At 64.5% G+C, this 110,019-nt stretch carries 116 protein-coding genes and 2 tRNA genes (2 of these 118 running past the window's edge); 66 read left to right on the top strand and 52 right to left on the bottom strand.

Annotated elements, in window-relative coordinates; all coding sequences use genetic code 11:
* Positions 1-507, top strand: the 3' portion of a protein-coding gene (locus HUK73_RS14165) for a S1/P1 nuclease (RefSeq protein ID WP_176592472.1). Its footprint begins 291 nt before the window's first position; 507 of the gene's 798 nt are visible here — the last part of the coding sequence; its start codon lies off the left edge, out of view; the stop codon is at positions 505-507.
* A gap of 77 nt (positions 508-584) precedes the next feature.
* Here the strand turns inward: HUK73_RS14165 and HUK73_RS14170 are convergent.
* A tRNA-Thr gene (locus HUK73_RS14170) sits at positions 585-659 on the bottom strand.
* 115 nt (positions 660-774) lie between these two features.
* Between HUK73_RS14170 and HUK73_RS14175 the strand changes: the two genes are divergently transcribed.
* A complete protein-coding gene (locus HUK73_RS14175) occupies positions 775-921 on the top strand; it encodes a hypothetical protein (protein ID WP_176592473.1) in 147 nt (48 codons plus the stop codon).
* Positions 922-927: 6 nt separating this feature from the next.
* Here the strand turns inward: HUK73_RS14175 and HUK73_RS14180 are convergent, their stop codons facing one another.
* The gene (locus HUK73_RS14180; protein WP_176592474.1) at positions 928-2,709 is read right to left on the bottom strand and encodes an aminopeptidase P family protein; all 1,782 of its coding nucleotides are present in this window, start codon (positions 2,707-2,709) and stop codon (positions 928-930) included.
* A gap of 93 nt (positions 2,710-2,802) precedes the next feature.
* On the opposite strand from HUK73_RS14180, the gene HUK73_RS14185 reads away from it, so the two are divergent.
* On the top strand, positions 2,803-4,851 hold the full coding sequence (locus HUK73_RS14185; RefSeq protein ID WP_176592475.1) for a S9 family peptidase: 2,049 nt from the start codon (positions 2,803-2,805) through the stop codon (positions 4,849-4,851).
* On the top strand, positions 4,851-5,249 hold the full coding sequence (locus HUK73_RS14190) for a thioesterase family protein (protein WP_176592476.1): 399 nt from the start codon (positions 4,851-4,853) through the stop codon (positions 5,247-5,249). The genes HUK73_RS14185 and HUK73_RS14190 overlap by 1 nt, the downstream gene beginning before the upstream one ends.
* 47 nt (positions 5,250-5,296) lie before the next feature.
* On the opposite strand, the gene HUK73_RS14195 is transcribed toward HUK73_RS14190, so the two are convergent.
* The gene (locus HUK73_RS14195; RefSeq protein WP_176592477.1) at positions 5,297-5,923 is read right to left on the bottom strand and encodes a DUF1345 domain-containing protein; all 627 of its coding nucleotides are present in this window, start codon (positions 5,921-5,923) and stop codon (positions 5,297-5,299) included.
* 143 nt (positions 5,924-6,066) lie between these two features.
* Here HUK73_RS14195 and ruvA point away from each other — a divergent pair, with 143 nt between their 5' ends.
* The 3 genes from ruvA to HUK73_RS14210 all read left to right on the top strand — a co-directional run bounded on the left by ruvA (position 6,067) and on the right by HUK73_RS14210 (position 9,586).
* Entirely contained in the window at positions 6,067-6,675 is a 609-nt protein-coding gene (gene ruvA / locus HUK73_RS14200; RefSeq protein WP_176592478.1) for a Holliday junction branch migration protein RuvA, read from the top strand.
* Entirely contained in the window at positions 6,672-7,691 is a 1,020-nt protein-coding gene (ruvB, locus tag HUK73_RS14205) for a Holliday junction branch migration DNA helicase RuvB (RefSeq protein WP_176592479.1), read from the top strand. Before ruvA ends, ruvB begins: the two co-directional genes overlap by 4 nt.
* 116 nt (positions 7,692-7,807) lie before the next feature.
* Complete coding sequence (locus HUK73_RS14210; protein ID WP_176592480.1) at positions 7,808-9,586, top strand: long-chain fatty acid--CoA ligase; 1,779 nt, start codon at positions 7,808-7,810, stop codon at positions 9,584-9,586.
* Positions 9,587-9,592: 6 nt separating this feature from the next.
* Here HUK73_RS14210 and HUK73_RS14215 read toward each other — a convergent pair whose 3' ends face one another.
* From HUK73_RS14215 to HUK73_RS14225, 3 genes are all read right to left on the bottom strand, one after another.
* Entirely contained in the window at positions 9,593-9,994 is a 402-nt protein-coding gene (locus tag HUK73_RS14215) for a hypothetical protein (RefSeq protein ID WP_176592481.1), read from the bottom strand.
* 145 nt (positions 9,995-10,139) lie between these two features.
* The gene (gene gloB / locus HUK73_RS14220; RefSeq protein WP_176592972.1) at positions 10,140-10,862 is read right to left on the bottom strand and encodes a hydroxyacylglutathione hydrolase; all 723 of its coding nucleotides are present in this window, start codon (positions 10,860-10,862) and stop codon (positions 10,140-10,142) included.
* Positions 10,863-10,867: 5 nt separating this feature from the next.
* Positions 10,868-11,302 carry a VOC family protein gene (locus HUK73_RS14225; RefSeq protein ID WP_176592482.1) on the bottom strand — a complete coding sequence of 145 codons (435 nt, stop codon included), beginning with the start codon at positions 11,300-11,302 and terminating at the stop codon, positions 10,868-10,870.
* Between the two features lie 101 nt (positions 11,303-11,403).
* Between HUK73_RS14225 and HUK73_RS14230 the strand changes: the two genes are divergently transcribed.
* A complete protein-coding gene (locus HUK73_RS14230; protein ID WP_176592483.1) occupies positions 11,404-12,108 on the top strand; it encodes an SIMPL domain-containing protein in 705 nt (234 codons plus the stop codon).
* Between the two features lie 24 nt (positions 12,109-12,132).
* Here the strand turns inward: HUK73_RS14230 and hisN are convergent, their stop codons facing one another.
* A complete protein-coding gene (hisN, locus tag HUK73_RS14235) occupies positions 12,133-12,918 on the bottom strand; it encodes a histidinol-phosphatase (RefSeq protein ID WP_176592484.1) in 786 nt (261 codons plus the stop codon).
* A gap of 80 nt (positions 12,919-12,998) precedes the next feature.
* On the opposite strand from hisN, the gene HUK73_RS14240 reads away from it, so the two are divergent.
* Both HUK73_RS14240 and HUK73_RS14245 read left to right on the top strand, forming a co-directional pair.
* Positions 12,999-13,421: a VOC family protein gene (locus tag HUK73_RS14240; RefSeq protein WP_176592485.1), complete on the top strand. Its 423-nt coding sequence runs from the start codon at positions 12,999-13,001 to the stop codon at positions 13,419-13,421.
* A 51-nt stretch (positions 13,422-13,472) separates the two neighbouring features.
* Positions 13,473-13,709 carry a hypothetical protein gene (locus tag HUK73_RS14245; protein ID WP_176592486.1) on the top strand — a complete coding sequence of 79 codons (237 nt, stop codon included), beginning with the start codon at positions 13,473-13,475 and terminating at the stop codon, positions 13,707-13,709.
* A gap of 116 nt (positions 13,710-13,825) precedes the next feature.
* Here HUK73_RS14245 and HUK73_RS14250 read toward each other — a convergent pair whose 3' ends face one another.
* Entirely contained in the window at positions 13,826-14,761 is a 936-nt protein-coding gene (locus HUK73_RS14250) for a ribose-phosphate pyrophosphokinase (RefSeq protein WP_176592487.1), read from the bottom strand.
* Positions 14,762-14,972: 211 nt separating this feature from the next.
* Between HUK73_RS14250 and HUK73_RS14255 the strand changes: the two genes are divergently transcribed.
* The gene (locus tag HUK73_RS14255; protein WP_176592488.1) at positions 14,973-16,634 is read left to right on the top strand and encodes an NAD+ synthase; all 1,662 of its coding nucleotides are present in this window, start codon (positions 14,973-14,975) and stop codon (positions 16,632-16,634) included.
* Between the two features lie 5 nt (positions 16,635-16,639).
* Positions 16,640-17,971 carry a glutamate--tRNA ligase gene (gene gltX, locus HUK73_RS14260; protein ID WP_176592489.1) on the top strand — a complete coding sequence of 444 codons (1,332 nt, stop codon included), beginning with the start codon at positions 16,640-16,642 and terminating at the stop codon, positions 17,969-17,971.
* Here gltX and HUK73_RS14265 read toward each other — a convergent pair.
* From HUK73_RS14265 to hemC, 4 genes are all read right to left on the bottom strand, one after another.
* Positions 17,958-18,707: an alpha/beta fold hydrolase gene (locus tag HUK73_RS14265; RefSeq protein WP_176592490.1), complete on the bottom strand. Its 750-nt coding sequence runs from the start codon at positions 18,705-18,707 to the stop codon at positions 17,958-17,960. The genes gltX and HUK73_RS14265 overlap by 14 nt on opposite strands.
* Positions 18,708-18,963: 256 nt before the next feature.
* Positions 18,964-19,854: a hypothetical protein gene (locus HUK73_RS14270; protein ID WP_176592491.1), complete on the bottom strand. Its 891-nt coding sequence runs from the start codon at positions 19,852-19,854 to the stop codon at positions 18,964-18,966.
* A 10-nt stretch (positions 19,855-19,864) separates the two neighbouring features.
* The gene (locus HUK73_RS14275; RefSeq protein WP_176592492.1) at positions 19,865-20,533 is read right to left on the bottom strand and encodes a uroporphyrinogen-III synthase; all 669 of its coding nucleotides are present in this window, start codon (positions 20,531-20,533) and stop codon (positions 19,865-19,867) included.
* The gene (gene hemC / locus HUK73_RS14280) at positions 20,530-21,468 is read right to left on the bottom strand and encodes a hydroxymethylbilane synthase (protein ID WP_176592493.1); all 939 of its coding nucleotides are present in this window, start codon (positions 21,466-21,468) and stop codon (positions 20,530-20,532) included. Before hemC ends, HUK73_RS14275 begins: the two co-directional genes overlap by 4 nt.
* Before the next feature lie 45 nt (positions 21,469-21,513).
* On the opposite strand from hemC, the gene tsaD reads away from it, so the two are divergent.
* The 3 genes from tsaD to HUK73_RS14295 are packed head-to-tail and all read left to right on the top strand — an operon-like array spanning position 21,514 to position 25,099.
* Positions 21,514-22,548, top strand: coding sequence for a tRNA (adenosine(37)-N6)-threonylcarbamoyltransferase complex transferase subunit TsaD (gene tsaD, locus HUK73_RS14285; protein ID WP_176592494.1), 1,035 nt, complete (start codon positions 21,514-21,516; stop codon positions 22,546-22,548).
* Between the two features lie 10 nt (positions 22,549-22,558).
* Positions 22,559-23,530, top strand: a complete 972-nt coding sequence (locus HUK73_RS14290; RefSeq protein ID WP_176592495.1) for an NAD(P)H-dependent glycerol-3-phosphate dehydrogenase — start codon at positions 22,559-22,561, stop codon at positions 23,528-23,530.
* A 45-nt stretch (positions 23,531-23,575) separates the two neighbouring features.
* Positions 23,576-25,099 (top strand): lipopolysaccharide biosynthesis protein, encoded by a 1,524-nt coding sequence (locus tag HUK73_RS14295; RefSeq protein WP_176592496.1) that lies wholly within the window; start codon positions 23,576-23,578, stop codon positions 25,097-25,099.
* 54 nt (positions 25,100-25,153) lie between these two features.
* Here the strand turns inward: HUK73_RS14295 and HUK73_RS14300 are convergent, their stop codons facing one another.
* Complete coding sequence (locus HUK73_RS14300) at positions 25,154-26,155, bottom strand: adenosine kinase (protein WP_176592497.1); 1,002 nt, start codon at positions 26,153-26,155, stop codon at positions 25,154-25,156.
* A 112-nt stretch (positions 26,156-26,267) separates the two neighbouring features.
* On the opposite strand from HUK73_RS14300, the gene HUK73_RS14305 reads away from it, so the two are divergent.
* Positions 26,268-26,930 carry an EI24 domain-containing protein gene (locus HUK73_RS14305; protein ID WP_176592498.1) on the top strand — a complete coding sequence of 221 codons (663 nt, stop codon included), beginning with the start codon at positions 26,268-26,270 and terminating at the stop codon, positions 26,928-26,930.
* Positions 26,927-27,301, top strand: coding sequence for a hypothetical protein (locus tag HUK73_RS14310; protein ID WP_176592499.1), 375 nt, complete (start codon positions 26,927-26,929; stop codon positions 27,299-27,301). The genes HUK73_RS14305 and HUK73_RS14310 overlap by 4 nt, the downstream gene beginning before the upstream one ends.
* Positions 27,302-27,313: 12 nt before the next feature.
* On the opposite strand, the gene queG is transcribed toward HUK73_RS14310, so the two are convergent.
* Entirely contained in the window at positions 27,314-28,360 is a 1,047-nt protein-coding gene (queG, locus tag HUK73_RS14315; protein WP_176592500.1) for a tRNA epoxyqueuosine(34) reductase QueG, read from the bottom strand.
* A gap of 22 nt (positions 28,361-28,382) precedes the next feature.
* On the opposite strand from queG, the gene HUK73_RS14320 reads away from it, so the two are divergent.
* Genes HUK73_RS14320 through msrB form a run of 3 tightly spaced genes read left to right on the top strand, consistent with a single transcriptional unit; the run spans position 28,383 to position 31,025 of the window.
* Positions 28,383-29,351, top strand: a complete 969-nt coding sequence (locus HUK73_RS14320) for an ABC transporter ATP-binding protein (RefSeq protein WP_176592501.1) — start codon at positions 28,383-28,385, stop codon at positions 29,349-29,351.
* Entirely contained in the window at positions 29,348-30,538 is a 1,191-nt protein-coding gene (locus tag HUK73_RS14325) for an ABC transporter permease (protein WP_176592502.1), read from the top strand. Before HUK73_RS14320 ends, HUK73_RS14325 begins: the two co-directional genes overlap by 4 nt.
* A 7-nt stretch (positions 30,539-30,545) precedes the next feature.
* On the top strand, positions 30,546-31,025 hold the full coding sequence (gene msrB, locus HUK73_RS14330; protein ID WP_255326286.1) for a peptide-methionine (R)-S-oxide reductase MsrB: 480 nt from the start codon (positions 30,546-30,548) through the stop codon (positions 31,023-31,025).
* Here msrB and HUK73_RS14335 read toward each other — a convergent pair.
* The 10 genes from HUK73_RS14335 to htpX all read right to left on the bottom strand — a co-directional run bounded on the left by HUK73_RS14335 (position 30,983) and on the right by htpX (position 42,513).
* A complete protein-coding gene (locus HUK73_RS14335; protein ID WP_255326287.1) occupies positions 30,983-32,827 on the bottom strand; it encodes a hypothetical protein in 1,845 nt (614 codons plus the stop codon). The two genes, msrB and HUK73_RS14335, sit on opposite strands and share 43 nt — an antisense overlap.
* Positions 32,805-33,209 carry a GtrA family protein gene (locus HUK73_RS14340; RefSeq protein WP_218036461.1) on the bottom strand — a complete coding sequence of 135 codons (405 nt, stop codon included), beginning with the start codon at positions 33,207-33,209 and terminating at the stop codon, positions 32,805-32,807. The genes HUK73_RS14335 and HUK73_RS14340 overlap by 23 nt, the downstream gene beginning before the upstream one ends.
* The gene (locus HUK73_RS14345; protein ID WP_176592503.1) at positions 33,209-34,735 is read right to left on the bottom strand and encodes an NAD(P)/FAD-dependent oxidoreductase; all 1,527 of its coding nucleotides are present in this window, start codon (positions 34,733-34,735) and stop codon (positions 33,209-33,211) included. The genes HUK73_RS14340 and HUK73_RS14345 overlap by 1 nt, the downstream gene beginning before the upstream one ends.
* A gap of 131 nt (positions 34,736-34,866) precedes the next feature.
* On the bottom strand, positions 34,867-35,208 hold the full coding sequence (locus HUK73_RS14350) for a UrcA family protein (RefSeq protein WP_176592504.1): 342 nt from the start codon (positions 35,206-35,208) through the stop codon (positions 34,867-34,869).
* A 180-nt stretch (positions 35,209-35,388) separates the two neighbouring features.
* The gene (purH, locus tag HUK73_RS14355; protein ID WP_176592505.1) at positions 35,389-36,978 is read right to left on the bottom strand and encodes a bifunctional phosphoribosylaminoimidazolecarboxamide formyltransferase/IMP cyclohydrolase; all 1,590 of its coding nucleotides are present in this window, start codon (positions 36,976-36,978) and stop codon (positions 35,389-35,391) included.
* Positions 36,979-37,203: 225 nt separating this feature from the next.
* A complete protein-coding gene (locus HUK73_RS14360; protein ID WP_176592506.1) occupies positions 37,204-38,973 on the bottom strand; it encodes a heparinase II/III family protein in 1,770 nt (589 codons plus the stop codon).
* Positions 38,970-39,632 (bottom strand): ribulose-phosphate 3-epimerase, encoded by a 663-nt coding sequence (rpe, locus tag HUK73_RS14365; RefSeq protein ID WP_176592507.1) that lies wholly within the window; start codon positions 39,630-39,632, stop codon positions 38,970-38,972. Before rpe ends, HUK73_RS14360 begins: the two co-directional genes overlap by 4 nt.
* A gap of 90 nt (positions 39,633-39,722) precedes the next feature.
* Positions 39,723-40,208, bottom strand: a complete 486-nt coding sequence (locus HUK73_RS14370; RefSeq protein ID WP_176592508.1) for a diguanylate cyclase — start codon at positions 40,206-40,208, stop codon at positions 39,723-39,725.
* A gap of 42 nt (positions 40,209-40,250) precedes the next feature.
* Positions 40,251-41,540 (bottom strand): RsmB/NOP family class I SAM-dependent RNA methyltransferase, encoded by a 1,290-nt coding sequence (locus HUK73_RS14375; RefSeq protein ID WP_176592509.1) that lies wholly within the window; start codon positions 41,538-41,540, stop codon positions 40,251-40,253.
* A gap of 58 nt (positions 41,541-41,598) precedes the next feature.
* Positions 41,599-42,513, bottom strand: coding sequence for a zinc metalloprotease HtpX (gene htpX / locus HUK73_RS14380; protein ID WP_218036609.1), 915 nt, complete (start codon positions 42,511-42,513; stop codon positions 41,599-41,601).
* A gap of 108 nt (positions 42,514-42,621) precedes the next feature.
* On the opposite strand from htpX, the gene HUK73_RS14385 reads away from it, so the two are divergent.
* The 3 genes from HUK73_RS14385 (at position 42,622) to HUK73_RS14395 (ending at position 44,502) form a co-directional block, all read left to right on the top strand.
* Positions 42,622-42,795, top strand: a complete 174-nt coding sequence (locus HUK73_RS14385; RefSeq protein WP_176592511.1) for a DUF1674 domain-containing protein — start codon at positions 42,622-42,624, stop codon at positions 42,793-42,795.
* Between the two features lie 181 nt (positions 42,796-42,976).
* Positions 42,977-43,432: a hypothetical protein gene (locus HUK73_RS14390; RefSeq protein ID WP_176592976.1), complete on the top strand. Its 456-nt coding sequence runs from the start codon at positions 42,977-42,979 to the stop codon at positions 43,430-43,432.
* Positions 43,433-43,602: 170 nt separating this feature from the next.
* Positions 43,603-44,502 (top strand): UTP--glucose-1-phosphate uridylyltransferase, encoded by a 900-nt coding sequence (locus tag HUK73_RS14395; RefSeq protein WP_176592512.1) that lies wholly within the window; start codon positions 43,603-43,605, stop codon positions 44,500-44,502.
* A gap of 57 nt (positions 44,503-44,559) precedes the next feature.
* Here the strand turns inward: HUK73_RS14395 and ssb are convergent, their stop codons facing one another.
* The 5 genes from ssb to HUK73_RS14420 form a co-directional block, all read right to left on the bottom strand.
* Positions 44,560-45,144, bottom strand: a complete 585-nt coding sequence (gene ssb, locus HUK73_RS14400; RefSeq protein ID WP_176592513.1) for a single-stranded DNA-binding protein — start codon at positions 45,142-45,144, stop codon at positions 44,560-44,562.
* Positions 45,145-45,194: 50 nt separating this feature from the next.
* Positions 45,195-47,051 (bottom strand): ferrous iron transporter B, encoded by a 1,857-nt coding sequence (locus HUK73_RS14405; protein ID WP_176592514.1) that lies wholly within the window; start codon positions 47,049-47,051, stop codon positions 45,195-45,197.
* Positions 47,048-47,314, bottom strand: a complete 267-nt coding sequence (locus HUK73_RS14410; RefSeq protein ID WP_176592515.1) for a FeoA family protein — start codon at positions 47,312-47,314, stop codon at positions 47,048-47,050. The genes HUK73_RS14405 and HUK73_RS14410 overlap by 4 nt, the downstream gene beginning before the upstream one ends.
* An 87-nt stretch (positions 47,315-47,401) precedes the next feature.
* Entirely contained in the window at positions 47,402-48,067 is a 666-nt protein-coding gene (locus tag HUK73_RS14415; protein ID WP_176592516.1) for a COQ9 family protein, read from the bottom strand.
* A 10-nt stretch (positions 48,068-48,077) separates the two neighbouring features.
* Positions 48,078-48,959 (bottom strand): DMT family transporter, encoded by an 882-nt coding sequence (locus HUK73_RS14420; protein ID WP_176592517.1) that lies wholly within the window; start codon positions 48,957-48,959, stop codon positions 48,078-48,080.
* A gap of 69 nt (positions 48,960-49,028) precedes the next feature.
* Here HUK73_RS14420 and HUK73_RS14425 point away from each other — a divergent pair, with 69 nt between their 5' ends.
* Entirely contained in the window at positions 49,029-50,108 is a 1,080-nt protein-coding gene (locus HUK73_RS14425; protein ID WP_176592518.1) for an alkene reductase, read from the top strand.
* 52 nt (positions 50,109-50,160) lie between these two features.
* Here HUK73_RS14425 and ribH read toward each other — a convergent pair whose 3' ends face one another.
* The 6 genes from ribH to HUK73_RS14455 form a co-directional block, all read right to left on the bottom strand.
* Positions 50,161-50,583, bottom strand: a complete 423-nt coding sequence (gene ribH / locus HUK73_RS14430; protein WP_176592519.1) for a 6,7-dimethyl-8-ribityllumazine synthase — start codon at positions 50,581-50,583, stop codon at positions 50,161-50,163.
* A gap of 11 nt (positions 50,584-50,594) precedes the next feature.
* Positions 50,595-51,878 carry a 3,4-dihydroxy-2-butanone-4-phosphate synthase gene (gene ribB / locus HUK73_RS14435; RefSeq protein ID WP_176592520.1) on the bottom strand — a complete coding sequence of 428 codons (1,284 nt, stop codon included), beginning with the start codon at positions 51,876-51,878 and terminating at the stop codon, positions 50,595-50,597.
* Positions 51,879-51,948: 70 nt separating this feature from the next.
* A complete protein-coding gene (locus tag HUK73_RS14440) occupies positions 51,949-52,563 on the bottom strand; it encodes a riboflavin synthase (RefSeq protein WP_176592521.1) in 615 nt (204 codons plus the stop codon).
* A gap of 42 nt (positions 52,564-52,605) precedes the next feature.
* Complete coding sequence (gene ribD / locus HUK73_RS14445; RefSeq protein WP_176592522.1) at positions 52,606-53,559, bottom strand: bifunctional diaminohydroxyphosphoribosylaminopyrimidine deaminase/5-amino-6-(5-phosphoribosylamino)uracil reductase RibD; 954 nt, start codon at positions 53,557-53,559, stop codon at positions 52,606-52,608.
* A 56-nt stretch (positions 53,560-53,615) separates the two neighbouring features.
* A complete protein-coding gene (locus HUK73_RS14450; RefSeq protein WP_255326288.1) occupies positions 53,616-54,131 on the bottom strand; it encodes a hypothetical protein in 516 nt (171 codons plus the stop codon).
* A 22-nt stretch (positions 54,132-54,153) separates the two neighbouring features.
* The gene (locus HUK73_RS14455; protein WP_176592523.1) at positions 54,154-54,837 is read right to left on the bottom strand and encodes an energy transducer TonB; all 684 of its coding nucleotides are present in this window, start codon (positions 54,835-54,837) and stop codon (positions 54,154-54,156) included.
* Positions 54,838-55,016: 179 nt separating this feature from the next.
* On the opposite strand from HUK73_RS14455, the gene HUK73_RS14460 reads away from it, so the two are divergent.
* Positions 55,017-55,604 carry a hypothetical protein gene (locus HUK73_RS14460; RefSeq protein WP_255326289.1) on the top strand — a complete coding sequence of 196 codons (588 nt, stop codon included), beginning with the start codon at positions 55,017-55,019 and terminating at the stop codon, positions 55,602-55,604.
* A 4-nt stretch (positions 55,605-55,608) separates the two neighbouring features.
* Here the strand turns inward: HUK73_RS14460 and HUK73_RS14465 are convergent, their stop codons facing one another.
* The 3 genes from HUK73_RS14465 to HUK73_RS14475 all read right to left on the bottom strand — a co-directional run bounded on the left by HUK73_RS14465 (position 55,609) and on the right by HUK73_RS14475 (position 61,331).
* On the bottom strand, positions 55,609-56,886 hold the full coding sequence (locus HUK73_RS14465) for a DUF445 domain-containing protein (protein WP_176592524.1): 1,278 nt from the start codon (positions 56,884-56,886) through the stop codon (positions 55,609-55,611).
* Between the two features lie 61 nt (positions 56,887-56,947).
* Positions 56,948-60,106, bottom strand: a complete 3,159-nt coding sequence (locus tag HUK73_RS14470; RefSeq protein ID WP_176592525.1) for an efflux RND transporter permease subunit — start codon at positions 60,104-60,106, stop codon at positions 56,948-56,950.
* Between the two features lie 52 nt (positions 60,107-60,158).
* The gene (locus HUK73_RS14475; RefSeq protein WP_176592526.1) at positions 60,159-61,331 is read right to left on the bottom strand and encodes an efflux RND transporter periplasmic adaptor subunit; all 1,173 of its coding nucleotides are present in this window, start codon (positions 61,329-61,331) and stop codon (positions 60,159-60,161) included.
* Positions 61,332-61,530: 199 nt separating this feature from the next.
* Between HUK73_RS14475 and HUK73_RS14480 the strand changes: the two genes are divergently transcribed.
* The gene (locus HUK73_RS14480; protein WP_176592527.1) at positions 61,531-61,779 is read left to right on the top strand and encodes a GlsB/YeaQ/YmgE family stress response membrane protein; all 249 of its coding nucleotides are present in this window, start codon (positions 61,531-61,533) and stop codon (positions 61,777-61,779) included.
* 58 nt (positions 61,780-61,837) lie between these two features.
* Here the strand turns inward: HUK73_RS14480 and HUK73_RS14485 are convergent, their stop codons facing one another.
* The 3 genes from HUK73_RS14485 to HUK73_RS14495 all read right to left on the bottom strand — a co-directional run bounded on the left by HUK73_RS14485 (position 61,838) and on the right by HUK73_RS14495 (position 62,960).
* Positions 61,838-62,092, bottom strand: a complete 255-nt coding sequence (locus HUK73_RS14485) for a GlsB/YeaQ/YmgE family stress response membrane protein (protein ID WP_025549750.1) — start codon at positions 62,090-62,092, stop codon at positions 61,838-61,840.
* Positions 62,093-62,255: 163 nt separating this feature from the next.
* A complete protein-coding gene (locus HUK73_RS14490) occupies positions 62,256-62,555 on the bottom strand; it encodes a DUF1153 domain-containing protein (RefSeq protein ID WP_007687284.1) in 300 nt (99 codons plus the stop codon).
* Between the two features lie 108 nt (positions 62,556-62,663).
* On the bottom strand, positions 62,664-62,960 hold the full coding sequence (locus HUK73_RS14495; protein WP_176592528.1) for a hypothetical protein: 297 nt from the start codon (positions 62,958-62,960) through the stop codon (positions 62,664-62,666).
* Between the two features lie 124 nt (positions 62,961-63,084).
* Between HUK73_RS14495 and mnmA the strand changes: the two genes are divergently transcribed.
* From mnmA to HUK73_RS14605, 22 genes are all read left to right on the top strand, one after another.
* Positions 63,085-64,191: a tRNA 2-thiouridine(34) synthase MnmA gene (gene mnmA, locus HUK73_RS14500; RefSeq protein WP_176592529.1), complete on the top strand. Its 1,107-nt coding sequence runs from the start codon at positions 63,085-63,087 to the stop codon at positions 64,189-64,191.
* A gap of 53 nt (positions 64,192-64,244) precedes the next feature.
* Positions 64,245-64,907 carry an ATP phosphoribosyltransferase gene (gene hisG / locus HUK73_RS14505; RefSeq protein WP_176592530.1) on the top strand — a complete coding sequence of 221 codons (663 nt, stop codon included), beginning with the start codon at positions 64,245-64,247 and terminating at the stop codon, positions 64,905-64,907.
* Positions 64,897-66,186, top strand: a complete 1,290-nt coding sequence (gene hisD, locus HUK73_RS14510) for a histidinol dehydrogenase (RefSeq protein WP_176592531.1) — start codon at positions 64,897-64,899, stop codon at positions 66,184-66,186. Before hisG ends, hisD begins: the two co-directional genes overlap by 11 nt.
* 87 nt (positions 66,187-66,273) lie before the next feature.
* On the top strand, positions 66,274-66,720 hold the full coding sequence (gene nusB / locus HUK73_RS14515) for a transcription antitermination factor NusB (RefSeq protein WP_176592532.1): 447 nt from the start codon (positions 66,274-66,276) through the stop codon (positions 66,718-66,720).
* 27 nt (positions 66,721-66,747) lie between these two features.
* Positions 66,748-67,662 (top strand): thiamine-phosphate kinase, encoded by a 915-nt coding sequence (gene thiL / locus HUK73_RS14520; protein ID WP_176592533.1) that lies wholly within the window; start codon positions 66,748-66,750, stop codon positions 67,660-67,662.
* A 226-nt stretch (positions 67,663-67,888) separates the two neighbouring features.
* Complete coding sequence (locus HUK73_RS14525; protein WP_176592534.1) at positions 67,889-70,012, top strand: sodium-translocating pyrophosphatase; 2,124 nt, start codon at positions 67,889-67,891, stop codon at positions 70,010-70,012.
* Positions 70,013-70,119: 107 nt separating this feature from the next.
* On the top strand, positions 70,120-72,051 hold the full coding sequence (locus HUK73_RS14530; RefSeq protein ID WP_176592979.1) for a S9 family peptidase: 1,932 nt from the start codon (positions 70,120-70,122) through the stop codon (positions 72,049-72,051).
* 183 nt (positions 72,052-72,234) lie between these two features.
* Positions 72,235-72,915, top strand: a complete 681-nt coding sequence (locus HUK73_RS14535) for a DUF2490 domain-containing protein (protein WP_176592980.1) — start codon at positions 72,235-72,237, stop codon at positions 72,913-72,915.
* A gap of 108 nt (positions 72,916-73,023) precedes the next feature.
* A complete protein-coding gene (locus HUK73_RS14540) occupies positions 73,024-74,148 on the top strand; it encodes an 8-amino-7-oxononanoate synthase (RefSeq protein ID WP_176592535.1) in 1,125 nt (374 codons plus the stop codon).
* Positions 74,145-74,759: a dethiobiotin synthase gene (bioD, locus tag HUK73_RS14545; protein WP_176592536.1), complete on the top strand. Its 615-nt coding sequence runs from the start codon at positions 74,145-74,147 to the stop codon at positions 74,757-74,759. The genes HUK73_RS14540 and bioD overlap by 4 nt, the downstream gene beginning before the upstream one ends.
* A gap of 157 nt (positions 74,760-74,916) precedes the next feature.
* Positions 74,917-76,944 carry a M13 family metallopeptidase gene (locus HUK73_RS14550; RefSeq protein WP_176592537.1) on the top strand — a complete coding sequence of 676 codons (2,028 nt, stop codon included), beginning with the start codon at positions 74,917-74,919 and terminating at the stop codon, positions 76,942-76,944.
* Positions 76,945-77,200: 256 nt separating this feature from the next.
* Positions 77,201-77,548, top strand: a complete 348-nt coding sequence (locus tag HUK73_RS14555) for a DUF4168 domain-containing protein (protein WP_369805493.1) — start codon at positions 77,201-77,203, stop codon at positions 77,546-77,548.
* Between the two features lie 62 nt (positions 77,549-77,610).
* Complete coding sequence (locus HUK73_RS14560) at positions 77,611-78,900, top strand: adenosylmethionine--8-amino-7-oxononanoate transaminase (RefSeq protein ID WP_176592539.1); 1,290 nt, start codon at positions 77,611-77,613, stop codon at positions 78,898-78,900.
* A gap of 59 nt (positions 78,901-78,959) precedes the next feature.
* A complete protein-coding gene (infA, locus tag HUK73_RS14565) occupies positions 78,960-79,178 on the top strand; it encodes a translation initiation factor IF-1 (RefSeq protein WP_003049127.1) in 219 nt (72 codons plus the stop codon).
* 12 nt (positions 79,179-79,190) lie between these two features.
* Entirely contained in the window at positions 79,191-79,763 is a 573-nt protein-coding gene (locus HUK73_RS14570) for a nucleoside triphosphate pyrophosphatase (RefSeq protein ID WP_176592540.1), read from the top strand.
* A gap of 65 nt (positions 79,764-79,828) precedes the next feature.
* Positions 79,829-80,818 (top strand): ribonuclease, encoded by a 990-nt coding sequence (locus tag HUK73_RS14575; RefSeq protein ID WP_176592541.1) that lies wholly within the window; start codon positions 79,829-79,831, stop codon positions 80,816-80,818.
* Positions 80,808-81,002, top strand: coding sequence for a DNA gyrase inhibitor YacG (locus tag HUK73_RS14580; protein ID WP_176592542.1), 195 nt, complete (start codon positions 80,808-80,810; stop codon positions 81,000-81,002). Before HUK73_RS14575 ends, HUK73_RS14580 begins: the two co-directional genes overlap by 11 nt.
* Before the next feature lie 50 nt (positions 81,003-81,052).
* Positions 81,053-81,128, top strand: a tRNA-Phe gene (locus tag HUK73_RS14585).
* A 154-nt stretch (positions 81,129-81,282) separates the two neighbouring features.
* Positions 81,283-82,497: an integrase arm-type DNA-binding domain-containing protein gene (locus tag HUK73_RS14590; RefSeq protein ID WP_176592543.1), complete on the top strand. Its 1,215-nt coding sequence runs from the start codon at positions 81,283-81,285 to the stop codon at positions 82,495-82,497.
* Between the two features lie 131 nt (positions 82,498-82,628).
* Positions 82,629-83,042, top strand: a complete 414-nt coding sequence (locus HUK73_RS14595; RefSeq protein WP_176592544.1) for an MbcA/ParS/Xre antitoxin family protein — start codon at positions 82,629-82,631, stop codon at positions 83,040-83,042.
* The gene (locus tag HUK73_RS14600) at positions 83,039-83,758 is read left to right on the top strand and encodes an RES family NAD+ phosphorylase (protein ID WP_176592545.1); all 720 of its coding nucleotides are present in this window, start codon (positions 83,039-83,041) and stop codon (positions 83,756-83,758) included. Before HUK73_RS14595 ends, HUK73_RS14600 begins: the two co-directional genes overlap by 4 nt.
* Before the next feature lie 19 nt (positions 83,759-83,777).
* Positions 83,778-84,656: a 3'-5' exonuclease gene (locus tag HUK73_RS14605; RefSeq protein WP_176592546.1), complete on the top strand. Its 879-nt coding sequence runs from the start codon at positions 83,778-83,780 to the stop codon at positions 84,654-84,656.
* Positions 84,657-84,743: 87 nt separating this feature from the next.
* Here the strand turns inward: HUK73_RS14605 and HUK73_RS14610 are convergent, their stop codons facing one another.
* Entirely contained in the window at positions 84,744-85,079 is a 336-nt protein-coding gene (locus HUK73_RS14610) for a hypothetical protein (RefSeq protein WP_176592547.1), read from the bottom strand.
* A gap of 742 nt (positions 85,080-85,821) precedes the next feature.
* On the opposite strand from HUK73_RS14610, the gene HUK73_RS14615 reads away from it, so the two are divergent.
* The 6 genes from HUK73_RS14615 (at position 85,822) to HUK73_RS27175 (ending at position 89,032) form a co-directional block, all read left to right on the top strand.
* Complete coding sequence (locus tag HUK73_RS14615) at positions 85,822-85,959, top strand: hypothetical protein (RefSeq protein WP_176592548.1); 138 nt, start codon at positions 85,822-85,824, stop codon at positions 85,957-85,959.
* 100 nt (positions 85,960-86,059) lie between these two features.
* Positions 86,060-87,613, top strand: a complete 1,554-nt coding sequence (locus HUK73_RS14620) for an ISL3 family transposase (protein WP_176591545.1) — start codon at positions 86,060-86,062, stop codon at positions 87,611-87,613.
* Positions 87,614-87,675: 62 nt separating this feature from the next.
* Positions 87,676-87,819 (top strand): hypothetical protein, encoded by a 144-nt coding sequence (locus HUK73_RS14625; protein WP_176592549.1) that lies wholly within the window; start codon positions 87,676-87,678, stop codon positions 87,817-87,819.
* Positions 87,809-88,351 (top strand): hypothetical protein, encoded by a 543-nt coding sequence (locus HUK73_RS14630; RefSeq protein ID WP_176592550.1) that lies wholly within the window; start codon positions 87,809-87,811, stop codon positions 88,349-88,351. Before HUK73_RS14625 ends, HUK73_RS14630 begins: the two co-directional genes overlap by 11 nt.
* Positions 88,352-88,581: 230 nt before the next feature.
* The gene (locus HUK73_RS27170; protein WP_369805494.1) at positions 88,582-88,734 is read left to right on the top strand and encodes a DDE-type integrase/transposase/recombinase; all 153 of its coding nucleotides are present in this window, start codon (positions 88,582-88,584) and stop codon (positions 88,732-88,734) included.
* Complete coding sequence (locus HUK73_RS27175; protein WP_369805495.1) at positions 88,700-89,032, top strand: DDE-type integrase/transposase/recombinase; 333 nt, start codon at positions 88,700-88,702, stop codon at positions 89,030-89,032. The genes HUK73_RS27170 and HUK73_RS27175 overlap by 35 nt, the downstream gene beginning before the upstream one ends.
* Positions 89,033-89,127: 95 nt before the next feature.
* On the opposite strand, the gene HUK73_RS14640 is transcribed toward HUK73_RS27175, so the two are convergent.
* Entirely contained in the window at positions 89,128-90,057 is a 930-nt protein-coding gene (locus HUK73_RS14640) for a LysR substrate-binding domain-containing protein (protein ID WP_176592551.1), read from the bottom strand.
* Between the two features lie 176 nt (positions 90,058-90,233).
* Between HUK73_RS14640 and HUK73_RS14645 the strand changes: the two genes are divergently transcribed.
* From HUK73_RS14645 to HUK73_RS14660, 4 genes are all read left to right on the top strand, one after another.
* Positions 90,234-92,681, top strand: a complete 2,448-nt coding sequence (locus HUK73_RS14645; protein WP_176592552.1) for a TonB-dependent receptor — start codon at positions 90,234-90,236, stop codon at positions 92,679-92,681.
* A 79-nt stretch (positions 92,682-92,760) separates the two neighbouring features.
* Positions 92,761-93,891, top strand: a complete 1,131-nt coding sequence (locus tag HUK73_RS14650) for a TIGR03364 family FAD-dependent oxidoreductase (protein ID WP_218036612.1) — start codon at positions 92,761-92,763, stop codon at positions 93,889-93,891.
* Positions 93,888-94,700, top strand: coding sequence for a phosphonoacetaldehyde hydrolase (phnX, locus tag HUK73_RS14655; protein ID WP_176592554.1), 813 nt, complete (start codon positions 93,888-93,890; stop codon positions 94,698-94,700). Before HUK73_RS14650 ends, phnX begins: the two co-directional genes overlap by 4 nt.
* Positions 94,701-94,702: 2 nt before the next feature.
* A complete protein-coding gene (locus HUK73_RS14660; RefSeq protein WP_176592555.1) occupies positions 94,703-96,028 on the top strand; it encodes a DUF5690 family protein in 1,326 nt (441 codons plus the stop codon).
* A gap of 154 nt (positions 96,029-96,182) precedes the next feature.
* On the opposite strand, the gene HUK73_RS14665 is transcribed toward HUK73_RS14660, so the two are convergent.
* Both HUK73_RS14665 and HUK73_RS14670 read right to left on the bottom strand, forming a co-directional pair.
* Positions 96,183-97,079: an NAD(P)-dependent oxidoreductase gene (locus HUK73_RS14665; RefSeq protein WP_176592556.1), complete on the bottom strand. Its 897-nt coding sequence runs from the start codon at positions 97,077-97,079 to the stop codon at positions 96,183-96,185.
* 28 nt (positions 97,080-97,107) lie between these two features.
* Complete coding sequence (locus HUK73_RS14670) at positions 97,108-97,935, bottom strand: SDR family NAD(P)-dependent oxidoreductase (protein ID WP_176592557.1); 828 nt, start codon at positions 97,933-97,935, stop codon at positions 97,108-97,110.
* Positions 97,936-98,054: 119 nt separating this feature from the next.
* On the opposite strand from HUK73_RS14670, the gene HUK73_RS14675 reads away from it, so the two are divergent.
* Complete coding sequence (locus HUK73_RS14675; RefSeq protein ID WP_176592558.1) at positions 98,055-98,441, top strand: helix-turn-helix domain-containing protein; 387 nt, start codon at positions 98,055-98,057, stop codon at positions 98,439-98,441.
* A gap of 236 nt (positions 98,442-98,677) precedes the next feature.
* On the opposite strand, the gene HUK73_RS14680 is transcribed toward HUK73_RS14675, so the two are convergent.
* Together HUK73_RS14680 and HUK73_RS14685 are read right to left on the bottom strand one after the other, a co-directional pair.
* Positions 98,678-99,118, bottom strand: a complete 441-nt coding sequence (locus HUK73_RS14680) for a DoxX family protein (RefSeq protein ID WP_176592559.1) — start codon at positions 99,116-99,118, stop codon at positions 98,678-98,680.
* Positions 99,119-99,226: 108 nt separating this feature from the next.
* Entirely contained in the window at positions 99,227-100,144 is a 918-nt protein-coding gene (locus tag HUK73_RS14685; protein ID WP_369805526.1) for a LysR family transcriptional regulator, read from the bottom strand.
* A 177-nt stretch (positions 100,145-100,321) separates the two neighbouring features.
* Between HUK73_RS14685 and HUK73_RS14690 the strand changes: the two genes are divergently transcribed.
* Positions 100,322-100,684, top strand: coding sequence for a nuclear transport factor 2 family protein (locus HUK73_RS14690; RefSeq protein WP_176592561.1), 363 nt, complete (start codon positions 100,322-100,324; stop codon positions 100,682-100,684).
* Between the two features lie 381 nt (positions 100,685-101,065).
* Here HUK73_RS14690 and HUK73_RS14695 read toward each other — a convergent pair whose 3' ends face one another.
* From HUK73_RS14695 to HUK73_RS14705, 3 genes are read right to left on the bottom strand one after another with little or no spacing between them, the layout of a single operon-like run.
* A complete protein-coding gene (locus tag HUK73_RS14695; RefSeq protein ID WP_176592562.1) occupies positions 101,066-101,596 on the bottom strand; it encodes a hypothetical protein in 531 nt (176 codons plus the stop codon).
* A gap of 51 nt (positions 101,597-101,647) precedes the next feature.
* Positions 101,648-102,520 (bottom strand): NmrA/HSCARG family protein, encoded by an 873-nt coding sequence (locus HUK73_RS14700; RefSeq protein WP_176592563.1) that lies wholly within the window; start codon positions 102,518-102,520, stop codon positions 101,648-101,650.
* Positions 102,517-103,923, bottom strand: coding sequence for a multidrug effflux MFS transporter (locus HUK73_RS14705; protein ID WP_255326291.1), 1,407 nt, complete (start codon positions 103,921-103,923; stop codon positions 102,517-102,519). Before HUK73_RS14705 ends, HUK73_RS14700 begins: the two co-directional genes overlap by 4 nt.
* 20 nt (positions 103,924-103,943) lie before the next feature.
* Between HUK73_RS14705 and HUK73_RS14710 the strand changes: the two genes are divergently transcribed.
* Together HUK73_RS14710 and HUK73_RS14715 are read left to right on the top strand one after the other, a co-directional pair.
* Complete coding sequence (locus HUK73_RS14710; RefSeq protein ID WP_176592565.1) at positions 103,944-104,858, top strand: LysR family transcriptional regulator; 915 nt, start codon at positions 103,944-103,946, stop codon at positions 104,856-104,858.
* 5 nt (positions 104,859-104,863) lie between these two features.
* A complete protein-coding gene (locus tag HUK73_RS14715) occupies positions 104,864-105,022 on the top strand; it encodes a hypothetical protein (RefSeq protein WP_176592566.1) in 159 nt (52 codons plus the stop codon).
* Here the strand turns inward: HUK73_RS14715 and HUK73_RS14720 are convergent.
* Positions 105,008-105,934 carry a LysR family transcriptional regulator gene (locus tag HUK73_RS14720; RefSeq protein WP_176592567.1) on the bottom strand — a complete coding sequence of 309 codons (927 nt, stop codon included), beginning with the start codon at positions 105,932-105,934 and terminating at the stop codon, positions 105,008-105,010. The two genes, HUK73_RS14715 and HUK73_RS14720, sit on opposite strands and share 15 nt — an antisense overlap.
* Positions 105,935-106,147: 213 nt before the next feature.
* Between HUK73_RS14720 and HUK73_RS14725 the strand changes: the two genes are divergently transcribed.
* Both HUK73_RS14725 and HUK73_RS14730 read left to right on the top strand, forming a co-directional pair.
* Positions 106,148-107,110, top strand: a complete 963-nt coding sequence (locus HUK73_RS14725; RefSeq protein ID WP_176592568.1) for a ring-cleaving dioxygenase — start codon at positions 106,148-106,150, stop codon at positions 107,108-107,110.
* 256 nt (positions 107,111-107,366) lie between these two features.
* Positions 107,367-107,858, top strand: a complete 492-nt coding sequence (locus tag HUK73_RS14730) for an HPP family protein (protein WP_176592569.1) — start codon at positions 107,367-107,369, stop codon at positions 107,856-107,858.
* Between the two features lie 411 nt (positions 107,859-108,269).
* Here HUK73_RS14730 and HUK73_RS14735 read toward each other — a convergent pair whose 3' ends face one another.
* Positions 108,270-108,470 (bottom strand): hypothetical protein, encoded by a 201-nt coding sequence (locus HUK73_RS14735; protein ID WP_176592570.1) that lies wholly within the window; start codon positions 108,468-108,470, stop codon positions 108,270-108,272.
* Between HUK73_RS14735 and HUK73_RS14740 the strand changes: the two genes are divergently transcribed.
* Together HUK73_RS14740 and recF are read left to right on the top strand one after the other, a co-directional pair.
* Positions 108,460-109,332, top strand: coding sequence for an OmpA family protein (locus tag HUK73_RS14740; RefSeq protein WP_176592571.1), 873 nt, complete (start codon positions 108,460-108,462; stop codon positions 109,330-109,332). The genes HUK73_RS14735 and HUK73_RS14740 overlap by 11 nt on opposite strands.
* A 126-nt stretch (positions 109,333-109,458) precedes the next feature.
* Positions 109,459-110,019: the 5' portion of a DNA replication/repair protein RecF gene (gene recF, locus HUK73_RS14745; RefSeq protein ID WP_176592572.1), read on the top strand. Its footprint extends 510 nt past the window's final position; only the first 561 of its 1,071 coding nucleotides appear in the window; its start codon is at positions 109,459-109,461; its stop codon lies off the right edge, out of view.

Here is a 110,019-nt window from a genome sequence, read left to right on the forward strand (position 1 = left end):
GGCGATGCCGTCACCGCGCTCAAGCGCTTCACCGCCACGCTGCGCGACCCCAAGGCGCCGGTGGAGGATCGCCGTCTGGCGTTGCGCTTCATCGTCCACATACTGGGCGACCTGCACCAGCCGCTGCATGCGGGCGGCGGCAACGACCGTGGCGGCAACGATGTCAAAGTGACCTTCTTCGGTCAGGCGACCAACCTGCATTCTGTCTGGGATTCGGGCCTGATCGAACAGCGGGCGCTCTCCTATTCCGAATATGCCGACTGGCTGTCGCGTTCGATCACGCCCGGCCAGATCGTCGACTGGAGCGCCAGCGGACCGGCGAGTTGGGTTCGCGAAAGCATTGCCCTGCGCAAGACGATTTATCCGGCCGATCCCAACCTGTCCTGGGACTATGCCTATCAGCATCGCGCTGAACTGGACGACCGGCTGCGACGCGGCGGCGTGCGCATCGCGGCCTATCTGAACGCCATTTTCGATTCGGCCGCGCCCACCAGCGACATGCCATAAGGCGTGTCGCGGGCCATCGCCCGATCATGTCCCAGTCTGTTGGAAAACAAGGCGACTGAACGGTCGCACGGGGAAAATGGTGCTGCCGGCGAGGATTGAACTCGCGACCTCAGCCTTACCAAGGATGCGCTCTACCACTGAGCTACGGCAGCACTATTTTCAGCTCCATCTGGCTTATCGCGCCAGCGGAGCCGGGCCTATGGCCGCCTGCGCTTCGCATGTCAAGGCGGGTTGCGGCACAATATGCAAATTGCTTAAGGACCGCCCATGACGACAGGAAAACCCGGTGGGCAGGACGAACGGAAAGAGCGGCTGGCGCAGGCATTGCGGGACAATCTGCGCCGCCGCAAAACGCAGGCGCGCGAATCGAAGGACGTGGACACTCCCCAGCGCCCCGAGGACGCCAGGGAGTAATCCGGTTTACAGAGGAGCGCAGGCCGCCTTCAGCCAGTCGAGCGTCGTGCCCTCAAGCTGCGGCCCGACAATCTCGACCACCCTGGCGTGATAGGCGTCCAGCCAGCCGCGTTCCTCGCCAGTCAGCAGTTCCACCGCAATCGCGTTCCGGTCGATCGGCGCGAAGGTCAGCGTTTCGAAGCCCAGCATCTCCCGCTCGGCCCCGGCCATGTTGCGCGGTTCGACCAGCACCAGATTCTCGATCCGAATCCCATATTCGCCGGTTTTGTAATAACCCGGCTCGTTGGAGAGGATCATGCCCGCCTGCAACGGTTCATCCCCGCCGCCGAAGGTCGCGATCCGCTGCGGCCCCTCATGCACCGACAGGAAGCTGCCGACGCCATGGCCGGTGCCATGGGCATAATCCAGCCCCTCGGCCCAGAGGAACTGCCGTGCCAGCACATCGAGCTGCCCGCCGCGCGTCCCCTTCGGAAACTGCGCCCGGCCGAGCGCGATATGGCCCTTCAGCACCAGCGTGAAGCGCCGCTTCATCTCTTCCGAAGGCGTGCCGATGGCGATGGTCCGCGTCACGTCGGTTGTGCCGTCGCGATATTGCCCGCCCGAATCGACCAGATAGAAGCTGCCCGTTTCGATCGGCCGATTCGTCTTTTCCTCGACCCGGTAATGCACCACGGCTCCGTTCGGCCCCGCGCCGGAGATGGTGTCGAAGGACAGATCCTCCAGCAGCCCGGTCTCCTTGCGGAATGCCTCCAGCTTCGCCGCGGCGCCCAGTTCATCGACCCCGCCCTTGGGCGCTTCGACCGCGATCCAGTGGAGGAAGCGGCTCAGCGCCGCCCCGTCGCGCGCCTGCGCCGCCCTGTGCCCGGCAATCTCGACGGGATTCTTCACCGCCTTGGGCAGCACCGCCGGATCGCGCAGCGCCAGCACATGCGCGCCGCCCGCGTCCAGCGCCTCGAAGATCGCCGCCACGGCCCGCTCCGGGTCGGCCGCGACCGTCTTGCCCGCAAAGCCCGCCAGCGCCAGCGCGAAATCCGCCCGGTCATGCACGCGCACGGCATTGCCCAGATGCTTCACTACCGCTTCGTCAATCTTCTCCGGCGCGACATAGAGGTCCGCCGTCGCATCGGCGTGGACGATGGCATAGGCCAGTGCCACCGGCGTCCGCTCCACATCCTTGCCGCGGATGTTGAAGGTCCATGCCAGCGAATCCAGCGCCGACAGCACCGCCGCATCGGCATGTTTCGCGATCAGCCAGTCGGCCATCGCCTGCCGTTTCTCCGCCGCCGACTGCCCGGCATAGCGGTCCTCATGCACCACCAGCTTGGCGTCGCTGGGGGCGGGGCGGTCCGGCCACACCGCGTCGACCGGATTGGTGTCGATCGCGACCAGCTCCGCGCCGCGCTCCGCCAGAGCCTCGCTCGCGGCCTTCACCCAGGCGCGCGTGTGCAGCCAGGGATCGTAGCCGATCCGTCCCCCGGCCGGGGCATGTTCGCCCAGCCACGCCGCCACGGATGTCTGCGGCACGCTCTCATATTGCCAGTGCGCGCCGTCCACCTGCTCGCGCACCTGAAGCGTATAGCGCCCGTCGACGAAGATCGCCGCTTCCTCCGGCAGCACCACCGCGCTGCCCGCCGAACCCTGAAATCCTGTCAGCCACGCCAGCCGCTGCGCATAGGCGCCCACATATTCGCTCATATGCTCATCGGTCAGCGGCACGACAAAGCCATCCAATTTATCGCGCACCAGTTGGGCGCGCAGGGCTTTCAGCCGATCTTCATAGCTAGACATCAATTTTCCCTTGGACTTGTCGGCCCTCTTGCACAGGGCCTATGGCCGCCAACATAAGCAGACCAGCACAGTTTCGCCAGATCAGGACATTGAATGAACGCTCCTACCGCCGACCGCCGCCAGCACAGCTTCTCCCACCACGGCATCACGGTGGAGGACCCCTATGCGTGGCTGCGCGATCCCGGCTATCCGGAGGTGAAGGACAAGGATGTGCTGTCCTATCTGGAGGAAGAAAACAGCTTCTTCGAAGCCGCGATGCAGCCGCACAAGGCGCTGACCGACGCGCTGTTCGAGGAGATGAAGGGCCGCATCAAGGAAGATGACAGCTCGGTCCCGCAGAAGGACGGCGACTATATCTACTGGCGCTCGTTCGAGATCGGCGCGCAATATCGCAAATGGTATCGCAAGCCCGTAGCCGGGGGTGAGGACCAGCTGATCCTCGATGAACCCGTTCTGGCGGAGGGGCATGACTATTTCCGCCTTGGCGCCATGTCGGTCAGCCCGGACGGCCGGTATCTCGCCTATGCCATCGACAATAATGGCTCCGAACGGTTCGAGGCGCGGATCAAGGATCTGTTCACCGGCGAAATCCTGCCCGAAATCATCCCCGACACCCTGTCCTCGTTGGTGTGGACGAGCGACAGCAAGGGGCTTCTCTACGGCATTGCCAACGACCAATGGCGCACAGACAATGCCCGCCTCCACTGGCTGGGCCAGCCGGTGGAAAGCGACATAGAACTGTTCCACGAAGATGATGAGGGCTTCCGCGTTTCGGTCGGCCTCACTTCTTCCGAAAAGTGGATCGTGATCGCGACCGGCGACCATGTGACCACCGAAGCCTGGCTGCTCCCCGCCGACAATCCCACGGCCGAGCCGCTGCTCGTCGCCGCCCGCAAGCCCGGCCGCGAATATGAGGTCGATGAGCATGAGGGCACGCTCTACATCCGCACCAACGACACCCATCCCAATTTCCGGCTGGTGAAGTCGACCCTCGCCACCCCCGGCGAGTGGGAAGAGGTGATCGCCTCCGACCCGCATTTCTATCTGACCGACTTCACCCTGTTCAAAGGCTTCTACGTCACCGAAGGGCGGCAGGACGGCCTCGACCAGATCGAGCTGCGCGACTATGCGACCCACACGCCCAAGCGCATTCCCTTCCCGGAGGCCAGCTATTCGGCCTCGCTGGACGACAATCCCGAATATGACGTGACCAAGCTGCGCATCGGCTATGAATCGATGGTCACGCCCGACACCATCTACGACTATCATCTGGCGACGGGCGATCTCGAAGTCCTGAAGGTGCAGGAAATCCCGTCCGGCTATGACGCGACCCGCTATACCACCGAGCGGCTGACGATCCCGGCGCGCGACGGCACGCAAATCCCGGTGTCGATCGTCTATCCCAGGGACCTCCCCCGCGACGGCAGCGCGCCGCTGCACCTCTATGGCTATGGCGCCTATGGCATTGCGATGGAGCCGGGCTTCTCCACCAGCCGTCTCTCCCTTCTGGATCGGGGCTTCGCCTTCGCGCTGGCGCATATTCGCGGCGGCGACGATCTCGGCCAGCAATGGTATCTCGACGGGAAGCTCGACAAGCGCACCAATAGCTTCACCGATTTCGTGGACGTGGCGAAGGGGCTGATCGACCTCCATTACACCGCAAAGGGCAGGATCAGCATCTCCGGCGGCTCGGCGGGCGGCGAGCTGATGGGCGCGGTCGTCAACAGCGATCCCGATCTCTGGGGCGCGGTCGTCGCGCATGTGCCCTTTGTCGACGTCCTCAACACCATGCTGGACGAGACGCTGCCGCTGACGCCGGGCGAATGGCCAGAATGGGGCAACCCCATCGAGGACAAGGACGCGTTCGAAACCATCCTCTCCTACGACCCCTACAGCAATGTGAGCGTGCAGGATTACCCGCCGCTGATGGTCACGGCCGGTCTTAACGATCCGCGCGTCACCTATTGGGAACCGGCCAAATGGGTTGCGAAGCTGCGCGCCACCAAGACCGACGGCAATATCCTGCTGCTCAAGACCAATATGGGCGCGGGCCATGGCGGCAAATCGGGCCGCTTCGAAAGCCTCCACGAAACGGCGGAGGAGTTCGCCTTCATCCTCTGGCAACTGGGCGTCGCTGACTGATGCCCTCCACCTACTCCCGCACCTTCACCGCAGGCCCCGCGCATATCGATGTCCTCGGCCATGTGAACAATGCGGTCTGGGTCCAGTGGATGGAGCAGGTCGCGACCGAGCACTGGACCCGCGATGCCGCGCCGGAGCATGTCGACGCCTATGTCTGGGTCGTGACCCGACACGAAATCGACTATCGCGGCAATGTACAGCAAGGCGAGACGGTTTCCGTCCGCACCTGGATTCCCGAAGGTCCGCGCGGCGCCCGCTTCGACCGGCACATGGAATTCACTGGCCCCGACGGCAAGGTGAAGGTCGCGGCCAGGTCGACCTGGGCGATCATCGACAAGGAAACGGGCCGCATCCTCCGGGTTCCTCCCGAAGTCGCGGCCCCCTTCCTCGACGCTTAATGGGTGTGCTGGCCACCGCCATGCTCTGGCTATACTGAATGTCGGGTTCAACTCCCGCCCAGCACGTTGATCGTGAAGGCCAATATGCCGAGGTTGAAGACAAAAGCGGCCAGGCAATGGAACACCACCGTCTGCCGCATGGCGGTGGTCGTCACGGCGGTATCGGACGTCTGGAAGGTCATACCGAGCGTGAAGGCGAAATAGAGGAAGTCCCAATAACCCGGCTCTTCCGTTTTGGGGAAGTCCAGCCCCTTGCTGTCGCCGCCCTGATCGCCCTCCAGATAGAAATTATGGGCATAATGCATGGCATAGACGAGGTTGGAGAACAGCCACGCCAACGCCAGCGTCGCCAGCAGCAGGGCGATCGCCGCCGCACTCGGTCCGCCATGCTGGCTGACGGCCACGCCGACCGCCACCAGAATCACCGTCGAGACGATGGCGGTCAGCAGCAGCATCAATTGCCGGTTGGCGTCATTCGCCGCCGCCGCACGCCGCATGGAATCCGGGTCGGCATCCAGCAGCGGCCAGACCGACAGCAGGAAGGCCAGCGCCGCCAGATCGAAGCCTGCCATCACCGCCACATGCCAGGGCAACAGAAGGGCAAAGGGCGCCATGCTGGCCAGCAACGCCAGGAACATGCCGTAACGCCAGGGGAAGATTTGCGGGCGGCTCATTCCCCACATAGGAAAGGCAAAATTGGCTTTCCACAAGGCATTTTCCACCTCAGTCCCCGGATGACGCCAAAGCGCATCGCTTTTGACTGGCGCCCTCGGGACAAGGTCCCTAAAGAACAGATCATGACCAAAGGGCGTGGGGCATGATCGCGAAACTGAAAGGGCGGCTGGACAGCACGGGGCTGGACCATGCCATCATCGATGTGGGCGGGGTCGGCTATCTGGTCGGCGCCTCGTCCCGCACCCTCGCCGCGCTGGGGCCGGTGGGGGAAGCGGTGACGGTCCACACCGAAATGCTGGTGTCGGACGATGCGATCCGGCTGGTCGGTTTCGCGCGGGCGGAGGAACGCGACTGGTTCCGCCTGCTGACCAGCGTGCAGGGGGTGGGATCGCGCGTGGCGCTGGCCATCCTCTCGGCGCTGGAACCGGCGGAACTGCACCGCGCGGTTGCGACCGGCGACAAGGCTATGGTGGCGCGCGCCAATGGCGTCGGCCCGAAACTTGCCCAGCGCATCGTCAATGAACTGAAGGACAAGATCGGCGCCGTGCCCACGCCCGCCGGCGTGGTCGGTGTCGGGCTGGCTGCTGTCCCCAGCGGCGGACACAGCGCCGACGCCCTGTCGGCACTCCAGAATCTGGGCTTCAAGCCCGCCGAAGCCAGTTCGGCCGTTGCCGCCGCCGAAGAGGAACTGGGTGAAGGCGCGTCGCTGGATGCCCTCGTCCGTCTGGCTCTGCGGAAAGCTGCCAAGTGAGCGAGGACCGCCTGATTGCATCTACCCGTCGCGTCGAGGATGCCGACGCCGCGCTGCGCCCCAAGTCGCTGACCGAATTTATCGGCCAGCAGGCGGCGCGTGAAAATCTGCGTATCTTCATCGAAGCCGCCAAGGGGCGCGGCGAGGCGCTGGACCATGTCCTTTTCTTCGGCCCGCCCGGCCTTGGCAAGACGACGCTGGCGCAGATCGTCGCCCGCGAAATGGGTGTGGGGTTCCGCGCGACATCCGGCCCGGTGATCGCCAAGTCGGGCGACCTGGCTGCCCTGCTCACCAATCTGGACGAGGGGGATGTGCTGTTCGTCGATGAAATTCATCGCCTGAATCCCGCCGTCGAGGAAGTGCTCTATCCCGCCATGGAGGACCGCGCGCTCGACCTGATGATCGGGGAAGGTCCTTCGGCCCGGTCGGTGCGCATCGACCTGCCGCCCTTCACGCTGGTCGGCGCGACCACGCGTCAGGGCTTGCTGACCACACCATTGCGCGACCGTTTCGGCATTCCGGTGCGGCTGCAATTCTACACCGTCGATGAGCTGGAACTGGTCGTTCGCCGCGCCGCGCGGCTGTTGGACCTTGCCATCACCTCCGACGGTGCGATTGAAATCGCCCGGCGTTCGCGTGGTACGCCCCGCATCTCCGGGCGCCTGCTGCGGCGGGTGCGCGACTTCGCCAATGTCGCGGGCGCCCCGGCGGTGGACGCCAAGGTGGCTGACGCTGCGCTCACCCGGCTGGAGGTCGATCATATGGGCCTGGACCTGATGGACCGGCGTTACCTCATGATGATCGCGGATATTTATCGCGGCGGGCCGGTTGGGGTCGAAACGCTGGCGGCGGGCCTGTCCGAAGCCCGCGACACGATCGAGGAAGTGATCGAGCCTTATCTCATCCAGCTGGGCCTGATCGCCCGCACCGCGCGGGGCCGTTGCCTCAATGGGCCGGGCTGGAAGCATCTGGGCCTCAATCCGCCGTCCAATATTCAGGACGGGTTGTTCGACTAGGGTGTGGGAAGGCAAATCTCCGAAAACACCTGAAAAACCGTGGCCGTTACGGCATGGCCCGGTTATAGGCTGCCGGGCAGGCGCTCAAGACGCGTCGCGAGTGAGGAGATGCCGTTTTGAGGGCGATTGAGCGTTTTCCCAATCTGGTGACCATGTTCTTCGCCCGCGCCAGGGCGATGGGCGACACGCCCTTTCTGTGGCGCAAGGCGGCCGGCCAATGGCAGTCGCTGAGCTGGACCGAGGTGGCCCTTGAAGTCGCCTCGCTCGCCAGCGCACTCCAGGCGCAGGGGTTGAAGCCCGGCGACCCGGTGATGCTGGTCAGCGAGAACCGGCCGGAATTCTGCATCGCGGACCTTGCCATCATGGCGGCGGGCTGTGTCACGGTGCCGACCTACACCACCAACACCACCCGCGATCACCAGCATATCCTGACCGACAGCGGCGCTCGCGCGGTCATCGTCTCCACCGCGAAGCTGGCGCAGAACCTGATGCCTGCCGTGCTGCGGTCGCAGGCGAGCTTCGTGATCGGCATGGAGCCTTTGCGCGGCACGCAGGGACATATCCCCTGCCATCTGTGGAGCGACCTGATCGCCCATTATCCCACCGATATCGATGCCTGCGCCGCCGGCCAGACGGCGCAGCGCGAGGATCTGGCCTGCATCATCTATACCAGCGGCACCGGCGGCGCGCCGCGCGGGGTGATGCAGCACCATGGCGCCATCCTCTGCAATATCGAGGGGGCCGGCCGGCTGCTGGAGCAGGATTTCGGCTGGGATGAGGAGGTTTTCCTCTCCTTCCTGCCGCTCTCCCACGCCTATGAACATAGCGGCGGGCAGTTCCTGCCGATCATGCTGGGCGGCCAGATCTATTATGCGGAGGGGCTGGAAAAGCTCGCCAGCAATATCGAGGAAACCCGGCCGACGATCATGGTCGTCGTCCCTCGCCTGTTCGAAGTGCTGCGCACCCGCATCATCAAGTCGATCGAAAAACAGGGCAAATTCCCCACCTATCTGCTGGGGCAGGCACTGCGCATCGCGGCGAAGGAGCAAGGCGGGCGCAAATCGCTGCTCGACCTGCCGATGAAGGCGTTGCTGGCCCGGACCTTGAAGCCCAAGATCGCGGCGCGCTTCGGCGGGCGGATGAAGGCGCTGGTGTCGGGCGGCGCGCCGCTCAACCCCGATGTCGGCCTGTTCTTCGACGCGATGGGGCTGACCCTGCTTCAGGGCTATGGCCAGACCGAGGCGGGGCCGGTGATCAGTTGCAACCGGCCGCGCGCCGGTATTGCGATGGACACGGTCGGTCCGCCGCTCGACGGCGTGGAGGTCCGCATTGCCGAGGATGGCGAAATCCTCGTCCGGGGCGAGTTGGTGATGCACGGCTATTGGCGCAATCCGGCGGAGACGGAAAAGGCGCTGATCGACGGCTGGCTGCACACAGGCGACATTGGCGAGATCGATGCCAGGGGCCGCATCCGCATCACCGACCGCAAGAAAGACCTGATCGTCAACGACAAGGGCGACAATGTCTCGCCCCAGAAGGTCGAGGGGATGCTGACGCTCCAGCCGGAGATCGGACAGGCGATGGTCTATGGCGACCGCCGACCGCATCTGGTCGGGCTGCTGGTGCCCGATGCCGAATGGACCCGTGAATGGGCAGAGGGACAAGGGCGGTCGGTCGAGGGGATCGAGGCCGATCCCGCCTATCAGGCGGCGTTGCGCGCGGCGGTCGATCGGGTGAATGATGACCTGTCGGTGATCGAGCGGGTGCGGCGCTTCGCCTTGGCCGACGAACCCTTCACCATCGACAATAGCGAGATGACGCCATCTATGAAGATTCGGCGCCATGTCATCCGTGCCCGCTATCAGGAACGGCTGGACGCGCTGTACAAGGGGTGATCGCAGCTATTTCCCCGGTGTGCGATAGGGCGTGAAATCGCCCAGCGCGCAGCTGCCCGTCACCATGCCGGTGGGCAGGTCGGCGCTGGTTGCTATGTCGCCCCGGCAATATTGCGACCCCCAACTCTTGATGATCAGCGTGTCGCCGCGCGTCAGGCCGGGGCAGCTTCCGATCAGGTCGTTGCGGTACACCAGCCGTCCACTGACCCGGTAGAGCAGGACGCTGCTGCTGATCGCGGTCAGATTCGCCTGGGATTCGCGGTTGACGCAGCTCGTCTTTTCGCCGGCGACCTTGCCGGCGAGCGCCTTTTCCAGCTCGCCGGTCTGCTTTTCGGTCAGCCGGGGCGGTTCATAGCTGCCCGAACAGCCTGCGAGCAGCAGCGGAGCCAGAATTATCCACGGACGCATGACACTTCTCCTCATTCGTCCCCGCGTTTAATACCAACCCGCTGCGATGCTGACGCATCACGGATTGGAAATGCTCAAGCGCCGCACGGGCTCAACCGGGGCACATTGCGCCCCGATATAAGACGTTCCATGGCCTCGAAGCCCGTCATGCGGCATCCTTGGCAGCCCGCCGCTCAGCCAGTTCGGCCACGTCCCGCGCGCGCATGAAGATATTGGTGGCGCGCTCCAGCCCGATGCTGGTCGGCACGGTCGGCTCGCCGCGTTCGCGCGCCGCGTCGACCCGCGCCATGCGGCTGCGCAGCGCGGCATTGTCCGGCTCCACCGTCAGCGCGAAGCGGCCATTGGATTGCGTATATTCATGCGCGCAATAGACCGCCGTATCGTCCGGCAGCGCGGCAAGGCGCTGCATGTTGGCGAACATCTGCGCGGGCGTCCCTTCGAACAGCCGGCCGCAACCCATGGCGAACAGCGTATCGCCCACGAACAGGATGCGATCCTGCGCCAGATGATAGGCGACATGCCCGGCGGTATGCGCGGGCACCTCCAGCACCACCACCGCATGATCGCCGATCCGTACCAGATCGCCCTCGACCACCGTCCGGTCGAGCGTGCCGATCTTCTCCGCCTCCGCAGCGGGGCCGGTGATCGAACAGCCTGTCATCGCCTTGATCGCCGCATTGCCCCCGACATGATCGCCATGCCAATGGGTGTTCCAGATCTGGCTGATCGTCCAGCCCCGCGCCGCCGCCGCCTCCAGCACCGGATCGGCGACGGCGGGATCGACGGCGACTGTCTCGCCGCTCGCCCCGTCATGCAGCAGCCAGACATAATTGTCCTTGAGGACGGGGATGCGGACGACCTCCAGCATGGCGCTCACCAGACGCCGACATTGGGCATCGATGCCCAAGGTTCTGCCGGTTCCAGCCGCCCGTCCTGCAATAGCTCGATGGAGATATTGTCGGGCGTCCGGATGAACGCCATGTGGCCGTCGCGCGGTGGGCGGTTGATGGTAACGCCCGCGTCCATCAGCCGCTGGCAGGTCGCATAGATATTCTCGACCTGATAGGCGATATGGCCGAAATTGCGCCCGCCATCATAGGTTTCGGCCGGGCTGCCATCGGCGGGGGGCCAGTTGTAGGTCAGCTCGACCTGCGCATCCTCATCCCCCGGCGCGGCCAGATAGACCAGCGTGAAGCGCCCCTGTTCGCTGTCGAAGCGCTTCACCTCCTTGAGGCCCAGAAGCTCGAAAAAGGCGATTGTCTTGTCGACATCCGCGACGCGGATCATCGTGTGCAGATATTTGGGCAATTCGTCACTCCATTCGTCGCCATAAAGCAACGGTTCATCTCAGCCGTGGCAGGAACCTTCCCAAGATAAGATGCGTTCGTTCCAGAAGGAAGAGGGCTGCCATGGCTTTGGCCGATCATGACAAAATCCTGCTTGGTTGCGCGGGCCTGCTGGCGGTCGGAATCGTCAGCGGCGGCTATCTGCTGGGCGATGGACTGAAACGCGCCAGGGCGGCGGACCGATCCGTCACCGTGCGCGGCCTTGCCGAAAAGGATGTGACCGCCGACCTTGCCACCTGGTCGATCAGCTATTCCGCCACGGGCTTCGACCTGCCCGCCGTCCGTGCTCAAATCGACAATAATACAAGGGAATTGCGCGCCTATTTCGCCGATCTGGGCTTCAGGCCCGATGCGCTGACCGCGACGGGGGCGGGGGTCAACCAATATATCAACAATGGCGTCAACACGATCACCATCACGCAGCGCATGCTGCTCCGCACCACCGATATCGCCCGTGCCCAGCGCGCGGTGGCGCAGCAATTCGACCTCGTTCGACGTGGCGTCACGCTGCAGGAGGGATCGGGCATGCGCTACAGCTTCACCAGGCTCAACGATGTGAAGCCGCCAATGGTCGCCTCCGCCACGAAGGATGCCCGTGCCGCCGCCGAACAGTTCGCCCGCGACAGCGGCGCCAGCGTCGGGGGCATCAAAAGCGCCACCCAGGGCTATTTCTCGATCGAGCCGCGCGATGGGGAAGCCGACAGCGCCAGCGACACGCCCTATAAGAAAGTGCGCGTCGTTACGACCGTCGATTTCTATCTCAACTAAGCTTAAGATGAAATAATAAGCAGACTAATGATGGTCGTGACCTTCGGCCAGCGCCTCCAGCACGTCGTCCAGTCGCGCAGGATCGCCCAACGCGATCACCCGGCCGTCGCTGTCCGCCGTGATCGGCTCGCCCATCCAGTCGCACATGCGCCCGCCCGCGCCCTCGACCACCGGCACCAGCGCGGCGATATCGTGCAACTTCAACCCCGCCTCGACCACAATATCCACATGGCCGGAGGCGATCAGCGCATAATTATAGCAGTCGCCGCCCCAGATCGTGTCGCGGCACTGTCCCGCCAGCCGGGAGAAATGCTCGCCGGTGCAGCCGGGAAAGAGTTGCGGCGCGGTCGAGGCTAGAATCGCTTCGTCCAGATCGCGGCAGGCTCGCGTCGTCACCGGCGTGCCGTTGAAGGTTGTCGGCTGCCCCATCATCCCGGCCCAGCGTTCCTTCGCAATCGGCTGGTCGATAATGCCGACGGTCGGCCAGCCCGCCTGCGTCAGCGCGATCAGCGTGCCGAAAATCGGTCGCCCGGCGATGAAACTGCGGGTGCCGTCGATCGGATCGAGAATCCATATCCGCTCCGCATCCTCACGCGTGGCGCCATATTCCTCGCCAATGATGCCGTCCTGCGGCCGTTCCTTCTCCAATATCGCCCGGATCGCTGCTTCCGCCGCGCGGTCGGCTTCTGTCACGGGCGACTTGTCGGATTTGAATTCCATGTCGTAGCGGGCACGGAAAAAGGGGCGGATCGCCGCGCCGGCGGCATCGGCAAGGCGGTTGGCAAGGGCCAGATCGTCACGGGTCGTCATAACCCACCCGCCTAGCGGTAAAGCCGGGATCGCGCTAGGCTGCGCCATCCCGATTCCTCGATCAAACAAGGAGGGACCTGATGCCCGGCTCACCCGTCATCCCCGGCCTGCGCTATGTCGATGCGCCTGCCGCCATCCGATTCCTGTGCGATGCCTTCGGCTTCGAAGTGCATGTATCCTATGAGGATGAGGCGGACCCCCATATCGTCCATCACGCGCAACTGGTGCTGGGCGAGGGCATGGTGATGCTCGGCAGCCGCCGCGACGGGGAGGGCGAATCGCTCTACAACTGGGCGACGCCGCGCGAACTGGGCGGGGTGACGACATGCATCTATGTCGTGGTCCCCGATGTCGACGCCCATTGCCTGCACGCCCGCAATGAAGGCGCGGTGGTGGTCAATGAGCCGCATGACAATATCGGCTATCCCGGTCGCGGCTATGACGCGCTCGATCCGGAGGGCAATGTCTGGAGCTTTGGCACCTACGATCCCTGGAAAGTTTAAGTTTCGGCAAGGCCCGCCGTCTATTCTTCCCGACAATCAAGGGAGTTGCGCGTGGCGCTGATCGGCTGGATATTGAGTTTCATCGCCTTGTTCGCTGGGCTGGCGTTGCGTCAGGATATGCCGATCGGCGGTTCCGCGATGCTGTCCAATCTGCTGATTCTGTTGGCGCTGCTCTGCTGCCCGATGATCTGGCGCGAAAAACCGCTGGGCATCTCGCGGAGCCAACGAGTCGTGGCCGCCCTGATCCTCGTCCTCTGCGCGCCGCTGGTCCTGCTGCTCGCCGCCTGACCGAAAGTTGCGCGGCGCGACTTCATCCCGAAGGCTCGCTTTTCCGCCATAGCTGCAAAAAAAACGCTGCCGGTGATGTCACCGGCAGCGTTTTTCAAAACCGCAGGCGGCTTGCCTCAGTCGAACAGGCTCGACACGGAGCTTTCATCCGCGATGCGTTTGATGGCTTCGCCCAGCAGCGGCGCGATGGGCAGATGGCGGATGCGCTTCGCGTCGTTGACCGCATCGGTGCCCTGGATCGAATCGGTGATAACCAGTTCGTGCAGTTCCGACGCCTCGACACGGGCGACGGCGCCGCCCGACAACACGCCATGGCTGACATAGGCGACGACATCCTCGGCGCCAGCCGCCTTCAGCGCGGCGGCGGCGTTGCAGAGCGTGCCCGCCGAATCGACGATATCGTCGATCAGCACGCAGAAGCGGCCCTTCACGTCACCGATGATGTTCATGACTTCCGACTCGCCCGCGCGCTCGCGCCGCTTGTCGACAATGGCCAGCGGCGCGTTGTCGAGGCGTTTGGCCAGTGCACGGGCGCGCACCACGCCGCCGACGTCGGGCGACACGACCATGATGTTCTTGCCGCCGAAACGGGCCTGGATATCGGCCGACATCACCGGCGCGCCGAACAGATTGTCGGTCGGAATGTCGAAGAAGCCCTGAATCTGCCCAGCGTGCAGATCGACCGACAGCACGCGGTCGGCGCCCGCCGTGGTGATCAGGTTCGCGACCAGCTTGGCCGAGATCGGGGTGCGCGGACCGGGCTTCCGATCCTGCCGGGCATAGCCGAAATAGGGGACGACCGCCGTGATTCGCTTGGCCGACGCACGCTTCAGCGCGTCGATCATGATCAGCAGTTCCATCAGATTGTCGTTCGTCGGATAGCTGGTCGATTGCAGCACGAACACGTCTTCGCCGCGGACATTCTCATGGATTTCCACGAAAACTTCTTCGTCGGCGAAGCGACGAACGCTCGCGTCGGTCAGGGGGATTTCGATATAGTCGGCGATGGCGGCCGCAAGCGGCTTGTTGGAATTGCCGGTCATGAGTTTCATGGCCAAAACCCCCGTGACGAATTGATGACGATGCGAGAACGCGGCCCCTTTAGCGATGCAACCCCTCGCTGAAAAGGCGCTTTTGTTCGTTGTGACAAATTGGACGCGCGCATTTTCAGAACGGTCGTGAAACGGGCGTCCGGTTTGAAAATGCGGCAACAGATCATAGAGCGTTTTGGCTCACGGCCAAAATGCTCTAGGGGCGCTGCTTATGACCGACAAACTCGTGATAGCCCTTGCCCAGATGACGCAGAGCGTGGGCGACTTGCAAGCCAATGCGGACGCGATGCTGGAATGGCGCGCGCGGGCCATGGATGCCGACCTTATCGTCTATCCGGAACTGCAACTGATCGGCTATCCGCCCGAGGATCTGGTGCTGAAGCCCGCGCTGGTCGATTGCGCCAATCACGAACTGGATCGGTTGGCCCAGGCGACGGCGGATGGTGGCCCGGCGATGCTGGTCGGCACGGTCGTCGCCTCGCAGGGGGTACTCTTCAACGTCGTCGCCCTGCTGGAAGACGGTGCCGTCACCGCCATCCGCCAGAAGCGCGAACTGCCCAATTACGGCACTTTCGACGAGAAGCGCCTGTTCGCCCCCGGTCCGCTGCCCGCGCCCATCGATTTCCGGGGCGTGAAGATCGGTGTCCCCATTTGCGAGGATATCTGGTTCCCCTTCGTCACCGCGCATCTGCGGGCGGAAGGCGCCGAAATCCTGATCAGTCCCAATGGCTCCCCGTTCGAGGTCGACAAGGACGACCGTCGCATCAACGCCGTCGCCGGCACCCGCGTCCGCGAAACCGGCCTGCCGCTCATCTACCTCAACCGCGTCGGCGGGCAGGATGAGCTGGTGTTCGACGGCGCTTCCTTCGTCATGAACGGCGACTTGAGCCTCGCCCAGCAGCTCCCCGACTGGGAAGAGGCGCTGGTGCTCACGAACTGGGAGAAATGGGACGGCCAGTGGGTCTGCCTCCCCGGCGAGCGTCACCCACTCGATCCCCGCCCGGCCGATATCTACAATGCCATGGTGCTGGGCCTGCGCGACTATGTGAATAAGAACCGCTTCCCCGGCGTGGTGCTGGGCCTGTCGGGCGGCATCGATTCTGCCCTGTCCGCCGCTGTCGCCGTCGATGCGCTGGGCGCCGACCGCGTCTGGTGCGTGATGATGCCCACGCGCTTCACCAGTCAGGAAAGCCTGGATGACGCGGTGGAATGCGCCCGCCTGCTCGGCGTCCGCTACGACACCATCCCGATCGAACCGGCGGTCGAAGCCTTCGATTCCATGCTGGCCGATGTCTTCACCGGCCGCCAGCGCGACCTCACCGAAGAGAATATCCAGTCCCGCATCCGGGGCGTGACGCTCATGGGCCTCTCCAACAAGTTCGGCCATATGCTGCTCACCACCGGCAACAAGAGCGAGATGTCGGTCGGTTACGCCACCATCTATGGCGACATGGCGGGCGGCTATTCGGTGCTGAAGGACGCCTACAAGACCACGGTTTTCGACCTTAGCCGCTGGCGTAACGAGAATATGCCCTCGCTCGGCGAAGCCTTCGGTCCCAAGGGTCCGGTCATGCCGGAGCGCGTCATCACCAAGCCGCCCAGCGCCGAACTGCGCGACAATCAGAAGGATGAGGACAGCCTGCCCCCCTATGAGGTGCTGGACCCGATCCTCTATGGCCTGGTGGAAGAGGAACTGTCGGTCGAGCAACTGGTCGCCCGGGGTTTCGACAAGGATGTCGTCGCCCATATCGAGCGCCTGCTCTATATTGCGGAATATAAGCGCCGCCAGTCGCCTCCGGGCGTGAAGCTCGGCATCCGCAATTTCGGCCGCGACCGCCGCTATCCGATCACCAACGCCTTCCGCACATTGTAAGCATCATGACCGTCATCACCCGCTTCGCCCCATCGCCGACCGGCAACCTGCATGTCGGCAATATCCGTGCCGCGCTCCACAACTGGCTGTGGGCGAGGAAAAGTGGCGGCCAATTCCTGCTGCGTCTGGACGACACCGATCTTGAACGCTCGCGCCCCGAATATGCGGAAAGCATCAAGGCGGACCTGATATGGCTTGGCCTCCACTGGGACGGCGAGGAAAAGCAGTCCGACCGCTTCGCTCTCTACGAGGAACGGTTCGAAGCCCTCAAGGCCTCGGGCCATGTCTACCCCGCCTATGAAAGCCAACAGGAACTGGAACTGCGCCGCAAGGTTCTGCTCGGCCGGGGCCTTCCCCCGGTCTATGACCGCGCCGCCCTGTCCCTGACCGCCGATCAGATTGCCGCCTATGAAGCGGAAGGTCGTCGGCCCCATTGGCGCTTCCGGCTCGACCATGATCAGTCCATCGTCTGGACCGACCTGATCCGGGGCGAGCAGCGCTTCGATCCGAAACTGCTGTCCGACCCAGTGATCCGTCGCGCTGACGGTAGCTGGCTCTACATGCTTCCCTCGGTGATCGACGATATCGCCATGGGCGTCACCCATGTCCTGCGCGGGGAGGATCATGTGTCGAACACCGCGACGCAGATCCAGATGTTCACCGCGCTCGGCGTTGAACTCCCGGCCTTCGCCCATGAAGCCCTGCTCACGGGCAGCGAAGGCAAGCTCTCCAAACGGCTCGGCTCGCTCGGCGTCGCCCATTTCCGCGAAATCGGGCTTGAACCCGCCGCCATCGCTGCGCTGCTCGCCCGCCTCGGCAGTTCCATGCCGATCGAGCCGTTCGCGGATAGGCAACCGCTGATCGACAGCTTCGACTTCGCGCATTTCGGCCGGGCCCCGGCGCGCTTCGACGAGGGGGAACTGGCGACCCTGAACCAGAAGATCGTCCATCTCCTCTCTTACAGCGCGGTGTCGAGCCGCCTGCCAGAGGGCATGGACGAAGCAGCATGGGACGCCATCTGCCCCAATCTGGAAACCGTCGCGGGCGCTGGGGAATGGTGGCAGATCGTCACCGGCCCGATCGACGCCCCCGCCCCGGCGGAAGAGGACCGCGACTTCCTCGCCCTGGCCCATGACATTCTTTCGCAAGCCGATTTCGACGCGGCCATCTGGCGCACCCTCACCGAAGCGCTGAAGACGGAAACCGGCCGCAAGGGCAAGGCTTTGTTCCTTCCCCTGCGCCGCGCACTGACCGGCATGGATCATGGCCCGGACATGGGCCAACTCCTGCCGCTGATCGGGAAAAGCGAAGCGCTGAAGCGCCTCAGCGTCGGATAGCGTCCAGCGCCTTGCCCACCGCCAATATGCCCTCTGGCGAAGCGGCAAAACCCATATGGGTGCAGTCGACCTCAATCGCCCGGTCGCGCTCCCCGGCGCGGCCCTTGGCGCATCGGGGCAGGACCACGCCGTCACGCTGCGACCACAGGGCCACGGTCGGCACCGGCGGCTTTTCCTCCCGGTTGCAGGCAAAGGGCGGCCGATCCACCGGAAAGCCGGAAACAAGCTGATAGAGCCGCCAGGCATGATTGGCACGCGGATCGCCGGAAAAGGGCGTGCCCATCGTCACTACCCCGCCGACTTTCTCCGTCGCATATTTCGCATATTCCCGCGCGAACAGACCACCCAGACTCCAGCCCACCAGAGTCACCTTGGCGCCGGTCTTGCGGCGAATGGCGTCCACCCGCTGGTCGATCTGTTCAAGGCTGTCGGGCTTTGGCCCGAAATTGCGGCCCATGCCCCAGCCATGCGCCTCATAACCCGCCGCGTTCAGCACGGCGCGCAATGGTTCCATCCGCTGTTCGGAGGCCATCAGGCCGGGGATCAGCAACAGCTGCCGCCCATCGCCCCTGATCGCCTGCGCAAGACTGGACGCCTGCGCCCGTGTCCGCACCAGGTCGAACGGCACCGATGCATTGCCCAGCAAATGCTGGAGCGAAGGCCGCTCGGCCGCGCGCGGGCCGTTGGCTAAACGACCCTTCCAGAAGCTGGTGATGACGTCGGCATAGGGCGGCACGAAAATGTCTTTCCTTTTCCCAGGTGGAAAAATGACATTCTCATGACAATAGCCCCCAAGTCCATGGACATTCATCCATCAGGGGCCACGGTTCGTCGTTTGTGACAGAGGCTCAGGATGGATCGACATTCAGGAGATGGCGAACCGAAAATGGCGGTTTTTCGTGAGCCGGAGCGCAGCGTACTAAAAGTACGTGAGCACCGGAAGCGCGGAAAGCCGCCATTTGCAGGCCGCCAGAACTGGATGTCGATCCGTCCTAGGGCGCCAGCGGGGACGTCTGCGCCACCGCCTCACCATCCGCCGCGCGCAACTGGCGCGGTTCCAGGATCGCTGCCGTTTCAATCAGGTCGAGCGCCCGCCGCGCCTCCAGATAGCGCCGCGCATATTGCATCCAGCGATCCGCCACGGCCCGTCCCGGCATCTGCTCCACTTCCGCCAGCGCTGCGCTGACCCGTGATCCATCGATATAGCGGAGCGCCCGATCCAGCGCCGCCTGTGGCCGGGGCGAGGGGGTGGATGCCTTGTGAATGGTGATGATCTCGCGCGCCTCATGTTCCAGCGCTTCCCACCAGCTGGCGTCGGCGGGCGGAACCGTCACCTGATCGGCCACCGCCATCAGCCCCGCGCGCAGATCGGCCAATGTCACCGGCTCGCGCGCGGCATTGATGATCGTCGCCACGGCGCGCGGCTGGGCCTGACCGAAGCGCAGACGCAACTGCCCCTCAATATAGCCGAGCGGCGTCCCGCTATCGAGCGCCCGCCGCGCCGCGAAGGCCACCAGCAAACCCTCCGCCCGCGCCGCATTGCCGGATGCCGCCTGCGCCTCCACGGTGATGCGGTTGAGCCGTTCCTCCAGTTGCACGACCCGCGAATCCAGCATTTGAGCGGCATCGGCCGACAGCGGCCGTATCGCGACCCCGGATCTCACGCCGTTCAGCATCGGATCGTTCATCACCGCCTGCCGCTGCGGCGCGTTCCAGCGCTGGATGCGGGGCAAGGCCAGCACGGTGATGACGACCCCGACGGCAAAGGCCAGCAGCACCAGCACCGTCATCAGCCAAAGGCCACGCCGACGCGCAGGGGCCGGCGCTGCCACACTGTTCGCCGCGCCGCCGTCCGTGTCGTTCATCAAGGGCCTTTCATCCATGCTGGGCGACTCATTCGCATAATCGGACGGCAAGAGCCAGCATCCTCTCATCATCGGGCTTATCGGGCGACTGGGCGCTGGCCCAGCCGGTGCCGGACGCCGCGAGGGCGGCGGGGCTGATCGCGATCAGGTGCAGGGCCCCGCGCCGGTCCCGGCTCACAATCTGCTTCAGCAGCTGGCCGGCACGCGGCGAATGAATCAACAGGACGCTGCCCGGCTCCAGCCGTTCGGCCAGCCCGGTATCGGCGGCCCGCACCATTTCGTAAACGGCGATCCGCTCGATCATCAGCGGACCCGGATCGATCGACGCGACCGTTTGCCCTCCCAGATGCAGCACATGGCGATGCCCATCCGCCGCGATCCGCCGGGCGATCGCGGTCCCATCAGTCTCACCGGCAATGACCTGGGTGAATCCAGCGGCCTCCATCGCCTTGGCCGTTGCCCGTCCGACGGCATAAGCGGGCAGGCGCCGATAGTCGGCCAGTCTGTCGCCTGCCAACCGCGCTGTGTTGGCGCTGGTCAGCAACAGCGCGTTGAACCGGTCAGGGGCGGGGGCTTCCCAGCCCCGCGCCTGCGGCACGAACAGCGGATGAACCCTCGCCTCCAGCCCCAATGACGCCGCCCGTTCCGCCGTCTGACCGGCGCCCGGCTCGGGTCGCAGGATGATGAGCGGCCTCATGCCTCGAACAGCGCGCGCAGCGCCGGACTGGCTCGCGCCAGCAAGGCGCGTCCCATGGCCTCCGCAGCGGCGCCGTCGCCTCGGGCGATCCGCAGCGCATCGCCGACCGTTTCCTGCCCATCGGGGCTGATGATCTCGGCGCGCAAATGGATCGCGCCATCCTCCAGCCGCCCCAGCGCCGCAATCGGCGAATGGCAGGTGCCGCCCAGACCCACCAGCACCGCCCGTTCGGCCATCACGCAATCGAACGTGTCCGCGTCGCTGATCGTCGCCAGCAATTCCAGCATCGCCGCATTGTCGCTCAGCGTCTCGATGCCCACGGCCCCTTGCGACGGGGCGGGCAACATCGTGTCGAGCGGAACCGCCGCGCCGACGTCGCCCTGGCCCAGCCGGTCCAGCCCCGCCGCCGCCAGCAGGGTCGCGTCCGCTTCCCCCGCCGCCAGCTTGCCGAGCCGTGTCGCGACATTACCGCGAAACAGCACGACCTGCGCGTCGGGCCGAAGCCGCTTCACCTGCGCCGCGCGGCGGGGGGAGCTGGTCCCGACGACCGGATTTTCGGGCAGCGCCTCGAAACTCGCCGCGCCGACCAGCCGGTCCCGCACGTCGGCGCGCGGCAGCATGGCGGCGATCCGGATTTCGGCGGGGCGGATCGTCTCCACATCCTTCATCGAATGGACGGCGAAATCGATCTCGCCGGCCAACAGCGCCCGGTCCAGTTCCTTGGTCCACAGCGCCTTGCCGCCGATCTCGGCCAGCGCCCGGTCCTGAATCCGGTCGCCGCTGGTCTGCACGGTCACGATTTCGACGGCATTTTCATCCCAGCCATGGCGCGCGCGCAGCGCGGCCATCGTCATATGCGCCTGCGCGAGCGCAAGCGGGGAGCCACGGGTGCCAAGGCGCAAAGGAGTGTGGGGGGGGCGGGAAGGCTTTTGCATGATCCCGCTTGCTCTAATGATCGCGGACATTAGATGGAAGCAGCAATGACGATCATCCTCGGCCTGGAATCAAGCTGCGACGAAACCGCAGCGGCGCTGGTGACGGCGGAGGGCAAGATCCTGGCCCACCGCCTCGCCACGCAGGAGGAGGCGCACCGCCCCTATGGCGGCGTCGTCCCCGAAATCGCCGCCCGCGCCCATGTGGAAGCGCTGAGTCCGCTGATCGAAGCGGCGCTCAAGGACGCTGACCTCACCCTCAACGATGTGGATGTGATCGCCGCCACGGCTGGTCCCGGCCTGATCGGCGGGGTGATGGTCGGCCTTGTCACCGGCAAGGCGCTGGCGCATGCGGCCAACAAGCCCCTGATCGCGGTCAACCATCTGGAAGGCCACGCGCTCTCGCCCCGGCTGGCCGATCCGACGCTGAAATTCCCTTATCTGCTGCTGCTGGTGTCGGGCGGCCATTGTCAGCTTCTTCATGTGCGCGGCCCCGGCGACTATGCACGCCTTGCCACCACCATCGACGACGCCAGCGGCGAGGCTTTCGACAAGACGGCCAAGCTGCTCGGCCTTGGCTATCCCGGTGGCCCGGCGGTCGAAAGGGCGGCGGCGCAGGGCAATCCCAAGGCTGTCCGGCTGCCGCGCCCGCTGGTCGGCACGGCGGAACCGCATTTCTCCTTCGCGGGCCTCAAAAGCGCGGTGATGCGCGCCGTTCAATCCGGTCAATATTCGACCGAGGACATTGCCGCCAGCTTCCAGCAGGCCGTCATCGACTGCCTGATCGATCGCACCGAACGGCAATTGGCCGAGCTTCAGGGCATGACTGCCCTCGTCGTCGCCGGCGGTGTCGCCGCCAACCAGTCGATCCGCGCCGCGCTCGAAGCCCTCGCGGCCAAGCATGACCTGCCCTTCGTCGCCCCGCCGCTCTGGCTCTGCACGGACAATGCCGCGATGATCGCCTGGGCGGGCGCCGAGCGCTACGCCGCTGGCCTGATCGACGATCTCACCGTCCCGGCCCGCCCGCGCTGGCCGCTCGACCCGAGCGCGGAAAAGGCGCGCGGCGCAGGAGTAAAAGCATGAAGGCCCCAATATGAAAGCCGGTGTCATCGGAGCGGGTGCATGGGGCACCGCGCTTGCTCAGACTCTTGCAGCGGACGGCCAGCATGTCCGTCTCTGGGCGCTGGAACCCGAAGTGGTGGAAGCCGTCAACACGGATCACCAGAACCCGCTCTATTTGCCCAATATCCCGCTCAGCGCTTCGATCGAGGCCATCGGCGACGTTGGCGCCATGGCCGACCGCGACATGTTGCTGATCGTCAGCCCCGCCCAGCATTTGCGCAGCGTGGTTGCGCAGGCTCCGGCGGGCACGCCCCTCATCCTTTGCTCCAAGGGGATTGAGGCGGGCACCAGCCTGCTCATGTCCGAAGTCGCGGCGCAGGCCCAGCCGACCTCCCCCATTGCCGTCCTCTCCGGTCCCACTTTCGCGCATGAGGTGGCCAAGGGGCTGCCCACCGCGATCACGCTGGCCTGCGCCGACGCGGACCTCGCGGCGAAAATCGCCGCCCGCATCGCGCGGCCTGCGTTTCGGCCCTATCTCTCCGATGATGTGGTCGGCGCGGAAATCGGCGGCGCGGTCAAGAACGTCCTCGCCATTGCTTGTGGGGTAGCGGAGGGCGCAGGCCTTGGCCTCAACGCCCGCGCCTCGCTCATCAGCCGGGGCTTTGCCGAAATGACCCGCTTCGGCCTTGCCCGGGGCGCCCGTGCTGAAACCCTTGCCGGGCTTTCGGGCCTTGGCGACCTTGTCCTCACCTGCTCCTCGACCAACAGCCGCAATTTCTCGCTGGGCAAGGGGCTGGGCGAGGGCCAATCGGCCAAGGACCTGCTCTCCAACCGCAGGACCGTAGCGGAAGGCGCCTTCACCGCTCCCGTGCTGCGTGAAGCTGCCCGCGCTGCGCAGGTCGAAATGCCGGTTGTCGAAGCCGTCTGCGCCCTGCTCGAAGACGCCGCCCCCCTGGCCGATGTCATCGACGCGCTGCTCGCCCGTCCGCTGCGCGCCGAATAAAAACTCGCGCTCTTTCCAGATATTGCTACAGTCCGGCTCCACAAAATGACGTTACAGGGGGACCATAGTTCGTTGCCGGTTGAAGGGGCCTCTCCCGCGCAGCAGGATGACATTGCGGCGCTTGCCAAGGGTGGACGGACCAATGTGTTTGGTTTCCTGCTCCGCCTCGCCGCGCGCCTGCCGTTCCTGTTCATCGCCGGGCGCTGGTACGGCGCCGATGCGCTGGGCCGCTTCGCCTATGCGGTGCTGGTGGTGGAATTCGTCGCTCAGCTTGCGACCCTTGGCCTGAAACGCGGCCTTGCCGGCGCGCTCGCCCAGACCGAACGCCCGCATAGCCATGTCGTGACCGAAGCCATGCTGGTGACGCTGATCGCCTCCCTCATCGGCAGCGCGATCCTCGTCGCCTTCCCCCAGGCGATGTTCCCGAACAGCGGCATCAACGGCCTTGACCGTCTGCTTGCTCTGATCGTGATCGCGGTGGCGGGGTCGGACGTCGCGCTGGCAGCCTGTGCCTATCGCTTCGACATTGGCGCGACCGTGCGTGCCCGCTCGATCATAGAGCCATGGGCGATCAGCATCGGCGCCTTCGCCTTCGCCTTCTATTCGACCCGCGACGGGCTGATCCTCTCCTATGTCGTCTCGATGATCGCCGCGCTGATCGCCTCGATCATCCCGCTGACCCGCCATTATGGCATCCCCCATGGCTGGCGTCCCGATTTCGGCCGGCTTTGGCGTCTCGCCCGCCGCAACCTGCCCCTTGCGGCGGCGGACGGCGTCGAATGGGGTTCGCGCCGCCTCGACATGGCGATCCTCGGCCTGTTCGTCAGCCCGGCGGTGGTCGGCGTCTATTATGTCGCCCAGCAGGTCGCGTCGCTGCCGCAGAAGCTCAAGACCAGTTTCGACCCGATCCTCGGCCCCGTCATCACCCGCAATCTGGCGGAGGGGAACCTCGCCGCCATCGCCCGTCAGGTCAGCCAGGTCGGTTTCTGGATCATCGCCGCGCAGGCGGGTATCGCGCTCGCCCTAGGCATTCCCGGAGAGGCGGTCATGGGCCTCGTCGGTCCGCATTTCGTCGGGGGCACGGGCGCGCTCGCCTTCCTTCTGCTGGCTGAAGTCGTCGCCGCCACGGCTGTCGTCAGCGAATCCGCGCTGGTCTATATCGCCCGCCACCGCAATCTGATGATCTCCCTGCTGATGATCGCTCTTCAGGCCGCGCTCAGCTTCGCGCTGATCTTCCTCGCGCGGCGTCTGGGCCTTCAGGACGTGGCCCTGTCGGCCGCGCCCGCCCTGGCGCTCACCATGGCGCTGGGCGTCAGCGCCTTCGTCAAGGCGCGCCTGCTCTCCCGCCTGCTTGGTGCGAAGATCAACGCCTGGCGCTGGCCGCTGCTTGGCGCTTGCGGCGCAGCCTGTGTCGTCGGCGCGGCCTTCGTCGCGCTGCCGCCCAGATTCGAATGGGTCGAACTGGTCTTCGGCGTCTTCACGATTCTCGGCGTCTACGGCCTCGTCATCTGGCGCTGGGGCTTTGGCCCGGACGATCGCGCGCTGTTCCGCAAGCAGAAGCCGGCATAACCACCGGCGGGTTGACCAAGAAGAAAGGCCGGACTTCCGCCCGGCCTCTCATCCTTATCCCAGCGTCTTCGCCCGGATCGCTTGCAGATCCTCTTCCGGCCGCGCCCCCCAGTGCGAGATCACCTCGGCCGCCGCCGCCGCGCCCAGCTTCAGGCACTTGTCGATCTCAAGTCCTTCCAGATGCGCTGCCAGGAAACCGGCCGCGAACAGGTCGCCCGCGCCGGTGGTGTCGATGATTTCGTCGACCGACGCCGCCAGCGCCTCATAGCGCACCCCGTCGACCACCGCGATCGCGCCCTTTTCGCTGCGCGTCGACACCAGCACGGGCACGCGCCCGGCGACGGAGGCAACCGCCTTCTCGAAATCGTCGATCTGCGCCAGCGACTGAATCTCGCCTTCATTGGAAAACAGGATGTCGATCAGGCCCTGGTCGATCAGGTCGATGAAGTCCGCCCGATGCCGGTCGATCACGAAATTGTCCGACAGGGTGAATGCGACTTTGCGCCCGGCCCCCCGCGCCGCGTCGATGGCGGCCCGCATCGCCGCCCGCGGCTGTTCCGGGTCCCAGAGATAGCCTTCGAGATAGAGGATGGAGGCTGAGCGGATCAGGTCCAGGTCCAGCGCCGTTTCGGGCAGGAATTGCGACGCGCCCAGGAACGTGTTCATCGTCCGCTGCGCATCGGGCGTGACGAAGATCAGGCAGCGCGCCGTCGGCACGTCACCCTTCATGACCGGCGTGTCGTAACGGATGCCCAGCGCCCGCACGTCATGCGCGAACACCGCGCCCAGCTGGTCGTCATTGACCTGCCCGATGAAGCCGCATTTCTTGCCCAGCGCCGCCAGCCCCGCCAGCGTGTTCGCCGCCGATCCGCCGCTGATTTCCTTGGCCGCGCCCATGTCGGCATAGAGGCTTTCGGCCGTATCCGCGTCGATCAGCTGCATGCCGCCCTTGGTCAGCGCATGTTCGGCCAGAAACGCGTCGTCGCTCCGGGCGAGCACGTCGACAATGGCGTTGCCGATGGCGACAACATCAAGCGTGGGGGCAGCAGCGGTCACGCAACATCCTTTATCATGGGAATGGGAGAAAATCCCGCCGTCTCTACCGATCCTTGCTTTGCCGCGCAACGCACTGATTGACCGGCGGCGAACGGCGCGGAATAGCTGCGCCATGGTCCTCAAAGCTGTCTTCCGCGCCCTGCCGCTGATCTTCCACGGCGCGGCGCTTCGCCTGCTGTTCAAGACGCTGCTGCTCAGCCTTCTTGTGTTCGCGCTCCTCGCTGCTGCCTTGTGGAGCGGCATCCATGCGGCCCGGCTGCAGTTCGGTTGGGGCGGACTGGCGGAAGCGGCCGCGACGACCCTCGCCATGCTGGCGGCGGCATGGCTGCTGTTCCGCGCCGTCGCCAAGGCGATCATGAACCTGTTTGCCGATGACATCATCGTCGCGGTGGAGCGCGACAGCTATCCGCAGGCCGCCGACCGCGCCCGGCCGGTCGGCTGGGGTCGCAGCCTGCATTTCGCGCTCCGGTCCGTGGCGCGGACCCTGGGCTGGAACCTGATCGCGCTGCCCGCCTATGTCCTTTTGCTGGTCACGGGCATCGGCACCATCGGCCTGTTCCTCATCCTCAACGCCTATCTGCTCGGCCGCGACCTTGCCGACATGGTGGAACCGCGCCATCCCGACCTGCCGCCCATCCCGCGCGGCAGCCGGTGGCTCATGGGGCTCGCTTCGGCGCTGATCTTCCTCGTGCCGGTCCTCAACCTCCTTGCGCCGATCTGGAGCGCGGCTATGGCAGTCCATATGCTGCACGGCCGCCAAAGGAATCCCGCATGACCCGCTCCCATCTGGCTCTTGCCGCAGCCTTGTCCCTGCCGCTTGCTGCCTGTGGAGGCGTGGTGCCGCCGCCCGCGACGAAGATCGCGCCGCCGCCCGCCGGGCCGCCGGCCAGCGCTTTCACCCGATCCGGCCCGCTGATCGGCTCCGACGCGAAGCAACTCATGCACCTGTTCGGTCAGCCCCGGCTCGACATCCGCGAAAGCACCATGCGCAAGCTGCAATTCGCCAATGGCCGCTGCGTGCTGGACGCCTATCTCTATATGCCGCCGCAGGGCAGGGAACCGCTCGTCACCCATGTCGACGCGCGCACGCCCACGGGGACAGACATTGACACCGCCAGTTGCGCGGCGTCGCTTCAGTCGAAATAGGCTCGCGCTGCCCTATCCTGACAGCCGCTGCAAAGCCCATCTTGCCGCCTCCGCCACCACCGGATCGTCATCCCCGGTCAACAGCCGAAGCGCTTCGATCAACCGCGCATTGCCGCTATTCCCCGCCGCGATGGCCGCATTGCGCACCATCCGGTTGCGCCCGATCCGCTTGATCGGCGACCCGGAGAAAATCTCGCGAAATCCCCCATCGTCGAGCGCCAGCAGGTCGGCCAGCTCCGGCGCCGCCAGTTCCGCCCGCCCGATAAAGGCCCGGTTGGCCGCCGCCCTGTCCGCGAACTTGTTCCACGGGCAGACCGCCAGACAATCGTCGCAACCATAGATGCGGTTGCCGATCCCTTCCCGCAATTCCTCCGGTATCGGCCCCTTATGCTCGATGGTGAGGTAGGAAATGCACCGTCGCGCGTCGACCACATAGGGCGCGGGAAAGGCATTGGTCGGGCAGGCCGCCTGACAGGCGGTGCAACTGCCGCAATGGTCCTTCTCCGGCGCATCGGGCGTCAGCGCGATCTCGCTATAGATGGCCCCCAGGAACAGCCAACTGCCATGGGCCCGGCTGACGAGGTTGCTGTGCTTCCCCTGCCAGCCCAGCCCTGCCGCCTCCGCCAAGGGCTTTTCCATCACCGGCGCGGTATCGACAAAGACCTTGAGGGCGCTCGGCTGTTGCTCGACCAGCCAGCGGGCGAGGGCTTTCAGCCCCTTTTTGACCACATCATGATAGTCCCGCCCCTGCGCATAGACGGAAATCCGTCCCCGGTCGCCCACATCGGCCAGCGCCAGCGGGTCGCGCCCCGGCGTATAGCTCATCCCCAGCATGATGACGCTGCGCACGTCCGGCCACAGCCCTTGCGGAGAACCGCGCTGTCCGGCGCGCTCCTCCATCCACAACATCTCGCCATGATGTCCGGCATCCAGCCATTGCCGCAGTCGTTCACCGGCCTGCGGTGCCGCGTCGGCAGGCGCGATCGCGCATGCGGCAAAGCCCAGCCGCCGCGCCTCGGCCTTCAGCCGGTTTTCCAAGGTTTCGTTTTGCGTTGGCATGCGATGCGACTATCAGAGGCCGATGATCGGTGACACTCCGGCTCCTTCAGAGATCTATGCCGTCCAAGGCCATGGTCTTGTCAAGACATTCGGCGATTTTCGGGCGGTCGATGGCATAGACATCGCCGTCCCCGCCGGATCGATCCATGGCATATTGGGTCCCAATGGCGCGGGCAAGACCACGCTGTTGCGGACCCTGCTCGGCATCATCGACCCGGACGAGGGGCATCGCAGCCTGCTGGGCGATCCCGTCCCGCTGCGTCAGGCCCGCAATGTCGGCTATCTGCCGGAGGAACGCGGCCTCTACCCCTCGATGAAGGCGTTCGAGACCATTGCCTTCATGGGCGCGCTGCGTGGCCTGCCGCTGAAGATCGGACGCCAGCGGGCCCGCGCCATGCTGGAGGAATATGGCATGGGCGCTTCGGCCGAAAAGCCGATCCGTCAATTGTCGAAGGGCATGGCCCAGACCGTCCAACTTTTCGGCACCATCGTCCATGGGCCGCGACTGATCGTGCTCGACGAACCTTTTTCCGGCCTGGACGCCTTCAATCAGGGCAAGCTGGAGGCGTTGATCCGCGATCAGGCCCGGCGCGGCGTGACGGTGCTGTTTTCCACCCATGTCATCGCCCATGCCGAGCGCCTGTGCGAGCGTGTCGCCATCGTTGCGGGCGGACGCATCCGCTTCGACGGTACGGTGGCGCAGGCGCGCGACCGGCTGCGACCGCAGGTGCGCCTGCGCACAAGATTGAGCGACGGCAACTGGCGCCGCGCCCTGCCCGCCGAAACGCTGGCCGAGGATGGCGTCTGGCACTTCGCCCTGCCGCAAGAGGGCATTGAGCCGTTGCTGCGGGCGCTGCTCGACGGCAATGCCGGGATCGAAAGCCTGTCGATTGAACGGCCCGGTCTGCACGACGCTTTCGTCGCCATTGCCGGTGAAGCGGCCGCACGGCAGATGCGTGAAGATCAGGTGCGGGTGGAGGAAGACGCATGAGAGAGATGCTGCGCGCCGCCCTTGTCATCGCCCGGCGGGATTTCGCCGCTGTGGTGTTGTCCCGCACCTTCATCTTCTTCCTGCTGGGGCCGCTGTTCCCGATCATCATCGGCATGGCGTTCGGGGGCCTCGGCAACCGGATATCCAGCACCGATCTGCGGCCTGTCGTCGGTCTGGCGATGCCGGCGGCCGATGCCGCGCGGATGGAGCAGGCGGTAGCGCGGCTGAGCGAGCGCATGGCGGCGCAAACCCTGCCCGTGCTGCGCCGCGTCCCGCTGTCGCCCGCGCCCAGCGCCCAATTGGCCAATGCCAAGGCCGATGTCGTGGTGATCGTGTCCGGCTCTCTGACGCACCCGGTCATGACCGGACAGCCCGATGACATCAGGCGTCTGGAAGGCGACATCAGCCTGATCGCCAGCGCGGCGCTGGCCGAACGGTCGCTGCATATGGTGCATGTGGAGCCGCGGCCGGTATCCACCAGTGTCGGCGCGCAGACACAGGGCAGGCTGATCATCGGCCGCATCGCCCAGATCGTGATCTTCTTCCTCACACTGCTGCTGGCGGGCATGATTCTGTCCAATCTGGTTGAGGAAAAGACCAACAAGATCATCGAGATCCTCGCCGCCGCCGTGCCGGTGGACGCGATCTTCCTGGGCAAGCTGATGGCGATGCTGGCGATGAGCTTCGTCGGCATCCTCTTCTGGGGCAGCACTGCCTTCGCCGTTTTCCTGGCGATCAAGGGACCGGGGGCCAGCATCCCCGAACCGGCGATCGGCTGGCCGCTCTTCCTGATGCTCGGCCTCGTCTATTTCGCCATGGCCTATACGCTGCTCGGCTCGCTGTTCATCGGCATCGGCGCGCAGGCGGCGACCGTGCGGGAGGTGCAGACGCTCAATATGCCCGTCACCATGGGCCAGATGCTGATCTTCTTCTTCGCCACCTATGCCGTCGACAAGATGGGATCGCCGCCGGAAATCGCTGCCGTCATCCTGCCTTTCTCCTCCCCCTTCGCGATGATCGCGCGGGCGGCGCAGGTGGATACGCTCTGGCCGCATCTGCTGGCCATCATCTGGCAGATGATCTGGGTCGGCCTCATCATCCGCGTCGGCGTGCTGCTGTTCCGCCGCCATGTGCTGAAATCGGGTGGCGGCTGGTGGAAGCAACTGTTCAGAAGCGCGACAGGCTGACCCTGCTATGGCCCGCTTTATGGATCGGCGGCAATTTCTGGGTGCTGGCGGATTGGCGGCGGCGGCTTTGGCCATCTGGCCATGGGCGGCGGCGAGCGCCTTTCCCTTTGCCCTCAGCGACGCGGAATGGCGCAAACGCCTCGGTCCGCTCGCCTATAATGTGCTGCGCCGCAAGGCGACCGAATATCCCTTTACCAGCCCGCTCAACAAGGAGCATCGCGCCGGCACCTTCACCTGCGCCGGTTGCGACCAACGATTGTTCAGTTCGAAGACGAAGTTCGACAGCGGCACGGGCTGGCCCAGTTTCTGGGCGCCCTTGCCCCGCGCGGTCGCCACGTCGCGCGATTTCGAACTCGGCTATTCCCGGACCGAAGTGCATTGCAGCCGTTGCGGCGGACATCTCGGTCACGTCTTCGACGACGGGCCGAAGCCGACGGGCAAGCGCTATTGCATGAACGGCGTTGCGCTTGCTTTCGTGCCGGACTGAGGGAGAATCCGGAAAATGCGCACCGGCCCCTCGCCGGATACCGGCTCCAGCCAGTCGGGGTGGCGCCCCTTGGCCAGCATGGCGGCAAGGCCATGGGGACTGGCCTTGGCATAATAGTTGAATTCGTTGAGATTGTTGCAGGCGATCACATAGTCGGCGCCGCGCCCGTCGCGGAGCCGGGCGATCAGGCCGCGTGCCGCATCGGGACGGGCCATGAAGCCCTGAATGACCTCTGTGATGCCGGCGGCATTGCGGTGATGGCCGGTGGCGATCACGCTATGGTGAGTCTTGACGAGGATGTCGGGACCCATGTCGACCGGCGCGAACAGGGTTGCTGCTGGCACTGTCCCCAGTGAGCGGAGCGCCGGCACGGACTGGCAGCTCACCAGGCCGCTCTTGGGCTTGTCCGGCTTGGCCACGGCCACGCCCCAGAGCGCGCAGATGCCCGCCGGCGTCAGCGCCATCAGCGACACTGAACCGACGATGCGGACGATCGATTTTGGCGAAGCCTGGATGCGCTTCAGCAGGCGCAGGATCAGCCAGGCGGTGCTGGGCAGCGCGGCGAGATGGGCCACCGACAGGGCGCGCATGACCATGATGGCGACGGCGGCGGTGCCCAGGATCAGCACGATAAGGACCAGCCAAGCCGTCCTCTCCTGACTGTGCGGAGCGGCGTTGCGCATGGCGAGGAAGGCGCTCAACAGGCCGATCAGAGACGGCAGGGCGATCACGCCCGCCTTCACCAGATCCTGTTCCCAGATCGGGCGCCCTTCCATGATCTGCATGTACCAGTGCTTGTAGGCGATGGGGCCGAGCGCCTGGAACGGATCGCCGGACACGCATTTGCCGCCGACCATCGCGAACAGAAGCACGGCCGCGCCCGCGCCGAGGCTCAATATGGCGAACCGCCGGGCGGTCGAGGTCGGCGCGATGACCGCCATGCCGATTGCTGTCGCCGCCGAAAAGATGACCAACGGCCAGACATAGGCCAGCGAAAGCACGTCGCAATGCGGATCGAAGGGAGCCTGCAAGCCGCGTGTCGCCGCCAGCAGGGCCAGCGCCGCGCTGCCGAGGGTCAATGCATAGCTGGCGAAGCGCAGCCCCTGATCGCGCGCCATCAGGAAGCGCAGGCCGAACAGGCCGGCGAGCAGGGCGGCATAGGGCAGGCCCTCGCTGGAAATCTGGAGCCACAGCGCGATCGCCAGTGCGCTGATGATCCCGCCGCGCCGCTGTCGTGGGTCGAACACCCCGGCCAGAGCGACCGCGGCCATGCTGATCTGCCAGCCATGATGGTCGATGCGGAAGGGCATATATTGGATGAGGATGGTCGGCGTCGCGAGCAGCAGCACGACGGACATCAGTGCGATCTCTCCCCCGCCGATGCGCTTCGCCATATGGTAGAGCGCGCAGGCCGCGCCGCCCAGCAACAGCAGCGGCGTGACGACGCAGGCGAAGATTTCGGCATAGGCCGGGCCTATCAGCGGGCGCGCCAGCAGGACCAACGCCCCGATCGGCAGATCGACGATCCGCGACCAATGCATCGGTCCGCCGACGGGCGGGTTCACGCGATGCTGGCTGACATCGAAAAAGGATTGCCCCGCCAGCCAGTCGCGTACCTCCTGCAGACGCAGCGCATCGTCGGGATCGTAGAAACCCAGAACCCCGAAATCCTTGCGGAACAGCCAGATCATGATCGCACAGCATAACAGCCATGCGATAAAGGCCCAGCGTGCCGTACCCCAGGAAGCAAAGGGACTTTGCGCGGTCGGTGCGGACATTTCAGGCGCGAGCGAATATGCCATATTTGCGGATCGCATAAACGGAGAGGAAGCTGACCGGGACCGAGAGCAATTTGGCGGCGGCAGGCGTCAATCCCATGGTGCACAGGGCCGTCACCATGGCGACCGTGATCCCGAGGCCCAGCAGCGCGCTGACGATGAAAGCCAGCCGCTGTGCGTGGGTCACGCCGCCCTGGGTGGCGAACACGAAACGGATGCTGAGCATCCAGTGCAGCGCGAGCCCGCCGACATAACCGCAAAAGGCGGCCGACGTCGGCGGCAGGCCCGCGTGCGACAGGGCCAGGAACAGGGCCATGTCCGTGCACAGCGCGCAGGCGCTCACCAGCGCATAGCGGGCGAGCATGAACCGCACGATGAGCGGCCGGAGCCTGGCCAGCAGGGTCATCAGGCGGCCTTCAGCCTGCTTGGCACCTGCCGTTCGCTTGCCAGCGCGGCGCGCTGGCCGGCGACATCCTGACCTTCCTCGCCCGCCTCATGATATTCGGCGTCCTCATTGACCGCCCAGATGTCGTAGAGTTGCTCGCCCGCCTCGATATTGCGGACGGTCAGCATCGCCGTCATCATTGCGTGATCCTGATTATTGTAGCGGTGCATGCCGTTGCGTCCGACCAGATGCAGCGTCGGATAGAGCTGCTGCAATTCGGAGCGCATCGCCAGCACATTGGCGGCATAATCGTCGTCATAGACCGGATAGGCCTTTTCCTGCCGCACCACTGCGCCGCCGACGACATCATCGGGATTGCAGAGGCCAAGGATCGCCATTTCCTTCTTCGCCAACTCGACCAGATCGGCGTCGCTCGACGACCAGAGGCCGTCGCCTTCGAAGCAGAAATATTCAAGGCCGACGCAGGCGAGGTTCGGATCGGGCACCATTTCGGGCGACCAGCTGCGGAAATTCTGGATGCGGCCGACCTGCACCTTGCTGTCGTGGATGTAGATCCAGTTGTCGGGGAAGATGTCCTCGCCCTTCACCATCAGCGCCACGGTCAGGAAGTCGCGATATTTGAGTTCCATCGCATTGCCCAGAGTCGCGGGCAGCGGATGGATGCGCCCCGCCAGTTCACGCATCGGCGCGGAGCTGATGACATGGCCGGCATTGATGATGACCTCGCCCTCCGGCCCCTGTGCCACCAGGCGCCAGCGGTCGGTGCCCTGATCCTGCGAAAGCTGCTTGAAGCTGTGCGCCATCAGCACCTGATTGCCGCGTGCGACCACGAAGTCGCGCGCCGCCTCCCACATCATGCCTGGGCCAAGGCGCGGATAGCGGAAGCTTTCCAGCAGCGTTTTGGTCGCCATGCCGTCATTGGGCTTTCTGTTGAGGCCGAGCGAGCGCTTCAGCCCATCGACCACCGCGCCCCAGAGCGACAGGCCCTTGATCCGCTGCGCCGCCCAGTCCGCCGACATTTCATCGCAGGGCATGCCCCAGACCTTTTCGGTGTAGGTCTTGAAGAAGATCGAGAACAGCTTGTGGCCGAAGGCATTGACGGTCCAGTCCTGAAAGGAGCGGACGTCGCGATTGGGGAACAGCTTCGCCTTGGCGAAGCTCGCCATGCAGAGCGTCGAGCGCCAGAGGCCAAGATTGCCCAGCGCCTCGAAGGCGCGCAGCGGATAGCTGTAGAATTTGCCCTCATAATAAATGCGGCTCATCCGCGGCCGCTGGATGAAATCATCGGGCAGAATCTCGTTCCAGAGGTCGACGACCTCCTTCGACTTGGAAAAGAAGCGATGGCCGCCAATGTCGAATCGGAAGCCGTTCAGTTCCACCGTGCGGCTGATGCCGCCGACATAAACGGGATCTTTCTCGATGACGGTGACGGAATATCCTTGTTTCGTCAGCAGATAGGCGGCGGTGAGGCCGGCCGGGCCGGCGCCGATAATGGCAACGTCCACACTCTGGTCGATACGCGGCATCTTCGAAATTCCCCCGGGATGATCAGTTCCGCATCCGGGAGTGAAGGAAATCCTCTAAGGACTGGTTAATGACCGGTAAGGATGATCCGATAGGGCAGGGCCGCGCTGTAATCCGCGCGGCCCTGGGTCGGTCAGGAAGCGCGCTGGCCCTGAATCAGGGCGTTGAGGTCGGTGCGGGCGCCGTCGAGCGCATCGCCAAAGCAGGCGCGATATTCGGGCGTCGCGGGCAGGATTGAACCGTTCATCCAGCCGCAGACCTGTTTGGCGGCGCGGGTGATGCGCGAATCGGCCAGACGGGCGCCATGGGGGCTGGCGAGGTTGAGGTCAGCCACCGAAACGGTCAGGCTGCGGGTTGCCAGACCCGTGCGGCCGTCCACGACCACGTCCATTCCGTTGATGCTGGCCAAGGCGGTGGAGGCGGGCAGCGCAAATGCCATCGCGGCGGCCAGTGCCGCCAGCGTCTTTCTGGTCATCCTGTTTCTCCTGTCGAACTATATGGTTCGCCCAACGCCTGACGTGGGAGAAGGGTCACGAATCAGATAGGCTTCGTGCAGGCTGATGGAAAGGGGCCAATTGCCGGAAACTGGCTGAAAAGCTTCATTTTTGCGGATGCGAAAGGATCATTGGCCCTTCGCATCCGCGTCATTTTTCGATCAGTGGCGGAAGTGGCGCATGCCGGTGAAGACCATGGCGAGGCCTGCTTCATCCGCTGCCGCGATGACTTCCTCGTCACGGATGGACCCGCCCGGCTGGATCACCGCCGTCGCGCCTGCCTCGACCGCTGCAAGCAGACCGTCGGCAAAGGGGAAGAAGGCGTCGGAGGCGACCGCCGAACCGATGGTGCGGGCCTCGGCCCAACCGGCCTTTTCAGCGGCGTCCTTGGCCTTCCACGCGGCGATGCGCGCCGATTCCAGGCGGTTCATCTGGCCCGCGCCGATGCCTGCGGTGCTGTTGCCCTTGGCATAGACGATGGCGTTGGACTTCACATGCTTGGCGACCGTCCAGGCGAACAGGCAGTCATTGAGTTCCTGTTCGGTCGGCGCGCGCTTGGTCACGACCTTCAGCTGGCCGCGGCTGATGCGGCCATTGTCGCGGCTCTGCACCAGCAGGCCGCCGGCGATGCTCTTCATCTGGAGGCCGGGGCGCGCCGGATCGGGCAGTTCGCCGGTCAGCAGCAGGCGGAGATTCTTCTTCTTCGCGAAGATCGCCTTGGCTTCTTCATCGGCGCCGGGGGCGGCGACGACTTCGGTGAAGATGCCGCTGATCGCTTCGGCGGTCGGGCCGTCGAGCGGGCGGTTGACGGCGATGATGCCACCGAAAGCCGAGACGCTGTCGCAGGCAAGCGCGGCTTCATAGGCTTCGATCAGCGTGTCGCCGGTGGCAACGCCGCAGGGATTGGCATGCTTGACGATCACCACGGTCGGCGGGCCGTCGCGGAACTCGCTCACCAGCTCCAGCGCCGCGTCGGCGTCGTTATAATTGTTGTAGCTGAGTTCCTTGCCCTGAATCTGCTGCGCCTGCGCGATGCCGTTGGCAGAGGGGCCGACGGGCAGATAGAGCGCGGCCGACTGGTGTGGATTCTCGCCATAGCGCAGGGTCGAACCCAGCTTGCTCGACACGGCCAGCGTCTCGGGGAAGTCGACGCCCTGATCGGCAAAGGCGAACCAGCTGGCGATCATCGAATCATAAGCGGCGGTGGCGGCATAGGCCTTTGCGGCGAGCATGCGACGGAAGTCGTAGCTGGTCGCGCCACTCTTTTCCTCCATTTCCGCGATCAGGCGGGCATAGTCGGCCGGGTCGGTGACGATCGCCACGCTCTCATGGTTCTTCGCGGCGGAACGGACCATGGAGGGGCCGCCAATATCGATATTCTCGATGATCTCCTCGCGCTCCGCGCCTTTCGCAACGGTGGCGGCGAAGGGGTAGAGGTTGACGACGACCAGATCGATCGCGCCGATTTCATGTTCCTGCATGGAGGCGACATGATCGGGATTGTCGCGCACGGCGAGCAGGCCGCCATGGACCTTGGGGTGCAGCGTCTTGACGCGGCCATCCATCATTTCCGGGAAGCCGGTGAGGTCGGAAATATCCTTCACCTCCAGCCCGGCGTCGCGCAGCGCCTTGGCCGTGCCGCCGGTCGATACCAGTTCAACGCCATGTTTGCCCAGCGCCTGACCCAGTTCGATGAGGCCGGATTTGTCTGACACGGAAAGGAGGGCGCGCTTGATGGTGACGTCTGACATGGTGCTTCCTGCTGTTCGGGGTGCCGCTCAGGCTTGCCGCAGCCCTCTAGTCCCGCTTGGCCGTTGCGGCAAGCTTGTAGGATTTGAGGTAGCATGGGTAACATGCCAGACCCGCGGAAAAGCGTGGTTTTTTGTTCGATTGCCTGTTGTTGATTTTATGGTCGGGACGGGCATGGCGCCGACATCGCCGGATGAACTGCCGCCCTGACGTTGCAATGGCCGGTTTCAGCCGACCTTCTTGAACAGCCACCCGATGGTGGAGCCGCCAGGGAGGGCTTCGGTCATGATGACGAGCTGGCGGGTGCCATGTGGGCGGCCTTCAGCGTCGGTCCAGAGGCTTTCCTCTATCGCCAGCTTTCCGGCATTGGCGCGGAACTGCCAGGTGGCGCCGTGGTCGATGCGCAGCAGCGCGCCCATGCCGTCGGCGGTGGGCGTGGGTTCCACGCCGGGGGCGAGGTGGAAGCGGAGCTGGACCGGCAGCTTCACCGGCTTGCGGCGGCGGGCGGCGGGGGTCAGCATGTCCTCGCCCCGTATTTCCTTGCCGTCGCTGCTCATCAGCAGCAGGCGGCGATGGACATAGCCCATGCGGCGGACATAGCCGTCATGCGACAGATCGAGCCGACTGCCGCTTTCGCTTTCCTGCCGGTTGATCTCGACCTCCGTGACGCCCTTGCCCAGCGTGCCGTCGGGGAGCAGGGCGGTGGAGTTGCTGTCGTTGAGGATCAATGTGCTGTGCGCGGCGGTGGTGCGCAGGCCCTGGGCGAGATCGCGATTGATCCACGCCCCCTCCAGCGCGGCGCCGCCGCAATTGATGATGAGCCGCTGCTGGCCGTCGCTGATCTCGACCGCGCCAGTGGAGGCGCAGCCTGCATCGGCCAGTTGCGCGACCGGGGGCGGGGCGGCATCGACCTGCACCACCGTGCCGCCTGCGGCGAGACGCTGATAGCCCCAGCCATTGGCCTGGCGCAGCGGGCGCGCACGCACGCGGCTGGCGCGGATGACCGCCTCCATCGTGGTGGGATCGATCGCGCCCGCGCCCTGCCAGTTGCCAAGGCCGCCGTCGCCATGGACCAGGCCGAGCAGCGCGGGGACAGCCTTGGCAAGCGCATCCTTCAGGAAGGGTGGCGTCTGTTCGCGGCGCACATCATAGACCGCCGTGACCATGGTGAGCAGCATGATCGCGTCCAACTGGTCGAGCGGCGAGCGGGAGATGATGCCGCCATCGGCATGAAGTCCGCTGTCGAGCGCGCGTTTGAGGCCCGCTTCGCCGAACAGCTTGCGCGCCGCACCGCCGGGAAGGAGCATGGAGGCGGCGACGATCCCGCCCCAGGCGACCATGCGGGGCAGGCCGATCGGCGCCTTGTCCGCGCTGCGGTCCAGATGTCGCGCGGTGCGCGCGATGCAGTTCAGCACCAGCGAGCGGTAGACGAGGTCGCTGGAGGACAGGATCAGCGGCGCATGGGCCGACCAGAAGAGCAGCCGCCAGCCCGCATTGTCGGCGCGCCAGGCGGGTTCGCTGGGCGTGTCGGCATGGACGTCAAGCCATTTGCGCATCACGCCTTCGGCGACCGGCGCGGCCTGTTCCCGCGTGGCGACGGTGGCCAGGTCGCGCAGCCAGTGAAAGCCGTGCAGATAATCGGTGAAGCCGCCTGTCAGGCCGGGATTGGCGAAATCCAGCTTGTTAAGCGGCTGTTTCAGGCCCCGGAACAGGAAATAGCCGGCGCGGATCGCCTGCCCCGCATGGGGGCTGCCGGGAATTTCGTCATCGGGAACGGCGAGCAGCTTGAGCGGATATTTGCCCTTGAGCCGGCGGCCGTGGATCGGCGTCTTCCAGCTCAGCAGGTAGAAGCGGTTGGCGATCCGCTGGGCCAGCGACAGTCCCTTGTCATCCGCGATGCGGATGAGCCGCTTGCCCTCTTCGATTCCGTCTTCCTCAGGGCCGGGTCCGGCCTCTAGCGCGGCGGAATGGGGGGAAAGGCGGCGGCGGTCGCTCACCCGCCGCGCAGCGTCCGGATATTGTTGGCATAGGCTGAGGCGCCGCCACGGAAGGTCGCGGTGCCCGCCACCAGCACGTCCGCGCCCGCCTCGATCGCAAGGGGCGCGGTGGTGAAGTCGATGCCGCCGTCGACCTGAAGGCGGATGTCGCGGCCCGACTTCTCGATCATCTTGCGAATGGCTTCGATCTTGCGCAGCTGGTTGGTGATGAAGCTCTGACCGCCGAAGCCGGGGTTGACGCTCATCACCAGGATCAGATCGACGTCATCCATCAGATAATCGAGCATCTTGGCCGGGGTGCCGGGGTTCAGCACCACGCCCGCCTGCACGCCCAGCGACTTGATATGCTGGATCGAGCGGTGGATGTGGGGGCCGGCTTCCGGGTGGACGGTCAGTATGTCCGCGCCCGCTTCGGCAAAGGCGTTGAGATACTGGTCCACCGGGGAGATCATCAGATGGACGTCGAAAGGCTTCTTCGTATGCGGGCGCAGCGCCTTCACCACGCCGGGGCCGATGGTGATGTTGGGCACGAAATGGCCGTCCATCACGTCGATGTGGATCCAGTCGGCACCGGCTTCGTCAATGGCGCGGACCTCTTCGCCCAGGCGGGCGAAATCGGCGGACAGGATGGAGGGCGAGATAAGGATCGGGCTGGTCATTTGACCCTCGGCCTTAGCGGCGCGTTAAGGCAAGGGCAACGGATGATTCGCGTTGTCCACAGGGATTTTGGCGATCGTGGAAAACTGCGTTCAGGACAGGATGAATAGCGTCGGGTCCAGCCCCTTGGACGGACCGGCGCCCTTGGGCAGGAACTGTTTGACGCCGTGCAGGGCAACCACCTGATTTTTCTGGATAATGGGTGCGGTGATCAGGCGCATGGCGCATTGGCTGCCATCGGCGGGGCGAATGTCGACGTCCAGCGTGAAGCCGCGCCGGTGGCGGATGGCATAGGCGCGAAGCTGTTCCATCGCGGTGCGGCTGTCCGGTGCGTAGAGCGATACGGCGAGCGGGCGGGGGACGATGCTGTCCCGTTCCAGCCCGAAAATATCATAGACGCCGTCGGTCCAGTTGAGGCTGTCGTCGGCCAGATCGCAATGCCACAGGCCAAGGCCCCGTTCCGCCAGCGCCTCGTCATCGCGCGCCAGCCGGTCGTCCAGCATCACCGGCGCCAGATGCTCGCGCAGGGCGTAGAGCGGCCAGCTATGGTGCAGTGGAAGAGGCTCGGTCGGGCGCAAGGTTATTCCTTCTATGCCTGATCGCACCATAGGGCGATTTGGTTAATGCTTAATGGATCGCACCAGCCGCGCAACGAAAAAGCCGTCCGTGCCGCCCCGCGCGGCGAGCGTTTCGGGCAGGGTGCGGACCCAGCCCTGCGCCGTGGGGGCGATGCCTTCGGGCAGTTCGGCTGCGGTGGAGGGCCTGGCGGCGAAATCGGGGTGGGCGTTCAGGAATTGCGCGACCTGTTCCTCGCCCTCCGCCTGTTCGAGCGAGCAGGTGGCGTAGATCAGTGTGCCGCCGGGTTTCAGCCACTGGGCGGCGCGGGTCAGCAGTTCGGCTTGCAACTCGGCCAGTTCCGCGATCTGGCGCGGGCCTATGCGGTGCAGCACGTCCGGGTGGCGGCGATAGATGCCGGTGGCGGTGCAAGGCGCATCGAGCAGGATGGCGTCGGCGGGGGCGTCCGCTGTCCATGTGCGCAGATCGGACTGCACGATTTCGGCGGAAAGGCCGGTGCGGGTCAGATTTTCGCTAAGGCGTTCGAGGCGCTTTTTCGACTGGTCGACGGCGGTGACGCGCCAGCCCGCGGCGGCGAGTTGCATCGTCTTGCCGCCCGGCGCGGCGCAGAGGTCGAGGACGTGGCGGCCCTCCCCCATGCCAAGCAGGCGGGCGGGGGTGGAGGCGGCGAGATCCTGAACCCACCAGGCGCCTTCGCCAAAGCCGGGAAGATCGGGGATGTTCGCGCCTTCGGGCAGGCGGACATGGCCGGGGGCGAAGCTCTGCCCGTTCAGTTGTTCGGCCCAATGGGCGGTCTGGGCGGGGTCGCGCAGGGTCAGGTCCACCGGCGGGCGGACGGCATAGGCGTGCGCGGCGGCTTGCGGCATCGCCTCGCCCCACTGCCCGGCCCAGCGGGCCGCGACCTCGGCCGGCAGGGTCGGGGGCGAGGGCAGGGCGGGATTGGCGCGGGTCAGGGTGCCGAACACGCCGTGGACCAGCTTGCGCGGCCCGCCGTCGACCAGCGGCAGCGCGGTGGCGATGGCGGCATGGGGGGCGGTGCCGAGCGCGATGGTCTGAATCAGCGCGATGCGCAGGACCATGCGGGCCTTGGCATCGTGCGGGAGCGGCTGACGGGTGGCGCTGTCGATCAGCGCGTCGAGATCGGGCAGGTGGCGCAGCGTCTCGGCGGCGATGGCATGGACGAGGGCGCGGTCGGCTGGCGGCAGACCCTGCGCGGCGCCGTGCAGGGCCAGTTCCAGCGGGTCGCCCCGGCGCAGTACCGCATCGAGCAGGCGCAGGGCTGCGCGGCGGGCGGGGAGGCCGGGGACCTCTTCGGAGCGGGGGGATTTTGCCATGGGTCGCGCCTACGGCAAAATGACGCGGAAAGTAACCTTTGTTCGGTTGGCCCTTCGGTCAGTCGCGGCGGAGGGGATCGAGTGCGCTCGACCTGCGCTTTGCGGGCGCGGCCGGGGCGAGGGCGGAGGCGCGCTGGCGCGGCGTCGCGATCGCAGGCGCGCCCATGTCCTGCGCGATGTCCTCCAGCGCGGCGATGCGCTTTTCCGTCGCGGGATGGGTGGAGAAGAGTTCGCTCACATGCACGGGCACGATGTAAAGCTGGGCGGCGGCGGGATTGCGTTCCGCCACCGGGTTGGGGATCATTTCCGCCCGGCCCGAAATCTTGGCGAGGGCGGAGGCAAGTGCGCGCGGATTGCCGCTGATCTCCGCGCCTGCGGCGTCGGCGCCATATTCGCGGGTGCGGCTGATCGCCATCTGCACGATCATCGCGGCGAAGGGGGCGACGATCACCGCCAGCAGGGTCGCGATCATGTTGCTGTTGCCATTCTCATTATGGCCGCCGCGAAAGAACAGGCCGAAATTGGCGAGCATGGAGATCGCGCCCGCAATGGTCGCCACCATCGTCATGATCAGCGTGTCGCGGTTGCGGACATGGCCCAGTTCGTGCGCCATGACGCCGGCCACCTCGTCCCGGCTCAGCATGGAGAGCAGGCCAGTGGTGGCGGCGACGGCGGCGTGTTGCGGATCGCGGCCGGTGGCGAAGGCATTGGGATGCGGTTCGTCGATCAGATAGACGCGGGGCATGGGAAGTTTCGCGCGCTGGGCCAGTTCCGCGACGAGATTGTAGAATTCCGGCGCGCTGGCCGCGTCCACTTCCCGCGCATGGTGCATCGACAGCACGATCCTGTCGGCGTTCCAGAAGGTGAACAGGTTCATGCCCGCCGCCACCAGCAGCGCGATCACCGCCCCGCCGCTGCCGCCCAGCGTATAGCCCAATGCCATGAACAGCGCCGTCAGCGCCGACAACAGCATCACCGTCCGAAAACCGCTCACTTGCGTAAATCTCCTTTGCGGCCCACTTAGCAGGCAGGCGTGAATATGGGGTGACGGACCGTCCCCCGCAATCGAAAGGATGGATCGATGGGAACCTTCAACGGCAAGCGCCCCGCGCATGTGAAGCCGCCCGCGCATCTTTCCAAGAGCCCGCCCGTGCCGCAGCCGGACCCGATCGACCAGCCGTCCCGCCATGACGAGGAATTGAGCCCGGTCCGCTATGGCGACTGGGAACGCAAGGGAATCGCTATTGATTTTTGATCGGCCCGGCTCCATTGGGCAAAAGACGGTTAACGGTTCATCGCTGTTTGGGCACAGTTGGCGATGGCCTGTGCCGATGGTGCGAGGGGTTTTCCGTCTGCCCCTAGCCTTTTGCGCTGCAAAACGGGCAGTTTCCCCTTGAGCGGAAAGCAGAACATATCGGGGCGCGAGTAAAGTGAACGTGGTTGCTGAGATCAATGTGAGGTCGGTTTCGGATTATGCGCCGGAGGATGCGGCGCTGCTCTGCGCGGTGGGTCGTCTGGTCTGCGCCTGGACGATGCTGGAGCAGAGCCTGGAGGCCAAGATCGGTTTGATGCGGGAAGCCATGGGGGATGTGCGGACCGTGGGTGCCCGGACCCGTCCGGGCATGACGAAATTGATGACCGAACTGCGGACCATGGTGTCGATGCGCGACCGGCGGAACGCCAGCGCGTTGATGGAAATATCGGATATCGAGCGCGACATGCAGAGGATCGACCGGTTCCGGTCGCTCATCATCGGCGGCTTTCAGCAGCCCGCGCCCGGCGGCTTCACATGCCGCGATACGCGGAATAACCAATCGCATGTCTCGCTTGAGCAACTGGAAGCGGAGATTGGTTCGCTCGAAATGATGGCGCAGCGTCTGCTGGCCGTCTGAACGGGTTAAGTAATCCTCCATGCTTCATCTTTATGAGAGGGGCGGAATTTCTATCCGCACTGTTTTAAGCGGTTTTACTTTGAGTAAACCGCTCTGCTATCCTTGATATCGCATTTCCCCCGGCCGCCCATAGGCAGCTTGGGAAATGCTTCAGCGAAAATGGAGACTTGATGTCCTACAGACCGATTCGCAAAGCCGTTTTCCCTGTCGCGGGTCTCGGCACGCGCTTTCTTCCGGCAACCAAGTCGGTGCCCAAGGAGTTGCTGCCGGTCGTCGACCGTCCGCTGATCCAATATGCGGTCGACGAGGCGCGGGAAGCGGGGATCGAGCAGATGATCTTCGTCACCGGCCGCGGCAAGGGCGCGATCGAGGATTATTTCGACATGGCCTATGAGGCCGAGGCGACGCAGCGCGAGCGGGGCAAGGACCTGTCCGCGCTGGAGGGCACGCGACTGTCGCCGGGCAATGCCGTGTTCCTGCGCCAGCAAGAGCCGCTGGGTCTGGGCCATGCCATTTGGTGCGCCCGTGACATTGTGGGCGACGAACCCTTCGCCATCCTGTTGCCCGATGAGTTCATGAAGGGCGCGCCGGGACGGGGTTGCCTGAAGCAGATGGTCGAGGCCTATGACAAGGTTGGCGGCAATCTGGTCTGTGCGCTGGAAGTGCCGATGGCCGAGACGCCGAGCTATGGCGTGATCGATCCGGGCAAGCGCGACGGTGCGCTGACCGAGGTGAAGGGGTTGGTGGAAAAGCCGGCGCCGGGCACGGCGCCGTCCAACCTGATCCTGCCGGGCCGTTATATCCTGCAGCCGGAAGTCATGAAGATCCTGGAAACGCAGGAAAAGGGTGCGGGCGGAGAGATTCAGCTGACCGACGCGATGGCATCGATGATCGGCGCCCAGCCTTTCCATGGCGTGACCTTCGACGGTCGCCGGTTCGATTGCGGGTCGAAGGCGGGCTATATCGAGGCCAATCTGGCGCTGGCGCTGGATCGCGAGGATATGGGCGACCATATCCGCAAGTTCGCGCTGGCCGAACTGGGCGTCAGCGGGATCGCCGCCGCGGCCTGATTGACCCCTCCCTGCGTGAAGCGGGGGCGGGCTTTTCATTGTCGGGATCGAGGCCGTTCAGAACGGCACTTCGTCATCCAGATCATTGTCGAAATTCGGGCCGCCCGCGTTGCCGCGACCGCCGCCCGAGGAGCGGTTGGAGCCGCCGCCGAAGCTGCCGCCACCGCCGCCGAAATCGTCATAATCATTGCCGCCGCTAAAGCCGCCCGAGCTGGCGCCCCAGTCGCTGCCGCCCTGCGAACGGCCGCCGCCACCACCATAGCCACCGCCCTGGCCGCCACCGCCGCCCGGCGCGCCGTCCAGCATGGTCAGCACCGCGCTCGGACCCTGCAGCACGACTTCGGTGGTGTAGCGGTCATTGCCCGACTGGTCCTGCCATTTGCGGGTGCGCAACTGACCTTCGAGATAAACCTTCGATCCCTTGCGCAGGAAGCGTTCGGCGACGCCCGCCAGCCCTTCGGAGAAGATCGCGACGCTGTGCCATTCGGTGCGCTCCTTGCGCTCGCCGGACATGCGGTCTTTCCATGTTTCGGAGGTCGCGATGCGCAGGTTGCACACCTTGCCGCCATTCTGGAAGCTCTTCACTTCCGGGTCAGCGCCCAGATTGCCTACCAGAATGACCTTGTTGACCGAACCCGCCATGTTTCCTCCGATGCGTTAGCCGGTCCTTATAGAACGCTCTCGGGCGGACGCTACCCTAAACCGAGCGCCACGGCGGTCCAATAAGTCAGCCCGGCGGCGGCATAGGCCAGCGCGAACAGATAGCCGATCATGAACATCGGCCATTTCCATCCATTGGTTTCCCGGCGGGTGACGGCGATGGTGGAAATGCACTGCGGCGCGAAGACGAACCAGGCGAGGAAGGCCAGCGCGGTCGCCAGCGACCAATGGCCTTGCAGCCGCTCCCCCAGGGTGCGGTTCAGCGCAGCCTCGTCATCGCCCGCGTCGATCGCATAGACGGTGGCGATGGCTGAAACGGCGACTTCGCGCGCCGCCATGGAGGGCAGCAGGGCAAGGCTGATGTCGCGGTTGAAGCCGATCGGTTCGACCAGCACATGGATGCCGCCCGCGATCCGGCCCGCAATGCTATATTCGCTCTGGCGCACGCCGGCCGGCGCCTGCGGGAAGCTGGCCAGCACCCAGAGGATGATGTTGGTCATCAGGATGATGGTGCCCGCGCGCTTCAGGAAGATGACCGCGCGCTGCCACAGGCCGATGACGATATCCTGCGGGCGGGGCCACTGATATTTCGGCATTTCCATCAGGAAGCCGCCGCTTTGCCCCTTGGTCACGGTGAGGCGCAGCGCCCAGGCGGCGATCATCGCGCCGACGATGCCGGTGACATAGAGCAGGAACAGCACCAGCCCCTGCAGGCCGATGCCCGGCCCCACGCTGCGCGCCGGGATGAAGGCGGCGATGATGAGGCCATAGACCGGCAGCCGCGCCGAACAGGTCATCATCGGCGCGATCAGGATGGTGGTCAGCCGGTCCTTGGAATCGGAAATGGTGCGGGTCGCCATGATCCCCGGCACTGCGCAGGCAAAGGAGGAGAGGAGCGGGATGAAGGCCCGGCCCGACAGGCCGACCCGCGCCATCATCGCATCCATCAGGAAGGCGGCGCGGGCCATATAGCCGGTCGCCTCCAGCATCAGGATGAAGAAGAAGAGAATGAGGATCTGCGGCAGGAACACCACGACCGCGCCGACGCCGCCGACCACGCCCTGCAACAGAAAGTCGTGGAAGATGCCCGGCGGCAGGATGGCGGTGATGGTTTCGCCCAGCGCCGTGACCCAGCCTTCCATCATGTCCGCGGGCGCGGCGGCCCAGCTGAACACCGCCTGGAACATCACGAACAGCAGCGCCAGCAGGATGATGAAGCCGGCGACGGGATGCAGCAACACGCGGTCGACCGCCGCCGTCATCCGGCGGGAGGGGGTTTCGCGGACGATGGCGGCGCGGGCGATGCGGCGCGCTTCCTTGCGCAGGCCGTCGAAATCAAGCTGGTCGGTCGAGCGGCGGATTCTCCCCGCGCTGCCGTCCAGCATCGATTCCAGTTCGGTGCGCAGATGGTCGAGGCCGCGCTTGCGCACCGCGACGGTGGAGATCACCGGCACGCCCAGTTCGCGCGAGAGGATATTGGCGTCCAGTTCCAGCCCGTCGCGGGTGGCGAGATCGACCATGTTGAGCGCCACCACGGTCGGCAGGCCGAGCGCGATGAGCTCCAGCGCGAAGCGGAGATGATTGTCGAGATTGGAGGCGTCGACCACCACCACCAGCGCATCGGGCAGGCGTTCGCCCTGCTGCTTGCCCAGAATGACGTCGCGCGTCACCTGCTCGTCGGGGCTGGTGGGATTGAGGCTGTAGGTGCCGGGCAGGTCGACCAGCTCGATCGGGCGGCCATCCGAGAGGGAGAAGCGGCCCGCCTTGCGCTCCACGGTGACGCCGGGATAATTGCCCAGCTTCTGCCGCGCGCCGGTCAGGGCGTTGAACAAGGCGCTCTTGCCGGCATTGGGATTGCCGACCAGCGCGATCAGCGGCAGGCCGGTCATGCGTCGCTGTCCGGCGCGCTATCCGGGCCGGTCCGGACCGTGATCGCGGCGGCATGGTTGCGGCGCATCGCCACGGTCATGCGGCCGACCTTGCAGGCGATGGGGCCACGGCCCAAGAGCCCGCCATGATGCAGCGCCTCCACACTGGCGCCTTCGCACAGGCCGAATTCGCGAAGCCGCTGTCCATCGGACGCGGACAGGGCATTCCAGTCGATCAGGTCCACATAAGCGGGTTGGCGCAGCGGCAGGTCGGTCAGGCGCAAGGATAAGGCACTCGTCAAAAACTTCTGCGAGTGACTATCAATACCGATTGCAAAAGGCCAGTGCGAATCGCTGTCATCTGGCGCGGGTCAGATGGCGGGGTAACGCAGCCGACCGATGAAGCGCGACAGGCTGAGCCGCTCGCCGCCGCCAATGCCCTTCCATTGGGCCTTGGCCCGTTCGAAGCGCATCACTCCTTCGATCCGCCGGGCCAGGAAAGCGCGGGTTTCTGCCCAGTCCTCACTCTCGTCATCGACGAAAACCAGCAGGGTCGCGGCATAGACCCCCGCCAGCGTCATGCGCTTGCTATAGTGATTGAGGTCGGTCGACTCATCGCCCGCCGCGCGCCACATGCCGTCCGCCGCGCGCCAGCCCAGCTTTGCGGCGCGGGCAGCATTTCTGGGCATGGCAAGGATCGCCTGAGCGCGGCGCAGCGCTTCGCGATCCCGCGCCAGCAAGGTGAGGCGGGTTTCGACGAGCGCGATGATGCGTTTGCGAATCGAAAGAGTCGCCAGCTTTTCAGGCGGCAGCTTGGCCAGCATCCGCGCATCGATGCTGGCGAACCAGGCATCGATCATGTCCACGGTCGCGCCTGGAAAGGCGAGCGCGGCGATATCCGGATCGATGCCGCATTGTTCCGCCGCCATGGTCACGGCCTCCGCGCGCCAGCCGTCGAAGGCGGCGTGGCGCGGCAATATCGGGGCGAGCGCGGCGCGCACTTCGTCCAGCGTCATGTCTTCGTGCGTCGGGGTCATGGGCGGGGTTCTACGCCCGGCCGGGCAGGCGCACAAGCACCAGCGCCACACCCACCGCGCAGGCGCCGAGCAGGTCTGCGGGGGTCAACAGTTCGTGGAAGAGGACCCAGCCGAGCAGCGCCGAAACCACGGGTTGCAGCAACAGGCTGAGGCCCAGCACCAGCGGCGGGAACCAGGCGATGGCATAGGTCAGCAGACCCTGACCGATGAGCTGGCTGGACAAAGCGAGGGCGATCACCGGGGTCCAGTTGCCCGGCAACACCCGCTCGCCCAGCCAGAGGGCGAGCAGCAGCAAGGGCAGCGCGCCGGTAAGGCTGGACCCGGCCAATATCGACCAACTGTCCAGCCGCCGCCGGACATTCTGCACCACCAGAAGATAGCCGGTGTAAAATGTCCCCGCGAGCAGGCAGAACAGGTCGCCGCGCAGATAGCGCGGGGAGAGTTCATAGCTGCCGCCCATCATGATCGCTGCACCGATGGCCGCAAGAATCAGCGCGATCGCCTGCGGCGCGCGGGGGATTTGGCGCAGCACCAGCAGACCCCAGAGCGGCAGGAGGATAGCGCTCATATTGCCGAAAATGGCGGCGTTGGTGACCTTGGTCAGTGGAATGCCCAGATGCCAGGTGGCGAGGTCGGCGGCGAAGAACAGCCCGGCCAGCAGCATCGCGCCGCAATCGCGGGCACCGGGGCGCGCGGCCCTCAGGCCCGGCAGCGCCAGCAACAGCAGGAAGGGCAGGGCCAGCGTCAGCCGCCAGAACGCCGCCGCCACCGGCCCCACGTCGGACAGGCGCACCAGCACCGGCCCCAGAGGCAGGATGACATTAGCCAGAATCAGCGCCGGGAAAGCAAATCTTGGGCCGCGAGCGCGGGGGGTGGGGGTTGAAGGGGCCATGGCGGCTCCCTAGCTGGCTTCAGCATCGATGTCCCGTTGCAATTTGCAACTTTTGAGAGGGAATTGTTCATGGCCAATCTGTTCGAACCCGTACAGCTAGGCGCCGTCCACGCACCCAATCGCGTGCTGATGGCGCCGCTGACCCGCGCCCGCGCGACGCGCGGGCATGTGCCCACGCCGATCATGGCGGATTATTATCGGCAACGCGCTTCGGCGGGCCTCATCATCAGCGAAGGCATCGGCGTGTCCCAGCAGGGCATGGGCTGGCCCCATGCCGCCGGTCTCTGGTCCGCCGAGCAGGTCGAAGCGTGGAAGCCGGTGACGGCGGCGGTCCATGAGGCGGGCGGGCGGATCTTCGCCCAGCTCTGGCATATGGGGCGGCTGGTCCATTCAAGCGTGACGGGCGAGCAGCCGGTTGCGCCCAGCCCCATCACCGCGCCCGGCCATGCGCATACCTACGAGGGCAACAAGCCCTATGAACAGCCCCGCGCGCTTAGCGTCACCGAGATTTCGGCGCTGGTCGAGAGCTTTGTGGCCGCGGCGCGCAATGCGATTGCGGCGGGGTTCGACGGGGTGCAGATTCATGGCGCCAACGGCTATCTGATCGACGAATTCCTGCGCGACGGCGCCAACAGGCGGGAAGATGAATATGGCGGTTCGCCGACAAATCGCGTGCGGCTGCTGAAGGAAATCACCCAGGCGGTGGCCGACGCCATCGGCGCAGGCCGGACGGCGGTGCGCCTGTCGCTGAACGGCGATTCGCAGGGCACTGACGACAGCAATCCGGCCAGTCTTTCGCTGGCGGTGGCGCAGGCGCTGGAGCCGATCGGTATCGCCTTCCTCGAACTGCGCGAATTGCGGCCGGACGGCACGCGGGGCGCCAGCGACGTGCCGCGCCAGTCGCCGCTGATCCGCCGCTATTTCACCGGACCGCTGGTGCTCAACAGCGATTATGACGTGGTTCGGGCGCATGCCGATCTGGATAGCGGGCTGGCGCAGGCGATCAGCTTCGGGCGGTCCTTCATCGCCAATCCCGACCTGCCGGAACGCCTCTCCACCGGTGCGCCGCTCAACGACATAGAGCAGGCGACGCTCTACACGCAGGGCGCCGAAGGCTATGTCGACTATCCGGCGCTGGAAGCGGCCTGAACAATAAAAAAGGGGCCGCGCAGCGGCGGCCCCTTTATCGTTGACGCGCCTGTCAGGCGCCGAATTTTTCGCGCAGGGCGAGCATGGCGATGGCCGCCTTGGCCGCTTCGCCGCCCTTGTCCTTTTCGGTGCTGCGGGCGCGGGTCAGGGCCTGCGCCTCATTCTCGACCGTCAGGATGCCATTGCCGATGGCGATGCCGTCCATGCTGAGCGCCATCAGGCCGCGCGCGCTTTCGTTCGACACCACTTCGAAATGATAGGTTTCGCCACGGATCACCACGCCGATGGCGACGAAGCCGTCATAGCGGCCGCTTTCCGCCGCCAACGCCACCGCGCCGGGGATTTCCAGCGCGCCGGGAACCGTCACCACCTCATATTTATGCCCTTCCGCCTCCAGCGCGGCGGCCGCGCCCTCGATCAGCAGGTCATTGAGATGGTCGTAGAAGCGCGCTTCGACGATCAGGAATTTTGCCATGTCGGATATCCTTAAAGCTCGATCGACCGTTGCCCAACCACGGCAAGGTCATAGCCGTCAAGCGCGATCAGGCTGTGATGGCTGTTGCTGAGCAGGATCATGTCGTGCACGCCCAGATCGGCCAGGATTTGCGCCCCGACGCCATAGTCGCGCAGCTCGTCCATGCCCGTGCCCGATTGTCCGGCATGATGGCGCAGGATGCGGCTGATGAATTCGCCCGGCGCCTGGCTGGTCAGGGCGACGATGATGCCCGAACCATGGTCGGCGATGAGTTCCATCGACTTGGCGAGCAGGCCGTTGCGCGGGCCGTTGGCGCCATAGACATCGTCCAGCAGCGAAAGCTGGTGCATGCGGACCAGCGTCGGCTCGTCGGCGCTCACATTGCCCTTTTGCAGTACGAGCTGCTCGGTCTGGGTCGCCTTGTTGTAGAAGCTGATCGCCTTCCAGTCTCCGCCCCACTGGCTGCTGAAGACGGTCTCGGCGCGGCGTTCGACCATATGGTCGTGGCGACGGCGATAGGCGATCAGGTCGCGGATCGTGCCGATCTTCATCTTGTGCTTCTGCGCGAAGGGGATGAGGTCGTCGAGCCGCGCCATCGTGCCGTCATCCTTCATCACCTCGCAGATGACGCCGGAAGGATTGAGCCCGGCAAGGCGGGCGACATCGACCGCCGCCTCGGTATGGCCGGTGCGCACCAGCACGCCGCCATCCTTGGCGACCAGCGGGAAAACATGGCCGGGGGTGACGATGTCGTCGCGCCCCTTCGACCCGTCGATCGCGACCGAGACGGTGCGGGCGCGGTCGGCGGCGCTGATGCCGGTGGTGACGCCTTCGCGCGCCTCGATCGACACGGTGAAGGCGGTTTCGTGGCGGGTGCCGTTGTTGCGGCTCATGAGGTCGAGGCCGAGTTCGTCGACCCGCGCCTTGGTCATCGCCAGGCAGATGAGGCCGCGGCCATGGGTGGCCATGAAGTTGATCGCGTCGGGCGTCGCCATCTGCGCGGGGATGACGAGGTCGCCTTCATTTTCCCGATCCTCGTCATCGACCAGGATGAACATGCGGCCGTTGCGGGCTTCATTGATGATCTCTTCCGGACTGGCGAGCGCGGTGCCGCCTTCGCGCTTGGCGAGATAGGCTTCCAGCTTGCCCAGGGTGTCCGCCGTGGGATTCCAGTCCGCCTCACCCAGCTTGCGCAGCGAATTGGCGTGCAGTCCGGCCGCGCGGGCGAGGCCGGAACGGGACATGCCGCCTTCATGGACGAGCGAGCGGACGGTATCGATGAGTGCCGAAGACATGGGAACGACTCCTTACCCGGATGGGCTTGGCGTCGTTATCACATTACAATGTGATTATGGCAAGCGATAATCACATTGTGCGGGCGCGAAGGCTTTGCATCCGGTCGAGATAGCGGGCCAGCACATCGATCTCCAGATTGAAGGCGCGGCCTACGGTCAGGGTATCGAGCGTCGTCGCGGCGGCGGTGTGCGGGATGATGTTGAGCCCGAAATGCACGCTGCCATCGGGCTGGTCCTCGACCGTGTTGACGGTCAGCGAGATGCCGTCGACGGTGATCGATCCCTTGGCGGCCAGCGCGGGCGCCAGCGCGGCGGGAGCGGCGATGACGAGGCGGGTCGAATCGCCTTCCGCCGTCGCGGAAACCAATGTGCCGATGCCGTCGACATGGCCGGTGACGATATGGCCGCCCAGTTCGTCCCCGACCTTCAGCGCGCGTTCCAGATTGAGCCGGCCGCCCTGCGCCCAAAGCTTGGGTGCGGTGCGGGCGACGGTTTCGGCGGACAGGTCGACCGCGAACCAGCCCGCGCCCTTTTCCACCACCGTCAGGCAGGCGCCCGAACAGGCGATGGACGCGCCGATCGCGACGCCCTCCATATCATAGGCGCTGTCGATGACGAGGCGCAGGTCGCCCCGCTGCTCCGCCGTGCGAATGGTGCCGATGTCGGTGATGATGCCGGTGAACATGAAGCGGTGCCCGTCAATTTCCGTGAAAACTTGCGCGGTGATCTAGGCGTTCCGGCTCCGCAGGTAAACCTCCAGCCGGTCATTGCCCAATCGCCGCTCATCGTCGAGGCGCCAGCGGCCATGCGCATCCGCCAGATCGGCAAGGCCGATATCGCCGATGCCCGCCAGCCCGTCGCCGATCAGAATCGGCGCGCGATAAAGCAGCAGCCGGTCGACCAGATCGGCGCGTAGAAACGCAGCGGCGGCCTGAGCGCCGCCCTCGACCAGCAGATGATCGACATGGGCCAGCGTCGCGATGTCCTCGGGCGCGGCGATCCGTTCCCAGCCCTTCGGCGCCTTGCCGTGGCTCAGCAGCAACCGGCGGGGGGAGCGGTCCTCCAGCCCGGCCAGGCGCACATCGAGTCGCGGGGCATCGGCGCGCAATGTGCCGCCGCCGACAAGAATCGCGTCATGGCGCGCCCGTTCCAGATGGGCGTGGGCGCGGGCGTCGGGGCCAGTGATCCAGCGGCTGGACCCATCCGCCAGCGCGATCCGGCCGTCCAGCGACAGGCCGAGCTTGAGTGTGACCGCAGGGCGGCCCAGCGTCTGGCGCAGCACGAAGCCGCGCATCGCTTCGGTCGCTTCCTCCGCCATCAGCCCCATTTCGACCGCGATGCCCCGCTTGCGCAGCCAGGCGGCGCCCTGGCCGTCGGTGCGTGGATCGGGATCGCGCAGGGCGATGACGACGCGGCGCACCCCGGCGCGGGTCATGAGGTCGGCGCAGCGCGGGCCGCGCGGGGAAAGGTGGAAACAGGGTTCCAGCGTCACATAGGCGGTGGCGCCACGGGCGCGGTCCATCGCCTCCTCCAGCGCCTGCGCCTCCGCATGGGGGCGGCCGCCCTTTTGCGTCCAGCCGCGTCCGACCACCCTTCCGTCCCTGACAATCAGACAGCCGACGTTCGGATTAGGCGTCGAAAGGCCGCGCCCCCGCTCGGACAGGGCGATGGCAACGGCCATGTAACGCCGGTCCATAGCGGGATCGGCGGGGGGGATGATGGCTTTGGAACGGGCGCTCAGGGCTGTTTCGCTCCTGCTCCGGGCTTTTCTTCCGCTTCGGCCTTGGCCAGTCGGGCGTCGAGCTGGGCGTTGACATATTTCAACGCCTCCTGACGGCGCGCGCTGTTGCGGGCGGCTTCTTCTTTCCACTCGATGCCGAAGGCGTCGGCGAAACCCTGCATCCGCTTCTGCTCCTTGGCCAGAGCGGCCTCGCTCTTGGCAAGGTCGATCTTCTGCTGGAGGATGATCGCCGCGTCGGACCGTTTCGCGTCCCAGCTTTCGACATAGATGATCTTGTTGCGCGTCGGCATGGTGTTGGTGTTGGCGTCGACGATGAAGGCCCAGATGATGACCCAGGTTAACGCGACGGACAGGCCGAGCAACGGCCATTTATGAGGCCGGTCCTTGCCAAAATAACTCCACAGATCGCTGAGCGCGCTCTTGGGGGACACCGGACGGGGAAATATCGCCATGGCGCCGATATAGGGTAAGGCGGGGCCGGATGCAAAAGCGCTGTTGTCCGATGTGCTCATGCCCGGCCCCTTTGCCCTGATTTCAAACGTCTGCGAGGCGGAAACGAACGGTCAGCACCTTGCTGGAACTGACCGCCACGCCATCCCGAGTCGCCGGGCGGAAGCGCCATTTGTGCAGGGCGTGGCGTTGCGTGGCGAGCCAGAAGGCGTCATCGGTTGCCGACAGCCGCTCGATATCGAGGACGCGCCCATCCGCGCCGATGGTGACGCGGACGGTGACGGTGCCCTCCGTCCCTTGCCGGATCATCGCACCGGGATAATCGGGCTGGAACATCGCCAACGCGCGCGGGTCGATACTGGGGTCGACCAGCAGGGCTTCATGTGCGGGCGGGGTGAAGGGTGGCGTGATCGTGTCGGTTCCCTTGCCCGGCTCGAGCGTGGGGAAGAGGTCGTTATTGATCGTGAAGTCCGAGGTGGGTGTGTCGACGATCGCTTTGGTGGTGGTGGGCTCCGGGCTGGGTCGGGAAGGGACTTTGCGGTCGGTTTCGGGGGCGGGCTTTTCGGGGGGAGGCGGCACGGTTTCCGGAACGTCGTAAGTGACGAACGGCTTGTCCGTGAATTGCTGGATCATCTCCTTGGGCATCATCAGGAAAATCCCGGCGACCAGCGCGTGGACCGCTATCGCGCCGCCTATGCCGAAGGGAGAACGGCGACCGCCCTGATAGCCGGACACCCCCTCTGTCGTGCGCAATGTCATCAACTGCATCGTGCATCCTCCTGTTTTTCCGCGATCCTGGAAGGATCGACATGTAACGTTACAACATACTTCAATGATATGTTGCAACATTAAATTTCGGAGCGCTGCAATATTCCCCTTGCCTGCCGACATAAGGCAGCAAAGAAACGGAGGGACGGTTTGATCCAGCCCTTGACGTCATGGGAGTCATGATGCGTTTACGATCCCTGTTGTTGCTGAGCCCGCTGCTTCTGCCCGCGCCGCTACTGGCCCAGCCGCCGGACCATCGGGGCGGGCCTTGGGCTGCCGACGCCAATGGCGACGGTCGCATCACGCGTGAGGAAATGCGGTCGTGGATGGAGCAGCGATTCAAGCTGATGGACCCCGATGGCGACGGGCTGGTGCCGGTTGAGGCCATGCAGCGGATGCTGGGCCATGAGCGGCAGGACGGGGATCGCCCCCCGGCGCAGGGCGGCGAACGGCGCGGGCCGGGCAGGGGCGGTTTTGGCGGCCATCATGGCGGTTCCGGAGAGCATGGCGGTCCGGGTGGTCCGCCGCTGGGGGATCGGCGTTCCAGCGCCAAGCGGGGTGATGGACCGCCGCCTGGCCCTCCGGGTGCGGCCATGCCCTATCCCGAGGACAGCAATGATGACGGCAAGATCGACATGCAGGAATTTGTCGCGCCCGCCATGGCCATGTTCGATCAGCTCGACGCCAACGGTGACGGTGTGCTGACGGCGGATGAATTGCCTCCACCGCCCTCGCGCCGGGGCGGGGACGAAATGCCGGGGGAATAAGCCCCTAAAGCAGCGTATCGATGGCGTGGATGGCGAGGCCGACCAGCCCGCCGACCAGCGTGCCGTTGATGCGGATATATTGCAGGTCGCGGCCGACCGCATGTTCCAGCCGGCTGGTGACGGTGCCCGCATCCCAGCCGCGCACGGTTTCGCTGACCAGCTTGACGATCGTTGTGCCATAGGTGGCGGTGGCGCCCACGGCCGCCCGGCGCATGAAGCGGTTGATCAGCAGCCGCAGTCGGGCATCGTCCTGCAAGGTGCCGCCGAGTTGGCGGAGCGCTTCGCCCAGCCGCCCGGCCATTGCCTTGCCCGGATCGCGCACCGCCCGCAGCAGGCCGGTGCGCGCCTGTTCCCACAGGCCGTCGATCCAGCGCTGCATCGCCGGATTGTCCACGATCTCGTCGCGGATGCGGGCGACGCGGGCCTGCATCTCCAGGTCGAATTGCAGGTCGGCGGCGAGCTTCGCCATGCCTTCCTCCGCCTTCAGGCGCAGGCTGTGGCCGGGGTCGTCCGCCATGTCGGCCAGCATCTTGCGCAGTCCGTCGATGATCGCATTGGCGAGATTTTCGTCCAGGCCGGTCCAGCGCAATATCTTGCCGGATCGGTCGTGCACCATCTGGCGGATCAGATGGTCATTGGCCTCCAGCGTGCGGTCGGCCCAGTGGATCAGGCTGTCCATCACCGGCGCATGGCGGCCGTCGCGCATGGCGGCCTCCAGCGCCTGACCGATCAGCGGGGCGAGGTTCATGGCGCGCAGCCGCTGGGCGATGGCGCCCTTCACCATGCCGCCCAACCGCTCCTGATCCAGCGTTTCCAGAAGATCGGCGGCAAGGCGCGAGGCGCTTTCGCGCAGCCGCCCATCGCCGCCGGAGGGGCTGGCGAGGAAGCGCCCCGCCGCGCCCGCCACGTCCAGCCGCTGCATGCGCCGGGCGACCACGGCGGGCGTCAGGAAATTGTCGCGCAGGAACAGGGCGAGCGTGTCCCCGATCCGGTCCTTGTTGCGCGGAATGATCGCCGTATGCGGGATCGGCAGGCCCAGCGGGTGGCGGAACAGCGCCGTCACCGCGAACCAGTCGGCAAGGCCGCCGACCATGGCCGCCTCGGCAAAGGCCTGAACGAAACCGATGGCGGGATGCAGATGCACCGTCGCCCGCGCGCCGAGGAACAGCGCCGCCATCGCCAGCAGCATGCCGGTCGCCACCAGCCGCATGCGCCGGGCCGGATGGACCGGGCTGTCGGCATCGGGCTGGGCCATGGACCGGGGTGGAGCAAGCAGCTTCATGACGAACCAACGGTTACGCCGCCGTTTCGTTCAGGCAAGCGCTTCTTTTCCGGTCGCTTCGTTATTCGGCCGGCTGCACGCCTCCGGGCTGGGCGTCGCCGGGCTTGTAGGTCAGTAGGCGCCGGCCAAGGCGCGGCCCCACCCATTGCTCGATCCCCAGCGCCAGGCTGAAGCATGCGGGCACGATCACCAGCGTCAGCAGCGTCGACAGCAGCAGGCCGCCGATCACGGTGATGCCCATTGGCGCGCGCCACGCCCCGTCGCCGCCCAGCGACAGCGCGGTGGGCACCATGCCCGCCACCATCGCCACGGTGGTCATGACGATCGGCTGGGCGCGCTTGTGCCCGGCGTCGATGATCGCCTCCAGCTTGGGGACGCCCTTGCCCATCTCCTCCAGCGCGAAGTCGATGACGAGGATGGAGTTCTTGGCGACGATGCCCAGCAGCATCAGCAGGCCGATGAACACCGGCATCGACAGCGGCTGTCCAGCGATATGCAATGCCAAAGCCCCGCCCAGCGGCGCCAGCAGCAGCGACCCCAGGTTCACGAAGGGCGGCATCAGCCGCTTGTAGAGCAGCGTCAGCACGGCCAGCACCAGCAGAATGCCGGAAATCACGGCGATGACGAAATTCTGGATCATCTCCGCCTGGAACTTGCTGTCGCCGATTTCGATCTTCTGCACGCCCTGGATTTTGCCATCCAGCACCGCCTTCATCGTGGGCAGGGCGTTGATCTTCGCCATCGCCTGACTGGTGACGACGCCGGGAGCGAGGTCGGCGCCGACGACGATGCGGCGGATCTGGTTGTAGCGGCGAATCTGCGTCGGCCCGGCGCCGAATTCGATGTCGGCGACGACCTTCAGCGGGACGGAGCCGCCGCTGACTGTCGGCACGGGCATATTCTCGATCGTGGCCAGGTCGCGGCGGCTGTGCTCCGCGATCGAAACGCGGATCGGAATCTGCCGGTCGGACAGCGAGAATTTGGCGCTGTTCTGGTCGATGTCGCCGATGGTCGCCACGCGGATCGTCTGGCTCAGCGCGGCGGTCGTCACGCCCATGCTGGCGGCAAGATCGAAGCGCGGCTTGATGACGATTTCCGGCCGGTTCATGTCGCCCTGCACGCGCGGCGCGCGGATCAGGGAGACCCCCGCCATTTCCTTGACCAGCCTGTTGGCCGTCTGTTCGAGCAGGGCCGGATTGTCGCTGCCGAACATGATGATGATGTCGCGGCCGAACCCGCCGCCCGATTGCGACTGGAAATTGACCCGCGCGTCGGCGACATGCTGGAATTGGGGCGCCATCCTGCGTTCCCAATCGACGGAACTGGTCGGCCGGTCCTTGCGCAGCGTCAGGTAGATGTCGGCGCCGGTGGTCTGGATGTCGGCAAAGGCAGCGTCGACCGTGTCCTTGTCAGCGGCAAGCATGTCCGCGACCTTGTGGGTGATCGCCGTCGTCTGTTCCAGCGTGCTGCCGGGCACGGTTTCGATCTTCACCTGGCTGAAATCGGTGTCCATGCTCGGTTGGAACGACATGGGCAGCGTGCCGAAGGCGATGATGGTCGCGACGAAGGCCAGGAAGCCCAGACCCAGCGTCCAGATGCGATGATCGCGCAGCCAGGCCGTAAAGCGTGCCCGGCCGCCCCGCGCGCGATGGGCGATGGCGCGGCGCTCATCCAGCGACCAGCGCAATATCGCCATATAGATATCCATCAACCAGCCTTCGCCATGGCTTTCCTGACCATGAGCCTTCAGGAAATAGGCGGCGACCATCGGCGTGATCAGGCGCGCGACCGCGAGGCTCAGCAGCACCGCCACGACGACAGTCAGGCCGAACTGGATGAAGAACTGGCCGGAAATGCCCGGCATCATGCCGACCGGCAGGAACACCGCGACGATCGCCATGGTGGTCGCCAGCACGGCAAGGCCGATTTCGTCGGCGGCATCGATGGCGGCCTGATAGGCGCTTTTGCCCATGCGCATGTGGCGGACGATATTCTCGATCTCCACGATGGCGTCGTCGACCAGCACGCCCGCGACGAGGCTGAGCGCCAGCAACGAGGTCATGTTGAGCGTGAAGCCCATCATGTCCATGAACCAGAAGGCGGGAATGGCCGATAGCGGGATGGCCAGCGCGGAAATGATCGTCGCGCGCCAGTCGCGCAGGAACAGGAAGACGATGACCACGGCCAGCACCGCGCCTTCGATCATCGACTGGATGGCGCTATGATACTGGTTCTTGGTATATTCGACGCTGGTATAGAGCTGTTTGTACTGGACTTTCGGATTTTCCTTCCTGAGCTGGTCCAGCACCTTCATCGCGTCGTCGAACACGGTGACGTCGGACGATCCCTTCGCCTTTTCCATGCTGAAGCTCGTCACCTGCCGCCCATTCATCAGCGCCAGCGACCGTTGTTCGGCATACATGTCGCGCACATCGGCGAGATCGGCCAGTTTGACCGTGCGGCCACCGGAAATGGCGATCTGGGTCTGGCCCAGCGCATAGGCGTCGCGGGCGTTGCCGAGCACGCGGATCGCCTGTTCGGCCCCCGCGATTTCGGTGCGACCGCCCGCGGCGTTGAGGTTCACCTGCTGAAGCTGCTGGTTGACCTGGCTCGCCGTGATGCCGTGCGATTGCAGCTTGGCCGGGTCCAGGATGACGCGGATTTCGCGGCTGACGCCGCCGCCGCGCTTCACCGCCGCCATGCCGGGCACCCCCAGCAGTCGCTTGGCGACGGTGTTGTCGACATACCAGGACAGTTCCTCCAGCGTCATGTCGGTGGCTTCGGCGCTGAAATAGGCAATGGGGCCGCCATCAATGTCGACGCGGCTGACCTGCGGTGCCAGAATCCCTTCCGGCAGGTCGCTGCGGATCTGGTCGACGGCGTTCTTCACATCGTTGACGGCGCGGTCCACCGGCGTGCCGATCTGGAACTGCACATTGGTGTGGGATTCGCCCTCCGACACCCAGGAGGTGATTTCATCGACGCCGCTGATGCCCCGCACGGCGGCTTCGACGCGCTGGGTGACCTGCGTTTCCAGTTCGGTCGGGGCGGCGCCGGGTTGCCGCACGACCACGCTGGCCATGGGGAAGCTGATGTCAGGCTGCTGGTTGACGTCCATCCGGCCGAAGCTGACCATGCCCGCCAGCAACAGCGCCACGAACAGGACGATCGGCGACACCGGGTTGCGGATGGCCCAGGCGGAAATATTACGAAAACTCATGACGGCTTCCTCGCCTGCCGGGCAGCGCGCGCACGGGGCGCGCGGCGCGGCCTTATTTCGACTTCTGGACCTCTGGCTTCACCTTCTGCCCCGGCGTCAGGAAGGCGCCCGCCGACGCGACGATGCGTTCATTGCCGTTGAGGCCGTTCAGGATCGATACGCCCGCATCGGTCACCTGGCCGGTCTTGACGTCGCGCCGCTGCACTTCGTCGCGGCCGTTGACGACATAGACATAATGGCCCTTCTCATCGGTCTGCACCGCCGATTCCGGCAGCATCGGCGCGGAACCGGCGCCGCTGACGATCGAGGCGGAGGCAAAGCCGCCCGGACGGATCGCCGGATTATAGGGCAGGGCGATGCGGGCGGTGCCCTGGCGGTTCTGATTGTCGACCACGGGCGACACCTGCCAGATGCGGCCGGCGAATTGCGCCGTGCCACCCACCGGAGTCACGGTCGCGCTGTTGCCGACGCGCAGCGCAGCCAGATCGCCTTCGCTGACCTGCGCCAGCATTTCCATCTCGCCATCCTTGGCCATGCGGAACAGCACGGCGTTGCCGGCGCCGACGATCTGGCCCGGCTCGACCGTACGGGTCAGCACGAGGCCCGCTGCCGGTGCCCGGATGTCGAGCCGCCCGGTGCGGGCGCGCTGCTCTGCAAGTTGAGCGACGGCCACATTGACGCGGGCATTGGCGGCGTCGCGTGTGGCGGTGCGCTGATCGATGTCGGCCTGACTGATGAAGCCGCGCGCCACCAGCGCCTTGGCGCGGTCAAGCTGCGCCTGGGCCAGCTTGGCATCGGCGCGGTTGACCTCCACCTGCGCGGCGAGCGAGCGAATCTGTTCGGTCTGGACAGACCGTTCCACGGTCGCCAGCACCTGGCCCGCCTTCACCCAGTCGCCCGGCTGCACCAGAACGCGCGCCACCGCGCCGCCTTCGCCCACGACACCGACCGGCATGTCGACGCGCGCGGCGAGCGAGCCGGTGGCGTTGACAGTGTGCGATACCAGCGACTGGCCGGGGCTGATGACGGTCACGACCGGGGCCTGTGCCGCCGCCGGTGTTATGTCCGCACCCTTGCCGCGCATGCTGATCCAGGTGGCGGCAGCGATCAGGACAATCGCGACCACCGCTCCGATCACGAGCCGACGGCGCCAGATCGGGCGCTCTTCCTGCTCACCAAGGATATTTGCCGGAACATCGCCGACCAGTTGGGTTTCGTAGTTCATCCTGAATCCATCTTCCGGCGATAAGCGCCGCGCGGATTGCTGTATTATATGAATACATCACCCTGCTCAAGCCTCTTTACCACGGTCCCCTTTCGTTCCGCAAAATCATTCTGCGCGTCCCGCGAAAGAGCAGGCGGCGCCCTTGCCAAAGCTGCGCGACTGTGGCGCAATGAGCCGGTCAATCAGCCGGAGGGGCGGGATGGAATTGCTGGGGTGGATCATCGTCGGGCTGTTCGCGGGCGCCCTTGCCCGGCTGGTCATGCCCGGCAGCGCCCCGGGAGGCTGCGTCCTCACCATCCTGCTGGGCATCGCGGGCGCGCTGCTGGCGGGCTATGTCGGGCGGATGCTGGGCGTCTATGCGCCGGGCCAGCAGACCAGTTTCATTGCCGCGGTGTTCGGATCGATCGGAGTGCTCGCCCTTTACCGTTTCTTCGCGGGGCGCGGCTGACCCGGAAGAAAGGCCGCGTCCCTGAATGGCGCGGCCCTCTTCGGTTTTCAGCCTGTGCTTAGCGGACAGAGCCGCGGCGTACCAGATTGACGATCGCAAGCAGGATGATGGCGCCCACCAGCGACACCAGGAAGCTGTAGAGCGTCAGGCCGTCATTGATCGAACCGCCGCTGAAGATCAGGCCGCCGATGAAGGCGCCGACGATGCCGACGACGATGTTCAGCAAGATGCCCTGTTGCGCGTCGGTGCGCATGACCATGCTGGCAAGCCAGCCAATGATGCCGCCGACGACAAGCCATAAAATGATGCCCATGTCTTACTCTCCTTGGACCACAGCCCCTTCCGGCCAGGCTGAACTGTTCAACGGAAAAGTCGGCTTTACGTTCCCTAAGCGATATGAAAGCAAAAGCAGAAGGCCGCCGGATGCCAGATCCGGCGGCCTTGCTGTCATTTGGATGCGACCCTTTTTGGGGTGTTCAGTATTTCTGCTGCCGTTCGTAGAGCGACTTGTAATATTGAATCCGGGTCACGCGCAGACCATGCATGCCCGAACGGTCCACCGCGCGCTGCCAGCTCGCAAATTCCTCGAGCGTCAGCGAATAGCGCGCGCAGGCTTCGTCCACGGTCAGCAGGCCGCCATTCACGGCCGCCACGACTTCCGCCTTGCGGCGCACGACCCAGCGGGTCGTATCCACCGGCGGCAGGCTTTCCAGAGTCAGGGGTTCTCCGAGCGGCCCGACGACCTGGGCAGGTCTGATTTTCTGGTTTTCGATCATTATCACCCTCAATAAGCGGCACTGGCGTTGCCGTCCTCAGCAGTGCGAAACTGTTTGCGCTTCAAGCCCTGAACAGGGTCTAAAGCGCCACGGTAAACGCCCCCTTCATCATCCTTGCCCCACCTTTAAACGGTTCGCGATCAACGGGTTAAAGCTGCCCGCGAGCCCTGCGGCCTCGATATGGCCGCTGGAACGTGGCGCGAGGATATCGGCCAGTTCCTGGATCCAGTCGCCTTCGATCTCCTGCCCCCGCAGGATCCCCGCGACCGCCTGCGCGGTCGGGCTGGCCGCCTGCGCCGCCGCCGAAGCAGCCCGCAGGGATGGCCAGACCGGCACGCGTCGCCGGCCCGAAGGCTTGACGAAGCTGGGCTTTAGCCCGCCTGTCCGAAGGAAACCCAAATCCATGGGAAGGGGGTCTACGCGCTAAAGGATAAGGTCCGGTAAACTTGATCGCGATTTTGGCCGAATCTTGTTTTTACGGGTGGAATCCCGCTGGAATGCCGGGACGGGGGCGACTATATGCGCGCCCATGCAGTCCCAGTTCCAGCTAACAGAGCCGCTTAACGCGCGGCGGATCGTCGTTGCCATGTCGGGCGGGGTGGACTCGAGCGTCGTTGCCGCGCTCGCCGCGCGCACGGGGGCGGAAACCATCGGCGTGACGCTCCAGCTTTACGATCATGGCGCTGCGGTGGGCCGAAGCGGAAGCTGCTGCGCCGGGCAGGATATTCGCGACGCGCGCGCGGTCGCGGACAGGATCGGCATTGCGCACTATGTCTTTGATTATGAAAGCCAGTTCCGGGAATCGGTGATTTCCGACTTCGCCAATGAATATATGGCCGGGCGCACGCCCATCCCCTGCGTGAAGTGCAATATGGGGGTGAAGTTCACCGACCTGTTCCAGATTGCGCGGGACCTTGGCGCGGACTGTCTGACCACCGGCCATTATGTCCGCCGGGTGGAGGGGCCGCAGGGCGCCGAATTGCATCGCGCCGCCGATCCGGCGCGGGACCAGAGCTATTTTCTCTTCGCCACGACTCAGGCGCAACTGGACTATCTGCGCTTTCCTCTTGGGGGTTTGCCCAAGCCGCAGGTGCGGGAGATCGCGGCGGTACTCGGGCTGTCGGTGGCGATGAAGCCGGACAGTCAGGACATCTGCTTCGTGCCCGATGGCGATTATGCCAAGATCGTCCGCAAGCTGCGCCCCGATGCCGATGAGGGCGGGGATATCGTCCATATCGACGGGCGCGTGATGGGCACGCACAAGGGCATGATCCACTATACGGTCGGCCAGCGTAAGGGGCTGGAAATAGGCGGGCAGGCAGAGCCGCTTTATGTCATACGTTTGGATGCCGAAGGGCGGCGCGTGATCGTGGGACCCAAGGCGGCGCTGGCGGTGTCGGCGGCGCGTTTGTCGGACATCAACTGGCTGGGCGGGGACTTCGCCGGGCCGCTGACCGCAAAGGTGCGGTCGATGGCCAAGCCCGTGCCCGCACGGCTGGAGGGGGAGCGCCTGATTTTCGACGCGCCCGAATATGGCGTGGCGCCGGGGCAGGCCGCGGTGCTCTATGCGGGCGACCGGGTTTTGGGCGGCGGCTGGATCGCGGCGACCGAGGCGGCATTGGCCGAGGCTGCCTGAACCATGCGGCCTAGCTTGTCCTTTTGCCCCTTCGCAAGTAAGGCGCGCGGGTCATGACTCGTCCGCTCACCTTCGCCATCCCCAAGGGGCGCATCCTCGAAGAGGCGCTGCCTCTGCTCGCCAAAGCCGGTATCGAACCGGAGGCGGAGTTCCATGACAAGAAGAGCCGCGCGCTGCGCTTCGCCACCAACCGGCCCGATGTGTCGATCATCCGCGTGCGCGCCTTCGACGTGGCGACCTTCGTGGCGCATGGCGCGGCGCAGATCGGCATTGTCGGTTCGGATGTGCTGGAAGAATTTGATTATTCAGAGATTTATGCGCCGGTCGACCTCGACATGGGGCATTGCCGCCTGTCGGTCGCCGAATCTGTCGGCCTCGCCGATGAGGATGAGGCGGCATTGAGCCATGTGCGCGTCGCGACCAAATATCCCTATCTGACGCGCAAATATTATGAAGCGCGGGGCATTCAGGCAGAGTGCGTGAAGCTGAACGGTGCGATGGAGCTGGCGCCGTCGCTCGGCCTGTCGCGGCGGATCGTGGACCTGGTGTCCTCGGGCGCGACGCTGAAGGCCAATGGCCTGGTCGAGACCAATATCATCATGCAGGTGTCGGCGCGGCTGATCGTCAATCGCGCCGCCTACAAGATGCGCTCGGCGGAACTGACGCCGCTGGTGGAAGCCTTCCGCAAGGCCGTGGGGGTGCAGGATGCCGCTTAGGCTTGACAGCCGCGACGCGGATTTCGCCGCCGCTTTCACCGCTTTGGTCGATGCCCGGCGCGAGGCCGATGAGGATGTGTCGCGCGATGTGACCGCGATTCTCAAGCGCGTCCGGGCCGAGGGCGACGTGGCGCTGGCCGACTATACCAGCCGCTTCGACCGGCACGATCTGGACGTCAGCGGCTGGGCGGTGGAACCTGCCGAATGCCGCAGGGCGCTGGACACGCTTTCGACCGAGTTGCGCGACGCGCTGGAACTCGCGGCGGCGCGGATCACCGCCTATCATGAGAAGCAGAAGCCGCAGGACAGCGACAGCGTCGATGCGGCGGGCGTGCGCCTGGGCGCGCGCTGGAGCGCGGTGGATGCGGCGGGGCTCTATGTGCCCGGTGGGCGGGCGGCCTATCCCAGTTCGCTGCTGATGAATGTGATCCCGGCCAAGGTGGCGGGCGTGTCGCGCATCGCCATGGTGACGCCGACCCCCAATGGGGAGATCAATCCGCTGGTTCTGGCCGCCGCGCAGATCGCGGGGATTGAGGAAATCTGGCGCGTCGGCGGTGCGCAGGCGGTGGCGGCGCTCGCTTATGGTACGGAGCGGATCAAGCCGGTCGATGTCATCACCGGCCCCGGCAATGCCTGGGTCGCGGAGGCGAAGCGCCAGCTTTACGGCGTTGTCGGCATCGACATGGTCGCCGGGCCGTCCGAGATCGTCGTGGTGGCCGATGGGAAGAACAATCCCGATTGGATCGCCGCTGATCTGCTCAGCCAGTCGGAGCATGACCCGACCAGCCAGTCGATCCTGTTCACCGACGATGCGGCCTTTGCCGATGCGGTTGAGGAAGCAGTTCGTCGGAAGCTTCCCAAGCTTACGACGCAGGCAGTGGCAACCACCAGTTGGAACGCCAATGGCGCGATCATCGCCGTACGCGACTTGTCGGAAGCGATGCCGCTGGTCGACCGTCTGGCCGCCGAGCATCTGGAACTCGCCGTCGACGATCCCGACGCGCTCTTCAAGCAAGTGCGCCATGCCGGGTCGGTTTTCCTTGGCCGTATGACGCCCGAAGCGGTGGGCGATTATGTCGCTGGCCCCAACCATGTGCTGCCGACCGGGCGCCGGGCGCGCTTTTCTTCGGGGCTGTCGGTGCTGGACTTCATGAAGCGGACCAGCTTCCTCAGCCTCAACCAGAGCGGCATCGATGCCATCGGGCCTGCCGCCGTCGCGCTGGCGGAGGCGGAGGGGCTTCCGGCGCACGCGGCTTCGGTGGCGCTGCGGCTCAAATAATCCGATTGCCCCGTGGCTTTCGCGGGGTCATTTTTCTTCTTCGAGCCGGTTTCGACTTTTCCGGTTCGAACGGCTATGGACCTGTTGATGAACGATCGCTCCAAATCCCGCTCCGCCGCGCGCCTTGCCGCGGTTCAGGCGCTCTACCAGCTCGAAATGGAGGGCACGCCGCTCCATCTGTTGCTGCACGAGTTCCACCAGCATCGTCTGGGCGCGACCATAGAGGATGTGACCTATGCGCAGGCGGAGGAGAGCTTCTTCGACGATGTGGTGCAGGGCGTGGACCGGCGTCGCGAGGAGATTGACGGGTTGATCGTGGCCCGGCTGTCCAAGGGCTGGAGCCTTGAACGGCTCGACAAGCCGATGCGGCAGATCCTGCGCGCGGGCTCCTATGAACTGCTCGCCCGCAAGGATGTGGCGACCGGCACCGTCATCAGCGAATATGTCGATGTCGCCCACGCCTTTTACGACAAGCGTGAGGCAGGATTCGTGAACGGCCTGCTCGACGCCGTGGCGAAGGATGTGCGGAAATAACCGCCTTGGGCAAAGCGGGGGGACGCCATGTCCGCTGAATCCCGTTTTCTGACGCTGCTGCGCCTTTTGGCGAACGATCCCGCCGCGCAGGGCTTGCAGGATGATGTGGCGGTGCTGGAAATTGGCGGCGCGCGCCTGATCCTCACCAGCGATACGATGGTCGAGGGAGTACATTACCTCCCTACCGACCCGCCCGCTGATATCGGCTGGAAACTGGCGGCGGTGAACCTGTCCGACCTTGCCGCCAAGGGAGCGAAACCGGTCGGCTGTCTGCTCAACTATGCCCTGTCGGGCGACGACGAGTGGGACGCGGCCTTTCTGGAAGGATTGGGCGAGGCGCTTGCCCGCCACGCCATGCCGCTGCTGGGGGGCGATACGGTCAAGATGCCGAAGGGCGCGCCCCGCAGCTACAGCCTCACCGCTCTCGGCGAAGCGACCGGCCTGGTCCCGGTGCGTGGCGGCGCGCAGGCGGGCGACCGGCTTTATCTGACCGGCCCCGTGGGCGATGCGGGCGTGGGGCTTGATCTGTTGCAGGCCGATCCCGCCGCATCGGGGCCGCTGGTTGACGCCTATCGCCGCCCGCGTCCGCGTCTGGCGGAGGGGGCGCTGCTCGCTCGGCAGGTTCATGCGATGATGGACGTGTCCGACGGGTTGCTGATCGACGCGTCGCGCATGGCGCAGGCGAGCGGCCTTGCCGTCACCATCGACCATATCCCTTTGTCCTTCCATCTGGAACGGGTGCGGGGCGGCAGCAGCGCGGTCCAGATTGCCGCCGCACGGGCGGGGGACGATTATGAACTGCTCTTCGCCCTTCCCGCCGCGGTCAAGCCGCCGGTGCGCGCGATTCCGGTGGGACGCTTTTCGCCGGGCGCGGGCCTGACCCTGATGATCGACGGGGTGGCCATTCCACTGCCCGAAAGGCTGGGCTGGGAGCATGGCTGAACGCTCTGATTCGTAATGGGTTGACGCCGCCCGTCCGCCCTGTAGCTTCACCGTCGACCTTCCTCAGCCCGGTAGGACCGCATGATGTGCGTGAGCCTGTTGCTGATTGACGCGGTGCCCGATGCCGGAAGCGCATGTTCCGGCCGCCTGCGCTCACGCCTTTCGCCCGCCCGTCATTCCCTGCGGAGCGGCCGATGACAGGCATAACAGGGGGAGAGGAACATTCATGCAGATTGTCTCGATAGCCATAGGGTGCGGCCTGCTGGCCGTGCTCTACGGCGTTTTCACCAGTCGACAGGTGCTGGCGGCCTCCGCCGGCAACGATACCATGCAACAGATTGCAGGCGCGATTCAGGAAGGGGCGAAGGCTTATCTGGGGCGCCAATATACGACCATCGGCATGGTCGGCGTCGTCGTCGCGGCGCTGGTCTTCTTCTTCCTCGGCGCGACCTCGGCCATCGGTTTCCTGATCGGCGCGCTGCTGTCGGGCGCGGCGGGCTTCATCGGCATGAATATTTCGGTGCGCGCCAATGTCCGCACCGCCGAAGCCGCGCGAGACACTCTGCAAAGCGGATTGACGGTGGCGTTCCGGGCGGGCGCCATCACCGGCATGCTGGTGGCCGGGCTGGCCCTGCTCGCGATCAGCGTCTTCTTCTGGTATCTGACCGGGCCTGCGGGCCATGCGCCCGATGACCGGCTGGTGATCGACTCTCTGGTGGCTCTGGCCTTTGGCGCCAGTCTCATCTCCATCTTCGCGCGTCTGGGCGGCGGCATCTTCACCAAGGCGGCGGACGTCGGCGCGGACCTTGTGGGGAAGGTCGAGGCGGGCATTCCGGAGGATGACCCACGCAACCCCGCCGTGATCGCGGACAATGTCGGCGACAATGTCGGCGACTGCGCGGGCATGGCGGCGGACCTGTTCGAAACCTATGTGGTGACGGTCGGTGCGACCATGGTGCTGACCGCTTTGCTGGTGAAGGGTGTGGACAACGCCTTCCTGATGCAGCTCATGTCGCTGCCGCTGATCGTCGGCGGCGTGTGCATCATCACCTCGATCATTGGCACCTATATGGTGCGGCTCGGTAGCAGCCAGTCGATCATGGGTGCGCTGTACAAGGGCTTCTGGACGACGGCGATCCTGTCGATCCCGGCTCTTTATGCGGCGGCGCATTTCGCCTTGGGCGATCTCAATGCGCGCTTCGGCACCGATCTCGACGGCGGCGGCGGCTATACCGGCATGGCGCTGTTCTGGTCGATGATGGTGGGCCTGGCGGTCACGGGTCTGATCGTCTGGATCACCGAATATTATACCGGCACCAACTACCGCCCGGTGCGCAGCATCGCCCGAGCGTCGGAAACCGGCCATGGCACCAATGTCATTCAGGGGCTGGCGGTCAGCCTGGAAGCCACGGCTCTGCCGACGCTGGTGATCGTGGTCGGCATCATCGTCGCCTATCAGCTGGCGGGCCTGATCGGCATCGCCTTTGCCGCGACGGCCATGCTGGCGTTGGCGGGCATGGTGGTGGCGCTGGACGCCTATGGTCCGGTCACCGACAATGCGGGCGGCATCGCCGAAATGTCTCAGCTTGAAGACAGCGTGCGGGTCAAGACCGACGCGCTCGACGCGGTGGGCAACACGACCAAGGCGGTGACCAAGGGCTATGCCATCGGATCGGCAGGCCTTGCCGCGCTGGTGCTGTTCGGCGCCTATACGGAGGATCTGAAATTCTATAACTCCGCCCTCGGCCTGACCGAGCCGGTCGATTTCAGTCTGTCCAACCCCTATGTCATTGTCGGCCTGCTGCTGGGCGCGCTGCTGCCCTATCTGTTCGGCGCCATGGGCATGACGGCGGTGGGTCGTGCCGCCGGTGACGTGGTGAAGGATGTCCGGGACCAGTTCGCCACCAACAAGGGCATCATGGAGGGCACGTCGCGACCCAACTATGCCCGCACGGTGGACCTCGTCACCCGCGCCGCGATCAAGGAGATGATCGTGCCCAGCCTGCTTCCGGTGTTGGCGCCGATTTTTGTCTATTTCGCGATCTCGGCGGTGGCAGGGACGCCCAATGGCTTTGCGGCTCTGGGCGCGTTGCTGTTGGGTGTGATCGTTTCGGGGCTGTTCGTGGCCTTGTCCATGACGTCGGGAGGCGGCGCCTGGGACAATGCCAAGAAGTTCATCGAGGACGGCCATCACGGCGGCAAGGGCAGCGAAGCCCACAAGGCTGCGGTGACGGGCGATACGGTCGGCGATCCTTATAAGGACACGGCGGGCCCGGCGGTCAATCCGATGATCAAGATCACCAATATCGTCGCGCTGCTGTTGCTCGCGGCGCTGGCGCACGGCGCGTAAATCACCGATTAGAAAGGCAAAGACAGGAAAATAACCCCGCCCTATATTCAGGGCGGGGTTATTCGTAACAGGGGGATGCCTTGAAGAATCTTTCCGTTGTCGCGGGCATGTTGCTCGCGCAGCTTTCCGTGCCGGCCTTTGCGCAGACCGATGCCATCAAATCCGTACCGCCCGAACAATGGCGGATCGAGGCCTTTGCCGAACTTCCGCTGATGGAGCAGCCGGAACTGTCGCCCGACGGAACGCGCATTGCCGCTCGCGTGGCGATTGAGGGCCAGTTGATGTTGATGATCGCCTCCGTCGCGGACGGCCCCAACCGTGTTCGCATGCTGCAACTGGGGGAGAATGACCTCAACTGGTGGAGCTGGGTCAATGACGAATGGCTGATCGCGGGTCTTGGCAGCGAAACCAATGTGGAAGGCGCGCCCTGGTCGATCAGCCGCGTCGCCGGCATCAAGGCCGACGGCAGCAAGATCAACCTGCTGGCGAAAGCCACCGCCGCGCAGAATGCCGATGATGTGATCTGGGTCGCCCGTGACGGCAGCCCGCGCATCCTGCTGTCCTATCAGACCTCAATCTATGGCAATGACCTCGGCTTCTGGCCGCGCGTGGACGAAGTGGATGTGACCACCGGCAAGCTGCGCGCTGTCGTGCAACCGCGCCAATATGTGATGTCCTGGTATGCCGATGCGGCTGGCGCGGTGCGCATGGGGATCGGCTATGATGACTCGATCCGCACCGCCAAGCTGCTCTATCGCCCCGATGGCCGGTCGAGCTTCCGCGTCGTCGACCGCGCCAATCGCCGCCGGGATGAATCGATGGTGGTGCCGATGTTGTTCACCGCCGAACCGGGCAAGGCCATTGCCAGCGACGATCATGAAGGGACTGACGCGCTCTACGAATTTGATCTCAACCGGCTGGAACTGGGAACGAAGATCTTTGCTGCACCCGGTTATTACGACATTGGAGGGGTGGAACGTGACGCGGCGGGCACGGGCCTGGCCGGGGTGCGCTTTACCGCCGACGGGCCGGGGGTCCATTGGTTCGATCCGGGTCTGGCCAAGGTACAGGCCGATATCGACAAGGCGGTCGGCAATCGCCGCGCCCGGATCGTGTCGACCAGTCGCGACCACAGCCGCATGATCGTCCATGTCGGCAGCGCCGATCAGCCCGGCGCCTATTATTATTACGACACCTCCGTCGGGGTGATGAACCTCCTGTCCCTGATCAGCAACAGCTTCGGCCCTGGCACCCATCTCTCGCCCGTGAAGACGATCCGCTACAAGGCGCGCGACGGGCTGGACATCGCCGCCGTGCTCACTCTGCCCAAGGATCGGGACCCGAAGAATCTGCCGCTCATCCTGATGCCTCATGGCGGACCCTTTGCCCGTGACAGTGAGGAATGGGACTGGTGGGTGCAATTCTTCGCCTATCGCGGCTATGCGGTACTCCAGCCCAATTATCGCGGCTCCGCTGGCTATGGCACCGCCTTCGCGGCCAAGGGGGAGGGGCAATGGGGTCTTGCCATGCAGGATGATCTGAATGACGCGGTCGACTGGGTGGTGAAAGAGGGGATTGCCGACGCAAAGCGGGTCTGCATCGTCGGCGGCTCCTATGGCGGTTATGCGGCGATGCGGGCGGCGCAGCGTGACGGCGCGAAATATCGCTGCGCCATTTCCTATGCTGGTGTGTCCGACCTGTCGGCAATGGTGCGCTATGACAGCCGTTTTCTCAATTCCGGTCGGGGCAAGGACTGGATGAAGGCGCAGGCGCCCGATTTCGCTGCCGTTTCCCCCATCAATTTCGCCACGCAATTTTCCGCGCCGATCCTGCTGATGCACGGGAAGAAGGATCGGCGGGTTCAGGTCAGCCAGTCACGGGAAATGGCTGAAAAGCTGAAGGCTGCGGGAAAGGTCGAGGGACGCGATTATATTTATGTTGAACAGCCGCTGGCGGATCATTTCTTTTCCCGCCAGGCGGACCGGCTCGATTTCCTGCAACGTGTCGACGCTTTTTTGAAACAGCATAACCCGGCTTAAGCCGTCGCAACGGCAGGCCGACAAAAAGCCTTCAATTTACCCTGCGACATCGATCTGTCCGGAAATTTCGGACGGGTCGAGTCGGTTTCGTGTCATTTTGTCACTAAAATGAAATATAATAGTAACAGTAGAGACGCGAAACGGTCACAGTCGGCCTCCGCCGCCGGACTGGATGGGGGTATGATGTCGCTGCGCTTGAAACTGACCACCGCCTTTGTCGCATTGAGCCTGCCTGCCATGGCCCATGCCAGCGAGGACGAACAGATCTGGACCACCGCCAGCGCGACGGTGAAGCTGAGCGATCACTGGCGCTTTTCGCAAGAGGTGGTCGGCCGGTTCAGCAACGACCGCGATGGGCTGTACGAAGTCGAGATGAACTCGCTGATCGGCTACAAGCTGAACAAGCAGGTGACTGTCTGGGCGGGTTACACCCATGACCCGCAATATAATGGCGGCGATTTTTCCGTGATGGAGCATCGCGGCCGCCAGCAGGTGACGTTCGACAATATCGTGAAGATCGGTCCCGGCCAACTCAGTGCCCGCCTGCGTCTGGAAGAGCGCTGGCGCGAGGGGATCAACGGCACGGCCTGGCGTTTCCGCCCCTATGTCAAATATGTGCTGCCGTTCAGGGAAGGCGGCAAGACCGCGCTGGTGTTGAGCCATGAGAGCTTCATCGATCTCAACACAACCAGCTTTCAGCGCGTCGAAGGCGAAGAGCGGATGCGCAACCTGATCGCCATCACCACGCCGGTCGCGAAGAATGTGAATGCGGAAATCGGCTATCTGCACCAGCATGGCTTTCGTCCCAATGCCGATGACAGCAACGACAATGTCGCTTCCTTCTCGCTGAGCTTCTCTTTCTAAAGGCTCCCTCTGCCGGTCGCCCTTTCCGGTCCGCGCCGGGATGGGTTGTTCGGCAATAAAGGGCGGGTGCGCTTGCCCGGTCATGGCGCGAAGGCCTATAGCGCCGCCATGACCAGCGAACCTTTCCGTTCGCAGCTTGCGGCGCTGGAGAAGCGCGGCAGGTTGCGCCGTCTGATCCCCCGTTCCGGGCGGGACTTTGCCTCCAACGACTATCTCGGTCTGGCCGGCGATCCGATCATCGGGCAGGCAGTGGCCGACGCTGTGGCGCGGGGCGTGCCGGTGGGATCGGGCGGATCGCGCCTGTTGCGCGGCAACGCGCCGGAACATGAGGGGCTGGAGGTCAAGGCCGCCGTCTTCTTCCGCACGCAGGCCGCGCTGTTCATGGCGAACGGCTTTGCCGCCAATCTGGCGCTGTTTTCCACCCTGCCGCAGCGCGGCGACCTGATCGTCGCGGATGAATTGATCCACGCCAGCGTTCATGACGGCATCCGCATGTCGAAGGCGGTGACGGTGTTCGCCCGCCATAATGACGTCCAGAGCTTTGCCGACCTGATCGTCGCCTGGCGGCAGGAAGGCGGCAAGGGGCGGGTGTGGATCGCGGTCGAGACGCTCTATTCCATGGATGGCGACATGGCGCCGTTGCACGATCTGGCGGCGCTGGCGGCAAAATATGACGCCATGTTGATCCTCGATGAAGCGCATGGCACCGGCGTTTTCGGTCCTTCGGGGCGCGGCCTGTCCGCAGGACTTGACGGCATGCACAATGTCGTGACGCTGCATACCTGCGGCAAGGCGATGGGGGTGGAGGGCGCGCTGATTTGCGGGCCGCAGATCCTGATCGATTATCTTATCAACCGGGCGCGGGCCTTTATTTTCTCGACCGCGCCCTCGCCGTTGATGGCGGTGGCGGTGTCGGCGGCGCTCGACCGGATCGAGCAGGCAAGCGACCTGCGCGACCGCCTGAAGACATTGCAGGTCGACGCCAGCGAAGTGATCTGCGCGCCGCTCGGCCTGCCTGCGCCGCGCAGCCAGATCATCCCGGTCATATTGGGCGAGGACCGCCGCGCCATGGCCGCTGCCGCCGCCTTGCAGGAGGCGGGCTTCGACGTGCGCGGCATCCGTCCGCCGACCGTGCCGCCCGGCACCAGCCGCCTGCGGATTTCGCTGACCCTGAATGTCGGGCGCGCTGATATCGCCGCGCTGGGCGAGGCATTGCGGCGGGCGGTGGCATGAGTGTCTTCGTCGTCACCGGCACCGATACCGACATCGGCAAGACCGTGTTCGCGGCGGGTCTGGCCGGAGCGCTGGGCGCGCATTACTGGAAGCCGGTCCAGGCCGGGATTGATCCCGAAGGCGACAAGGAATGCGTGGCTGCTCTGTCCGGTCTTCCGCCGTCGCATATCCTGCCCGAAGCCTATCGCCTGACCACGCCCGCCTCGCCTCATCTGGCGGCGCGGATCGACGGGGTGGAGATCAGCCTCGACGCTCTCGCCTTGCCGAAGGTCGACGGCCCGCTGGTGGTGGAGGGCGCGGGCGGGCTGATGGTGCCGGTCAGCGAAACGTTGCTGATGATCGACCTGTTCGCGCATTGGCGCGCGCCGGTCATCCTCTGTGCCCGGACCGGGCTGGGCACGATCAACCACAGCCTGCTCAGCATAGAGGCCTTGCGGGCGCGGGACATAGCGATTGCCGGGATCGCCTTCATCGGCGAGCCGCATGCGGAGAATGAACGGATCATTCCGGCGTTGGGCAAAGTCCCCAGCCTTGGCCGTTTGCCGCATCTCGATCCACTGGATGCGGGCGCGCTCCGGACAGCGTTCGCGTCGTCCATCCGCCTGCCCTGAGGCATTGCGCAGGAGCACAGCTGCTCTTTTGCCCAAGCCGCAAGCGCCTGAGATTTTTCGACCAACGACATGGACATCGCCGCCTTGAGGCGCTCAACTCCCGGCCATCATGGGCGCGTCCGCGTGCCCTGACCAAATGAAGCAAGGGAAAGCTTTGATGAAATATCTCCTCCTCGGCGCAGCGGCTGTTGCGCTGGCTGCTGGCGCGTCCGTCGCGCAGACCGATCCTGCGCAACAGAGCGCGGCAAAACCGACCTATGGCAGCTACGGTTTCGATGCGGCCGGCATGGACAAGTCGGTGAAGCCCGGCGACGATTTCTACGACTATGCCAATGGCATATGGGCGAAGAACACGCCGATCCCGGCGGACAAGTCCAACTATGGCGCCTTCAACACGCTGGACGACCTGTCGCGGGAACGGACCAAGGGCATTCTCGATGCCGCGCAGGGAGACCCGAACAGCAAGATCGGCAATGCCTATGCCAGCTATCTCGACGCCGCCACGGTTGAGAAAAAGGGCCTGACCCCCGCCAAGCCTTGGATCGCGAAGATCAAGGCGGTGAAGGACAGGCCCGGCTATGCGAAGCTCGCCGCTGAGGCTGCCCGCGCCGGCATTGACGGTCCCTTCGGCTTTTATGTCAATCAGGACGACAAGGACCCCGAAACCTATATCCTCGTCCTGCATCAGGCTGGTCTCGGCCTGCCCGACCGCGATTTCTATCTGGAACCCGACGCGAAGATGGCGGCGATCCGCACCGCCTATGTCGCGCATCTCGAAAAGATGCTGACGCTGGCAGGCGAAGCCGATGCCAAGGCCCGCGCCGCAGCGCTGATGGCCTTCGAAACGGAAATCGCCAAGGTCCACTGGACCCAGGTTGACAGTCGCGACGCGGACAAGACCTATAACAAGATGACGCTGGCGGACTTGCAGAAGGCCGCGCCGGGCTTCGACTTCACCGCCTATTTCGCCGCCAACAGGCTTGCGCCCAAGGACCTGCTGGTGTCGCAGCCCAGCGCCGTCACCGGCGAAGCCGCGCTGATCGCCAAGGCGCCGGTCGGCGTGCTGAAGGACGCGCTGCTGCTGCGCGCGCTGCACAACTTTGCCGATCAGTTGCCCGACAGCATCGCCAACGCCAATTTCGCCTTCTACGGCACCACGCTCTCGGGCACGCCCGAACGCGAGGCGCGTTGGAAGCGCGCGGTCGATTTCCTCAAAGGCTCGATGGGTGAGGAAATCGGCAAGGTCTATGTCGCCAAATATTTCCCGCCCGAAACCAAGGCGGCGATGGATCAGCTGGTCAAGAATGTGATCGCCGCCATGGGCCGCCGCATCGATGGCCTGACCTGGATGAGCGACGCCGCCAAGGCCCGCGCCCACAAGAAGCTGGCCGCTTTCACGCCCAAGATCGGCTATCCCGACAAATGGCGTGATTACACCGGCCTGACGATGAAGCGCGATGATCTGTTCGGCAATGCTCTGCGGTCGAACCAGTATGAGTTCGACTATCAGATGGGCAAGCTCGGCAAGCCCATCTATCGCTGGGAATGGGGCATGACCCCGATGGAGATCAACGCCTATGCCAATTTCGGCATGGTGGAGATCGTCTTCCCCGCCGCCATCCTGCAACCGCCCTTCTTCGATCCCCATGCCGATCCGGCGGTGAATTATGGCGGCATCGGCGCGGTGATCGGCCATGAACTCAGCCATCATTTCGACGATCAGGGCGCGAAATATGATGAGACGGGCAAGCTCAACCAATGGTGGAGCGATCAGGACGTCGCCAATTTCAAGGCGCTGACCGACAGGCTGGTCAAGCAATATGACGCCTATGAACCCTTCCCCGGCGCACATGTGAAGGGGGCCTTCACGCTCGGCGAGAATATCGGCGATCTGGCCGGAGTCGCGGTGGCGCTCGACGCCTATCACGCCTCGCTGGGCGGCAAGCCCGCGCCGGTGATCGATGGCACGAGCGGCGACGAACGCTTCTTCCTGGGCTGGGCGCAGGTGTGGCGGCGCAATTATCGCGAGCCGAATCTGCGCCAGCGTCTGGTCACCGATCCGCATTCGCCGTCGCAATATCGGGCTGATACCGTGCGCAATTTCGACCAATGGTATTCGGCCTTCAAACCGGAGGCGGGCGGCAAGATCATTCTCGCACCGCAAGATCGGGTGAAGATCTGGTGAGAATCGGGAAGGGGCCGGATGCGCGAATCCGGCCCCTTTTCTCATTGAGATGACGTAATGATTTCACCCGGCGATGAATCGTGGGCTATCAGCGATTAGCTGCATTTTCTTTGTTGACCGTCTCTTAAATGCAACATCTGGTCGGATCGCCCTTTTCTCCGGCCAACCTCTTCCACAGCTTCGCGTTCAAAGCGTGGTTGAGTTTTTGAGGAGAAGCATTTTGACGGGTCTGAAATCCATTTTTCTGAAGTCTGCCATGGCGTCGATCGCTCTGGCTGCGGCCGGTCCGGCTTTGGCGCAGGATGCCGCGGCCCCGGCTGCTCCTGCGGCTCCCGCTGCGGGCGCCAGCAGTTTCAGCGAGGCTGAAATCAAGCAGTTCGCCGCCGCCGCGGTCGAAGTGACCAAGATTCAGCAGGATGCGTCCATCGCCGCCGCCGACAAGCAGCCCAAGATGCTGGCCGCGCTCCAGGCGTCGGGCATCCCGCCGGAAAAGTTCAACCAGATCGGTCAGGCCGCCGCCGCTGATCCGGCGCTCCAGCAGAAGATTCAGGCGGCTGCTCCGGCTTCGGCAGCGCCGGCCGCTCCGGCAGCGCCCGCTCAATAAGAGCGGCATTGCCGGCGGGGAGGCTCTGGCCATGAGGCGCTAACCCCCTTAAGCGTCTCGCCATGACCTCCCCTGTCTGGCACCCCTTTTTCCAGCACGGCCTGAACGAGCCAATCCCCCACGTCGTCAAGGCGGAGGGGGCTTTGCTGCATCTGGCCGATGGCGGCGCGCTGATCGACGGCATTTCCAGCTGGTGGGTGACGACCCATGGCCATTGCCATCCCCGGATCGCGGCGGCCATTGCGGATCAGGCGGGCAAGCTCGATCAGCTCATCTTCGCGGGCTACACCCATGAACCGGCGGAAGAGGTGGCGCAGGGCCTGATCGATCTCGCGCCCAAGGCGGCGGATCGCGATCCGCTGGCGCATGTCTTCTATTCGGACAGCGGCTCCACGGCGGTCGAGGTCGCGCTCAAAATGGCGCTCGGCTACTGGCATAATCTGGCATTGGACGGTCTGGCCGAGCCGCGCCACGGTATCCTCGTCCTCCAGCACAGCTATCATGGCGACACCATCGGCACCATGTCGGTGGGCGAGCGCGGCGTCTATAATGCGGCCTGGTCGCCGCTGTTGTTCGATGTGGGCACGATCCCCTTTCCCCATGAGGGGCAGGAACAGGCCACGCTCGACGCGCTGGAGGCCGCCTGCGCGCAAAAGCCCGCCGCCTTCGTCGTCGAACCGCTCATCCTTGGGGCCGGGGGGATGCTGATCTATCCCGCATGGGTCCTGCGCGAGATGGCGGCGATCTGCGCGCGCCACGACGTCCTGTTCATCGTGGACGAAGTGATGACAGGCTGGGGCCGCACCGGCACGCTGTTCGCCTGCGAACAGGCGGGCGTGGTGCCGGACATCATGGCGGTGGCGAAGGGCATCACCGGCGGCGCGATCCCGCTCGCCGCGACTCTCGCGACCCCGCGCATCTTCGACGCGCATAAATCCACCGATCGCGCGCGGCTTTTCTACCATTCGAGCAGCTATACCGCGAACGCCATCGCCTGCGCCGCCGCCGCCGCCAATCTCGCCATCTGGCGCGAGGAGGATGTGCTGGGCCGCATCGCGACTCTGGCGCAGGGCATGGCCGAACGACTCGAAAAATTGGCCGAACACCCCGCCTTCGCCAATCCGCGCCAGATCGGCGTCATCGCCGCGATCGACCTGATCACGCCGGACGCGGGCTATCTCTCCGACCTCGCGCCCCGCCTGCGGGCCTTTGCCGGAGAACAGGGGCTCTTGCTGCGCCCGCTCGGCAACACCATCTACCTGATGCCGCCTTATTGCCTTGACGCAGATCAGCTCGATCACGTCTTTGCGGTGCTCCGGAAAGCCGGTGATGCATTTGGCGTTTCGGCCTGACTTTCTTTTTCAGCATTTTGGCGCTATGGCGGCGCGATTTTTCGACTTCCCAGGATTTTATGGCAAAAGAAGAACTACTCGAAATGCGCGGACAGGTTGTGGAGCTTCTCCCCAACGCCATGTTCCGCGTGCGGCTTGAAAATGATCACGAGATCCTCGGCCACACCGCCGGCAAGATGCGCAAGAACCGCATCCGCGTGCTGGTGGGCGACGAAGTGCTGGTCGAGCTGACCCCCTACGACCTGACCAAGGGTCGGATCACCTACCGCTTCAAATAAGCCGCTTTTCTGATGCGGCTTATCCTTGCTTCGGCTTCTCCCAGACGGCGTGACCTTCTGGGCCAGATCGGCGTGTCTCCCGATGCGGTGGACCCGGCCGACCTCGACGAAACACCCCTGAAGGCCGAACTGCCCGCCGCCTATGCCGCGCGCGTCGCCGCTGACAAGGGAGCTCTGGTGGCCGCCCGCCATCCGGGCGCGCTGGTGCTTTCCGGCGACACGGTGGTTGCCGTCGGCCGCCGCATCCTTCCCAAGACGGAAACGGAAGCCGAAGCGCGCGAGTGTCTCGATCTTCTCTCCGGCCGTCGCCACCGCGTCCTCAGCGCCATCACCCTGATCGACGCCGAGGGGAAGGCCCGCCACCGCCTTTCCACCAACATCGTCACCTTCAAGCGCCTCGACCGTGCCGAGATCGACGCCTATATCGCGTCCGAGGAATGGCACGGCAAGGCGGGCGGCTATGCGATACAGGGTCGCGCCGCTGGCCTGATCCGCGCTATTCAGGGCAGCCACAGCGCGATCATGGGCCTGCCCCTTTACGAAACCCGCGCGCTGCTGAAGGCAGCGGGCTATCCACTGGACTAGAGTGATTTCGAGGGAAATGGCACATTTTCCGGCTCGGCAATCACGACCAACAGGACTGACCGAACATGGCCGAATGGCTCTATGAAGAAGGCATTGGCGAGGCCCGCGCCGCGCTGATCGAAAAGGGCCGTCTGGTCGAAGCGCAGATCGAGCGCGAAAGTGAAGCCGCCCGCGCTGGCGCGGTGATACAAGGCAAGCTGACCCACACGATCATCCCGAAACGGCGCGGGATTGCGCGCCTGCTCTCCGGCGAAGATGTGCTGGTCGAACCCATCCCGCCGAAAATCGCGGAGGGCGCCACCGTCCTGCTCGAAATCCTGCGCGAAGCCATCCCCGAGGAAGGCCGCGCCAAGCTGGCCAAGGCCCGCATCGCCCAGCCCGGTTCGAAGGCGCATCCCGCCCCCAGCCTGCTTCAGCGCATCCGCTCTACCGGCATTCCCGTTGTGCCCTGCCCTGCCCATGAGGAAGACCGGCTCGAAGCTCATGGCTGGAGCGAACTGATGGAAGAGGCGATGTCCGGTGACATCGGTACGGAGGAAGCGGCTCTGCGCATCTTCCCGACGCCCGCGATGATCCTGATAGATGTCGACGGCTCGATGCCGCCCGCCAAGCTTGGCCCCAAGGGCGCGAAACTGGCGGCGCAGGCCATTCGCCGCATGGGCCTTACCGGCTCGATCGGGATCGACCTGCCGACGATGAACAACAAGGACGAGCGCGCCGTCGCCTCGGCCCAGATCGACAAATATCTGCCGCTCCCCTTCGAACGCACGGCGGTCAACGGCTTCGGCTTCATCCAGATCATCCGCCGCCGCGAACGCATGAACCTGATGGAGTTGCTGCGCGCCGACCCGATCGAGACGGCGGCGCTTGCGCTGCTCCGCAGAGCCGAACGCCACGGCAATGGCGGCGCGGCGACGATCACGGCCGCCCCCGCGATCATCGACCGCCTGCACAAGGCGACCGACTGGATCGAACAACTCGCCCGTCGTCGCGGCGGTGCGATCAGCTTGAAGGCGGATGCCGCCCTCGCCATATCGGCCGGCCATGTCGCCTAAAGCCTCCTCCTGCCCGATCTGCGGCCAGCCCTCGCACCCTGAAACGCGTCCTTTCTGCGGAAAAGCTTGTCGCGACCGCGACCTTTTGCAGTGGCTGGGCGAGGGGTATCGCGTCCCCGGCCGCCCGGTTGAGGAGGAGATGAAAAAAAGTGATGATGATGGGGTAGACAGCACCCCAAACTGATGCCTATAGGCACGCCTCACCAAACGCCGGTGGTTCTCACCGGCTCCCGTGCCCGGGTAGCTCAGTTGGTAGAGCATGCGACTGAAAATCGCAGTGTCGGCGGTTCGACTCCGTCCCCGGGCACCATTTCCCTTGTTTTTCCTGTCCATAGCCGTCCGGAATCGATGGTATATTTTGGCCGGTTTGTGGTATCTCGTCCACCGCTGTCCGGGCGTGTACCTTGCTACCCGGATGCGCGAACGGTAGTTTTCTCGGTATCGAAACCGGGAAAATCAACGTCATGCTTACCGATGCCGCCATCCGTAAAATCGGGCTCCGCGAGAAGCCTTTCAAGGTCGGCGACATGCATGGGCTCTATCTGCTCGTGAACCCGAACGGCGCCCGCTACTGGCGCTGGAATTTCTCGCATGGCGGCAAGAAGCAGACGCTGTCGCTGGGCGTCTATCCCGAAGTCTCGCTCAAGGAGGCACGCGAGAAGCGCACGGAGGCCAGCAAGCTGCTCGAGCGGGGCACGAACCCTTCCACCCATAAAAGGCTCCAGCGCGCCCTGATGCTCAACGGCGGGGACAGCTTCGGCGCGGTTGCGCAGGAGTGGCTTGCCAAACTGGAGGCTGAGGGGCGTTCAGCCGCCACAATGGAGAAGATGCGCTGGCTGCTGCGCTATGCCGAGCCCATCATCGGCCAGCGGCCGATCGGCGAACTGACCGCCCCGGAGTTTCTTGCCGTCCTGCGCACGGTCGAAGTGAAGGGACGCTACGAATCGGCGAGGCGGTTGCGGACGACATGCGGCAGCATCCTGCGGTACGCGATTGCGACCGGCCGCGCGCAGCGCGACGTCACCGCCGATCTGCAAGGCGCGCTTATCACGCCCAAGGTCACGCATCGCGCCGCCATCACTGACCCCGGAGGGGTTGGAGAGCTGTTGCGCGCCATGTGGGGCTATGAGGGCCAGCCGGCCGTCGAGATCGCCTTGAAGGTCGGCGTTCACACCTTCGTCCGGCCTGGCGAGCTGCGTCACGCGGAATGGTCGGAGTTCGATCCGGATCTGGCCATCTGGACCATTCCGGCCGAGAAGATGAAGATGGGACGCGAGCATCGCGTGCCGCTGTCCACGCAGGTCATGGACTTGCTGGAGGCGCTCTACCCGATCAGCGGCCACTCGAAATATCTGTTCCCCAGCATTCGCGACCCGAGGCGGCCGATGTCCGAGAATACGGTCAACGCAGCGCTTCGGCGGTTGGGCTATGACAAGACGCAGATGACCGGACATGGCTTTCGCGCGACCGCCAGCACCCTGCTCAACGAGAGCCGCAAATGGCATCCCGACGCGATCGAGCGGCAGCTGGCGCATGTCGAAAGCAACGATGTCCGGCGGGCCTATCTGCGCGGCGAGCATTGGAACGAGCGGGTCAAGATGATGCAATATTGGAGCGACTATCTCGATCAGCTTCGGGCTGCCGAGAAGGTGATCAAAGCGAGGTTTGGGCGGCGTTAAGGGGCGAAGCGCCGCCGCAGCCTATGCGATTAAAGGCATAAATGATGTTTATGCGAAATATCGCATAGGTGGCACACCAAATTTGCCATTTGGCAGTATAATCTATATATGATGCCATATGGAGGAACGTTATGTCCATGCTGCAACCCATTGAGACGGCCCCCGCTCCGTTCCGGCCGGAACCCGTCACTCAGGAAGAAGGCGGTGCGATGTTTCGCGCGGCCCTCAATCTGTTCGGCAAATGGGGTGTCACGGACGAGCAGGCTGCCGTCCTGACAGATATGCCGGTTCGCAGCTTTCGGCGCTGGAAAGCAGACGGGCCGGGCCGCATCTCGCGCGATGGGCTTGCCCGGCTTTCCAACCTTATGGGCATCCATAAGGCGCTCCGCATCATCTTTCATGAGCCGCAGCGGGGCTATGACTGGATCAAGGCGCCCAATGCGGCCTTCGAGGGCGCGAATGCCCTGGCGGTCATGCTGGGCGGCGAATTGACGGACATCATGCGGGTGCGGCGCTATCTCGACGCGGAGCGGGGCGGCTGGTGACGGGAATTGCGGTGCCGCCAGTCAACAGGGTCGAGTGGGAGGGTGCGGTCAGGATCATCCGCAGCATCTATCCTCCCATCGACCTGTTCGAGGATATTGCAGACCCCGCCGACTGGCCCCTCCTCATATCGGCCGAGCAGAAGACGAACCCGCGCATCATGACGTCGATCGGGAACATCGAGCTTGTCCCTCCTGAGAGACGGATCGGTGGTGTGGGGGCGTCCTATCTGATGGCGTCGTTCACCCATGTCAGCCTTGATCGACCGAGCCGGTTCTCGGACGGGAGCTATGGCGTTCTCTATGTCGCGCGAAGCTATGAAACCGCTTTGTTCGAGACGATCCATCATCATGCCCGCTTCATGGCCCGGACGGCCGAGCAGGCCGGTTGGACTTCGCAGTTCCGGGAGATTGTCCTGAAGGTCAATGCTGAGCTGCATGATCTTCGCGGCGGTGACGAGGATTTTGGTGCCTGTCTTGATCCGGAGAGCTATGGGGCGGCTCAGCAGCTTGCTGCCAGTCTGCGTGGCTCAGGGGCGGATGGCATGGCCTATCCAAGTGTCCGGCAGGAAGGCGGGGAATGTGTCGCGCTTTTCTATCCGGACTGCGCATCCAATCCCGTTCAGGGCAGGCATCTCGACTATCATTGGGATGGGAAGCGGGTCGATCTGGTTCGAGACGCTGGAAGCGGCGCGGTTTTCAGGGTGGTAGAGGGTTGATGGCGAGGACCGCCGCGATATGAACGTCCCAGTGTCCGATCGCCATTCACAGGCGGCCGATTTCCTGAGCATGCACCCTGACTATCGCGTGCAGCGTCGTCTAGTCCCTGTGACTCATTTTCATGAAGCGGACCCGCTTGCGTCCAGCCGGATCGGAGTGGCGATCGACGTGGAGACGACCGGCCTCGATCGCGAGGCCGACCGGATCATCGAGCTGGCCGTTCAGCGTTTTCGGTTCGATGATCGTGGGCGGATCATCCAAGTCGGGATGCCCCGGGTTTGGCGTGAAGACCCAGGGATTCCAATTGATCCGAAGATCACCAAATTGACTGGCCTCGCAGCTGAGGATGTCGCTGGACAGGCGATCGATGAAGCGATGGCTGTGGATATTCTGTCGTCCGCCGAGATCATTGTCGCCCACAATGCCGCCTTTGACAGGCCGTTCGTCGATCGGCGTCTCCCGGCCACCGCCGGCAAGCCTTGGGCCTGCTCGATGGCCGAACTGGACTGGCTTGAGCTGGGGTTCGAGGGACGCGCGCTCGCGCACCTCGTCTCGCAATGCGGCTGGTTCTATGAAGGCCACAGGGCGGAAAACGACATCCTTGCGCTTCTTTATCTACTCTCCCACGGGTTGCCGGATGGAGAGACGATCCTGACGAAGCTCATCGCCTGTTCGGAACGACCCACATATCGCGTGAATGCCATCGATGCGCCTTTTGACGCCAAGGACCGGCTGAAATCTCGCGGATATCGTTGGGATGCTGTCCTGCGTTTCTGGTGGAAGAGCATTGGCGAACAGGAGAGCGATGCCGAACGCTCCTGGCTGCTGAGCGACGTCTATGGCGGGTATGGAGAACCCGCCTTCCTTCCCATCACGGCTTGTGAGAGGCATCGCTGAAGTTCCCAATCGTTAGCAGCAACGGGACACCTCGATCAGACCCTGAGCATCCGGATCGGGCCAGCTGGACCCTGAGCTCGCCTGCTATCATGCCGCCCAACGATCGAGTTCGGGAAACAGCGGTACGGCAGGAGGCAGGCCGGGCTCAACAACATTTGCGTCGAACGTGCCGATAGTCAGCCATTCGACGCGCCACTCAACTCGGACGGCATTGCCGTCGAACCGGACGATGCCGGCACCGTCGCGCGCTACCTCCCAACGGCACCGCATGGCTTTATCATAATAGCCAATGAGCAACGTGCCATCGCTCAAACCCACCAAAAACCGCTCGTCTTTGTCATAGGGCACAGCCAGCACGGTCTCGACATCGCCGGTGACCCGCATACGGACACTATCTGGAATTGGGGTGATCGAAACGCACATCGCAAAATCGCTCTTTCCTACATAAGAACATATAGTGAACATATCGAGCAGGAAAGGAGTCGGCAATGGTGATAATCGACGGATCATTTCTTGTCGGTATAGCCGCAGTACTGACCAGTATCGCGACCTTGTGGCGCAGCCTTAAAGGTCGAAAATAAGGCTCGGGGTCGGTCCGGTTGCGCTTTTCAGCAAGGCAATCGGGCTGCCCCGAGGGCGGGCTGTCTCATTTGGCGCGTCTGTTGCCGAACGATGCCGAGGTCAGGGCAACCGCTTCATCATCGACGCGTTCGACTGATCCAAGGAGAACATATATGACGCACCGGCCTTCAGTGCCCCCCAGGCAGCACAGCACCCTATCCCGCACATCCAGCGCCGCATGCCGAGAGCATCCAGGCAGATGAGCCCGCGACCGACTCGGGCGAAGGCGATCAGGACGCCAAGCTATCCGGTCCAGCGAAAATCCTGGGCGCTGCTGTCGGGATCGGGTCGGCCGCTATCGTCGCGGCTCTTCTCTATGCAAGGCAACGGCGGGCCTGAGGGCCGCTGATAAACAGCTTTTGGCAGACAGGGCGCACGGTTTCTCGCTATCTCTTCGGCCTGCGAATCGAGGATGTTGGTATCAAAGGTGAGCGTTAGTCGAGATCACAGCCAAACAGCCGACCTTGTGGCAAGCTTCCGCGCACAGGCGCACAGCTATCGGCAGCAATGGGCAAATTGGCTAGGTGTTGGGTCAGGAGGCGGCATGGTTGCTCTACTCTCCTTCGCCGCCAATCTTCCAGATCCTGATTATGCGCTTCACCGTTTGGCCCCGGGCATCGCCGCCTTCACGGTTGGGCTCATCGCGGCGGCGCCCAATCTGTGGAGCGGCGTGCAAAATTGACCCCCTTAGCGGGGTGATCGGCGTCTAAAATTGGCTCTGACTCATATTTGATGCAATTGGCAGGTAGGGTTTGGTTGATTTTCCAAGGAGGATCAGCAGCATGCCTCGTCGATTGCGTAATGGAGCGTTGGTGCCAGCGGGCCTGGTGGTAGAACAGGTCGACAATGCTGGAGCGGTGATGGAAATCGCGGTTCGTTCAGCAAAGCCATATTCTCGGTGCCCAAGCTGCGACGTTAAGGCGGCGGCGGTGCATAGCCATTATTCCCGGCGGTTGGGTGACCTTCCGCTGGCCGGCCGATCCGTTCGTCTGGTTCTCAATGCGCGGAGATTCCGCTGTCGGACAGCAAACTGTGCCAGACGTATTTTCGCCGAGCGCTTCGACACCGAGGTTGTGGAACCTTGGGCGCGCCGAACCAGTAGGCTCGGTTTGCTGGTCTTTCATCTCGGCTTGGCACTTGGCGGTCGGCCCGGCGCTCGTTTTGCCAATCGGCTGATGGCGCCCGTCAGCAAGGATACGCTGCTGCGGTCGATCCGTCGCCGTGGCCGTCCTGAACATGCTGCACCCACGGTGGTCGGCATTGATGATTGGGCATGGCGGCGCAATCAGCGTTACGGCACAATTATCTGCGATCTCGAACGGCGTAGGCCGATCCGTTTGCTCCCCGATCGCGAGCCTGCCACCGCACGCGGCTGGCTCGTGGGACAACAGCAGATTGAGGTCGTCGCCCGGGACCGCGGAGGTGGATATGCGTTAGCCGCCGCCCAGGCCCTTCCCCACGCCCAGCAAGTGGCTGATCGTTGGCATCTGATGGAAAATGCCAGCCACGCCTTTCTCGATGCGGTTCGCTGCTCGATGCGCGAAATCCGTACGGCGATCGGCACGACCATCGTTAATCCGGACCTGCTCACGGCGGCGGAACGCTTGCAATATGAGGGCTATCTTCGCCGACAGGAAAACAACGAAATCATTTTGAAGCAGGCAAAATCTGGGCTCGGTATCAAGGAGATCGTTCGCCGGACCGGGCGCAGCCGAGGTTATGTGCGGGCTGTGTTGCGTGGTCAGCGGACCGATATCTTCCGTACTCGGGAAAACTCCCTTGAAGCCTGGTTGCCTTGGCTCGATGCGGAATGGGCTGGTGGCCAGCGCAACGCTGCACAGCTTTGGCGGCAGATGCGACAGCAGGGCTTCGGGGGCTCGCTTCGGGTAGTGACCGAATGGGCAACGCGGAAGCGGCGGGCGGAAAAAGCGGAGGGATTGCACCGGGTTCCGTCAGCTCGAACCATCGCGCGGCTGATGATGGTAGAGCGCGAAGCTCTTTCGAGAGCTGAAACGATCACCGTCGCGGCGATCGAGGAATCCGTCCCCGAACTCGTCGAGGCACGCGACATCACCGACGCCTTCCATGTCATGCTGCGGAAGAAAGCGGCCTCCTCTCTCGATGCCTGGCTCGAAAGAGCGCGTCAAAGCCTGGTGAACTCCTTCGCCCGCGGCATGACCAAGGACATCGACGCCGTTCGGGCCGCGATCGCCTCGAACTGGTCAAACGGGCAGACCGAAGGCCAGATCACCAAGCTCAAGCTCGTCAAGCGGCAGATGTACGGCCGAGCCAAGCTTGACCTCCTGGAGGCCAGACTGATCGCGGCTGCGACATGATCTCCGTCATCAAAATTGCGTCAGAGCCAACTTTGCGCGCCGGTTGACAAGGATGACATTGCATGGGCAATTTCTCTGCAGGTGACTTCGCTCACCTGACGCATATCGCTGGCCTGCACTGCGCGGGTCAGGTCAACTTCAATAATTTCGACGTCAGCGACCCAACTGCCTTCTCCAACGGGAAGGAGGCCGATCATGCGCGCTGACATGTTCAAGGTCATCGTGGAACGGCCGCGCTGGGGCGCGAGCCATGCCCGTTCCGCCAAGCTGAAAGGAAAAGCCAGCCAGGGGATCAAGCAGATCGGCCTCAAGCGCCATGCCAAGATTGCGGCGCCCTATACCAAGATGCTCAACGAGAACCTCGCCCCGCTCGTTCGTTTCCTGCGCAGCAGGCGCGGTAAGCATTGGGACACGGTTTTCAGCGAGATTTGTGCGGGCCTCGATACCGGCAGCACGGTGAAGATGCATGTTCGCCAGCATCTCGAGGATTATGTCCTCACCCGCATCTCCATTGGCCGCCATGGCGAATGGATGTTCGAGGGGGAGGTGCTCGAACGGGCAGGTCGTTGGGGCCGGCGTCGCGAGTTCTTCGTGGACCCCGAAGATGGTCTGTTGAAGGACTATGCTCAGCTTCGGCGGAGGCTGCCGTTAGCCAATCGCCCGCGGAAGGGAGGTGCAGGTGCTGTCAAAGCAAATGGCAGTGCGGTAACGGTGGGCTATGAGCAAGCCCGTCGCTAACCCGTTCCGTTATTTCAACTCGTCGCTCGGCTGGTTGTGATGATGTACGTCCGCTACCCTTTGTCGCTGAGGAACGTGGAAGATTTGCTGTTTGAGCGCAGCATCGACATTAGCCATGAGACGGTTCGGCTTTGGTGGAACCGGTTCGGTCCGCTGTTTGCTGGCGAAATCCGGCGTCAGCGGATTGATCGGTGCGCGGCTTCCGGCACTGGCGCTGACATCTCGATGAGATGGTCGTGAAGATAAACGAGGAGAAGGTGTATCTGTGGCGGGCTGTGGATCACGAGGGCGAGATTCTGGAGAGCTACGTTACGAAAAAAACGCGACAAAAGTGCCGCTTTGGCCTTCATGAAGAAGGCTCTCAAACGGCATGGATCACCTGACAGGACCGTTACCGACCGGCTTCGATCCTATGGTGCCGCCATGAAGGAACTTGATATTGGCGGAAAGCAGGAGACTGGACGTTGGGTAAACAACAGGGCGGAAAATAGTCACCTGCCCCTCCGGCGAAGAGAACGGGCGATGCTGAGGTTTCGCCGGATGCGGTCCCTACAGAAATTCGCATCGGCTCACGTCCACTTCCACAATCATTTTTCTCTGGAGCGCCATCTCGTCAACCGACAGACCTACAAGGAAAGATGCTCGGCGGCATTGGTCGAATGGCGGTCTCTGGTGAGCTGAGTTCCGCTGCTTCGAGTCTGAATTGTATCGTGTGGAGAGCGTTTCGCCTTTGTCTGACACCACCAATGGCCGTTCCGCGTCGTTGAAAGATCTCATCAAGCGAGTTCTTGTTTCTCGGAAGCCGCTTTATATTCAGCCTCCCCAGCGCCATCTCGTCTCATCCGATGCGCGATCGCGCGTAAGGCGCGGATCAGAGCGGTACGGCTGCGCTCTCGCTGACAGACGAGGTAGCAGCCCAGTTTGAAGTCGCCGGCGGGCAGGTCCAGCGTGCGATAGGTCAAACGCGTGTCCGGCGGACATTCCGCCGAAAAGAACAGGCCGATGCCCAATCCGAGCGCGATCCCCTCGCGGATCGTTTCCCGGTTGCCCAGTTCCAATGTCGTCGGCGCAATCCCGGCGGCGGCCAGCGCGCGCTCCGTGAAGGCACGGGTCTTCGATGTCGGTTCGCGCATCAGCAAAACCTGATCGCAGAGCGCTCCCATCGGGACGCTCGCCCGCCCCGCAAGCATATGATCCACCGGCATCGCGCAGCGCAAGCTATCGATGAAGATCGGATCATAGCTGAACCCGGCATCGGCTGGAGGGTCGCTCGCGACGGCAGCGTCGATCTGGCCATCGGCGAGCAGCCGCATGACTTCGCGCGCATTGCCCATGCGGACCTGCACGGTGACGTTCGGATGCTGCTGGCGGAAGCCGTGCACCATGCGCGCGCCATAAAGTGGAGAATCCGAAGCGAGCCGTAGCGTGCCGCCGTTCATCTCCACGGATTCGCCGAGCATCTCGTCAATGTCCGATGCGACAGCGAACAGCCGTTCGGTGAGCGCGAACAGGTCGCGGCCAGCGGCTGAAAGCTGCATCGGCGGCTTGCGATTCTCGAACAGCGCAAAGCCGTGACGCTCCTCCAGCGCCTTCAGCTGCTGCGACAATGTCGGTTGTGAGACATGGAGGCGACGCGCGGCGCGGGTGACGCTGCCATCCTGCGCGATGGCGTGGAATGCCCGCAAATGCTGGTAATTTGCTGCCATGGCAAAAGCGCACCTAGGGCGTCTGCATGACTTTTCTGTGACGATTTGGGTTCATCTCCATAGGTCTCGCCTATCGTCGACATTCAAGCAAAGCCTTGGCGGCGGCATCGGGTTCCGGACCATAGAGCGCATCGCGGACCTCGGGCGGTTCGTCATCGCGAAAAAGGATTTGGGACATGAAACCCGAAATGCGGGGACTTTTGTGCTGCACTGCCGCAGCGGCACTGCTGATCGGCGCCAGCGCGGCCCATGCGCAGGATGCGGCGGCGGCCGACAAGGACGAGCTGCCGCAAGGGAGCGTGGTCGTGGTGACTGCGGCGCCGGTGGCGCGCGGTAACATGATCGTCGATACCGAACGGCTGCGCGAGCAGGGCGCGGCGCTCAATGTGGTCAATGCGATCGCCGATGTGCCGGGCGTTTCGATCCGCGGATCGGATGCCTATAATTCCGATCCCTGGAGCTATGGCATCAACATCCGCGGCTTTGACGTGAATCTGCGTTCGTCGAAGATCGGCCAGACGATCGACGACATGCCGGCCTATAACGCCTCCTATTATCTGGGCGGCGCACCGGCGCAGAAATATCTTCAGAGCGAACTGATCGGCAGCATCCGCGTCGATCAGGGCACGTCCTCCGTCTCCTCGGCCTCGGCCTCCGCGCTGGGCGGCACCATCGCCTATTATACCCGCGATCCGGGCGAGGAAACCGGCGGCCTGTTGAGCATGTCGATCGGCGATTACGGCCTGCGCCGCTATGCGGGCTATATCGATACCGGCCGTTTCCTGAACGGGTCGACCCGCGCCTATATCGGCATGGCGCGCCTGACCTCGTGTCGATGGGCCTATGGCTGTGCCGACCAGAGCGGCAGCGACGAATGGCATGCCGAGGGCAAATTCGTCAGCGAACTGGGCAGGCTGACGCTCACCGGCCGCGTCTCGTGGGACAAGGCGGTCGACGATCCCCTGATCGAGGCGTCGCGCAAATTCCTCGACACCACCAACGCGCCCGACGGATCGGTGCCCAACTGGACCGGCACCACCCCGGCCGGGGTCAATGAAAACTGGGCGCATGTCTGGTCGGCGCACCGCGAGAATCTGTTCGGCTATGTGAAGGCCAGATATCAGGCGAGCGACGCGCTGAGCTTCGAGATCGCCCCCTATTACCACCGGCAAAAGGGGCAGGGCGACTGGGCGCCGCCCTATCAGCAGATCGCGCTCGACCCCAATGGCGTGCGCACGATCGCAGGCGGCACCGCGCCGGGATCGAGCCGCAAAAAGGCCTATTATGCCTGGACCGATGCCAGCGGCCGCCAGCGCCCGGTCGTGCAGGGGCTGGACTATACCGATATCGACGGCACGCGCATCCTCTCCTCCTATTGCTATGGCGCGGGCGGCGCGGTGAATACGGCGTGCGTGCCGACGCAGACCTACCGCACCAGCCTCTACGGGCATGACCGGTTCGGCTTCACGTCGAAAGTCACGCTCGACACCGGCCGGAACCGGATCGAGGCCGGCCTGTGGTATGAGCGGCTCAACCGCAATTTCGGCCGCTGGTGGCGCCAGATCGCCGATATCCGCAAGGGTCCGGCCTATTATACCGATCCTCAGCTGATCGACTTCATGCAGCATTTCACCACCAATCAGTGGAAGCTCCATGCCGAGGATTCGCTGGAACTGGGCCGGCTGACCGTCACCGCTGGCGTCCAGAAATACTGGATCGACATCAGCGGCGAGACCGAGGGCTGGGACGCGTTCGGCAAGAGCGTTGCGCCGCTCAGGACCCGCCTCAACGCCGACAGCGACCCGCTGTTCAGTCTGGGCGCCGTCTATGACTTCGGCAACGGGTTGCAGGCGTTCGCGGGCTTCTCGCAAAATTACGGCGCGGTGGGAGACTGGGCGCTGGAGAAGACCCAGACGGACACGTCGAAGCTGCAATCATCGGTGGCGAACGATTATGAGGCTGGCCTGCGTTTCGGCAATCGCCGCGTCTCGGCCACGCTGACGGGCTATTATATCGACTATCGCCACGCGATCAGCTTCTATTCGGCGGACTTCGTGTCGGGTGGGCCTTCGGGATCGGCGAGCGGCATCAACTATACGGCGGGCACGTCGGGCGCCTATGCCAATAGCGGCAAGGGCATCGCCTCGCGTGGGGTCGAAGCGGCAGCCGCCTATCGCGTCACCCCGCATTTCGACCTGAACGCCGCCTTCACCTGGAACCGCTCGACCTATCAGGAGGCATTTCTGGGCGGCACGGCCAATGCGGGCACCGACGTGCAGGTCGCCAAGGGCAACAAGGTGCCCGGCGCGCCGACCACCCTGGTCTCGCTCGGCGCCGATTATCATGACGATGCCCTGCGCGCCGGGGTGCGCTTCAAGCACACCGGCAGGACGCCAGGCGATGCGGTGAACAGCCCGGCCAATTATCTGCCGGCATATAATATCGTCGACGTCTCGGCGGGCTATCGCTTCGCCCTGGACGGCAAGCGCTATCTCGACGCGCAGATCAACGTCACCAACCTGTTCGAAGAACATTATATCGGCGGCATGCTCGACGAATTCACCCAACTCTACACGCGGGGTGCGCCGCGCACCGTATCCGCAACGCTCAGCGTCGGTTTCTGAACCGGCGCCAGCCGGTCGCGACGGGTTCCCCCTTCCCGCGCGGCCGGCCTTTTTTCCCAGGATCTGAACAGTGAATGACATGAGTTTCGATATCGCCGTGATCGGCGCTGGCATCGTGGGTCTTGCCCATGCGCTGGCCGCTGCCCGTCACGGCAAGCGCGTGGTGGTGATCGACCGTGATGCGCAGGCCAATGGCGCTTCGGTCCGCAATTTCGGCTTCGTCACCGTGACCGGGCAGGAGGCGGGCCAGGTCTGGCGCCGCGCCCGCCGCTCGCGCGACATATGGGCAGAGATTGCCGGGCCAGCCGGAATCGTGATCGAGCAGCGCGGCCTTGTGCTGGTCGCGCGCCGCCCGGAAGCGCGGGCGGTTGCCGAGGCATTTCTGGCGACCGACATGGGCGAAGGATGCCGCTGGATCGATGCCGGGGCGGTGCGGCGGGATTTCGCGCCGCAGGCGACGGCGATCGAGGGCGCGCTGGTCAGCGACATCGACCTGCGCGTTGAATCGCGAACCGCCATCCCCGCGCTCGCCCGCTGGCTGGCAGAAGCGATGGGCGTCACCTTCCTGCGCCAGACGGCGGTGTATGGCGTCGAGACCGGATTGCTGGCGACCAGTGCGGGCACGATCCGCGCCGACGCGATCCTCGTCTGCACGGGGGACGATCTGACCGGGCTTTTCCCCCGCGCCCATGCCGATGCCGGTGTAACCCGCTGCAAGCTCCAGATGCTGCGGCTGGCGAACCCCGGCTACCGGCTGCCCGCAGCGGTTATGTCCGATCTCGGCATGGTGCGATATCTCGGCTATTCGGCATTGCCCGAAGCCGCCGCGCTGCGCGTGCGGCTGGAGGCCGAGCAGGCCGCTCATCTCGCGCACGGCGTCCATCTGATCGTCACGCAGAGCGCCGACGGCAGCCTGGTGGTCGGCGACAGCCATCATTATGCCGCGACGCCCGATCCCTTTTCGCTGGAGGAAGTCGACCGGCTGATCCTCGACGAGTTCGGGCAGGTCTTCGGCCATACGCCCCCGGCGGTGATCGAGCGGTGGACCGGCACTTACGCCTCCGGCCCCGGTCACAGCCTGATCGCCGAACCGCTGCGGGGCGTGACGCTGGTCACCGTGACCAGCGGCACCGGCGCCTCGACCGGCTTCGGGCTGGCCGAGGAAGTGATGGGCAGGATTCTGGGTATCGCAATGGGAGAAGAGGCATGAGTTTTCCGGTCAAGGCCGTGATATTCGACTGGGCGGGCACGATGATCGATTTCGGCTGCCGCGCCCCCGTCATGGCGCTCCAGCGCCTGTTCGCCGATGCCGGTGTCGACATCAGCGAGGCGGAGGCGCGGGCCGATATGGGCCGGGCCAAGCGCGACCATATCCGCGCGCTGCTCGCCATGCCGCGCATCGCGGACGCCTGGCGGGCGCGGCACGGCGCGGCGGCCAGCGAGGCGGACGTCGATCGTCTCCACGATGCGGTCGAGCCGCTGATGCGGGCCGCCGCGGCCGACTGCGCCGGGCTGGTCCCCGGCGCGGCCGAGACGGTCCAGCGGCTCAAGGATGCGGGTGTCAGAATAGCGTCATCGACGGGCTATACCCGCGCGATGATGGCCGACATCCTGCCCCTTGCCGCCGAACAGGGCTATGCTCCGGAATTCGTGGTCTGCGCCGGCGAAACCGCGGAAGGACGGCCTTCGCCCCTCATGATGTGGAAGGCGCTGGTCGAACTCGGCGTCTGGCCGTCCGCCGCCTGCATCAAGGTCGATGACGCGCCGGTCGGCATCGCCGAGGGGCGTGAGGCTGGCAGCTGGACCATAGGCGTCGCCGCCTCGGGCAATGGCGTCGGCTTCGACTATTGCGCGTTGCGCAAACTGGATGCGGCGGAACGCGACCGGCTCGTCCTGGCATCCGCCGACGCCCTGCGCGCTGCCGGTGCCGATTATGTGATCGACAGTGTCGCCGATCTCTGGCCGGTGGTGGAGACCATCGCCGCGCGGATAGCGACTGGCGAACGTCCCGGCCGGTGAGCATGACCATGCCCCTGGCCGAACCGGCACCGGCCGCCCGCGAGAGTGCGGTGCGCCGGTGGCTGCGCGGCGCGCCGCCAGCGCTGTTCGCGCTCTATGGCGGCAGCGCGGCCTTCCTCGCCTATTCGGCGATGTACGCCTATCGCAAGCCGTTCGCCGTGGCCGAATATGCGCATGTCGCGGGTTGGGGCTTCGCGCTGGATTACAAGGTCGCGCTCGTGATCGCGCAGATCATTGGCTACGCGCTGTCCAAGTTCATCGGGATCAAGCTGATCTCCGAGTTCCGCGCCGAACATCGCGCAACCGGCATAATGCTGCTGACCGGGCTGTCCGAACTGGCGCTGATCGGCTTCGCGCTGGCGCCGCCGCTCGTCGGGCTGGTCGCGCTGTTCGCCAACGGGCTGTGCCTTGGCATGATCTGGGGGCTGGTGTTCGGCTTCCTCGAAGGGCGGCGGGTTTCGGAAGTGCTGGGCGCGATGCTGTGCGCCAGTTTCATCCTCGCTTCGGGCGCGGTGAAGTCGGTGGGCAGCGCGCTGATGCTCGCTGGCCTCGCCAATGAGCATTGGATGCCTGCGGCGACCGGGCTGGCGGCGGCGCCGGTGCTGCTTCTGTCCGTCTGGGCGCTCGCACAGCTTCCCCCGCCCACCGCCGAGGATGAGGCGGCCCGCGTCCGGCGCGTGCCGATGGGAGCGGCGGCCCGCATGGCCTTCCTGCGCGCGCATGCGCCGATGCTTGCGCTGCTCATCGGCATCTATGTGCTGCTGACCGCCTTCCGCGATTTCCGCGACAATTTCGCCGCTGAAATCTGGCACGAACTTGGCTATGCGGGCGAGGCGAGCATCTTCACCTGGTCCGAGCTGCCCGTGGCCGTGCTGGTGCTGACCGCGCTCGGCCTGCTGATCCGCGTGCGCGACAATCGCCGGGCCTTGCTGTGGAACTTCGCGCTGATCGCGGGCGGCCTGCTTCTCGTCGGCCTCTGCACGCTGGGCTTTCAGCTCGGCTGGCTGGGCGCGGTGCCGTGGATGATCCTGCTCGGCGCAGGCCTCTATCTCGCTTACACCCCGTTCAACGGCCTGCTGTTCGACCGGTTCATGGCGGCGGCAGGCACGCTCGGCAATGCCGCCTTCCTGATCTACCTTGCCGATGCGAGCGGCTATGCGGGCAGCGTCGCACTGCTGCTGCTCCGGAACTTCGGGCATATCGCGATCAACTGGATCGGCTTTCTGTGCATCAGTGCTTACGCGCTGTGCGGACTGGGGCTGCTCGCCCTTGGTCTCGCGGCGAGGCTTTGGTTGCAGGATCGCCGCCATCCCCATCTCCGCACTTAGTGCGGCGTCTCCTGCGGTCCCCGCGCTTCAGGGTTCCTCATTCATCTTGGAATGCGTCCGTCGGAGACGAGTTGGGGGTAATGTCTGGAGGCCGGACAGATGGCGGCCCCTGACGACGCGTGAGAAGCCTCGTCAGGGGCGCCCTCAGATGAGCCTAGGCAGAGCGATATTGTGCAACAATCTCATTCACCATCCGGCGAACATCGTTGCGCCGATATCCGAGCAGAGCAGTTTCGCTTGCGTCCGGCTCATAGAACAGGTTGTTGCCGCGGCCCGCGAAAATCGCCGCGTCGGGCATCATGGGATGCTCCTGGTCGAGCACCGGCGGCACCGGCCGCCCGGCCGCTTCGAAGAACATGCCGAAATATTGTTGGTAGGAGAGGTTCTCGTCGCCGACCAGATAGGCTTTGCCGCCTTCGCCGCGCTCGATCGCGCCCTCGACCGCCTCGGCCAGCGACTGGGTGGAGATGAAGTTGACGCCGCCCCCCGGCGCGAAGTCGGGCATCGGCGCGAACTTGCCCTCGGCATATTGGGTGTAGGCGGCGAACATCGGCACGACCAACCCCGGCACCGCGCCCAGCACGAAGGGGGCGTTGACGCTGATCGCCTTGAAGCCGGGGCCGTTGAGCGCGCGGACGCCGTCGTCCGAATCCTTGCGGGATTCCACATAGCGATTGCCGGCGACGAGGTGCGGTGCCGCCTGCGGGTAGAAGCTGCCGACGTTGATTGCCACCTTCACGCCCGCGTCCTTGGCGAGTTGGAAGAAGCGCGGCACCGCGACCGAATTGACCTTCTTCCAATAGGTTTCGCTGTCCTCGCCCTCGGGGATGTGACGGACGTCTTGGCCGGCGCAGAACACAAGCGCGTCGAAACCCGCGGGGAAGGAAGTGTTGTTGATATAATCAATCTGGAGGAAGGGCAGGTCGCCCAGCGGCGTGCCCGCGGCCGGCGGCGTGCGTCCGGCGATGCTGACGTCGTGGCCTTTGGACTTGAGGTGGAGTGCGGCGTGGCCGCCGATCATGCCGGCACCGCCGACGACGATAATCTTCATGGACTTGTCTCCGGAATTTGAAGTGAAATCAAAAAATCAGGCCGTCGGTGGGAATTACTGGCACGTTCGTCCACTTGCCCTCGGCGGTGCGATACCAGCCCGACGCCGCCAGCGCGCCGCCGTCGATGTTGAGCGCCACGCCCGTCATCCACGAGGCCAGCGGACTCGCCAGGAACAGGATGCCACCCGCCATGTCCTCCGGCGTGCCGAAACGGCCGAGCGGGATCCACTGCTTGATCGAGTCCTTATATTCCGGCTTGATATACTGGCTGATCGCGACCTGCGGTGTGTCGGTTGTCTCGGGCGCGATCAGGTTGACGCGGATGCCCTCGGGCGCGAGGTCGAGGGCAAGGCTCTTGGTGAAGCCAATGATCCCGGTCTTGAACGTCGAATAGACTGAGTTGAACGGGATGCCGCGATAGCCCTCGATCGAGGATACGCTGATGATGCTGCCGCCGGCCCCGCGCTTGCGGATCAGCGGGATCATCGCTCGCGTCACCGAGAAAAGCTGGCGCATGTTGGTGGCGTAGAGCCGCTCAATATCTTCGTCAGTGTGATGTTCGAAGCGCTTCACGATCATCAGGAAGTCGCCGACATTGTTGACCAGCACGTCCAGCCCGCCAAATCGCTGCTCGATTGTCTTGGCCAGTGCGTCCACGTCCGACTGAACCGTTACGTCACCGTCGACGACGAGATGCTGGTCACCCAGCGCCGCGCGTACGTCGGCAGCGCGGTTCGCGTCTTTCTCGATGGTGACGACAGTGGCGCCCGCTTTCGCGAAAGTCTCGCATGTCGCGCGGCCGATGCCGGCGCCGCCGCCCGTGACGAGGGCTATTTTCCCCGCAAAGTCGATCAAAGTGGCTCTCCTGATGGAATGGTTCGTATTTTTATGATGATTATGCTACGCACGAACCGATGGCAATCAGGCACCTTTTGGAGTGAAGGTAACTTTTTGGGAACTATGGGGGCGATTCGATGATACAGGATAATTATCCCGCGCTGTCCTTGGAGATCATGGACCTGGTCGGCGACAAATGGACGCTGCTGTTGGTCTATACGCTGGGCGACGGGGCACTGCGTTTCTCCGAATTGCGTCGCCGCGCGATGCCGATCAGCCAGAAGATGCTGTCGCAGACGCTACGCGGGCTGGAACGCCACGGCATGGTCGACCGCAACGTGCTGCCGACCGCGCCGCCGCATGTGGAATATGCGCTCACCGATCTCGGCCGCACTTTCCTCTCGGCGGCGAAGGTGATCTGCCAGTGGACCAAGGATAATCTGGCGGAATTGCAGGAGGCGCGGGCGAGGTTCGACACGGAGCGGCGGGCAGTGGATCAGCCGCGTGCGGGCTTCCGGCACTAGTGACCCGAATCTGAAGTTCGTCACACTATTGGGCAGGCGCTGAGCGAACTTCAGATTCATCAGGGTCACTAGCAAATATATGTTTCCAGTGTGGTTTATGGATTTGAAATACGCTCCCCACCTGGCCGCTATAATGAGGCGTATTTCAAATCCACCACACTAGCGGCTGTAAGCTTCTTGGATGAATGAACGGGTGGTAGGGGGAGCCGCCAAGGTCGGCTCCCTCTCACAAAGCCTTAGCGGCGACGCGCGTCGAGGCTCAGGCGGCCGGCGCCATAGGCGACGAGCTGAAGCAGCCCCCCTGCGATCGCGAGATTCTTGAAGAAGTGGATGAACTGGTTCTGGTCAGCGAAGTTGGCGTGGAACGCGAGCGCCGTCGCCAGCGTGAACAGCGCCATGACCGCAGCGACCAGGCGTGTGCGATAGCCCGCAAGGAGGGCGGTGCCGCCGCCCACTTCCACCAGCACCGCGAGCGCGAAGCCAAGGGTCGCAAAGGGCAGGCCCGAGCCGGCGATCATCCCGATCGTCACGGCCGGGGCAGCGATCTTGGAAAGGCCCGAAAGCAGGAACAAGGGGGCCAGGAGAATGCGGCCGGCCAGCGGCACGGCGGATTGCAGAGCGGCCGGGCCGTTCACGGTAACCGAAGCGGGGGCCGACAGGGTAGCGGACTGGGACATGGGCTTTTCCTTCCTGATGCAGCGGGCCCGAATGGAGCGCCGCGGTGGGAAGGAATTGCCACGTCCCTCATGATCGAAAAGACGATTAAAATCGACCGTTAGGTTCGATTATTTCGATAAGCTGTTTGCGGGTGTTTCAGCCTGCCGGCGAAAGCGCTCGATCAGCCATGCGCCAGCCGGTCCGGGCGGAGTGTCGGTCCGATAGATGGCGTCCATCCCATATTCGCCACTGATATTGTCGGGCATGTCGAGCACCACCAGCCTGCCGCTTGCCAGATCCTCCTCGACCATGGGAAGCGGCATGTTCCCCCAGCCGATACCGGCTTTGAGCAGCATATGCTTGGAGCTGAGGTCGGCGAGCCGCCAGGTGCTGGTCCCGATCACCGCCATGTCGCGGCCCTGGGTCAGGGGCGAGCGATCGGTGAGAACCAACTGGACATGCGCGCGTCCCGCGCCGGGGGTATTGCGCCCGGCGAGCGCAAGCGGATGGTTGGGCGCGGCCACGGGCACCAGGCGGACGCTGCCGACGCCGATCCGCTCGACGCCATCGACCTGGACCAGTGGGCCCGCGATGCCGATCGTCGCCACGCGGTCGAGGATCAGTTTCGTCACCCCTCCGAGCGATTCGACATAAAGGCGCAAGGTCACGGTCGGAAACCGCTCACGAAAGCTGGTCAGCGCATCGACGACCCGGTGCTCGGGAAGCAGCGTGTCGAGCACGATGTGGAGTTCCGACTCCAGCCCCTGCAGCATGCCCTTCGACTTCGCGCGCAGATTGTCGATGCCATTGGTGACGGCTCTGGCTTCGGCCAGCACCATGCGGCCCGCCTCGGTCAGCTGCGGTTTGCGGGTGGTTTCGCGGTCGAACAATGTCAGGCCCAGCTGCGCCTCCAGATTGGCGATTGAATAGCTGATAACGGATGTCGCGCGATTGAGCCTGCGCGCCGCGCCTGCGAAGCTGCCGACATCCACCACGGTCAGCAGCACTTTCAACTGGTCCAGCGTGGGTGTGCCCGGCTCGGATATCATATCGATTTCCTCGAACGTAATTGCCTATCTTATGCCGATTTCATCGCCAGTCCAGCAGGCATAAATCATCCCCGGCGTAAAGCTGCCGACGGCCGGCTCGCGGTTCATGGCCTGAACCGCGATGCGCGTTCCAAGGGGAATGTCGTCCTACGCAATCCCAACCGGAGAAACATCATGACCGAGACCATTTCGACCCTGTTACTGCGCAATCTGAGCGATGTGTTCGGTGAAAACGATCCCGTGCGCCGGCGCGCTGCGGTCGACGAGATATTCGATGAAGATGCCGTGTTCTACGAACCTAACGGTGTGTATCGCGGGCGCGAGGAAATCGATCGGATCGCAGGAGTCATCAAGGCCACTCATCCCGATTTTGAATATCAGCCGCTCGCCGAGCCGGAGGTGACGGGCGACGGCGGACGCGTGCGATGGGTGTCTGGCGTACCCGGCCAGGCCCCAGCCTATGCAGGAACGGATTTCATCGTCGCCCGGGACGGCAAGATCGTGGCCGTCTACCTGTTTTTCGACGAACTGCCCTGACCCGGTTGCGGCGGCGGCGAGGGGAAAGCCGCCGCCGCCGTTCCGGTCCGTGACCCGGCATTTTGCCGCCGGGGAAGCTAGGCGATGGCTTCCGCTGCCTCAGTGCGGTGCCCAGGCTTTCGCAATCTTGCATGTGGGAATGACGCCCGAGGCCATGCAGCGAATATTGCAGCAGCATATCGGGGTGAGCGATCTCGTCGATCACTGAAAGACTGACGTCCTTGCCCTGGAATTCAGTGAAACAGCGGACGACGACCGGCACTCCGGATCGTGCCTTCCAATCTCTTTTCGATTCCGGGGCAAGAACAGGAGTCTGCGTGTGATCGGCAGATTCTCAGCCGCGCGCAGTCGGCATGGAAGTCGGCCGATCATAGGATGAACTCAGAGATCCGGGTCAGTTTGCGCGAAGTTAAGGAAGGTGGCGGTGAATATCGTTGCGCCAAGGTAGGCAAACGCATCGGCGAGTTGCCCGACACTCCAGCCAGCTTGCCGAGCTGTTTCCCAGGCAGCGTCGGACACGTTCCCCGCATTGGTGGCCGCTTCCCTGACCAAGCTGGCCAGCGCATCGGTCTTTGCGTCGGTTGTCGGGGAGTCCGTCGCTAAGGCTGCGATCTGTTGTTCGGTCCAGCCATTCATCCCGGCGATCCGGCTGGCGATCCGGATCATATAGTCGTTGCCGACCCCGGACGCGGCCGCGAGAGTCAGTGCCGCTCCCACCTTCGGGTCGAAGCTGGCATGTTTGGTCAGCGCCGCGCGTAGTGACGTGTACGCCGTCAGCACTGCCGGAGAATGCGCCATCTGGGCATGGAGGTTGGCCGGTCGTCCCCCCGGCGTGGCCTCGACGATCTTTTGCAGGAGCGGCTGCGAAGCAGCGGGCGCATCCGCGAGGGTGTGAGTAGGAATTCGGCTCATCAATGTCACCTTTCGTGCAGAGGTTGATGAATGCATCGGGCGCGTCGCGTCCTATGCGCCCTGGAGGAGCGCGTCCCAGTCCTGCGCCTTCGACCAGGACTCGAAGTCATGGAAGGTGACGTCGGGGAATTCACGACGGAGCGCCGCGCGATCGAAAGTGTAGCCGACACGGTCGAACCACTCATACATGCTGACGGCATCTTCACCCATGCGTTGGCGGATGACATCCATCGGCACCTGGAAATAGTTGAATGGACGGCCGGTGATGCGTGACAGGGTGGCGGCGACATCGTCGCCCGTCAGCTCGTCGCCCCCGAGGTCGAAGCGTTTGCCGGCGAAGCGGCCTGGGTTTTCGAGGAGCCGAACGGCGACTGTGCCGATATCCGCGACCGCGACCTGCGCGAGCCGCCGCGTTGGGGGGAGTGGTGTCGCGTAGATGCCCTTTGCAAGCTGCTCCCTGCCGAAATGGAGGTTCTCCATGAAGTAGACCGGCGCCAACACCGTGGCTCGCACACCAATGCTGGCGATGTGCTTTTCAACCTCATATTTGCTGTCGAAATGCGGGACGCCCGTCTGCCGGTTCGCCGAGCCGACCGAGTTGAAGACGAGATGGACGCCGGCGGCCTTGGCCGCGTCCGCGGCGGAGATGCCCTGTCGGGTCTCCACCTGCGGGCCGCCTTCGAATGGCGTCGTCATCGCGAAGAGGGAGGTCGCACCTTCGAGCGCCTTGGTCAGCACGGCTGTGTCTTCCATCGCGGCGCGCACGAGCAGGACGCCGGCGCTTGCGAGTTCCCTGGCTTTTGCGGAGTCAGGATTGCGGATGACGGCGCGGACCTCGTGGCCGCGTGCGAGCAGGTTCTTCACCACGGTGCCGCCTTGCTGGCCGGTCGCGCCGGTAACGACAACTGTAAGTTTCTGGCTCACGACAAATCTCCTTGCAGTAGCTGTTCAGCCCGGTCGGTGTCGGCGCCTTGGCCCGACCGGAAAAGTCGGCCGCGTTCGGCAAAGGCTGTGACGGCCAGCGTGGCGAAGCCGCAGGCCAGAGTGCCCGCCGTGAGCGGAACCGCTGTCCCGTCGAACGCCTGCCCGATGACGAAGCCGATGAAGGCGCCCACCACCATGGTAATGAAGCCCTGGGTCGAGGCGGCAGAGCCGGCGATGTGGCCCATGGGCTCCATCGCCAGAGCTCCGAAATTGCCCGCCATCAGGCCAAAGCAGAACATCCACAGGCCCTCCAGCACGAGGAAGCTCATCAGCGTCTCGTGACCGCTCAGCGCAATCGCCAGGTGGATGGCCGCGGTCACGATCGATACCGCCAAGGCGCCCGCACTCAGCGGCCTTGTGCCCAGCCGCAGAACCCAGCGCGCATTCAGCAAGGACGCGACGGCGGTGAATAGCGAGATCGCGCCGAATATGAGAGCGAAGTGCCCGCCAGCGTCGAACGTATCGTTGATCAACTGTGAGGCTGACGTGATGAACGCGAACAGGGCGGCGAACGTCAGCGCGCCCGCAAGCGTGTAGCCCATGCCTTGCCGGTTGCGGATCGTCGCGCCGAAGGCCGCCAGAAGCTCCCTGGCGCTGATGGCCCGCTGATCTTGCGGATGCAGCGATTCCGGAAGGTCCACGCCTATCCAGATCGCCAGCAAGAGTGCCAGGAGCGACAACATGCCGAACAGCCAGCGCCAGGACACAAAGGCCAGCACCGACTGGCCCAGTGCCGGGGCGAAGATCGGGCTCGCCATGAAAACCAGCATGGCGATGGACATGACCTGAGCCATCCTTGGACCATGATAACGGTCCCGGATCACCGAGATCGCGCCGACCCGGGCCGAGGCGATCGTCACACCCTGAAGAATGCGGGCCGCAAGCAGCATGGTCAGGCTCGTCGCGGCCGCCGCGAGGGCGCTCGATAGAGCGAATCCCGCGAGGCCGGCGAGCAGAAACGGCCTGCGGCCGTAGCGATCCATCAGCGGCCCGTAGACGATCGTTCCCAGCCCGATGCTCAGGCCGTAGAACGCCACCACCATCTGGCTGCCATTGGGCGAGCTTATGTCGAGATCGCGCGCAATGGTCGGGAGACCGGGCAACATGCCGTCAAGACCGAGAGCCCCCAGCATCATGAGCGCAGCCATCATCGCGACGAAGGCGGCAAAACCGCGATCGGGCTGGGATAAGTCGGTGTGATTAGCCAAGATGGCGACCTTTCTGGTTGTCGTGCGCGGGTCCGTGTGAGCGAACCAGCGAGGACAGAGGCAATTCCTTGTCCCGGAAGGTGGTTGTGGGCGCTTTGATTGATTAGATGGGGATATTGGATTTAACTCCCCCATTTTCTGAAGGAACGGTCGCCATGCTTGATCTGAACGACATCGGCCTGTTCGTGCAGGTCGTTCGCTTCGGCAGTTTCGCCGAGGCCGGTCGCCGTCTGGGGATTCCAGCCAATACGGTCAGTCGGCGCATTCAGGAACTGGAAGAGCAGCTCGGCGCCCGGCTCATGCAGCGATCGACCCGGAAGCTGAATCTCACCGATGCCGGGCATGAGCTATACGGGAACAGCGCCGCGGCTGTGGATGGATTGCAACAAGCGGGGGAAGACCTGATCGCTGGCGCGCGAGTCCCCAGAGGGTTGATCCGTGTGGCGATGCCCGCAGACTTTTTCGACTTCTACCGGATGGAATGGGTGGCGGAATTCCTGGCGGCCCATCCGCAAGTGCGCATTGACTTTGTCTTGAGCGACGCCGCGGCCAACCTCATCGAAGAGGGCATCGATGTCGCCTTCCGAGGCGCCCAAACGCCTAACCCGAACTATGTCGTGCGCAAGATCCTGAGCCGATCGATCGGGCTGGTCGCCAGCCCCTCCTATCTCGACGCGCACGGGACGCCGGTCACGTTGCAGGACCTGACCCGCCATGACTGTCTGTTCGTGCCTCAGTCCCGGGAATATGCGACCTGGCGCCTCCAACGGCCTGATGGCGTGGAGGAGGAGGTGACAGTCACCGGCCGGGTGACGGTCAACACCGCGCAAGCGATCCGCAAAGCGGCAATCGCGGGTCTCGGCATCGCCTTGGCTCCGATGCTGGAAACGAGCGATTTGAGGGACGGCCGTCTGGCGCCGGTATTGCCCCAATATATGCGCCGTGGTCTCAGCATGAGCGTCGTCTATCCCAACCGAGCGCACCTGCCATTAGCGGTTTCAGCTTTCATCGATTCCGTGGTCGGTAAGATGCGCGCCGAATTGTCGCGCTCGGAGATTCCTGTGCCGTAAGCGGCGTGACCGCAACGATTGCGACCTATGAAAGCCGCCATGCGTTGCCTCTTGTGGAAAAGCGCCTGGTGAAGTGGTGGTTGAACGAGCATGATCGACCCGATTGCTGGATTGACGACGGTGCCGCCTATCTACCGGCGTTCAACGCCCTAGCCGGGCGATGACGGCTCGGCCTCGGGGACCGGGCCGAGCGCGCGAAACCTCGCCAGAATGCTGCGCAGCCAGATGTGGCCGGCATCTTCGTGGAAGCGCTCGTGCCAATATTGCTTCACCTGAAAACCTGGCAGGTTCACAGGCGGCTTGAGGATGCGAACCGCGTCGCGTTTCAGGATGTCAGTGAGTCGCGAGGGAGCGGTGAGGATGAGCCGGGACTGCTCGGCAATATGTGCGCTCAACAGAAAGCTCTCGGCCATGACCGTGATATTCCGGACGCCCACAAGTTTGCTGATGATCTTCTCGACATCCTCGTGGATATGCCCGAGATGGCGCCCATCGACGAGCACATGGCGGGCGGATTTGAAGCGGGCCATGGTGAGGCGGCCCTGCGGAATGAAGCTGCGCGGGACGACGCAGACATAGGATTCCGGAAACAGGCTTTGTTCGAGGACCCCGGCGAATAGCGCAGGGAAACTGCCGATCGCGACATCGACCTCGCCGGATTCGAGTTTCGCGATCAGCTTCTCGCCGCCGAGCGGCACCGCCTTGAAGCGCACGCCCGGCGCTTCCTGCCTTGCCCATTCGACGAGCCGGGGCAGGATGAGCAGATGGCCGACGTCGGATGCCGCGATATGGAAATTGCGATTGGCGGTTCTCGGGTCGAACTCCAGCGCACCGCTCAGGCGTGTCCGATAGAGCTCGAGCGCCTGCGCGACGGCCGGAGCGGCTGAGAGGGCAAGCGAGGTTGGCTCCAGACCGGCATGGGTGCGCACGAAAAGCTGGTTATCGAAATGCTCCCGCAACTGCTTGAGATAGCGGCTTACCGTCGGCTGCGGCATGTCCAGCGTTTCGGCGGCCAGGCTGACGCTTTTCGTCCGGATGATCGCCTCGAAGACCGTGAGGTGCGTGAACGACAGCATTAGCTCTCCCCGGCAGGAGGATGGCCTCCCCAAAATGCTCGATAGGCCGTGGCCGACGGAAAGGCCAGGCATATTCAAAAATCCAATCTGGCTTATTCACAAAGCGACGTGGTGGATGGTGTCCCCCGATGGTAGCGCCTGAGAGTGGCGTGGCGCCGGACAGCGGCTTCGGGGCGCCTCATCTTCTTCCTAAAACTAGTCTGGAGAGCGACCATGGAAACTCATCACATTTCAGGACTGCATCATATTACGCTTTGCACCGGTACCGCGCAGGGCGACATCGACTTCTTCGTGAAGGTGATCGGGCAGCGTTTCGTGAAGCGGACGCTGTTCTACGATGGCAGCATCCCGATCTATCACCTCTATTTTGCCGACAAGCTGGGCACACCAGGTACGGTGATGACCACTTTCCCCACCCGGCGCACCGGCCAGAAGGGCCGGAAGGGATCCAACCAGTTCACCGCCTGCACTTACGCGATCCCCAAGGGGTCGCTCGAATGGTGGATTGCCCATCTGAACAGGCACGGCATCGCGACAGGCGAACCGGGCGTGCGGTTCGGGCAGCGCTATGTCGGCTTCCTGCATCCCGATTGCGGCATTGAATTTGAAGTGCTGGAGGACGAGACCGACAATCGCGAGCCGTTCGACTCGCCCTATGTCCCGATCGAACATGCGCAGCGTGGCTTCCATAGCTGGACGGCCTCGGTGCGCGAGATCGAGGACATGGACATCTTCATGAACAGCCAATGGAACTTCGAGAAGATCGGACAGGAAGGCAATCGCCATCGTTATCGCGTGAAGGACAGCGACACGCCCGGCACGATCATCGATCTGGTGCATGAACCCGACCTGCGGCAGGGCAGCTGGACCATCGCCGAAGGCATCATCCACCACGGCGCCTTCGCGGTTCCGGACATGGATGTGCAAGCGCGCATCAAGTTCGAGACCGAAGGCATGGGCTTCACCGATTTCTCGGATCGCAAGAATCGCGGCTACTTTGAATCCATCTATGTCCGCACGCCCGGTGGCGTGATGTTCGAGGCGACCCACAGCCTCGGCTTCACCCATGACGAGGATGAAGCCACGCTCGGCATGGACCTCAAGGTCTCGCCGCAGTTCGACGATCGCAAGCATCTGATCGAGCAGGCCATGAACGACGATCCGATCGTCGTCTGACATGCGTTCCGGACTCGCCAGTCGAGCCCAATGCGTCCGGATGATCCTCAACAGCGAGGATCATCCGGAAGGCACGCGGACGATGGCAAGGTAGCGCGTTACCATGGGCGAACCTCCCTCGATCTTATCTGTCAGAGACACCAGCTCGTCGGCTGCGTTCCGGGAGGTCAGCCTTGACCCTGCTGCGCTGTCCGCAGTTCGAGACGAGCCTGATCCGCGTGCCATCGCACGGGAATCTCGGCCTGCGCCGCGCACAATGTCGCGCGTCGAGCGCGCGATCCTGTGTGCGCTTGCGTGCGGCACGGTTACCTATGCCGCCATTTGGGCAGGTGAATGGAGCTCAGGAGGGCGGCTTTACCTTGCCTCGATCTTCTCAACGGCTGTCCTGATCTCGACTTCGCCGACCCTGCGTCAGTGCCACCCGGCCAGAATCGTGGTGAGCCATGTCGGCTCGATGATGGTGGGCTTGATCGCCCGTATGTTCTTCCTGCCTACCCCGCTCACCATCGCCATCGCCGTCGGCATCGCGCTTTGCTTCGTGGTCATGTTCGACGCGCTGCATCCACCGGCTATTGCGAATGCCGCGATTGCGCTGGTCGCGCACGAAACCACGCCGGTGCTTCTGGCTCTTGCGGCCATATCGTCATTCATGCTGGCTGCTGCCGCGGCAGCCGCCGCCGCATTATACAACGCAAGCGCCGGCCAACCGTTGGCGCCCGCGGGTTTCTGGAAGAGGCGGCGTCGCTGACCGTTGCAACTTCGTCCCTGACGGACCGGGGGCGCCCATTGCCCGCATGCTGACGCAGGGAATGCTGTTCGATCTCATTCCCCCCCCCCCACCATCGTGATTCTCGAAGCGAGTCACGCGCCTTGTTTCTGCGCTGCGTGCCGAGGCGCCCGTTCCCGACTGGCCCCGGATCGTCATAAGCAGATGTCAAATGAATGTTTCGGAAGGATAAAAGCCGGACTGTTGAATTTTGCCTGTGAACGCAGTCCTGCTCGCCCTGGAACAAATGGCTATCAATTTGAGACAGTTACTCCAAAGTCTATTGGGGCAATCCATCAGGCATGATCGTTCATTTGTGCGGTGCAGTATGCAACGGTTCGTCGCACGAGGCACTCCAATTGCCTGCACAACTACTGACGTGACCCAGGCTGTTCATGTATCAGAAAGGTTAAGCTGAACAGGCAGGATATCCATGGCGCGCACCCGCAGCGCCATGCCGGAGATTTTACGAAGGTAAATGGAGAGGGTTCTGACAGCCGAAAACGCCATCACGCGGACGGTGGTCGGACGAAAAGCTGCGGTGATGCAGGCCCGACTGGTCGAATTTTGAAGGAGTAGCGTGATGAGTGTCATTTCCAAAAGCCCGAAATATCTTTTAATGCTGGCCCTGCTCTCCGGAGCGGCGGCGGGCAGCGTGTCCGCGCAGACGCAGACGCAGGAGCCGCCCTCGGCCGACGTCTCCGCGACATTCGCCGCCCCGGCCCAGATGACCGCAGGCCCTGAAATCAAGGGCTTCATTTCCGCGCGCAGCGGCGACAAGATGCAGGTCACGGCCGCCGACGGCACCAAGTCGGTGATCGTCATCAACGACGCCACCAAGATCAGCGCCAGCAAGGGCTTTTTCGGCCTCAGCCGCAGCAGGCTCGCCGCGACCTCGCTGCTCAACGGCGTGCCGGTCACCGTCAAGACGCTGCAATCGGGCGGCGGCCTGGTGGCGAGCCAGATCAATCTGCAGAACAAGGATCTCAGGACCGCGTCCATGATCCACAACGGCACCGAACAGGGCTTTGCCGAACAGACCGCGGCAACCGAGGCGCTGCGCGGTCGCATGGGCGAGATTGACCAGTATAATGTCAAGGCCACGACCAACGTGAATTTCGACACTGGCAAGGCCGTGCTGTCCGAACAGGCGAAGAACGATCTCTGCGCCGCGGCGACCAGCGCAGAGGGTGTGAGCAACGCCCTGATCCTCGTCGTGGGTTACACCGATTCCACGGGTGGCGACGAAATCAACCAGGTGCTCAGCGAAAAGCGGGCCAGCCGCGTCGTCAATTATCTGCAGCAGGCCTGCGGTTGGAAACCCTATCGCATGCTGACCCCAACCGGCATGGCCAAGGCGGACCCGTTGGCGAGCAACGACACGCCGGAAGGCAAGGCGCAGAACCGCCGTGTTGCGGTGAATATCCTTGTCAGCAAGGCCGTTGACGGTCTGTAAGATGCGCGGGGTGGGCATTGCCCACCCCCGTTTTCCGGGTTTGCAGCAGGCGTGAGGTTGGACGCGCCCGCCTCGCCGAATCGCGAAACGCTTTCCCAATAGCGCCACACTGGCTAGAGCGGCCCGATGATCGGCCGTCTTACCCTGAGCGATTTCCGCAACCATGCGGATGCGCTGATTGTCCCCGATCATGCCTTCATCGTGCTGACCGGCGAGAATGGCGCGGGCAAGACCAACATATTGGAGGCCGTGTCGATGCTGGCGCCGGGCCGGGGCCTGCGCGGCGGGGCCTTGCGCGACATGGTGCGGCAGGGCGGGGCGGGGGGCTTCGGCATCGCGGCTGAAGTGGATGGCGTGATGCTGGGGACCGGCGTGCTGGCTTCGGCTCCTGACCGGCGGCAGGTGCGGATCGGCGGCGTGTCCTCTTCCGCCAATGCGCTGGCGGATCATCTGGCGATCGTCTGGCTGACCCCGGCGATGGACCGGCTGTTCATGGACAGCCCTGGCGGCCGGCGGCGTTTTCTTGATCGACTGACGCTGGCGCTTCATCCCGCCCATGCCGTGCACAGCGCCCGCTATGAAGCGGCGATGCGGGCGCGCAACCGGCTGCTGGCCGACCTCTCCGTCGCCGATCCGAGCTGGCTGAGCGCGCTTGAAATCCAGATGGATGAGCATGGTACGGCCATC

The organism is Sphingobium sp. EM0848, assembly GCF_013375555.1.
In the GTDB taxonomy this organism is placed as follows: domain Bacteria; phylum Pseudomonadota; class Alphaproteobacteria; order Sphingomonadales; family Sphingomonadaceae; genus Sphingobium.

Excerpts from the sequence above, each read along its gene's own strand:
- HUK73_RS14725 (WP_176592568.1), top strand. The coding sequence starts at position 106,148 with ATGGAAACTCATCACATTTCAGGACTGCATCATATTACGCTTTGCACC.
- HUK73_RS14605 (WP_176592546.1), top strand. The coding sequence starts at position 83,778 with ATGAACGTCCCAGTGTCCGATCGCCATTCACAGGCGGCCGATTTCCTG.
- hisN (WP_176592484.1), bottom strand. The coding sequence starts at position 12,918 with ATGACGACCCGTGACGATCTGGCCCTTGCCAACCGCCTTGCCGATGCC.
- ssb (WP_176592513.1), bottom strand. The coding sequence starts at position 45,144 with ATGGCGGGTTCGGTCAACAAGGTCATTCTGGTAGGCAATCTGGGCGCT.
- phnX (WP_176592554.1), top strand. The coding sequence starts at position 93,888 with ATGAGTTTTCCGGTCAAGGCCGTGATATTCGACTGGGCGGGCACGATG.
- HUK73_RS14495 (WP_176592528.1), bottom strand. The coding sequence starts at position 62,960 with ATGGATTTGGGTTTCCTTCGGACAGGCGGGCTAAAGCCCAGCTTCGTC.
- HUK73_RS14335 (WP_255326287.1), bottom strand. The coding sequence starts at position 32,827 with ATGGCATATTCGCTCGCGCCTGAAATGTCCGCACCGACCGCGCAAAGT.
- HUK73_RS14215 (WP_176592481.1), bottom strand. The coding sequence starts at position 9,994 with ATGCGTCCGTGGATAATTCTGGCTCCGCTGCTGCTCGCAGGCTGTTCG.
- gltX (WP_176592489.1), top strand. The coding sequence starts at position 16,640 with ATGACCGTCATCACCCGCTTCGCCCCATCGCCGACCGGCAACCTGCAT.
- HUK73_RS14310 (WP_176592499.1), top strand. The coding sequence starts at position 26,927 with ATGACCCGCTCCCATCTGGCTCTTGCCGCAGCCTTGTCCCTGCCGCTT.
- HUK73_RS14230 (WP_176592483.1), top strand. The coding sequence starts at position 11,404 with ATGGCTTTGGCCGATCATGACAAAATCCTGCTTGGTTGCGCGGGCCTG.
- HUK73_RS14690 (WP_176592561.1), top strand. The coding sequence starts at position 100,322 with ATGACCGAGACCATTTCGACCCTGTTACTGCGCAATCTGAGCGATGTG.
- HUK73_RS27170 (WP_369805494.1), top strand. The coding sequence starts at position 88,582 with ATGGTCGTGAAGATAAACGAGGAGAAGGTGTATCTGTGGCGGGCTGTG.
- HUK73_RS14645 (WP_176592552.1), top strand. The coding sequence starts at position 90,234 with ATGAAACCCGAAATGCGGGGACTTTTGTGCTGCACTGCCGCAGCGGCA.
- HUK73_RS14420 (WP_176592517.1), bottom strand. The coding sequence starts at position 48,959 with ATGGCCCCTTCAACCCCCACCCCCCGCGCTCGCGGCCCAAGATTTGCT.
- HUK73_RS14580 (WP_176592542.1), top strand. The coding sequence starts at position 80,808 with ATGTCGCCTAAAGCCTCCTCCTGCCCGATCTGCGGCCAGCCCTCGCAC.
- HUK73_RS14190 (WP_176592476.1), top strand. The coding sequence starts at position 4,851 with ATGCCCTCCACCTACTCCCGCACCTTCACCGCAGGCCCCGCGCATATC.
- HUK73_RS14450 (WP_255326288.1), bottom strand. The coding sequence starts at position 54,131 with ATGAGCACATCGGACAACAGCGCTTTTGCATCCGGCCCCGCCTTACCC.
- HUK73_RS14665 (WP_176592556.1), bottom strand. The coding sequence starts at position 97,079 with ATGAAGATTATCGTCGTCGGCGGTGCCGGCATGATCGGCGGCCACGCC.
- HUK73_RS14660 (WP_176592555.1), top strand. The coding sequence starts at position 94,703 with ATGACCATGCCCCTGGCCGAACCGGCACCGGCCGCCCGCGAGAGTGCG.
- HUK73_RS14180 (WP_176592474.1), bottom strand. The coding sequence starts at position 2,709 with ATGTCTAGCTATGAAGATCGGCTGAAAGCCCTGCGCGCCCAACTGGTG.
- HUK73_RS14295 (WP_176592496.1), top strand. The coding sequence starts at position 23,576 with ATGACGTTACAGGGGGACCATAGTTCGTTGCCGGTTGAAGGGGCCTCT.
- HUK73_RS14185 (WP_176592475.1), top strand. The coding sequence starts at position 2,803 with ATGAACGCTCCTACCGCCGACCGCCGCCAGCACAGCTTCTCCCACCAC.
- HUK73_RS14610 (WP_176592547.1), bottom strand. The coding sequence starts at position 85,079 with ATGTGCGTTTCGATCACCCCAATTCCAGATAGTGTCCGTATGCGGGTC.
- HUK73_RS14305 (WP_176592498.1), top strand. The coding sequence starts at position 26,268 with ATGGTCCTCAAAGCTGTCTTCCGCGCCCTGCCGCTGATCTTCCACGGC.
- HUK73_RS14475 (WP_176592526.1), bottom strand. The coding sequence starts at position 61,331 with ATGAACTACGAAACCCAACTGGTCGGCGATGTTCCGGCAAATATCCTT.
- HUK73_RS14650 (WP_218036612.1), top strand. The coding sequence starts at position 92,761 with ATGAGTTTCGATATCGCCGTGATCGGCGCTGGCATCGTGGGTCTTGCC.
- HUK73_RS14535 (WP_176592980.1), top strand. The coding sequence starts at position 72,235 with ATGTCGCTGCGCTTGAAACTGACCACCGCCTTTGTCGCATTGAGCCTG.
- HUK73_RS14320 (WP_176592501.1), top strand. The coding sequence starts at position 28,383 with ATGATCGGTGACACTCCGGCTCCTTCAGAGATCTATGCCGTCCAAGGC.
- ribB (WP_176592520.1), bottom strand. The coding sequence starts at position 51,878 with ATGTCTTCGGCACTCATCGATACCGTCCGCTCGCTCGTCCATGAAGGC.
- HUK73_RS14375 (WP_176592509.1), bottom strand. The coding sequence starts at position 41,540 with ATGGCAAAATCCCCCCGCTCCGAAGAGGTCCCCGGCCTCCCCGCCCGC.
- HUK73_RS14560 (WP_176592539.1), top strand. The coding sequence starts at position 77,611 with ATGACCTCCCCTGTCTGGCACCCCTTTTTCCAGCACGGCCTGAACGAG.
- HUK73_RS14275 (WP_176592492.1), bottom strand. The coding sequence starts at position 20,533 with ATGAGGCCGCTCATCATCCTGCGACCCGAGCCGGGCGCCGGTCAGACG.
- HUK73_RS14590 (WP_176592543.1), top strand. The coding sequence starts at position 81,283 with ATGCTTACCGATGCCGCCATCCGTAAAATCGGGCTCCGCGAGAAGCCT.
- HUK73_RS14325 (WP_176592502.1), top strand. The coding sequence starts at position 29,348 with ATGAGAGAGATGCTGCGCGCCGCCCTTGTCATCGCCCGGCGGGATTTC.
- HUK73_RS14695 (WP_176592562.1), bottom strand. The coding sequence starts at position 101,596 with ATGAGCCGAATTCCTACTCACACCCTCGCGGATGCGCCCGCTGCTTCG.
- HUK73_RS14640 (WP_176592551.1), bottom strand. The coding sequence starts at position 90,057 with ATGGCAGCAAATTACCAGCATTTGCGGGCATTCCACGCCATCGCGCAG.
- hisG (WP_176592530.1), top strand. The coding sequence starts at position 64,245 with ATGACTCGTCCGCTCACCTTCGCCATCCCCAAGGGGCGCATCCTCGAA.
- msrB (WP_255326286.1), top strand. The coding sequence starts at position 30,546 with ATGGCCCGCTTTATGGATCGGCGGCAATTTCTGGGTGCTGGCGGATTG.
- thiL (WP_176592533.1), top strand. The coding sequence starts at position 66,748 with ATGTCCGCTGAATCCCGTTTTCTGACGCTGCTGCGCCTTTTGGCGAAC.
- HUK73_RS14490 (WP_007687284.1), bottom strand. The coding sequence starts at position 62,555 with ATGATCGAAAACCAGAAAATCAGACCTGCCCAGGTCGTCGGGCCGCTC.
- HUK73_RS14540 (WP_176592535.1), top strand. The coding sequence starts at position 73,024 with ATGACCAGCGAACCTTTCCGTTCGCAGCTTGCGGCGCTGGAGAAGCGC.
- HUK73_RS14255 (WP_176592488.1), top strand. The coding sequence starts at position 14,973 with ATGACCGACAAACTCGTGATAGCCCTTGCCCAGATGACGCAGAGCGTG.
- HUK73_RS14465 (WP_176592524.1), bottom strand. The coding sequence starts at position 56,886 with ATGAAGCTGCTTGCTCCACCCCGGTCCATGGCCCAGCCCGATGCCGAC.
- tsaD (WP_176592494.1), top strand. The coding sequence starts at position 21,514 with ATGACGATCATCCTCGGCCTGGAATCAAGCTGCGACGAAACCGCAGCG.
- HUK73_RS14630 (WP_176592550.1), top strand. The coding sequence starts at position 87,809 with ATGCGCGCTGACATGTTCAAGGTCATCGTGGAACGGCCGCGCTGGGGC.
- HUK73_RS14425 (WP_176592518.1), top strand. The coding sequence starts at position 49,029 with ATGGCCAATCTGTTCGAACCCGTACAGCTAGGCGCCGTCCACGCACCC.
- HUK73_RS14555 (WP_369805493.1), top strand. The coding sequence starts at position 77,201 with ATGGCGTCGATCGCTCTGGCTGCGGCCGGTCCGGCTTTGGCGCAGGAT.
- htpX (WP_218036609.1), bottom strand. The coding sequence starts at position 42,513 with ATGCTGTTGTCGGCGCTGACGGCGCTGTTCATGGCATTGGGCTATACG.
- HUK73_RS14195 (WP_176592477.1), bottom strand. The coding sequence starts at position 5,923 with ATGAGCCGCCCGCAAATCTTCCCCTGGCGTTACGGCATGTTCCTGGCG.
- HUK73_RS14570 (WP_176592540.1), top strand. The coding sequence starts at position 79,191 with ATGCGGCTTATCCTTGCTTCGGCTTCTCCCAGACGGCGTGACCTTCTG.
- HUK73_RS14405 (WP_176592514.1), bottom strand. The coding sequence starts at position 47,051 with ATGACCGGCCTGCCGCTGATCGCGCTGGTCGGCAATCCCAATGCCGGC.
- HUK73_RS14440 (WP_176592521.1), bottom strand. The coding sequence starts at position 52,563 with ATGTTCACCGGCATCATCACCGACATCGGCACCATTCGCACGGCGGAG.
- HUK73_RS14595 (WP_176592544.1), top strand. The coding sequence starts at position 82,629 with ATGTCCATGCTGCAACCCATTGAGACGGCCCCCGCTCCGTTCCGGCCG.
- HUK73_RS14735 (WP_176592570.1), bottom strand. The coding sequence starts at position 108,470 with ATGACACTCATCACGCTACTCCTTCAAAATTCGACCAGTCGGGCCTGC.
- HUK73_RS14720 (WP_176592567.1), bottom strand. The coding sequence starts at position 105,934 with ATGCTGTCGTTCACGCACCTCACGGTCTTCGAGGCGATCATCCGGACG.
- infA (WP_003049127.1), top strand. The coding sequence starts at position 78,960 with ATGGCAAAAGAAGAACTACTCGAAATGCGCGGACAGGTTGTGGAGCTT.
- HUK73_RS14620 (WP_176591545.1), top strand. The coding sequence starts at position 86,060 with ATGCCTCGTCGATTGCGTAATGGAGCGTTGGTGCCAGCGGGCCTGGTG.
- HUK73_RS14615 (WP_176592548.1), top strand. The coding sequence starts at position 85,822 with ATGGTTGCTCTACTCTCCTTCGCCGCCAATCTTCCAGATCCTGATTAT.
- HUK73_RS14415 (WP_176592516.1), bottom strand. The coding sequence starts at position 48,067 with ATGACCCCGACGCACGAAGACATGACGCTGGACGAAGTGCGCGCCGCG.
- HUK73_RS14455 (WP_176592523.1), bottom strand. The coding sequence starts at position 54,837 with ATGCAGTTGATGACATTGCGCACGACAGAGGGGGTGTCCGGCTATCAG.
- HUK73_RS14625 (WP_176592549.1), top strand. The coding sequence starts at position 87,676 with ATGGGCAATTTCTCTGCAGGTGACTTCGCTCACCTGACGCATATCGCT.
- nusB (WP_176592532.1), top strand. The coding sequence starts at position 66,274 with ATGAACGATCGCTCCAAATCCCGCTCCGCCGCGCGCCTTGCCGCGGTT.
- mnmA (WP_176592529.1), top strand. The coding sequence starts at position 63,085 with ATGCAGTCCCAGTTCCAGCTAACAGAGCCGCTTAACGCGCGGCGGATC.
- HUK73_RS14525 (WP_176592534.1), top strand. The coding sequence starts at position 67,889 with ATGCAGATTGTCTCGATAGCCATAGGGTGCGGCCTGCTGGCCGTGCTC.
- hisD (WP_176592531.1), top strand. The coding sequence starts at position 64,897 with ATGCCGCTTAGGCTTGACAGCCGCGACGCGGATTTCGCCGCCGCTTTC.
- HUK73_RS14250 (WP_176592487.1), bottom strand. The coding sequence starts at position 14,761 with ATGAAACTCATGACCGGCAATTCCAACAAGCCGCTTGCGGCCGCCATC.
- hemC (WP_176592493.1), bottom strand. The coding sequence starts at position 21,468 with ATGCAAAAGCCTTCCCGCCCCCCCCACACTCCTTTGCGCCTTGGCACC.
- HUK73_RS14350 (WP_176592504.1), bottom strand. The coding sequence starts at position 35,208 with ATGACCAGAAAGACGCTGGCGGCACTGGCCGCCGCGATGGCATTTGCG.
- HUK73_RS14385 (WP_176592511.1), top strand. The coding sequence starts at position 42,622 with ATGGGAACCTTCAACGGCAAGCGCCCCGCGCATGTGAAGCCGCCCGCG.
- HUK73_RS14710 (WP_176592565.1), top strand. The coding sequence starts at position 103,944 with ATGCTTGATCTGAACGACATCGGCCTGTTCGTGCAGGTCGTTCGCTTC.
- ribD (WP_176592522.1), bottom strand. The coding sequence starts at position 53,559 with ATGGCCGTTGCCATCGCCCTGTCCGAGCGGGGGCGCGGCCTTTCGACG.
- HUK73_RS14575 (WP_176592541.1), top strand. The coding sequence starts at position 79,829 with ATGGCCGAATGGCTCTATGAAGAAGGCATTGGCGAGGCCCGCGCCGCG.
- HUK73_RS14270 (WP_176592491.1), bottom strand. The coding sequence starts at position 19,854 with ATGGATGAAAGGCCCTTGATGAACGACACGGACGGCGGCGCGGCGAAC.
- purH (WP_176592505.1), bottom strand. The coding sequence starts at position 36,978 with ATGTCAGACGTCACCATCAAGCGCGCCCTCCTTTCCGTGTCAGACAAA.
- HUK73_RS27175 (WP_369805495.1), top strand. The coding sequence starts at position 88,700 with ATGAAGAAGGCTCTCAAACGGCATGGATCACCTGACAGGACCGTTACC.
- HUK73_RS14740 (WP_176592571.1), top strand. The coding sequence starts at position 108,460 with ATGAGTGTCATTTCCAAAAGCCCGAAATATCTTTTAATGCTGGCCCTG.
- ribH (WP_176592519.1), bottom strand. The coding sequence starts at position 50,583 with ATGGCAAAATTCCTGATCGTCGAAGCGCGCTTCTACGACCATCTCAAT.
- bioD (WP_176592536.1), top strand. The coding sequence starts at position 74,145 with ATGAGTGTCTTCGTCGTCACCGGCACCGATACCGACATCGGCAAGACC.
- queG (WP_176592500.1), bottom strand. The coding sequence starts at position 28,360 with ATGCCAACGCAAAACGAAACCTTGGAAAACCGGCTGAAGGCCGAGGCG.
- HUK73_RS14470 (WP_176592525.1), bottom strand. The coding sequence starts at position 60,106 with ATGAGTTTTCGTAATATTTCCGCCTGGGCCATCCGCAACCCGGTGTCG.
- rpe (WP_176592507.1), bottom strand. The coding sequence starts at position 39,632 with ATGACCAGCCCGATCCTTATCTCGCCCTCCATCCTGTCCGCCGATTTC.
- HUK73_RS14395 (WP_176592512.1), top strand. The coding sequence starts at position 43,603 with ATGTCCTACAGACCGATTCGCAAAGCCGTTTTCCCTGTCGCGGGTCTC.
- HUK73_RS14340 (WP_218036461.1), bottom strand. The coding sequence starts at position 33,209 with ATGACCCTGCTGGCCAGGCTCCGGCCGCTCATCGTGCGGTTCATGCTC.
- HUK73_RS14730 (WP_176592569.1), top strand. The coding sequence starts at position 107,367 with ATGTCGCGCGTCGAGCGCGCGATCCTGTGTGCGCTTGCGTGCGGCACG.
- HUK73_RS14175 (WP_176592473.1), top strand. The coding sequence starts at position 775 with ATGACGACAGGAAAACCCGGTGGGCAGGACGAACGGAAAGAGCGGCTG.
- HUK73_RS14485 (WP_025549750.1), bottom strand. The coding sequence starts at position 62,092 with ATGGGCATCATTTTATGGCTTGTCGTCGGCGGCATCATTGGCTGGCTT.
- HUK73_RS14290 (WP_176592495.1), top strand. The coding sequence starts at position 22,559 with ATGAAAGCCGGTGTCATCGGAGCGGGTGCATGGGGCACCGCGCTTGCT.
- HUK73_RS14460 (WP_255326289.1), top strand. The coding sequence starts at position 55,017 with ATGATGCGTTTACGATCCCTGTTGTTGCTGAGCCCGCTGCTTCTGCCC.
- HUK73_RS14675 (WP_176592558.1), top strand. The coding sequence starts at position 98,055 with ATGATACAGGATAATTATCCCGCGCTGTCCTTGGAGATCATGGACCTG.
- HUK73_RS14705 (WP_255326291.1), bottom strand. The coding sequence starts at position 103,923 with ATGGGGGAGTTAAATCCAATATCCCCATCTAATCAATCAAAGCGCCCA.
- HUK73_RS14240 (WP_176592485.1), top strand. The coding sequence starts at position 12,999 with ATGCCCGGCTCACCCGTCATCCCCGGCCTGCGCTATGTCGATGCGCCT.
- gloB (WP_176592972.1), bottom strand. The coding sequence starts at position 10,862 with ATGCTGGAGGTCGTCCGCATCCCCGTCCTCAAGGACAATTATGTCTGG.
- HUK73_RS14550 (WP_176592537.1), top strand. The coding sequence starts at position 74,917 with ATGAAATATCTCCTCCTCGGCGCAGCGGCTGTTGCGCTGGCTGCTGGC.
- HUK73_RS14530 (WP_176592979.1), top strand. The coding sequence starts at position 70,120 with ATGTTGCTCGCGCAGCTTTCCGTGCCGGCCTTTGCGCAGACCGATGCC.
- HUK73_RS14480 (WP_176592527.1), top strand. The coding sequence starts at position 61,531 with ATGGAATTGCTGGGGTGGATCATCGTCGGGCTGTTCGCGGGCGCCCTT.
- HUK73_RS14680 (WP_176592559.1), bottom strand. The coding sequence starts at position 99,118 with ATGTCCCAGTCCGCTACCCTGTCGGCCCCCGCTTCGGTTACCGTGAAC.
- ruvA (WP_176592478.1), top strand. The coding sequence starts at position 6,067 with ATGATCGCGAAACTGAAAGGGCGGCTGGACAGCACGGGGCTGGACCAT.
- HUK73_RS14345 (WP_176592503.1), bottom strand. The coding sequence starts at position 34,735 with ATGCCGCGTATCGACCAGAGTGTGGACGTTGCCATTATCGGCGCCGGC.